At 60.2% G+C, this 115,343-nt stretch carries 102 protein-coding genes, 2 tRNA genes, 1 pseudogene and 1 riboswitch (1 of these 106 running past the window's edge); of the genes and pseudogenes, 53 read left to right on the top strand and 52 right to left on the bottom strand.

The features are described 5' to 3' along the window. The 6 genes from gcvP to wrbA form a co-directional block, all read right to left on the bottom strand. Nucleotides 1–758, bottom strand: the beginning of a protein-coding gene (gene gcvP, locus Q4481_RS04125) for an aminomethyl-transferring glycine dehydrogenase (RefSeq protein ID WP_304375022.1). It extends 2,107 nt beyond the left edge of the window; only the first 758 of its 2,865 coding nucleotides appear in the window; it begins with the start codon at nt 756–758; its stop codon lies beyond the left edge, outside the window. Then, nucleotides 758–1,120 (bottom strand): glycine cleavage system protein GcvH, encoded by a 363-nt coding sequence (gene gcvH / locus Q4481_RS04120; protein ID WP_304375021.1) that lies wholly within the window; start codon nt 1,118–1,120, stop codon nt 758–760. The genes gcvP and gcvH overlap by 1 nt, the downstream gene beginning before the upstream one ends. Before the next feature lie 37 nt (nt 1,121–1,157). Then, the gene (gcvT, locus tag Q4481_RS04115; RefSeq protein WP_304375020.1) at nt 1,158–2,294 is read right to left on the bottom strand and encodes a glycine cleavage system aminomethyltransferase GcvT; all 1,137 of its coding nucleotides are present in this window, start codon (nt 2,292–2,294) and stop codon (nt 1,158–1,160) included. Nucleotides 2,295–2,441: 147 nt separating this feature from the next. After that, nucleotides 2,442–2,533, bottom strand: a riboswitch (glycine riboswitch). A 110-nt stretch (nt 2,534–2,643) separates the two neighbouring features. After that, entirely contained in the window at nt 2,644–3,033 is a 390-nt protein-coding gene (locus Q4481_RS04110) for a hypothetical protein (RefSeq protein WP_304375019.1), read from the bottom strand. A gap of 427 nt (nt 3,034–3,460) precedes the next feature. Beyond that, nucleotides 3,461–3,546, bottom strand: a tRNA-Leu gene (locus Q4481_RS04105). A 123-nt stretch (nt 3,547–3,669) separates the two neighbouring features. Continuing rightward, a complete protein-coding gene (gene wrbA / locus Q4481_RS04100; RefSeq protein WP_304375018.1) occupies nt 3,670–4,269 on the bottom strand; it encodes an NAD(P)H:quinone oxidoreductase type IV in 600 nt (199 codons plus the stop codon). 219 nt (nt 4,270–4,488) lie between these two features. On the opposite strand from wrbA, the gene Q4481_RS04095 reads away from it, so the two are divergent. From Q4481_RS04095 to Q4481_RS04070, 6 genes are all read left to right on the top strand, one after another. After that, nucleotides 4,489–5,265, top strand: coding sequence for a competence/damage-inducible protein A (locus Q4481_RS04095; protein ID WP_304375017.1), 777 nt, complete (start codon nt 4,489–4,491; stop codon nt 5,263–5,265). A gap of 84 nt (nt 5,266–5,349) precedes the next feature. After that, entirely contained in the window at nt 5,350–6,180 is an 831-nt protein-coding gene (locus Q4481_RS04090) for a universal stress protein (RefSeq protein ID WP_304375016.1), read from the top strand. A 138-nt stretch (nt 6,181–6,318) separates the two neighbouring features. Next, the gene (gene gpt / locus Q4481_RS04085) at nt 6,319–6,816 is read left to right on the top strand and encodes a xanthine phosphoribosyltransferase (RefSeq protein ID WP_304375015.1); all 498 of its coding nucleotides are present in this window, start codon (nt 6,319–6,321) and stop codon (nt 6,814–6,816) included. A 166-nt stretch (nt 6,817–6,982) separates the two neighbouring features. Next, a complete protein-coding gene (locus Q4481_RS04080; protein WP_304375014.1) occupies nt 6,983–7,615 on the top strand; it encodes a hypothetical protein in 633 nt (210 codons plus the stop codon). Nucleotides 7,616–8,351: 736 nt separating this feature from the next. Beyond that, nucleotides 8,352–12,137 (top strand): vitamin B12-dependent ribonucleotide reductase, encoded by a 3,786-nt coding sequence (locus Q4481_RS04075; protein WP_304375013.1) that lies wholly within the window; start codon nt 8,352–8,354, stop codon nt 12,135–12,137. A gap of 441 nt (nt 12,138–12,578) precedes the next feature. Next, nucleotides 12,579–12,776 (top strand): YegP family protein, encoded by a 198-nt coding sequence (locus Q4481_RS04070; RefSeq protein WP_368399343.1) that lies wholly within the window; start codon nt 12,579–12,581, stop codon nt 12,774–12,776. A gap of 343 nt (nt 12,777–13,119) precedes the next feature. Here the strand turns inward: Q4481_RS04070 and Q4481_RS04065 are convergent, their stop codons facing one another. From Q4481_RS04065 to Q4481_RS04045, 5 genes are all read right to left on the bottom strand, one after another. Continuing rightward, entirely contained in the window at nt 13,120–13,479 is a 360-nt protein-coding gene (locus Q4481_RS04065; RefSeq protein WP_304375011.1) for an endonuclease domain-containing protein, read from the bottom strand. A gap of 133 nt (nt 13,480–13,612) precedes the next feature. Next, nucleotides 13,613–15,121: a UxaA family hydrolase gene (locus tag Q4481_RS04060; RefSeq protein ID WP_304375010.1), complete on the bottom strand. Its 1,509-nt coding sequence runs from the start codon at nt 15,119–15,121 to the stop codon at nt 13,613–13,615. Further along, nucleotides 15,121–15,897, bottom strand: coding sequence for an L-fucose dehydrogenase (locus tag Q4481_RS04055; RefSeq protein ID WP_304375008.1), 777 nt, complete (start codon nt 15,895–15,897; stop codon nt 15,121–15,123). The genes Q4481_RS04060 and Q4481_RS04055 overlap by 1 nt, the downstream gene beginning before the upstream one ends. Before the next feature lie 51 nt (nt 15,898–15,948). Beyond that, nucleotides 15,949–16,965, bottom strand: coding sequence for a zinc-binding alcohol dehydrogenase family protein (locus Q4481_RS04050; protein WP_304375092.1), 1,017 nt, complete (start codon nt 16,963–16,965; stop codon nt 15,949–15,951). Between the two features lie 118 nt (nt 16,966–17,083). Continuing rightward, complete coding sequence (locus Q4481_RS04045) at nt 17,084–18,187, bottom strand: mannitol dehydrogenase family protein (protein WP_304375007.1); 1,104 nt, start codon at nt 18,185–18,187, stop codon at nt 17,084–17,086. Between the two features lie 69 nt (nt 18,188–18,256). On the opposite strand from Q4481_RS04045, the gene Q4481_RS04040 reads away from it, so the two are divergent. Then, nucleotides 18,257–19,150, top strand: a complete 894-nt coding sequence (locus tag Q4481_RS04040) for a sugar kinase (RefSeq protein ID WP_304375006.1) — start codon at nt 18,257–18,259, stop codon at nt 19,148–19,150. A gap of 16 nt (nt 19,151–19,166) precedes the next feature. On the opposite strand, the gene Q4481_RS04035 is transcribed toward Q4481_RS04040, so the two are convergent. The 3 genes from Q4481_RS04035 to Q4481_RS04025 form a co-directional block, all read right to left on the bottom strand. Next, complete coding sequence (locus tag Q4481_RS04035) at nt 19,167–20,069, bottom strand: GntR family transcriptional regulator (RefSeq protein ID WP_304375005.1); 903 nt, start codon at nt 20,067–20,069, stop codon at nt 19,167–19,169. A 113-nt stretch (nt 20,070–20,182) separates the two neighbouring features. Then, nucleotides 20,183–22,441 (bottom strand): heavy metal translocating P-type ATPase, encoded by a 2,259-nt coding sequence (locus Q4481_RS04030; RefSeq protein ID WP_304375004.1) that lies wholly within the window; start codon nt 22,439–22,441, stop codon nt 20,183–20,185. A gap of 83 nt (nt 22,442–22,524) precedes the next feature. Then, entirely contained in the window at nt 22,525–23,934 is a 1,410-nt protein-coding gene (locus Q4481_RS04025; protein ID WP_304375002.1) for an amidase, read from the bottom strand. Nucleotides 23,935–24,225: 291 nt separating this feature from the next. Here Q4481_RS04025 and Q4481_RS04020 point away from each other — a divergent pair, with 291 nt between their 5' ends. Then, nucleotides 24,226–24,849 (top strand): EF-hand domain-containing protein, encoded by a 624-nt coding sequence (locus Q4481_RS04020; protein ID WP_304375001.1) that lies wholly within the window; start codon nt 24,226–24,228, stop codon nt 24,847–24,849. 79 nt (nt 24,850–24,928) lie between these two features. On the opposite strand, the gene Q4481_RS04015 is transcribed toward Q4481_RS04020, so the two are convergent. Further along, complete coding sequence (locus Q4481_RS04015; protein ID WP_304375000.1) at nt 24,929–25,588, bottom strand: TetR/AcrR family transcriptional regulator; 660 nt, start codon at nt 25,586–25,588, stop codon at nt 24,929–24,931. A 164-nt stretch (nt 25,589–25,752) separates the two neighbouring features. Here Q4481_RS04015 and Q4481_RS04010 point away from each other — a divergent pair, with 164 nt between their 5' ends. The 5 genes from Q4481_RS04010 (at nt 25,753) to fghA (ending at nt 32,111) form a co-directional block, all read left to right on the top strand. After that, entirely contained in the window at nt 25,753–27,375 is a 1,623-nt protein-coding gene (locus Q4481_RS04010) for an FMN-binding glutamate synthase family protein (RefSeq protein ID WP_304374999.1), read from the top strand. Between the two features lie 122 nt (nt 27,376–27,497). After that, a complete protein-coding gene (locus tag Q4481_RS04005) occupies nt 27,498–28,895 on the top strand; it encodes a DegQ family serine endoprotease (protein WP_304374998.1) in 1,398 nt (465 codons plus the stop codon). Continuing rightward, nucleotides 28,892–30,199 (top strand): replication-associated recombination protein A, encoded by a 1,308-nt coding sequence (locus Q4481_RS04000; protein WP_304374997.1) that lies wholly within the window; start codon nt 28,892–28,894, stop codon nt 30,197–30,199. Before Q4481_RS04005 ends, Q4481_RS04000 begins: the two co-directional genes overlap by 4 nt. Further along, nucleotides 30,196–31,266 carry a hypothetical protein gene (locus Q4481_RS03995; protein ID WP_304374995.1) on the top strand — a complete coding sequence of 357 codons (1,071 nt, stop codon included), beginning with the start codon at nt 30,196–30,198 and terminating at the stop codon, nt 31,264–31,266. Before Q4481_RS04000 ends, Q4481_RS03995 begins: the two co-directional genes overlap by 4 nt. Before the next feature lie 11 nt (nt 31,267–31,277). Continuing rightward, entirely contained in the window at nt 31,278–32,111 is an 834-nt protein-coding gene (fghA, locus tag Q4481_RS03990; protein ID WP_304374994.1) for an S-formylglutathione hydrolase, read from the top strand. Between the two features lie 51 nt (nt 32,112–32,162). On the opposite strand, the gene Q4481_RS03985 is transcribed toward fghA, so the two are convergent. From Q4481_RS03985 to Q4481_RS03925, 13 genes are all read right to left on the bottom strand, one after another. After that, nucleotides 32,163–32,990: a hypothetical protein gene (locus tag Q4481_RS03985; protein WP_304374993.1), complete on the bottom strand. Its 828-nt coding sequence runs from the start codon at nt 32,988–32,990 to the stop codon at nt 32,163–32,165. Between the two features lie 89 nt (nt 32,991–33,079). After that, complete coding sequence (locus tag Q4481_RS03980; protein WP_304374992.1) at nt 33,080–34,267, bottom strand: GH12 family glycosyl hydrolase domain-containing protein; 1,188 nt, start codon at nt 34,265–34,267, stop codon at nt 33,080–33,082. A gap of 63 nt (nt 34,268–34,330) precedes the next feature. Next, the gene (locus Q4481_RS03975; protein WP_304374991.1) at nt 34,331–35,125 is read right to left on the bottom strand and encodes an ATP12 family chaperone protein; all 795 of its coding nucleotides are present in this window, start codon (nt 35,123–35,125) and stop codon (nt 34,331–34,333) included. Nucleotides 35,126–35,197: 72 nt separating this feature from the next. Beyond that, nucleotides 35,198–35,851, bottom strand: coding sequence for an HAD-IA family hydrolase (locus Q4481_RS03970; protein WP_304374990.1), 654 nt, complete (start codon nt 35,849–35,851; stop codon nt 35,198–35,200). Then, nucleotides 35,848–36,063 (bottom strand): hypothetical protein, encoded by a 216-nt coding sequence (locus Q4481_RS03965; RefSeq protein ID WP_304374989.1) that lies wholly within the window; start codon nt 36,061–36,063, stop codon nt 35,848–35,850. The genes Q4481_RS03970 and Q4481_RS03965 overlap by 4 nt, the downstream gene beginning before the upstream one ends. 2 nt (nt 36,064–36,065) lie before the next feature. Further along, a complete protein-coding gene (locus Q4481_RS03960; protein WP_304374988.1) occupies nt 36,066–37,058 on the bottom strand; it encodes an RluA family pseudouridine synthase in 993 nt (330 codons plus the stop codon). Between the two features lie 25 nt (nt 37,059–37,083). Then, nucleotides 37,084–37,461, bottom strand: a complete 378-nt coding sequence (gene crcB / locus Q4481_RS03955) for a fluoride efflux transporter CrcB (RefSeq protein WP_304374987.1) — start codon at nt 37,459–37,461, stop codon at nt 37,084–37,086. A gap of 48 nt (nt 37,462–37,509) precedes the next feature. After that, nucleotides 37,510–37,965, bottom strand: a complete 456-nt coding sequence (locus Q4481_RS03950; protein WP_304374985.1) for a YaiI/YqxD family protein — start codon at nt 37,963–37,965, stop codon at nt 37,510–37,512. A gap of 14 nt (nt 37,966–37,979) precedes the next feature. Then, complete coding sequence (locus Q4481_RS03945; RefSeq protein WP_304374984.1) at nt 37,980–38,384, bottom strand: hypothetical protein; 405 nt, start codon at nt 38,382–38,384, stop codon at nt 37,980–37,982. 31 nt (nt 38,385–38,415) lie between these two features. After that, complete coding sequence (locus Q4481_RS03940; RefSeq protein WP_304374983.1) at nt 38,416–39,363, bottom strand: catalase family protein; 948 nt, start codon at nt 39,361–39,363, stop codon at nt 38,416–38,418. Nucleotides 39,364–39,456: 93 nt separating this feature from the next. After that, nucleotides 39,457–39,927, bottom strand: a complete 471-nt coding sequence (locus Q4481_RS03935) for a hypothetical protein (protein WP_304374982.1) — start codon at nt 39,925–39,927, stop codon at nt 39,457–39,459. Between the two features lie 73 nt (nt 39,928–40,000). Next, nucleotides 40,001–40,999, bottom strand: a complete 999-nt coding sequence (locus Q4481_RS03930; protein WP_304374981.1) for a P1 family peptidase — start codon at nt 40,997–40,999, stop codon at nt 40,001–40,003. A 96-nt stretch (nt 41,000–41,095) separates the two neighbouring features. Next, complete coding sequence (locus Q4481_RS03925) at nt 41,096–42,199, bottom strand: branched-chain amino acid ABC transporter substrate-binding protein (protein WP_304374979.1); 1,104 nt, start codon at nt 42,197–42,199, stop codon at nt 41,096–41,098. A gap of 109 nt (nt 42,200–42,308) precedes the next feature. On the opposite strand from Q4481_RS03925, the gene Q4481_RS03920 reads away from it, so the two are divergent. From Q4481_RS03920 to Q4481_RS03900, 5 genes are read left to right on the top strand one after another with little or no spacing between them, the layout of a single operon-like run. Continuing rightward, nucleotides 42,309–42,803 carry a flavin reductase gene (locus tag Q4481_RS03920; RefSeq protein ID WP_304374978.1) on the top strand — a complete coding sequence of 165 codons (495 nt, stop codon included), beginning with the start codon at nt 42,309–42,311 and terminating at the stop codon, nt 42,801–42,803. 44 nt (nt 42,804–42,847) lie between these two features. Next, the gene (locus Q4481_RS03915; RefSeq protein WP_304374977.1) at nt 42,848–43,777 is read left to right on the top strand and encodes an AAA family ATPase; all 930 of its coding nucleotides are present in this window, start codon (nt 42,848–42,850) and stop codon (nt 43,775–43,777) included. Between the two features lie 2 nt (nt 43,778–43,779). Continuing rightward, a complete protein-coding gene (locus tag Q4481_RS03910; protein ID WP_304374976.1) occupies nt 43,780–45,015 on the top strand; it encodes a vWA domain-containing protein in 1,236 nt (411 codons plus the stop codon). A 10-nt stretch (nt 45,016–45,025) separates the two neighbouring features. After that, nucleotides 45,026–45,355 (top strand): XdhC family protein, encoded by a 330-nt coding sequence (locus Q4481_RS03905; RefSeq protein ID WP_304374975.1) that lies wholly within the window; start codon nt 45,026–45,028, stop codon nt 45,353–45,355. Beyond that, a complete protein-coding gene (locus Q4481_RS03900) occupies nt 45,355–46,038 on the top strand; it encodes an XdhC family protein (protein ID WP_304375091.1) in 684 nt (227 codons plus the stop codon). Before Q4481_RS03905 ends, Q4481_RS03900 begins: the two co-directional genes overlap by 1 nt. Nucleotides 46,039–46,090: 52 nt before the next feature. Here Q4481_RS03900 and Q4481_RS03895 read toward each other — a convergent pair whose 3' ends face one another. From Q4481_RS03895 to topA, 6 genes are all read right to left on the bottom strand, one after another. Next, complete coding sequence (locus Q4481_RS03895) at nt 46,091–46,435, bottom strand: RidA family protein (protein WP_304374974.1); 345 nt, start codon at nt 46,433–46,435, stop codon at nt 46,091–46,093. Nucleotides 46,436–46,614: 179 nt separating this feature from the next. Further along, entirely contained in the window at nt 46,615–46,782 is a 168-nt protein-coding gene (gene rpmG / locus Q4481_RS03890) for a 50S ribosomal protein L33 (RefSeq protein ID WP_304374973.1), read from the bottom strand. 89 nt (nt 46,783–46,871) lie between these two features. Then, nucleotides 46,872–48,047: an MFS transporter gene (locus Q4481_RS03885; protein WP_304374972.1), complete on the bottom strand. Its 1,176-nt coding sequence runs from the start codon at nt 48,045–48,047 to the stop codon at nt 46,872–46,874. Between the two features lie 131 nt (nt 48,048–48,178). Further along, nucleotides 48,179–48,643, bottom strand: a complete 465-nt coding sequence (locus tag Q4481_RS03880; protein ID WP_304374971.1) for a DUF983 domain-containing protein — start codon at nt 48,641–48,643, stop codon at nt 48,179–48,181. Nucleotides 48,644–48,659: 16 nt separating this feature from the next. Continuing rightward, a complete protein-coding gene (rnr, locus tag Q4481_RS03875) occupies nt 48,660–51,005 on the bottom strand; it encodes a ribonuclease R (protein WP_377353260.1) in 2,346 nt (781 codons plus the stop codon). Further along, complete coding sequence (gene topA / locus Q4481_RS03870) at nt 51,002–53,692, bottom strand: type I DNA topoisomerase (RefSeq protein WP_304374970.1); 2,691 nt, start codon at nt 53,690–53,692, stop codon at nt 51,002–51,004. The genes rnr and topA overlap by 4 nt, the downstream gene beginning before the upstream one ends. 324 nt (nt 53,693–54,016) lie before the next feature. On the opposite strand from topA, the gene Q4481_RS03865 reads away from it, so the two are divergent. Further along, nucleotides 54,017–54,262, top strand: coding sequence for a hypothetical protein (locus Q4481_RS03865; protein WP_304374969.1), 246 nt, complete (start codon nt 54,017–54,019; stop codon nt 54,260–54,262). On the opposite strand, the gene dprA is transcribed toward Q4481_RS03865, so the two are convergent. From dprA to Q4481_RS03845, 4 genes are all read right to left on the bottom strand, one after another. Continuing rightward, on the bottom strand, nt 54,194–55,345 hold the full coding sequence (gene dprA / locus Q4481_RS03860; RefSeq protein ID WP_304374968.1) for a DNA-processing protein DprA: 1,152 nt from the start codon (nt 55,343–55,345) through the stop codon (nt 54,194–54,196). The genes Q4481_RS03865 and dprA overlap by 69 nt on opposite strands. 5 nt (nt 55,346–55,350) lie before the next feature. Next, nucleotides 55,351–55,980, bottom strand: a complete 630-nt coding sequence (gene plsY, locus Q4481_RS03855) for a glycerol-3-phosphate 1-O-acyltransferase PlsY (protein ID WP_377353257.1) — start codon at nt 55,978–55,980, stop codon at nt 55,351–55,353. An 80-nt stretch (nt 55,981–56,060) separates the two neighbouring features. Further along, nucleotides 56,061–57,353, bottom strand: coding sequence for a dihydroorotase (locus Q4481_RS03850; RefSeq protein ID WP_304374967.1), 1,293 nt, complete (start codon nt 57,351–57,353; stop codon nt 56,061–56,063). After that, complete coding sequence (locus Q4481_RS03845) at nt 57,350–58,291, bottom strand: aspartate carbamoyltransferase catalytic subunit (protein WP_304374966.1); 942 nt, start codon at nt 58,289–58,291, stop codon at nt 57,350–57,352. Before Q4481_RS03845 ends, Q4481_RS03850 begins: the two co-directional genes overlap by 4 nt. A gap of 196 nt (nt 58,292–58,487) precedes the next feature. Here Q4481_RS03845 and Q4481_RS03840 point away from each other — a divergent pair, with 196 nt between their 5' ends. Then, nucleotides 58,488–60,137, top strand: coding sequence for an acyl-CoA dehydrogenase family protein (locus Q4481_RS03840; RefSeq protein WP_304374965.1), 1,650 nt, complete (start codon nt 58,488–58,490; stop codon nt 60,135–60,137). A gap of 11 nt (nt 60,138–60,148) precedes the next feature. Here Q4481_RS03840 and Q4481_RS03835 read toward each other — a convergent pair whose 3' ends face one another. Continuing rightward, complete coding sequence (locus tag Q4481_RS03835; protein ID WP_304374964.1) at nt 60,149–60,904, bottom strand: YoaK family protein; 756 nt, start codon at nt 60,902–60,904, stop codon at nt 60,149–60,151. 311 nt (nt 60,905–61,215) lie between these two features. Between Q4481_RS03835 and Q4481_RS03830 the strand changes: the two genes are divergently transcribed. From Q4481_RS03830 to Q4481_RS03815, 4 genes are all read left to right on the top strand, one after another. Continuing rightward, nucleotides 61,216–61,857 (top strand): TetR/AcrR family transcriptional regulator, encoded by a 642-nt coding sequence (locus Q4481_RS03830; protein ID WP_304374963.1) that lies wholly within the window; start codon nt 61,216–61,218, stop codon nt 61,855–61,857. 14 nt (nt 61,858–61,871) lie between these two features. Beyond that, on the top strand, nt 61,872–62,615 hold the full coding sequence (locus Q4481_RS03825; protein ID WP_304374962.1) for an SDR family oxidoreductase: 744 nt from the start codon (nt 61,872–61,874) through the stop codon (nt 62,613–62,615). A gap of 114 nt (nt 62,616–62,729) precedes the next feature. Further along, nucleotides 62,730–62,897: a hypothetical protein gene (locus Q4481_RS03820; protein ID WP_304374961.1), complete on the top strand. Its 168-nt coding sequence runs from the start codon at nt 62,730–62,732 to the stop codon at nt 62,895–62,897. Nucleotides 62,898–63,054: 157 nt separating this feature from the next. Beyond that, a complete protein-coding gene (locus Q4481_RS03815) occupies nt 63,055–63,387 on the top strand; it encodes a DUF6105 family protein (RefSeq protein ID WP_304374960.1) in 333 nt (110 codons plus the stop codon). Here the strand turns inward: Q4481_RS03815 and ruvX are convergent. Continuing rightward, nucleotides 63,336–63,818 carry a Holliday junction resolvase RuvX gene (gene ruvX, locus Q4481_RS03810; RefSeq protein WP_304374959.1) on the bottom strand — a complete coding sequence of 161 codons (483 nt, stop codon included), beginning with the start codon at nt 63,816–63,818 and terminating at the stop codon, nt 63,336–63,338. The genes Q4481_RS03815 and ruvX overlap by 52 nt on opposite strands. A gap of 156 nt (nt 63,819–63,974) precedes the next feature. Here ruvX and Q4481_RS03805 point away from each other — a divergent pair, with 156 nt between their 5' ends. The 5 genes from Q4481_RS03805 to gatA all read left to right on the top strand — a co-directional run bounded on the left by Q4481_RS03805 (nt 63,975) and on the right by gatA (nt 67,870). Beyond that, nucleotides 63,975–64,730 (top strand): hypothetical protein, encoded by a 756-nt coding sequence (locus Q4481_RS03805; RefSeq protein WP_304374958.1) that lies wholly within the window; start codon nt 63,975–63,977, stop codon nt 64,728–64,730. A gap of 88 nt (nt 64,731–64,818) precedes the next feature. Continuing rightward, nucleotides 64,819–65,523, top strand: a complete 705-nt coding sequence (locus tag Q4481_RS03800; RefSeq protein ID WP_304374957.1) for a metal-dependent hydrolase — start codon at nt 64,819–64,821, stop codon at nt 65,521–65,523. 94 nt (nt 65,524–65,617) lie between these two features. Further along, a complete protein-coding gene (gene gatC, locus Q4481_RS03795; RefSeq protein WP_304374956.1) occupies nt 65,618–65,905 on the top strand; it encodes an Asp-tRNA(Asn)/Glu-tRNA(Gln) amidotransferase subunit GatC in 288 nt (95 codons plus the stop codon). A 3-nt stretch (nt 65,906–65,908) separates the two neighbouring features. After that, nucleotides 65,909–66,370 (top strand): GNAT family N-acetyltransferase, encoded by a 462-nt coding sequence (locus Q4481_RS03790; RefSeq protein ID WP_304374955.1) that lies wholly within the window; start codon nt 65,909–65,911, stop codon nt 66,368–66,370. Nucleotides 66,371–66,388: 18 nt separating this feature from the next. After that, a complete protein-coding gene (gatA, locus tag Q4481_RS03785; protein ID WP_304374954.1) occupies nt 66,389–67,870 on the top strand; it encodes an Asp-tRNA(Asn)/Glu-tRNA(Gln) amidotransferase subunit GatA in 1,482 nt (493 codons plus the stop codon). A 102-nt stretch (nt 67,871–67,972) separates the two neighbouring features. Here the strand turns inward: gatA and Q4481_RS03780 are convergent, their stop codons facing one another. After that, nucleotides 67,973–68,230: a YjhX family toxin gene (locus tag Q4481_RS03780; protein ID WP_304374953.1), complete on the bottom strand. Its 258-nt coding sequence runs from the start codon at nt 68,228–68,230 to the stop codon at nt 67,973–67,975. 388 nt (nt 68,231–68,618) lie between these two features. Between Q4481_RS03780 and Q4481_RS03775 the strand changes: the two genes are divergently transcribed. Together Q4481_RS03775 and Q4481_RS03770 are read left to right on the top strand one after the other, a co-directional pair. Next, the gene (locus Q4481_RS03775) at nt 68,619–69,752 is read left to right on the top strand and encodes a DUF8686 domain-containing protein (RefSeq protein WP_304374952.1); all 1,134 of its coding nucleotides are present in this window, start codon (nt 68,619–68,621) and stop codon (nt 69,750–69,752) included. 59 nt (nt 69,753–69,811) lie between these two features. Next, nucleotides 69,812–70,324 carry a GNAT family N-acetyltransferase gene (locus tag Q4481_RS03770; RefSeq protein ID WP_304374951.1) on the top strand — a complete coding sequence of 171 codons (513 nt, stop codon included), beginning with the start codon at nt 69,812–69,814 and terminating at the stop codon, nt 70,322–70,324. A 19-nt stretch (nt 70,325–70,343) separates the two neighbouring features. Here Q4481_RS03770 and Q4481_RS03765 read toward each other — a convergent pair whose 3' ends face one another. Continuing rightward, entirely contained in the window at nt 70,344–76,067 is a 5,724-nt protein-coding gene (locus Q4481_RS03765; protein WP_304374950.1) for a translocation/assembly module TamB domain-containing protein, read from the bottom strand. A 139-nt stretch (nt 76,068–76,206) separates the two neighbouring features. Continuing rightward, on the bottom strand, nt 76,207–78,105 hold the full coding sequence (locus Q4481_RS03760; RefSeq protein WP_304374949.1) for an autotransporter assembly complex protein TamA: 1,899 nt from the start codon (nt 78,103–78,105) through the stop codon (nt 76,207–76,209). 203 nt (nt 78,106–78,308) lie between these two features. Between Q4481_RS03760 and gatB the strand changes: the two genes are divergently transcribed. The 4 genes from gatB to Q4481_RS03740 all read left to right on the top strand — a co-directional run bounded on the left by gatB (nt 78,309) and on the right by Q4481_RS03740 (nt 81,380). Then, on the top strand, nt 78,309–79,811 hold the full coding sequence (gatB, locus tag Q4481_RS03755; RefSeq protein WP_304375087.1) for an Asp-tRNA(Asn)/Glu-tRNA(Gln) amidotransferase subunit GatB: 1,503 nt from the start codon (nt 78,309–78,311) through the stop codon (nt 79,809–79,811). Further along, a complete protein-coding gene (locus Q4481_RS03750; protein ID WP_304374948.1) occupies nt 79,808–80,311 on the top strand; it encodes a GNAT family N-acetyltransferase in 504 nt (167 codons plus the stop codon). Before gatB ends, Q4481_RS03750 begins: the two co-directional genes overlap by 4 nt. A 162-nt stretch (nt 80,312–80,473) precedes the next feature. Next, nucleotides 80,474–80,872 (top strand): NADH:ubiquinone oxidoreductase subunit NDUFA12, encoded by a 399-nt coding sequence (locus tag Q4481_RS03745; RefSeq protein ID WP_304375086.1) that lies wholly within the window; start codon nt 80,474–80,476, stop codon nt 80,870–80,872. 67 nt (nt 80,873–80,939) lie between these two features. Then, nucleotides 80,940–81,380 carry a DUF2155 domain-containing protein gene (locus Q4481_RS03740; RefSeq protein ID WP_304374947.1) on the top strand — a complete coding sequence of 147 codons (441 nt, stop codon included), beginning with the start codon at nt 80,940–80,942 and terminating at the stop codon, nt 81,378–81,380. A 75-nt stretch (nt 81,381–81,455) separates the two neighbouring features. Here the strand turns inward: Q4481_RS03740 and Q4481_RS03735 are convergent, their stop codons facing one another. From Q4481_RS03735 to Q4481_RS03710, 6 genes are all read right to left on the bottom strand, one after another. After that, nucleotides 81,456–82,424 (bottom strand): DUF2167 domain-containing protein, encoded by a 969-nt coding sequence (locus Q4481_RS03735; RefSeq protein ID WP_304374946.1) that lies wholly within the window; start codon nt 82,422–82,424, stop codon nt 81,456–81,458. 82 nt (nt 82,425–82,506) lie between these two features. Continuing rightward, on the bottom strand, nt 82,507–83,121 hold the full coding sequence (gene aat, locus Q4481_RS03730) for a leucyl/phenylalanyl-tRNA--protein transferase (RefSeq protein WP_304374945.1): 615 nt from the start codon (nt 83,119–83,121) through the stop codon (nt 82,507–82,509). Between the two features lie 11 nt (nt 83,122–83,132). Next, on the bottom strand, nt 83,133–84,479 hold the full coding sequence (gene accC / locus Q4481_RS03725; protein ID WP_304374944.1) for an acetyl-CoA carboxylase biotin carboxylase subunit: 1,347 nt from the start codon (nt 84,477–84,479) through the stop codon (nt 83,133–83,135). Nucleotides 84,480–84,489: 10 nt separating this feature from the next. Continuing rightward, nucleotides 84,490–84,981 (bottom strand): acetyl-CoA carboxylase biotin carboxyl carrier protein, encoded by a 492-nt coding sequence (gene accB / locus Q4481_RS03720; protein ID WP_304374943.1) that lies wholly within the window; start codon nt 84,979–84,981, stop codon nt 84,490–84,492. Nucleotides 84,982–85,004: 23 nt separating this feature from the next. Beyond that, complete coding sequence (aroQ, locus tag Q4481_RS03715) at nt 85,005–85,442, bottom strand: type II 3-dehydroquinate dehydratase (protein ID WP_304374942.1); 438 nt, start codon at nt 85,440–85,442, stop codon at nt 85,005–85,007. A 131-nt stretch (nt 85,443–85,573) separates the two neighbouring features. Then, nucleotides 85,574–86,332 (bottom strand): DsbA family protein, encoded by a 759-nt coding sequence (locus Q4481_RS03710; protein ID WP_304374941.1) that lies wholly within the window; start codon nt 86,330–86,332, stop codon nt 85,574–85,576. A 165-nt stretch (nt 86,333–86,497) separates the two neighbouring features. On the opposite strand from Q4481_RS03710, the gene Q4481_RS03705 reads away from it, so the two are divergent. Continuing rightward, complete coding sequence (locus Q4481_RS03705; protein WP_304374940.1) at nt 86,498–87,655, top strand: pyridoxal phosphate-dependent aminotransferase; 1,158 nt, start codon at nt 86,498–86,500, stop codon at nt 87,653–87,655. Nucleotides 87,656–87,750: 95 nt separating this feature from the next. Here Q4481_RS03705 and Q4481_RS03700 read toward each other — a convergent pair whose 3' ends face one another. After that, entirely contained in the window at nt 87,751–90,642 is a 2,892-nt protein-coding gene (locus Q4481_RS03700; RefSeq protein ID WP_304374939.1) for an Rne/Rng family ribonuclease, read from the bottom strand. A 919-nt stretch (nt 90,643–91,561) separates the two neighbouring features. On the opposite strand from Q4481_RS03700, the gene Q4481_RS03695 reads away from it, so the two are divergent. From Q4481_RS03695 to prfB, 3 genes are all read left to right on the top strand, one after another. After that, nucleotides 91,562–92,800 (top strand): N-acetylmuramoyl-L-alanine amidase, encoded by a 1,239-nt coding sequence (locus Q4481_RS03695; protein WP_377353249.1) that lies wholly within the window; start codon nt 91,562–91,564, stop codon nt 92,798–92,800. Nucleotides 92,801–92,958: 158 nt separating this feature from the next. Further along, nucleotides 92,959–95,412: a penicillin-binding protein 1A gene (locus Q4481_RS03690; protein ID WP_304374937.1), complete on the top strand. Its 2,454-nt coding sequence runs from the start codon at nt 92,959–92,961 to the stop codon at nt 95,410–95,412. Nucleotides 95,413–95,496: 84 nt separating this feature from the next. Beyond that, nucleotides 95,497–96,628 (top strand): peptide chain release factor 2 gene (prfB, locus tag Q4481_RS03685; RefSeq protein ID WP_304374936.1). Its coding sequence is split into 2 segments (ribosomal slippage): nt 95,497–95,565 and nt 95,567–96,628, totalling 1,131 coding nucleotides; the frame shifts between segments, so codons are not numbered across the junction. An 85-nt stretch (nt 96,629–96,713) separates the two neighbouring features. Here prfB and Q4481_RS03680 read toward each other — a convergent pair. Beyond that, a complete protein-coding gene (locus Q4481_RS03680; RefSeq protein WP_304374935.1) occupies nt 96,714–97,187 on the bottom strand; it encodes a hypothetical protein in 474 nt (157 codons plus the stop codon). 454 nt (nt 97,188–97,641) lie between these two features. On the opposite strand from Q4481_RS03680, the gene Q4481_RS03675 reads away from it, so the two are divergent. The 10 genes from Q4481_RS03675 to Q4481_RS03630 all read left to right on the top strand — a co-directional run bounded on the left by Q4481_RS03675 (nt 97,642) and on the right by Q4481_RS03630 (nt 111,274). Continuing rightward, nucleotides 97,642–97,717: transfer RNA gene (locus tag Q4481_RS03675), tRNA-Trp, on the top strand. Nucleotides 97,718–97,889: 172 nt separating this feature from the next. Then, complete coding sequence (secE, locus tag Q4481_RS03670; protein ID WP_304374934.1) at nt 97,890–98,090, top strand: preprotein translocase subunit SecE; 201 nt, start codon at nt 97,890–97,892, stop codon at nt 98,088–98,090. Nucleotides 98,091–98,106: 16 nt separating this feature from the next. Further along, nucleotides 98,107–98,637: a transcription termination/antitermination protein NusG gene (nusG, locus tag Q4481_RS03665; protein WP_304374933.1), complete on the top strand. Its 531-nt coding sequence runs from the start codon at nt 98,107–98,109 to the stop codon at nt 98,635–98,637. 171 nt (nt 98,638–98,808) lie between these two features. Further along, nucleotides 98,809–99,237 (top strand): 50S ribosomal protein L11, encoded by a 429-nt coding sequence (gene rplK / locus Q4481_RS03660; protein WP_304374932.1) that lies wholly within the window; start codon nt 98,809–98,811, stop codon nt 99,235–99,237. Between the two features lie 3 nt (nt 99,238–99,240). Next, on the top strand, nt 99,241–99,939 hold the full coding sequence (gene rplA, locus Q4481_RS03655; RefSeq protein ID WP_304374931.1) for a 50S ribosomal protein L1: 699 nt from the start codon (nt 99,241–99,243) through the stop codon (nt 99,937–99,939). 327 nt (nt 99,940–100,266) lie between these two features. Next, nucleotides 100,267–100,785, top strand: a complete 519-nt coding sequence (gene rplJ, locus Q4481_RS03650) for a 50S ribosomal protein L10 (protein WP_304374930.1) — start codon at nt 100,267–100,269, stop codon at nt 100,783–100,785. Nucleotides 100,786–100,845: 60 nt separating this feature from the next. Then, nucleotides 100,846–101,223: a 50S ribosomal protein L7/L12 gene (gene rplL / locus Q4481_RS03645; protein ID WP_304374929.1), complete on the top strand. Its 378-nt coding sequence runs from the start codon at nt 100,846–100,848 to the stop codon at nt 101,221–101,223. A 255-nt stretch (nt 101,224–101,478) separates the two neighbouring features. Beyond that, nucleotides 101,479–105,612 (top strand): DNA-directed RNA polymerase subunit beta, encoded by a 4,134-nt coding sequence (rpoB, locus tag Q4481_RS03640; RefSeq protein ID WP_304374928.1) that lies wholly within the window; start codon nt 101,479–101,481, stop codon nt 105,610–105,612. A 186-nt stretch (nt 105,613–105,798) separates the two neighbouring features. Next, on the top strand, nt 105,799–110,013 hold the full coding sequence (gene rpoC, locus Q4481_RS03635) for a DNA-directed RNA polymerase subunit beta' (RefSeq protein WP_304374927.1): 4,215 nt from the start codon (nt 105,799–105,801) through the stop codon (nt 110,011–110,013). Nucleotides 110,014–110,233: 220 nt separating this feature from the next. Beyond that, on the top strand, nt 110,234–111,274 hold the full coding sequence (locus Q4481_RS03630) for a cytochrome-c peroxidase (protein ID WP_304374926.1): 1,041 nt from the start codon (nt 110,234–110,236) through the stop codon (nt 111,272–111,274). 36 nt (nt 111,275–111,310) lie between these two features. On the opposite strand, the gene Q4481_RS03625 is transcribed toward Q4481_RS03630, so the two are convergent. Beyond that, nucleotides 111,311–111,601 (bottom strand): transcriptional regulator, encoded by a 291-nt coding sequence (locus tag Q4481_RS03625; protein WP_304374925.1) that lies wholly within the window; start codon nt 111,599–111,601, stop codon nt 111,311–111,313. Between the two features lie 559 nt (nt 111,602–112,160). Here Q4481_RS03625 and rpsL point away from each other — a divergent pair. The 4 genes and pseudogenes from rpsL to Q4481_RS03605 form a co-directional block, all read left to right on the top strand. Further along, complete coding sequence (gene rpsL / locus Q4481_RS03620) at nt 112,161–112,532, top strand: 30S ribosomal protein S12 (protein ID WP_137153564.1); 372 nt, start codon at nt 112,161–112,163, stop codon at nt 112,530–112,532. Nucleotides 112,533–112,607: 75 nt separating this feature from the next. Continuing rightward, a complete protein-coding gene (rpsG, locus tag Q4481_RS03615; protein WP_304374924.1) occupies nt 112,608–113,078 on the top strand; it encodes a 30S ribosomal protein S7 in 471 nt (156 codons plus the stop codon). A gap of 24 nt (nt 113,079–113,102) precedes the next feature. Then, nucleotides 113,103–115,202 (top strand): elongation factor G, encoded by a 2,100-nt coding sequence (fusA, locus tag Q4481_RS03610; protein WP_304374923.1) that lies wholly within the window; start codon nt 113,103–113,105, stop codon nt 115,200–115,202. Between the two features lie 64 nt (nt 115,203–115,266). Continuing rightward, nucleotides 115,267–115,343: pseudogene (locus Q4481_RS03605) on the top strand (GTP-binding protein); the annotation flags it as partial.

The raw sequence follows: 115,343 nt of genomic DNA, 5'->3' as shown, positions 1-115,343 counted from the left end.
AGCGGATCGGCGATCACGGTCGCAATCGCACCATGGGCATGCAGCTTGCCGATCACATCGGTGAAATCATGCACATGGCCGTAAGTGCCGGGATATTGGAAAATGGCGCCGAAGACATTTTCGGGATCGAGGTCGCGGAAAGGGTCGCCGACAATGACTGTGATGCCGATCGGTTCGGCACGCGTCTTCAGAAGCGCGATATTCTGCGGATGGCAGTTTTCATCGGCGAAGAAGATGTTGGATTTCGATTTGGTGACGCGATGCGCCATGGCCATGGCTTCCGCAGCGGCGGTCGATTCATCGAGAAGCGACGCATTGGCGATATCGAGCCCGGTCAGATCGCTGACCATGGTCTGGTAGTTGAGGAGCGCTTCGAGGCGGCCCTGGCTGATTTCCGGCTGGTAGGGCGTATAGGCCGTGTACCAGGCCGGGCTTTCGAGAATGTTGCGCTGGATGACCGGCGGGGTGATGGTGCCGTAGTAGCCTTGGCCGATCAGGCTCACCAGCCGCTTGTTGCGGTTGGCGGTCTCGCGCATCTTGTCGAGCGCCTCGCGTTCGGTCAGCGGCTTGTCCCAGGCGAGCGGCGTCTTGAGCCGGATCGAGGCGGGCACGGTATCGTCGATCAGCGCATCGAGACTGTCATAGCCGATGGTGGCGAGCATCGCCTCCATTTCGGCCGGCGAGGGGCCGATATGGCGTCGATCGGCAAAATTGTAGGGGTCGTAGTCGGTGAAGGTGAAATCGACGGGCAGGGACATCAGGCAATCATCCTGTTATAGGCTTCCTCATCCATCAGGGCCTCGGCATCGGCCTTGTTGGCGAGCTTGAGCTTGAAGAACCAGCCGGCACCCATCGGGTCGGAATTGACCAGCGACGGATCGGCCACGATCGCTTCGTTGACCTCGACGATTTCGCCATCGAGCGGACAATAGACGTCAGAAGCGGCCTTGACGCTCTCGACGGTGGCCGCATCGCCACCCTTTTCGAAGCTGCGGCCGATATCGGGCAGTTCCACGAACACGAGATCGCCGAGCTGTTCCGCGGCGTGCGCCGTAATCCCCACGGTCGCGACATCGCCATCGATCTTCAGCCATTCATGTTCTTCGGTAAATTTCAGCATGCGTTTTCTCCTCTGAAACGGGTGCGCGACCGACTGATCAGCGCTTGTAGGTGGGGGTGATGAAGGGAAGGGTGGCAACGGTGACCGGCAGGTACTTGCCGCGCACCTCGGCATAAAGCCGGCTGCCGGGAGCGGCGTGGCTCACCGGCACATAGCCCATGGCGCAGGGTCCATCGATGGAGGGGCCGAAACCGCCCGAGGTGACCTCGCCGACCGCTTCGCCGCCTGCTTCGGACAGGTAGAGTTTCGTATGGCCACGAACGGGTGCCTTGCCCTCTGGCTTGAGACCGACGCGACGACGGCTGGTGCCCCCCTCCAGTTCGGCGAGGATGCGTTCGGTGCCGGGGAAGCCGCCGGCACGGGCGCCACCGGTGCGGCGGGCCTTCTGGATCGCCCATTCGAGCCCGGCTTCGATCGGGCTGGTGGTTGTATCGATATCGTTGCCATAGAGGCAGAGCCCGGCCTCGAGCCTCAGACTGTCGCGGGCGCCGAGCCCGATCGGTTCGCAATCGGGGTGATCGAGCAGGCGTTTCGCCACAGTTTCGGCATGGATGGCGGGAACGGAGATCTCGAACCCGTCCTCGCCCGAGTAACCGGAGCGGGAGATGATGCAATCGATATCGTGAAGGTCCTCGACCGAGATATCCATGAATTTCATGGTCGCGACCTCGGGACAGAATTCCGACAGGACCTTTTCGGCAAAGGGGCCCTGAAGCGCAATGAGGGCACGGTCTTCGAGAATGTCGAATGTCAGGCGGTCGCCGAGCTTTTCCTGCATATGGGCGAAATCGGCCTGTTTGCAGGCGGCGTTGACCACCATGTAGAAATGATCGCCGCGGTTGGACACCATCAGGTCGTCGAGTATGCCGCCATTCTGATCGGTGAAGAAGCCGTAACGCTGGCGGCCTTCCTTGAGGCCGAGAAGATCGACCGGGATCAGGCTTTCAAGCGCGAGCGCCACATCCTCGATGCGACCGGATTTGGCGCGGATTTCGACCTGGCCCATATGGGACACATCGAAGAGGCCACAGGCCTTGCGGGTGAAGAGATGTTCCTTCAGCACGCCGGCGGGATATTGCACCGGCATGTCATAGCCTGCGAAGGGTACCATGCGGGCACCAAGCGACAGATGAAGGGCGTGAAGCGGGGTTTTGAGAAGGGCGGCGTCGGTCACGACACGGGTCTCCGGGTTTGAGCGCCAAGCGCTCGCTCAAGGACAGGGCGCAAGATTGCGTCCCGCATGCTCAAGCCCCCTCTGTCCCTTTGCCTGAGATTGTTATCCCTTCGGCAGACGGTTACCCGTCATTCTCCAGAGTATCGTGTCTCACCGTTGGTCCTTTGGCCTGAGAGTTTCCGGGGCGGTTGCTCCTTCGGCACTGCATCCGGCAATGCAGATTCTCCCAACGGGTCTTCATTGATTACGGCGTGCCCGCAGCTCTGGCAAGAGGCAATGGCGCGATATGGGTATTTTTTGTCGCCGAGGGTGCAGGCGCGTGGTCGCGCCTGTCGGCAGCCAAACGCGATCAGGCGCCGGGAGCGGGATCGTCGCTTTGCGAGAGGGCATCGGCAAGCGCATTTGCCAGCCTTTCGTTGCGCCCGTCGTCAGGTTCAGCCTCGACGCCTTCGTTCATCTCATCGCCATTGTTGTCGATGTAGGCGCCTTCCGCTTCATGATAGGCGACCTCCGGCTGGCGGTTGCTCATGCTGTTGGTCAAGAGAAACATCGAGAGAGCGGGCGCCGGTACCGGTCGAATGGAGCCGGCCGGAGCGGATTCGTTGACCTTCTTCTGCTTGCCGGACGCGGTTTTCGTCGGCAGGTCCAGCGGCGCCGTTCCGCTGACGCGGGCATTGGGGCGCAGGGCTTCTGCCGCATAGGCGGCTGTGGTGGCGCTGACGGATACGACCTGTGTCATGGCTTCGACTTCGCAGATGACGATCTCGATAGTCTAACGGCCAGGCGCATAGGCTTCGTTGCAAAAATCGCTCAAATTTGAATCACCTCGACCGGTTTCTTCAGATCCGGTCCGAAATCCGCAGCGGTTCACGCGTCGCACGTATCGGCGTCATCCGGCAGACGCTTCTGCAAGAGATTGGACGCAGCAGCGGCGGAAAAGGTGAGCAAGAGGGCGATGAAGATATTGGACATGGGATGCTCCTGAAGGGTGCATCCCTTATGAAACAGAAGAGCGCTTGAGGCTGTTCCTTCGGGAACAGCTTGCCGGACTGATTCCGAAAGACGTCATAAGTATCAGAAAGTATTGTGGATTTCCGTCGTCGCCACTGGATGTCGTCGCCACTGGATGTCGTCGCCACTGGATGAAGAGCGCCTGCAGACGTCTTTGGTGCGGACGACGGGGATCGAACCCGTATGAGCCAAGCCCGAGAGATTTTAAGTCTCTTGCGTCTACCAGTTTCGCCACGTCCGCATTGGTCTCCTGCGGTAGCCCAGCGGGCGGATTCGATCAAGGCGTGCGCGACGCAAAAGGGGCGCGAAAATGAAAAGGCCTGCTCCCAGAGGAGCAGGCCGAACGTCCGACCGGATGAAACGATCAGGCCGAGAGCTTGGCTGCCAGCTTGGCGACATGAGCGCCCTGGTACTTTGCGGCTTCCAGCTCGATCTCGGACGGCTGGCGCGAGCCATCGCCATCGGTGATGGTCGATGCGCCGTAGGGCGAACCGCCCTTGACGGCTTCCACGCCCATCTGGCCCTGGAAGGCGTAGGGAAGGCCGACAACGGCCATGCCATGATGCAGGAAGGTCGGGATGAAGCCGAGGATGGTCGATTCCTGGCCGCCATGCTGGGTGGCAGAGGAGGTGAACATCGAGCCGAGCTTACCAACCAGCTTGCCCTGTGCCCAGAGGCCGCCCGTCTGGTCCCAGAAATTGCGCATCTGCGAGGCGACGGTGCCGTAACGGGTGCCAGCGCCGACGATGATGGCGTCATACTGGTCGAGTTCGTTCGGATCGGCGACCGGTGCGGCCTGGTCCATCTTGTAGTAGGAAGCCTTGGCAACGTCTGCCGGAACCAGTTCCGGGACGCGCTTGATGGTTACTTCGGCGCCGGCCGACTTTGCACCTTCGGCAACAGCGTTTGCCATCGTTTCGATATGGCCATAGGCCGAGTAGTAGAGAACCAGAACTTTTGCCATTTGGATCATCCTTTTTGACAGGGGTAGAATTTCGATGAACCCTACATAAACGGATGGCGGGGAATTTGCAGGACAGCAAAAAGCGTATTGAGTGTTCGCCAATAGTGAACAATGAACTCTGCGGGATCTGACTTTTGGTAACGCCGGAGCCCGGGAATTGGGCTTGACTTGATGGGTCGGCGGGTATCAATTCGCCCAAAACAAACATGCGGAGCCCTCATGGTGCAGGAAAATATTGTAACGGCAGCCATGCTGGCGATCGGCGATGAACTGCTTTCCGGACGGACCAAGGACAAGAATATCGGCCATCTCGCCGAGATGCTGACGCTTGCGGGAATCGATCTCAAGGAAGTGCGAATCGTATCCGACGACGAGGATGCGATCGTCGAGGCGCTCAATGCGCTGCGCAGCCGCTATCGTTATGTCTTCACCTCCGGTGGCATCGGCCCCACCCATGACGACATCACAGCCGATGCGGTCGGCAAGGCCTTCGGGCTTGAGGTTACCCATGATGCAAGGGCCATGGATATTCTCGGTGCAATGTATGCAAAGCGGGATCTGCCGTTCAACGAAGCACGGCAGCGGATGGCGCGCATGCCGGTCGGCAGCCGCCATATCGACAATCCCATTTCGGTCGCCCCGGGCTTCATCATCGGCAATGTCCATGTCATGGCGGGGGTGCCGGCCGTGTTCGTTGCCATGCTGGACAATGTGCTGCCGCAGCTCGAAGGCGGCAAGACCATGCTGTCGCGCACGATTGCCTGCCCCTATGGCGAGGGTGATATCGGTTCTCCGCTGACGGCGGTCCAGAAGGCGCATCCCGATACGGTGATCGGTTCCTATCCGAAGTTCGACGGCAAGGTCTATTCGACCGATATAGTCATCCGCAGCCGACAGGAGTCGGATCTCGACGCAGCGGCTGCGGCGGTCGAGACCATGCTCACTGAGGTGGCTGCGCTGAAAACGAAGGGAACCTCTGCTTCCGGTTCGGATTGATAACAGGATTGATCCCGATCAAGGCCGGGATCGCTCGGACTGATAGAAATTGCATTCTGTTAATAATTTTACGGGAGAACGACCATGACCATCAAGACAATCGGCGCCGTGCTGTCGGATGTCGGCACTGCCAAGGCTGTGCTCGATACAGCGTTTTCGCTTGCCAGTGCGCATGAGGCGCATGTGATCGGGCTCTATGCCGAAGTGGTGGATCCGCCGCCGGTCGTCTCTCCGTTCGATCTGCCGGATTCGACGGTGATCTCGGCGCTCTATGAAGCGGCGGCAACCAAACGCAAGGAAATCGAGGCGCTGTTCGGCGATGTTGGGAACCGCGCGGGCGGCTCGAACGAATGGCGTTCCTTCCGCGGTTCGAGCGGCATCGCCGTGCAGGGGTTGGTGGAGAGCGCCCGTTGCGTCGATCTGATCGTCGCCTCGCAGCCTGCCGAAGGTGCGGTCGGCGGTTTTGACGATGTTCTGTTCGAAGGCGCCCGCCCGGTGCTGTTCATTCCCTGGATCGAGCGAAGCTTCAAGCCGTTCAAGCGCATTCTGGTGGCCTGGGACGGTTCCCGCGAGGCGTCGCGCGCCGTCTTCGATTCCATCGGTCTGCTCGCCAAAGCCGAGGAAGTCGAAATCTTCTCGGTCGATTCGAAGGATACACGCCTGCAATCCGCCGCGACGGCCGGCAGCGAAATCGCCGCCGTTCTGTCTCGTCACGGCTTGAAGGTAAATGTTCGTAGCGAGGAGTCGGCCGGCTTGCCGACCTCTGCCGTCATCGAAAACCGCTGCAGCGATTTTTCCGCCGATCTTCTGGTGATGGGTGCCTATAGCCATTCGCGCCTGCGCGAACGGATTTTCGGCGGCGTGACACAGGTTCTGCTGCAATCGATGACCGTTCCGGTTCTGATGTCGCGCTGATCCGGCAATCCAATCGATAGCTGGTGGCTAGCCACTGGACGCGATAGCGATGTTTTAGTAATGGCACACGCTATCGCCTTACAGTCAGCCACCGGTTTGCGCCATTCGGGCCGCCAGCCGTGCAATGGAGCAAGATCGATGTCGCTTCCCGAAAAAGCCTTTCCCGTTTCCTGGGATCAGTTCCACCGCGATGCCCGCGCGCTTGCCTGGCGCCTTGCCGGCCTCAAGCAGGATTTCCGCGCCATCGTCTGCATCACCCGCGGCGGTCTGGTGCCGGCGGCGATCATTTCGCGCGAACTCAACATCCGTCTCATCGAGACGGTCTGCATCGCCTCTTATCATGACTATGTGAACCAGGGCGAAATGAACCTTCTCAAGGGCATTTCCGAAAGCCTGCTGACCGATGGCGGCGAGGGCGTTCTGGTGGTCGACGACCTGACCGATACCGGCAAGACGGCGGCGGAAGTGCGCGCCATGCTGCCGAAGGCGCATTTCGCCTGCGTCTATGCCAAGCCGAAGGGCGTTCCGACGATCGATACGTTCGTCACCGAAGTCAGCCAGGATACCTGGATCTATTTCCCGTGGGACATGGGCTTTACCTACCAGGAGCCGATCGCCAAGGGCCATAAGGGCTGATTGCGCCCCGGGCAGCAATTCCATTTCTCCTGTTCTTCGCGGGCTGCATGAAATTGTGGCCCGCGTTTTTATAATTAGGAAAATCTAAACATCAGGACATTAGAATTCGCATAGAGTTTCACTGGTCAAATCGTTGCCTTGAATGGCGTGTGGCGATGCGGATCCGATGCGTAAATGTGAATGCCATGTCCTGAGCGTGTCCGGCCGGTTCCGCAAGTTGGAGCGATTGTTCCGGTTGGTGGCGCTTGCGCTGCTGCTCGGCTCGCCGCCGGCCTTTGCCGGTTCAGGGGAAGAACTGCATGTACGGTTGATCCGCCATTATGTCGAGACCCGTATCCGTCCCTGGTTGAGCGACCCGCGGCTTGTGAATGCGATCCGGGAGCAGAACAAGAAAACGGCGGAATATACGTCATTCGACTTTGTCGATTTAGACAAGACCTGGCAACTCGAACTCGAAAGCGACACCCATCCGCTGATCGATAGTGTCCTGAGGAACAAGCTTGCCGATTTCCTGCGGGAAAAGCAGGAAGAGGCAGGCGGCGCCATAACCGAGATCATCGTCATGGATGGGCGCGGGCTGAATGTCGCCATCAGCGATGTGACGTCCGACTACTGGCAGGGCGACGAGCCTAAGTTCCGGAAAACGGTTGGAGAGGGGAGCGAAGGCTTCGTCATCGAAGAGCCGACGCAGGACCAATCGTCCCAGATGCTGCAATCGCAAGCCTCGATAACGATCACCAACGAGAAGGGCATCCCGATCGGGGCGGTGTCGTTCGGGATCAATCTCGATCAGTTGTGATAACCGGGCCAGTTCGAAATGAGGATAATCCTCAACCGGCTAGCTTGGTCCTTTTGAATGTCGGCGCTGCCAATCACTCCCGCGCTGCCCGGTCATCCGGCCGTGGTTCCTGTATGGATTCTGCGGAATTCGGGCAAACGAATCGGATGCTCTTTTTGCTTCACAGCTTGCCAGCAGAGGGAAGAGGGAATTGCAAACTGCCAAAAAAATTTTGTTTTGCGGTGGATATTTCGTCAACAACCGTCGGTCGGGCCGAACAGTGTTGCGCATTTGCCAGCTTTTATAAGCACTTCCGGTTTGTCCCTCTTATCCACATGCTGCGCACACAATATCTGGTGTTAATAATTCCTTCATAGACGAGCCCTTGACGGAATCAGTGGCCTGGATGTTAATGGGACCGTTGCGGCGGCGACAGGATCGATGTGTAACGAGGATCGATCCTCATCATGAAAATTGATAGGAATGAAACGCTGGAAATCCGAATTTTGACGGATTCCGACGCAGGTATTCGCTGTCCTTTTTTGTGTCCCGGAACATGAAAAAGAGAGTGGCGATAAAAGCTGTTTAATACTATATTTAGTGTTTGCGGCCGAAGATCCCACCAGATACAGGGTAGCCAGAAACAGGTTTCCCGAACATGGAAGCTAGGGGCCCGGCCAAACGGTGAGAGACACACCGACTGCCGGAACGATATTTCCGTGCCTTCTGGCACGAACCGCAGTCAAGGGGATTGAAGATGCGCATTGAGAGACGTTTCACTGAAGCCGGGAAGAGCGCTTACGAAGCTGTGCCATTCCGGACCGCGACCAGCGAGATCCGCAATCCGGACGGATCCGTGGTTTTCCGGCTTGCCGATATCCAGGTGCCGGAACAGTTCAGCCAGGTGGCTGCCGACATTCTCGCCCAGAAGTATTTCCGCAAGGCCGGCGTGCCGAAGGCGCTGAAGCGCGTTGAGGAAAATGACGTTCCGTCGTGGCTCTGGCGTTCGGAAGCCGACAAGGAAGCGCTCGCCAAGCTGCCGAAGGACGAGCAGTATGGTTCTGAAATCGATGCGCGCCAGGTTTTCGATCGTCTCGCCGGCACCTGGACCTACTGGGGCTGGAAGGGTGGCTATTTCACCTCCGAGGACGATGCGCGCACGTTCCGTGACGAACTTGCCTATATGCTCGCCACCCAGCGCGTGGCGCCGAACTCGCCGCAATGGTTCAACACCGGCCTGCATTGGGCCTATGGCATTGACGGACCGGGGCAGGGCCATTTCTATGTCGATCCCTTCACCGGCAAGCTGGTGAAGTCGAAGTCGGCCTATGAACATCCGCAGCCGCATGCCTGCTTCATCCAGTCGGTCGATGATGATCTCGTCAACGAGGGCGGCATCATGGATCTCTGGGTGCGCGAGGCGCGCCTGTTCAAATATGGTTCGGGCACCGGTTCGAACTTCTCCTCGCTGCGCGCCGAAGGCGAGAAACTGTCGGGCGGCGGTCGTTCGTCGGGCCTGATGAGCTTCCTCAAGATCGGCGACCGCGCGGCTGGCGCCATCAAGTCGGGTGGCACCACCCGTCGTGCGGCCAAGATGGTGGTGGTCGATATCGACCATCCGGATATCGAGGACTACATCAACTGGAAGGTCAAGGAAGAGCAGAAGGTGGCGGCGCTTGTCACCGGCTCCAAGCTGGTTGCCAAGCACCTCAAGGCCATCATGAAGGCCTGCGTCAATTGCGAGGCCGACAATGACGCCTGCTACGACCCCAAGCAGAACCCGGCGCTCAAGCGCGCCATCAAGGATGCCAAGGCATCGATGGTGCCGGAAAACTATATCGGCCGCGTGATCCAGTTCGCCCGCCAGGGCTACAAGGATATGGAATTCAAGACCTACGACACGGATTGGGATTCGGAAGCCTATCTCACCGTCTCGGGCCAGAATTCCAACAATTCCGTCTCGATCAAGGATGACTTCCTGCGCGCCGTCGAGCGCGACGATGTCTGGAACCTGACCGCCCGCAAGGACGGCAAGGTGATGAAGACGCTGAAGGCGCGCGACCTGTGGGAATCGATTTCCTACGCCGCCTGGGCTTCGGCCGATCCGGGCCTGCATTTCAACACGACGATGAACGACTGGCACACCTGCCCGGCGGCCGGCCCGATCCGCGCCTCCAACCCGTGCTCGGAATATATGTTCCTCGATGACACGGCCTGCAATCTCGCCTCGCTGAACCTGATGCAGTTCAAGGGTGCGGATGGCCGGATCGATGTGGCAGCCTATGAACATGCCGTCCGCCTCTGGACCGTCGTTCTCGAAATTTCGGTGATGATGGCGCAGTTCCCGTCCAAGCGGATTGCCGAACTCTCCTACGAATACCGCACGCTCGGCCTCGGTTATGCCAATATCGGCGGTCTTCTGATGTCGTCGGGCATTCCTTACGACTCCAAGGAAGGCCGTGCGCTCGGTGGCGCTCTCACCGCCATCATGACCGGCGTCTGCTATGCGACCTCGGCCGAAATGGCGGCCGAACTCGGCACGTTCCCGCAGTTCGAACCGAACCGCGACAACATGCTGCGCGTGATCCGCAATCACCGCCGTGCTGCCCATGCCGTCAAGTCCGGCTATGAGGGCCTGTCGGTCGATCCGGTGGCGCTGATCCATGACGAATGCCCCGACCAGACGCTGATCGACCATGCCAAGGCTGCCTGGGACAAGGCGCTCGAACTCGGCGAAAAGCACGGCTACCGCAATGCGCAGGTCTCGGTGATCGCGCCGACCGGCACGATCGGTCTGGTGATGGATTGCGACACGACCGGCATCGAGCCCGACTTCGCGCTCGTGAAGTTCAAGAAGCTCGCCGGTGGCGGCTATTTCAAGATCATCAACCGTGCGGTTCCCGAAGCGCTCCGTTCGCTCGGCTATTCGGAAAGCCAGATTGCCGAAATCGAGGCCTATGCCGTCGGTCACGGCAATCTCAACCAGGCGCCGGGCGTCAATCCGGGCTCGCTCAAGGCGCGCGGCTTTACCGACGACAAGATCGAAACCGTCAATGCCGCCCTCAAGCAGGCTTTCGACATCAAGTTCGTCTTCAACCAGTGGACGCTCGGTGCCGAATTCCTCCGGGATGTGCTGGGCGTTTCCGACGAGCAGATGAATGCGATCGATTTCAACCTGCTCGACCATGTCGGTTTCTCGAAGAAGGAAATCGAAGCGGCCAACATCCATGTCTGCGGTGCGATGACGCTGGAAGGTGCCCCGCACCTGAAGAAGGAACATCTGCCGGTCTTCGATTGCGCCAATCCGTGCGGCAAGATCGGCAAGCGCTATCTGTCGGTGGAAAGCCATATCCGCATGATGGCAGCGGCACAGCCCTTCATCTCGGGTGCGATTTCCAAGACGATCAACATGCCGAACGACGCCACCGTCGAGGATTGCAAGAGCGCCTACATGCTCTCCTGGAAGCTCGGCCTCAAGGCAAACGCACTCTATCGCGACGGTTCGAAGCTCTCGCAGCCGCTCAATGCCTCACTGATCGAGGATGAGGCGGATGAGGATACGGTCGAGGAACTGCTGGCGCAGCCGCAGGCTGCGCAGGCGGTGCAGATCACCGAAAAGATCGTCGAGCGGGTGATCGAACGCGTCAGCCGCGAACGCGAGAAACTGCCGAACCGCCGCCAGGGCTATACCCAGAAGGCGGTGATCGGTGGCCACAAGGTCTATCTGCGCACCGGCGAATTCGGCGACGGCCGTCTGGGCGAAATCTTCATCGACATGCACAAGGAAGGTGCCGCCTTCCGGGCGATGATGAACAATTTCGCCATCGCCATCTCGCTCGGCCTGCAATATGGCGTGCCGCTCGAGGAATATGTCGAGGCCTTCACCTTCACCAAGTTCGAGCCGGCCGGCATCGTCATCGGCAATGATGCGATCAAGAACGCCACCTCGATCCTCGACTATGTCTTCCGCGAGCTCGCCGTCTCCTATCTGAGCCGCAACGATCTCGCCCATGTCGATACGTCGGATTTCGCTTCGACCGCACTCGGCAAGGGCATCCAGGAAGGCAAGACCAACCCGTTCTCGACCGGCTGGACGCGCGGCCACAAGCCGATGCTGGTATCGAGTGCCCATGGTCCGGCCGGCGAATCCAAGGGAGCTGCGACCGGTGCACCGGCGCGGGCTTCTTCGAGCGGATCGGTTGCAACCTTCTCGGGCTCGGCTGCGCGCAAGCTCGAAACTGCTACCGCGGTCTCGACCTCGGAAATCGTGGCTTTCCGCCGCGACTACGAGGAAAAGCAGGCGGAATTCGCCGAAGAGATCGCTGCAACCGAAACCGACACCGAGATCTTCTCGGACAAGGCCGCAGCCGACGCCGCTGCCGCCAAGTCGGACGCCAAATCGATTGCTTCGGAACGCCGCGCCCGCTCGATCATGCAGGGTTACACCGGCAATATGTGTACCGAGTGCCAGAACTTCACCATGGTGCGCAACGGCACCTGCGAGAAGTGCGACACCTGCGGCGCGACGAGCGGCTGCAGCTGAGGCCCGCTGCGATTAATGTAGATCAGGAAGGCGGGCCGCTTTGGCCCGCCTTTCGCATTTTTTACGTTACCCCTCACCAACTTCGGCCAAGGGTTCGCGTTGCTCACCCGGCCCTTTTTGCCCTCGCACGGTTCGCGCTCCGGCCTTGTTCGCTCAAAACAACATTGTTGTTTTGTCCGGCTTCGCCGGCCGCTGCCAAGCCTCTCCCGCAAGGGGAGAGGTAAACCCGTGGCGCCAACCTTGCCACAAGTTGGATCGGCGAGCGTGGCACTCTACCTCTCCCCTTGTGGGAGAGGATAGCAAGTCCGCATGAGACGAAGTCGAATGCTGGACGCGCTTGGTGAGGGGTAGATTGCCCACGCCACACTTTTCGACTGCAATCCAGCCGTGTGATTGGTTTCTAGACCTGCCGCATTTCTCAGAGCGTTTATAGGTTCGCAAATGTGGGAGAGAGACATGGCAACATGCAAGGATACAAACGGAGATACCTGGGAAATCTATCAAGCCAACGATGGTTGGCGCTGGCGGCGTACTGCCCCCAATGGTCGGATCGTCGGCGCATCAAGCCAAGGGTACAGCAATCGTTCTGATTGCGAATCCAACGCCCGACGTAACGGTATGAATTGCAATCCCTCGTGATTTCACCCCTCACCAACTGCGGCTAAGGCTTCACTTCGTTCAGCCAGCCTTTTTGCCCTCGCACGGTTCGCGCTCTGGCCTTGTTCGCTCAAAACAACATTGTTGTTTTGTCCGGCTTCGCCGGCCGCTGCCAAGCCTCTCCCGCAAGGGGAGAGGTAAACCCGTGGCGCCAATTTTGCCACAAGTTGGATCGGCGGGCGTGGCACCTACCTCTCCCCTTGCGGGAGAGGATAGCAAGTCCGCATGAGACGAAGTCGAATGCTGGACGCGCTTGGTGAGGGGTAATTCGCTGTCGATCATTGCCCTTGCGGGTAATTGGATGGACCCGCTTGGTGAGGGGGCTTCAACCGTTCCCGGATTTCAGAACATCGAGAATCCGGAGAATGACAAAATCGAGCACGTCTTCGATCTCGTCATTCCAGAAACGAATGACCCGAAATCCCGCCGCGCGGAAATGGGCGTCGCGCGTAAGGTCGGACTGGCTATCCGCATGCTGGCCGCCATCGACCTCGATGATCAGCCGCCGCTCGAAACAGATGAAGTCGACGATGGAGCCGTCGATCGGAACCTGGCGGCGGAATTTGACGCCGCCAATCTGGCGATTGCGCAACTGTTGCCAGAGCAGGTTTTCCGCACGCGTCGAATCATCGCGCATGGCGCGCGCGAAATGGCGATGATCCGGTGGCGGGGCACGATGCGGCATAGGATGATTTTGGTTGCAAAAAAAACTTGCGCGCAACCATATTGCCATCCGCGTCTCTTGCCATAGACCGGCGCCGGCTTGACGCGCAAAGTCGCGACCGAGGCGGTTCAGGCGCAAGCGGGGACAGCCAGTCCTACATGACCGCGCCGATCTGCCAGGGCACGAATTCGACGCCGCCGAAGCCGAGGGTTTCCGATTTCGTCTCTTCGCCTGAGGCGACGCGGATGAAGGATTCGAAGATCTCCTCACCCTTTTCGGCAAGCGAAACGCCTTCGAGAATGTCGCCGGTATTGATGTCCATGTCATCCTTCAGCCGGCCATACATTTCGGAATTCGTCGCGATCTTGATGCAGGGCACCGGCTTGTAGCCCGAGACCGAACCGCGGCCGGTGGTGAAGACGATGAGGTTCGCCCCCGAAGCGACCTGGCCCGTGACCGAGCAGGGATCGTAGCCGGGACTATCCATGAAGACGAAGCCCTTCTTGTCGATCGGCTCGCCATAGAGATAGACCTCTTCAAGCGGCGCCGAACCACCCTTGGCGACGGCGCCCAGGCTTTTTTCAAGGATGGTCGTGAGCCCGCCCTTCTTGTTGCCGGGGCTTGGATTGTTGTTCATCTCGCCGCCGTTTCGGGCCGCATAATCCTCCCACCAGCGGATCCGCCCGAGGAGTTTTTCGGCAACCGCCGGGGTGACGGCGCGGCGGGTGAGAAGATGCTCGGCGCCATAGATTTCCGAGGTTTCGGAAAGGATGGTCGTGCCGCCATAGGAAACGAGGATATCGGAAGCGACACCGAGGGCGGGATTGGCCGTGATGCCGGAATAGCCATCCGAGCCGCCACATTGCATGCCGATGACGAGTTCGGAGACGGGGGCGGGTTCGCGCCGACAGGTCTCCGCGATCGCTGCCATCTCGCGTAGCGCTTCAAGTCCGCGCTCGACCGTTGCCCGCGTGCCGCCGCTCTCCTGGATTGTCAGATGGCGGAAATTGTTGTCGGGGCGCATCCGCCCCTTGCCGAGAAGAGCAGGGATCTGCATCACCTCGCAGCCGAGGCCAACCAGAAGGATGCCGGCGAAATTGGGATGGCGGGCATAGCCGCGCAGCGTTCGGAACAAAGTATGGTAGCCCTCGTCCGATCCGCTCATGCCGCAACCGCTACCATGGGCGATCGGAACGATACCATCGACATTGCGGAGGGATTTGAACCAGTCGGTTTTCTCGGCCTCCTCGGCGATGAAACGGGCGACTGACCCCGAACAGTTCACCGATGTCAGCACACCGAGATAATTGCGGGTGCCGACCCGGCCATCGGGACGGTGATAGCCCATGAAGGTCCGGACATCCTGTCTTTTCTCGAGGCTGGCTTCCATCGCGGTTCCCGTATCGGTATCCGAATAGGGGGCCATCTCCAGATTCTGGACATGAACATGGGCACCGGCGGCAATCGCCTGCGAGGCCTGGCCGATGATCTGGCCGTAGCGGCGGACACGCTCGCCCGCAGCGATGTCCCGGAGTGCGATCTTGTGGGCGCGGGGGATGAATTCGCGCGCAGTCACCCCGGCCACGTTCGTGCCAGCGGCAAGATCGGCGAGCGCAATCGCCACGTCATCGGTTTCTGCGAGGACGATATGGTTCGGCGCCATCAGCGGACTCCCGCCAGCGCGCGGTCGAGATGGGTATAGCCGCCATCGACGAACAGCCACTGGCCGGTGAGATGCAGCGCCCGCTGCGACAGCGCGAAAACGGCCATCGAGGAAATTTCGGCCGCCTCGGTCATGCGGTTACCGAGGGGGATATTCGCGGTGATTTCGGCGAGTTTTTCATCCGGCTTGTCGAAGGTCGCAATCCAGCGCTCGTAAAGCGGGGTCATCACTTCGGCCGGCAGCACGGCATTGACACGGACGCCATCGGCGGCAAAGGCGGCGGCCCATTCGCGGGTCAACCCGAGTTGGGCGGCCTTGGCGGCGACATAGGCGGAGGTGCCGCCCTGTCCGGTCACGGCCGTTTTCGAGCTGATATTGACGATCGCGCCTTTCGATTTGCGGAGATCGTCAGCCAGAAGGTGAACGAGCGTGTAATAATGGATCAGGTTCTTTTCGAGCGATGCGCGGAAGGCATCCGGCCCGGCATCGATGCCGACGCCATCATTGACCCCGGCATTGTTGACCAGGCCATAGACCGGGCCGAACCGCCTCTGGGCTTCGGCAACGGCCTTGCGGCATTCGTCATCCTTCGACAGTTCCACCGCAACAAAGGCCGCCTTGGGGCCGAGTGAAGCGAACCAGGCGGGATCGGGGTCGCGGCGCGCGAAAATGACGGGGATTGCCCCTTCTGCGGCGAGCAGTTCGGTGATCGCACCACCAATGCCGGCTGCGCCGCCCGTCACGATAACGACTTTGTCTTCAAGTCCGAGGTTCATGGGCGTTTCACCTGTAACGAAAGCTGGCTGTTTTGATCTGTTCGGATGGGCTCAGTCATGGCGCGATCCCCAGGCGGGCAGGGCAACCAGCGCCTTGATCAGGTTCGAGCGGTCAGCGGCCAGTACGGGGAGTTTCTGTGGCAGTTCCTCGAGTGTCAGCACGGTCGAGACCAGTTGGCCGCCATCGATTGCCCCGGATGAAAGCGCCTGCATCACATGCAGGAAATCGGGTGTCTGGGCGTTGCGGCTGCCGACAAGCTTCATCTCGCGCTTGTGGAATTCGGGGTCGGAGAAGGTCAGATCGCCCTTGATCACCGAGACGAGGACATAGGTGCCGCCATGGGCTACATGGGCAAAGCCGGCTTCCATCGCCTTGGGATTGCCGGTTGCATCGAAAACAACATCGAAACCATCGGCCAGTTCGTCGACGAGGAGTGGAAGATCGGGCCGGTGGAGATGCGTGAAACCGAACGCGCGGGCCGCTTCGAGCCGTTCGCCACTCATATCCATCATATGCACTTCGGCGCCTGCCAGCCGGGCAAACAGGGCGGCTCCGAGGCCGATTGGTCCGGCGCCGGTCACGAGCACCCGGTCGCCCTCAGTCGCCTCCGAGCGCCGGACAGCATGGGCCCCGATCGCGAGAAACTCGACGAGTGCGGCATCGCGTTCGGAAAGGTTGGCGGCATCGTAAAGATTGCCGGCAGGAACCGCGATCCGTTCGCAGAGGCCGCCATCGCGGTGCACGCCGAGAACGCCGATTTCCATGCAACAGTTCGGCTTGCCGCGACGGCAGGCCCGGCATTTGCCGCAGGCAATATAGGGGTTGATGACGACCCGCTGGCCCTTTTTCCAATCGCCCGTATCTTCGGCGACATAGCCCGACAGTTCGTGTCCGATGACGCGCGGATATTCGAGATAGGGGTGCTTGCCTTCGAAGATATGATAGTCGGTGCCGCAGATACCGGCGGCGGCAAGATCGACGAGAACCCATCCTTCCGGGGCCGAAAGCGGCAGGTCGCGTTCCATCAGGCTGAAGAGCCCCGGCTCCACGCAAACACCACTCACCATTCGTGGTGCCGATTTCGACTGGCTTTCCATGCATCCTCCTGCGATATTGGTATTTTATTATAATAGACAATAGGGAATGACAACGTCTTTCAGCTCCATCCGGAGCGGATGCGGCCGTCTATGCGAAGGATTTCAGCACCTGCTCGAGGCAGGGCTGGTCGACAGCCGTACCATTTGCCTTTGCCCAATCCATGAAGGCCAAGATACGCCGTTCAAGCTTCTGGCTATGGTTCTGGGCGATATCGGCAAGCTTGTGGGCGAGATAAGGATTGGCGAAACGGTCGAGCGTTGTCGCAACATAGGCCTCAGCCTCCATGTCACCAACGGCCCGGAAGACCGGCAGAACTTCCTCACGGTAAAGCTGTTCGAGATCGGCGCGAGCGACCGGATCGGCCATCAGGTCGCGAACATATTGGGCCTGGCGATCGCTCTGGAGCCACCGGCCGACAAGATAGGTATGGCCGAGATTGAGAATGTAGAGCTTGCGCCGCTCGATCGGTCCGAGGTCGTCGACAATCTGAACGGACGGATGGGTGCAGGGGGCCTTCAACCCGTCGCTTCGTTCGATGGCCCAAAGCGCATAGGGTTCGGCGACCGCGCCAGCCGGTTCGAGCGGTTCGGAGACGATGCGGTCGACGAGCGAATTGACGAAGAGGACATCGGAGGCAATCCAGTCGGCCAGCGCATCGGAATGGCGTCGGGCATTTGTCAGCACATGCTGCCGCAGCACGCGACCGTTGCCGGCAATGAGTTCGGTCGGCATGATCTGGAGAGGCTTGCCTCCGGCAAGAAGCCGTTTCTCCAGCAGCAGCGCCAGCTTGGCGGGAAAGGACATCGCCTGATCATAGGTGCGTTTTTCATCGGCAGGCTTGGCGAAGTAGCCCTGATCGCCCGTGTTCGACAGGACAATCTCGACCTCCTCGACAAAGATGCGGCCGATTTCATCCCAGTCGGTCGTAGTGCTCATGGTTCGGATAACCGAGGTCACGGTTGTTTCCTGGCGGACGGGTTTGCCATCAACCAGCCCCTCGATCCTGACCCCGTATCCGTCGGGATGCGCGAGAGCGGCGAGGCGGCGGGCGCGCTCGACATCGCCGCTCGATTGCACCACTGTTATGGGACCGATCGCCTGATCCTGCTGCATGGCTTCGGAAATGAAAAGATCGACATGGGCCTGAAGGAAGCGACTGGTGCCGAACTGCAGGATCGGAGTGATTGACATGGCTTGAGTCTCATGATGATTGGTATTTTATCATAAAAGACTGTTTCTGCCTTCTCAAGGGAATCCGCAATGAAATTGGTGTGTGTTGGCGAAGTGATGGGCGAGCTTCGTTCGGGAACAACTGGCTATGCGGTGGGTTTTGCCGGCGATACGTTCAACACCGCTGTTTATTGCCGCCGGAGCCTCGGACCTGAGCATGAGGTCGCCTATGTCACGCGTCTGGGTGTCGATCCCCTGTCGGTCGATTGCCGGGCCTTTGCCCTGTCGGAAGGGCTTGATGTTTCCTTCATCTACAGCGATCGCGTGCACAATATCGGTCTCTATGCCGTCAAGACCGACGAACGGGGAGAGCGCAGTTTTTCCTATTGGCGCAGCCAGTCTGCCGCCCGCCATCTGTTCGAGGACGAAACCGAGCTTACGGCGCTCGATGGGGCCGATATCCTCTATCTATCGGCGATCACACTGGCGATCCTGTCAAGCGAGGCGCGTCAGAAGCTTCTCAACCGGATCAAAGCCTTGAGAGGCAGGGGAAGCCTGTTTGCCTTCGATTCCAACTATCGGCCGGCGCTCTGGGAGAGCCGAGACGAGGCAAGGCGGATCGTCGGCGAGGCCTGGCAGCTCGCCGATATCGGTTTCCCGTCGGTTGACGACGAGATGGCGCTGTTCGGCGATCGAGGCGAGGAGGCGGTGCTTTTGCGCCTGCGCGGATCCGGTTGCAAAAGGGGTGCGCTCAAGCGGGGCGAGGAAGGGCCAAGGGCGCTCGATCCCGACCTCGGACCGTTGCCACTCTTCCCGAAGGCCGAGCGGGTGGTGGACACAACAGCTGCGGGCGACAGTTTCAACGGTGCCTATCTGGCGGCGTTCGCCATGGGGCGCGACGAACGGACCTGCATTGCCGAGGCGCATGATCTTGCCCGCCATGTCGTGACGTTGCCGGGCGCCATCGTGGCAATGCCGAAATAACCGAAATATCGCTGCGCTACGCCAAGGCGTTGACGCGCAGCGACGAGAGCAGGGTTTGCTTGGATGTCTTCAGATGATCCGAGGCAGCTTCTGCTGCGGCCTTGGCATCCCGCGCCTTCAAGGCCGCGATCAGCCGCAGATGTTCGCCGATCGCCGCTTCGTTGCGCTGCCGCTCGTGGGTCTTGTCCCATTGAAAATGGTAGTGGAAGATCAGCGAGATGATCTTCTGGAACTCGGCAGCGAAACGGTTTTTCACCGCACTGCCGATGGTGGTGTGGAAGGCTTCGTCGAGCAGAGAAAAATCGTGGTAACGGGTATCGATCTCGGCGGCGAGCGCTCTGTGCTCCTGCTCGAGGCGATCGAGTTTCTCCCAGATCGGATCGGTCTCGGGCAATTCAACGAGATGCGCCACGGCGTTGAGCTCCAGCACCATGCGGAATTCCGAGAGTTCGACTGCGAATTCGCGCGTGAAGCCCACCAGTTCCCAGCCGCCCTTCGGCCGTCTGCGGACGAGACCGAACCGGCTGAGGGAGGCCAGGAATTCGTGCAGCATATGCGGCGTCACCGGAAAACGCCGCCGAAGCTCCGAGACATTGAGCGCTGTGCCGGGTGCGACGTCGAAACGCAGGATCCAGTCGAGAAACTGCCGTTCGAGCTGCTGCTCGTCGAGCTGTCCGTCCTGGATTGCCAGCCGATCGCTCTCCAGGGGCAATCGGTTCAAGTGCTTGTTCCTGCCTTCCCAAGTGATGATTCCGGCCTCGCGAAGCCGGTCGAGGATCGCGCGAACGACGGTGCGGCTCACGTCAAGGCGGGTTGCCAGTTCCTTTTCGGAGGGCAGCTGGTCGCCCGGCTTCATTGTCGCGCAAAGGAGTAGCGCTTCGTTGAAAGCCTCCCGGAAACGTTCGTCTGTCCTGGCCATCGCATTCCTGTTCTCTGCCGCGCGCCTATCGTTGCATCCAAATTGGCAGCGCGCGGTCGGTACCGTATTTTGCCCATTCCGGGCGGAGATGGAAGGGATGGCTCATCCCGAACTCATTTCTCCCTGTCCATCCAGCGGTTGGACAGCAGTCGCAGGGCATTGATCGTCACCAGCACGGTGGCGCCGGTGTCGGCGAGGATTGCCGGCCAGAGGCCGGTAACGCCCAGAATGGTGGTGACGAGAAAAACCGCCTTCAGCCCGAGCGCGATGGTGATGTTCTCGACGATGTTGCCCATGGTTCGTTTGGAAAGCGTAATCATGCGGGAGATATCGCCGATACGGCCATGAAGGATGGCCGCGTCCGCCGTTTCGAGCGCCACATCGGTGCCGCCGCCCATGGCAATGCCGACATCGGCTGCGGCGAGCGCCGGCGCATCATTGATGCCATCACCGACTTTCGCGACCCTGCGGCCGGCACTTTTGAGTTCCGAAACGATCCGCTGCTTGTCTTCCGGCAACAGTTCGGACCGGATCTCGTCCATGCCGAGTGATGCGCCGATTGCCTCGGCGGTGCGGCGGTTGTCACCGGTCAGCATGACCAGGCGGATCCCGGCCTGTTTCAGGGTGCGAAGTCCGGCAGCCGCATCGGCGCGCGGTTCGTCGCGCATGGCGATTGCACCGGCGAGGGTTCCATCGATGAGCAGTACCGAAACGGTCTTGCCGGCGCCGTGCAGATCCTCGATCGTCTGGGCGATTTGTGGCGGAAGGGCGGTCCGTTCGGCGGCAGCGCGGGGCGAACCCAAGAAGAGCCGCTCGCCATTCACGGTGGCTTCGACACCCTTGCCACCAAGCGCGCGCGCATCCGTCGCAATCGGCGGCACCAGTCCGGACTGGGCGGCGCGCGCGAGAATGGCGAGGGCCAGAGGATGGCTCGATCCCGCCTCTAGCGCGGCTGCGCGGACCAGAATGTCGGTCTCGCTCGCACTGACCGGAATGATGTCGGTGACGGTTGGCTTGCCTTCGGTCAGGGTTCCCGTCTTGTCGAAAGCGATCGTGTCGATATGGCGAAGCTGCTCGAGTACGGCGCCGCCCTTGAGAAGCAGGCCGCGGCGGGCGCCGGCGGACAGGGCAGCCGCAATGGCCGCCGGGGTGGAGATCACCAGAGCGCAGGGGCAGCCGATCAGGAGCACCGCGAGGCCCTTGTAGATCCATTCGCTCCAGGCGAGGCCGAAAAGCAGCGGCGGCAGCACGGCCACCAGCAGGCCGGCGAGCAGCACGCCCGGCGTATAATAGCGCGAAAACCGGTCGATGAAGCGTTCGGTCGGGCTCTTGGCCTCCTGTGCCTCCTCCACCAGCCGGATGACACGGGCAATGGTATTGTCGGCTGCGGTGGCGGTGACCCGTACGCGCAGTGCCGCATCGCCATTGACGGTGCCGGCAAACACGCTCTCGCCGGCCGTCTTCCGCACCGGCGTGCTTTCACCCGTGACCGGCGCCTCGTTGATGGAACTTTCGCCCGCGACAATTTCGCCATCGGCGGCAATGCGTTCGCCGGGGCGCACGAGGATGATGGAGCCGAGCGCCAGCGTTTCGGCTGCGACTTCGCGCAACTGGCCTTTGTCTTCAAGCTGGGCGGTGCGGGGCACGAGGTCTGTCAGCGCGCGGATGGAGGTGCGGGCGCGGCCGGCGGCAATGCCTTCGAGCAGTTCGCCGACCAGGAAGAGGAACACCACCACGGCCGCCTCTTCACCGGCATCGATGAGAACGGCGCCGATGGCGGCAATCGTCATCAATGTCTCGATGGTGAAGGGTATGCCGGCCAGCATGGCCGCCAGCGCACGCCGGGCGATCGGCACAAGACCGGCCAGCATGGCAATGGCAAAGGCATAAGGTGCGACATCGGGATAGATGAGGCCGACAGCATAGGCGAGTACCAGGGCGAGACCGCTCAGGAGCGCAAGGCGCGCTTTCCGGCTCTTCCACCATGGGTCGTCTTCCTCGTCATGATCATGTCCATGAAGGCCGATGGCCTCAGCCTTGTCATCCTCATGGTGATGGTGCGCATGATCGTGATGATGGGCTTCGTGATCATGGTCGCAATGGCAGGACGGATCGGCGGACGCACTCTGGCTCTCGGCTCTGTCGGCGCCATCGCGCGGGAAGAGTTTGTAGCCAAGCTGCCGCACGGTTTTTTCGACCCCCGCGAAGCTCTCAGCGCTGGTGGTTGCAACCGTCATGGTCCCGGCGGTGGCCGAAACGCGCACATCCTCGATTCCGGGAAGTTTGCGCACGGCCGTGTCGATCTTGGTCGCACAGGACGCGCAATCCATGCCATCGACCCGGTAGCGCCTGGTATTCTCCGTCTTTGTCATCACGATTCTCCTGCTGCATGTTTTCGGCCTACACCCTCTAGTCACTAGAGAGACAAGGCGAAAAATGCTGCGAGGCGATTTTTTCAGAGAGCGGGTTTGCGATCAAGCCAGCCGCTGGCCGTTTCATAGGCCTTGGCAAGCGCCAGCAACTGTCGGTCGCCCTGCGGTCGGCCGATGATCTGGATACCGGTCGGGCGGTGATCGGCAGAGAAACCGGCGGGCATGGCGGCGACCGGAAGGCCTGCCATGGTCGGGCCGATCACCACCTCCATCCAGCGGTGATAGGTATCCATGCTGCGGCCATCGATCCATTCCGGCCAGTGCCATTCGGCGGGAAAGGGGAAGACCTGCGTGGTTGGAAGGATCAGCGCATCGTATCGTTCGAATAGTTCCAGCATGCGGCGGTACCAGTCGCTGCGCGTCATCGACGCGTCATAGAAGTCCGCGGCCGAGAGTGCCTGGCCATTCTCGATTTCCCAGACCAGCTCCGGCTTCATCAGCGCTCGACGCGCCGGATCAGCATAGTCGTTTGCCTGACCGCCGGCCACCAGCGCATGGCGCAGCACCTTCCAGGCGCGCCAGAGGCGATCCATGTCGAAACCGATCGCGACATCCTCGACCTCCATTCCAAGCTGACGGAAGGTTTCGAGGCTTTGGCGGCAGAGATCCAGAACACCGGGTTCGAACGGCAGGTAGCCATTATAGTCGCCGAGCCAGCCGATCCTGAGCGGCAGCGCGAGATAATCCGGAGCCGAGGCTTGCGGCGACCAGGAGAAAGGATCGCGCGGGTCGCGACCGGACTGGATGGCGAGCAGCATCTCGACATCGGCGACCGACTGGCCCATTGGCCCGTTGACCGCAAGGGTGCCGAGGAAGAGTTCGTTGGACAATGACGGAACGAGACCGTAACTCGGCCGGTAGCCGACGATGTTGGTGAAGGCGGCGGGATTGCGGAGCGACCCCATCATGTCGCTGCCATCGGCGAGCGGAACCAGCCGCGCGGCAAGCGCCGCTGCCGCGCCGCCGCTCGACCCGCCGACGGTGAACGCGGTGTTCCATGGATTGCGGGTGACGCCGAAAACCTCGTTATAGGTCTGCGAGCCGAGGCCCATTTCAGGAGCATTGGTCTTGCCGATCAGAATGGCGCCGGCGGCGCGAATGCGGGCGACGTGGATATCGTCGTAATCGGGCAGAAAGCCGGCATGAATGCGCGAGCCATAGGAGCAGGGCAGGCCGGCGGCTTCCGAAAGATCCTTGATGGCAAAGGGAAAACCGTGCAGTGGCCCGCGCCAATGACCCTGGCGAAGATCCTGATCGGCGAGATCGGCATCGGCTAGAAGTTCCTGACGATCGCGGAGGCTGACAATGGCATTCAGCGTACCGTTCAGACGCTCGATCCTGTCCAGGAAATGGATCATCACATCGCAGCAGGACAGCCGCCGTGACCTGATCATTTCCGATAGCGCTGCCGCCGACAAATCATGAATGTCCATCGTCCGATCTCCTGTGTTGCCATTGGTAGGCCGATCGGCCGGGCAAGGCGAGCGGAAATTGCGGGAATTAAGAAACGAAAAGAAAAAATAATTCTATCAATTGGTATTATAGAAACATCATGGCCAATTATAGTTTCAATTATTGGAAAAATAAGCCAAAAATTTGGAAAAAATAAAACAAAAATTCAAATCGATTTTGACAATCTTCGGCAAATCAGCCTAGCGTTTACACGTCCCGGTCGGTGATGAGTCCGGTGACGCAAGCGGCAAACACTTTGAACGAGGACTCCCATGAGCACGACATCAAGCGTGTCCGGCAGCAATGCTGCCTATTACCAGATGCAGAAAAACATGTTCTCCAAGACGGATTCCGACAGTGACGGAAAGGTCACCGAAAGCGAATTCGTCTCGGCGCGGCCAAAAGAGATCAGTGAGGAACAGGCTTCCAAGCTTTACGCCTCGATTGATACCGAAGGAACCGGTTCGATCAGTTTCGACCAGTTTTCGAGTGCGGTCGATCAGGCGCCGGAAAGCCGGATGTCATCGCAGGCGATGGATGTCCTGATGCAGATGAACGGTCAGAGCGGCATGATGCCGCCGCCGCCGTCCGGTGGCGCCGGCGGTGGTGGCGCCAGCGAAGAGGAGGTCGCCGAGATCTTCGATTCGCTCGATACCAACCAGGATGGCACTGTTTCGCAGGATGAGTTCCTGGCTGCGATGCCGGAAGACGTTACCGAGGAACAGGCGACGGCCTTCTTCGAATCGATGGATACGGAAGGCACAGGCTCCATCACCGAGGAACAGCTGGCGGCCGGCATGTCTCAGCCGCCGATGGGACCGCCTCCAGGCGCACCGCCCATGGGGCAGTATGATGACCTGACAGCTGAGGCCGAAGAAAGCACGGCGAGCGTCTGAACATCTGCGGGGACGGCCTTGTCGTCCCCGCATTCCAGTCCCGATGGTTTCCCGTTGTTTGTTCCGGGAGATCTGGCTTTCAGTGGCCCCTGACGAAAACATCGATGCAGGCGCGCATATAGGCGGAGCGATTTTCATCTCCGGGCCATTCAGTGCCCTGGCCCGTCTTGAAGGAGGCTGCGCCGAAAACCATATCCATCAGCATCTTGGCTGCCCGATCCCGGTCCGGCAAGTTCAATGTGCCTGCCTGATGGCAGCGCTCGAACCAGGCTGTCAGAGCAGCTTTCGAGCGCATGGCGCCCTGGCGCTTGATAATTGTACCAAGTTCCGGGAATTGGCGGACGTCACTCATGCAAATGTCGAGGAAACCCACGCGCATTCGCTCTTCTTCTGGCGAAAGATCGGTCCGGAAGATCCGATAGAGCATTTCGGCAGGCGGTTCTGTTGGAAGATCGTCGGGAACATCGATCATCAGCTTGCCATGCTCTGTCACCAGAATGGCAAAGAGTTCCTGCTTGCTTGGCACCAATCGATAGAGGGTTCGTTTGGAGATTCCGCAATCCAATGCGATATCATCCATATGGGTGCCGCCATATCCGTTCTTCAGAACACGTCCGAAGGCGGCGTTGATGATGATGGCAAGGATCTGCTCGTCCGTGCGCAGTTTGGGACGGCCGCGTCGGCGCGGTGTCTTCGGCAACTCCTCTGTCTGAGGAGTGGAGATGTCATTCATGATCATTAAGGTCGTGCCCTTCATGGACCGGCTTGAATGATGTCAATTTAGCGGAAACCCGCAAATTTTGGGTTTATGTTGCGTAAAGTTATGTAAATGTCCCCGGGAGATGTCACCCTCACGCAATCTTCGGCCTCTAAGGAATGTTTGCGATATTGCTGGGGCCAAACATGCAAAACATCCGGGTTTTTCTGACGGCGCGTTACCTGCCGATGACGATTTCGATCATCCTGGCAGTCCTTCTGGCCATTCTCATCGTATTTGACAGGGCGCTTTATGGTTTCCTGATCGTCCCTTTCTTCATCGCTGCTTTCCTGACGGCCGTCGGGATTCACGATCTTCTGCAAAAGCGCCATTCGATCCTGCGGAACTATCCGATCGCCGGTCATGCCCGCTTCATCATGGAGGATCTGCGGCCGAAGATCCGGCAGTATTTTTTCGAAGGGGAAAAGGATGGGCGGCCCTTTCCGCGTGACAAGCGTTCGCTTGCCTATCAGCGCGCCAAGGGCCAGCTCGACAAGCGGCCGTTCGGGACCGAGTATGATGTCTATGAGCCGCGCTATGAATGGATTTCGCATTCGCTGGCGCCGACCCGTCTCGAAAGCCACGATTTCCGGGTTCGCGTGGGCGGGCCCGATTGCACCAAGCCCTACGACGCTTCGGTTCTGAATATTTCCGCCATGAGCTTCGGCTCGCTGTCGGCCGCAGCCATCCGGGCCCTCAATCGCGGTGCCGTCATGGGCGGCTTCTATCACGACACGGGCGAGGGCGGTCTATCGCCCTACCACCGCGAAAATGGCGGCGATATCGTTTGGGAAATCGGTTCGGGCTATTTCGGCTGTCGTCATCCGGACGGTTCGTTCTCGCCGGAGCGCTTTGCCGAAACGGCTGCGTTCGACCAGATCAAGATGATCGAGATCAAGCTTAGCCAGGGAGCCAAGCCCGGCCATGGCGGTGTGCTGCCGGCCGCCAAGATTTCCGAGGAAGTGTCGCGCATCCGGGGTATTCCGATGGGCAAGGACTGTGTTTCGCCTGCCGCCCATCCGGCTTTTTCCACGCCGCTTGAACTGATGGCCTTCATTGCCCAGCTGCGGCGCCTGTCCGAAGGCAAGCCGGTCGGCTTCAAACTCTGTATCGGCCATGCGCATGAGTTTCTTGCGATCGTCAAAGCGATGCTCGAAACCGGCATCACGCCCGATTTCATTGTCGTCGACGGCAAGGAGGGCGGAACCGGGGCGGCACCATCCGAATATATCGATCATATCGGCATGCCGCTGCGCGAGGGACTGGCCTTCGTGCACAATGCTCTGGTGGGCGCCGGCCTGCGCGAGAAAATCCGCATCGGCGCCTCCGGCATGATCATTTCGGCCTTCGACATGGCGCGTGTGATGGCGCTCGGAGCCGACTGGTGCAACATGGCGCGCGGCTTCATGTTTGCGATCGGCTGCATCCAGTCCCAGGCCTGCCATACCGATCTTTGCCCGGTCGGCGTGGCGACGCAGGACCCTGATCGGCAGAAGGCGCTGGTGGTGCCAGACAAGGCAACGCGGGTGGCGCAATTTCATGCCAAGACCTTGGAAGCGCTCGCCGAAGTGGTTGCGGGCTGCGGGCTTCATCATCCGTCCGAATTCCGGCCTTTCCATTTCCACAAGCGGATCAACCACAGTCAGGTCACCACCTTCACCCATCTCTATCCGCCGCTCAGGCCGGGTGAACTGCTCGAAGGCACCGATGATGTGCGGTTCCGCATTCCCTGGCAGATCGCACAGGCCGACACGTTCAAGGCGGCGTGACCGCAATTTCGACGCATCTGTCGGTTGGAACCGCCCTTGTCGAACGTTATCGGCATGCCCACCTCTTTCCATTGCTGGACGGATGGTGGAAAACTGCCCAGCAATCGAGATGAGGGAATCACATGGTCATCCGACTTCTTTCCGCCCTTGGTCTGGCGTTTGGCCTCGCGATAGGCCCGCTTCATGCCGAAGAAGCCAAAATGGTGCCGGAAAGCCGCCTCGAAATGCAGCTTTCGTTTGCGCCGCTGGTCAGGCAGAGCGCGCCCTCCGTGGTCAATGTCTATGCCGACAAGCAGGTCTCCCGGCAGTCGATGTTCTCCGGCGATCCGTTTTTCGAGGAGTTTTTCGGCCAGCAGATGCCGAACCGTTCGGAAAAGCAGTCATCGTTGGGCTCTGGCGTCATCATTGATGCCAAAGGCCTGATCATCACCAACAACCATGTGATCGCCGGGGCCGACGACATCAAGGTCGCGCTCTCGGACGGCCATGAATTCGCCGCCCGGATCGTTCTGAAGGACGAAAGGCTCGATCTTGCCGTTCTGTCGATCGATCCGCGCGGAATCGAACTCACGGCCATGCCGGTTGGCGATTCCGATCATGTCGAGGTCGGCGATCTCGTGCTGGCGATCGGCAATCCGTTCGGCGTCGGCCAGACGGTGACCTCGGGCATTGTCTCGGCGCTCGCCCGCAACAAGGTCGGCGAGGGCGATTTTTCCTTCTTCATCCAGACCGATGCCTCGATCAATCCCGGCAATTCCGGCGGCGCGCTCGTCAACATGAAGGGTGAACTGGTGGGCATCAATACCGCGATCGTGTCGCGCAGCGGTGGCTCGATCGGCATCGGCTTTGCCATTCCGGCCAATCTGGTGAAAGTGTTCATCGCTGCGGCCGAAGGTGGCCAGCCCGGCTTCACGCGCCCCTATATCGGTGCGTCCTTCGATCCGGTGACGTCCGACATGGCCGAGGCGCTGGGGCTCAAGGTGGCGCGCGGTGCGTTGGTGACCCGGGTGGTCGAGGGCGGTCCGGCGGACAAGGCCGGCTTGCGCTCGGGCGAAGTGATCCTGGCCGTCAACGGTCATCCGGTCGAGCATCCCGATGCGCTGGGCTACCGGCTCACGACTGCCGGGCTGGGTTCGACCGTTACGCTTCTGATCTCCAACAATGGCAAGGAAAGCGAGATTTCGCTGACGCTCGAGCAGGCGCCGGAAACCACGCCGAAGGATGAGCGGCTGATCGACGGTCGCAATCCGTTTGCCGGTGCGCTCGTCGCCAATCTTTCGCCGCGGCTGGCCGAGAGCCTGCAGATGCCGCCGGAAGCCCAGGGCGTGGTGATCGAGGAGATCAGCCGTGGTTCGCCCGCCGCAAGGCTTGGTTTCGAGCCCCGCGACATCATCATCAACGTCAATGGTACGGCGATCGCATCGACCGAAGCGCTCGAGGAGGTGATCCAGCAGGATCCCAGCTTCTGGCGGGTCGAGATCGAGCGCGATGGCCAGCGGATCCGGCAATTCATCCGATGAGTGATCTTTTCGCAGGCGGCGGCCTGCCCGACAAGCAGAGGCCGCTCGCCGATCGCCTGCGCCCGCAAACGCTCGATGAAGTCTGCGGGCAGGAGCATCTGACCGGACCGGATGGGGCGCTGAGTCGCATGATCGCGTCCGGTTCGCTCGGATCGATGATCTTCTGGGGACCGCCCGGCACCGGCAAAACGACCGTTGCGCGCTTGCTCAGCCATGAGACCAACCTGCATTTCGAGCAGATCTCGGCCATCTTTTCCGGCGTGGCGGATCTCAAGAAAGTGTTCGATTCCGCCCGCATCCGCCGTACGAACGGCCGCCAGACCCTGCTGTTCGTCGACGAGATTCATCGTTTCAACCGGTCGCAGCAGGACAGTTTCCTGCCGGTGATGGAGGATGGGACGATCATCCTCGTTGGCGCGACGACCGAAAATCCGTCCTTCGAACTCAATGCCGCACTTTTGTCGCGGGCGCGTGTGCTGACCTTCAAGTCCCATGGACCCGACAGTATCGAGGAGCTTCTGAAGCGCGCCGAAGCCGCGATGGAGAAACCACTGCCGCTCGACGAAGCAGCAAGGGCGAGCCTGATCGGCATGGCCGATGGTGATGGACGGGCGGCGCTTACGCTTGCCGAGGAAGTGTGGCGTGCGGCGCGCGCGGGCGAGGTTTTCGACACCGACGGTCTGGTGCGCGTCGTGCAGCGACGGGCTCCGATCTACGACAAGGGCCAAGACGGACATTACAATCTGATCTCGGCGCTGCATAAATCGGTGCGCGGTTCCGACCCCGATGCGGCGCTCTACTATTTTGCCCGCATGGTCGATGCCGGCGAAGATCCGCTCTTTCTCGGCCGCCGTCTGGTGCGGATGGCGGTGGAAGATATCGGCCTTGCCGATCCGCAGGCGCTGGTGGTGGCCAATGCCGCCAAGGAGGCCTACGATTTCCTCGGCTCGCCTGAGGGCGAACTGGCGCTTGCCAATGCCGTCGTCTATCTCGCCACAGCACCGAAATCGAACGGGGTCTATGTCGCCTACAAGGCGGCGGTGAAGGCGGCGAAATTCCATGGCTCGCTGTTGCCGCCGAAGCATATTCTCAATGCTCCGACCAAGCTGATGGGCGAGGAAGGCTATGGCGACGGCTATCGCTATGACCATGACGAGCCGGATGCCTTTTCCGGGCAGGACTATTTTCCCGAACAGATGGGGCGCCGGCAATTCTACGATCCGCCGGAGCGCGGCTTCGAACGTGAAATCCGCAAGCGTCTCGACTGGTGGGCAAAGCTCCGGCGCGAAAGGAACCCGAAATGAGCCTTGTTCCGCCGCCTGTCACGGTCTGCATGCCGTCCAACCGCCGGCTTGCCGAGGCTGCCCTGTCGATCGACAGCGCCATCGCCTATGTCGAGGCGCGCGGCTATCATCTGGTTGTTTCCGACAATTCCGGTGATCCGGAGAAGGCCGCTCACTATCGGGACCGGTCGGACCACATGACCTATCTGGTCAATCCCGGTCTTGTGCCGACGGCAAACCTGATGGCGACGCTCGACGAGGCTCGGTCCGTGTTCGTTTTGCCGATGGGGGATGACGATCTTCTGTCCGCTGTCGCGGGTGAAACTCCGTTCGATTTTTCATCGGTCGGCGACGATGTGGTCGGCGTTCGTCCGGTCCTCGATGTCTGGGCCGCGGGCGAGGGTGTCCTCCGGCGTGATGTCTTTGCGATCGAAGGCGAGGGGCCGCTCGACCGTGTGCAGGACTATACAAGGAAGGCAACCGGCGACAATGTTCTCTATTATGCCATGTACCGGACGAAGCATTTCCGCGAGATCATCGATCTGATCGATCGCTTCCATCCGGCATCGCGGGGCGATCTCGACTGGGCCATTGTCTATTCGCTCTTGATGGCGGGGCGGGTGATGGTCGATCCGTCGACGATCTATCGTTACGATATCGGCCGCTGGCGCCGGACTGCGGGCATCGAGGCGGCGGTGAAGGGGTTCTATCGTGATGCGGGTTTTGGGGAAACTGCGCTTCCGTTCGCGCCGATGTTCCATTTCATGGATTGCTATGCGCTCTCGTTCCGTCCGTCGCTTGCCCTAGGCGAAGTGGCGCGGATCAAGGGGCTCTATGGTTTTGCCATGATCTATCTCGGCCCGCTTTTGCGCAGCTCCGAGCGTGAACCTTCGCGCTTTGCCGGCATGGAGCCCGCGCTTGCCGGTATCCGGGCAGCGCTCGCCCAACCGGACGACTATCTCACCAATGTCTATGAAGCCTGCGCCATCGCGAGCGAGCAATTGAAGCCCGATCTCGCGGCCGGTGCCATGCAATGGCTCGCTGCTGTTCACGATCCGGACAAGGCGCGCCGGACCATCCCTACCTGAAGGAGCCTATCTTGAACATCATTTCCGAAGTCACGTCGCACGGCGGCATGCAGGGTGTCTTTTCGCATGAGTCCGACGTGACCAAAACCACGATGACCTTCGCTGTTTTCGTGCCGCCGCAGGCAACCCGCGAACCGCGTCCGGTGCTCTGGTATTTGTCGGGCCTGACCTGCACCCATGCGAACGTGATGGAGAAGGGCGAATACCGGCGGCTTGCCGCCGAACTCGGCCTGATCGTGGTCTGCCCCGACACCAGCCCGCGTGGCGACGATGTGCCGGACGAGGCGACCAACTGGCAGATGGGCAAGGGCGCTGGCTTCTATCTCGATGCGACCGAGGCGCCCTGGGCCGAAAACTACCAGATGTACAGCTACGTGACGGAAGAGTTGCCGGCGCTGATCGCGAGCAAGTTCCGCGCCGACATGTCACGCCAGGGCATCTTCGGCCATTCGATGGGCGGTCATGGTGCCATGACGATCGCGCTCAAGCATCCGGACCGTTTCAAGAGCTGCTCGGCTTTCGCGCCGATCGTGGAACCGTCGACGGCCGACTGGTCGATGGGCGCGTTCGAAAAATATCTGGGATCGGACAAGTCCGCCTGGCGGTCCTATGATGCAGTTGCGCTCGTAAAGGATGGTGCGCGGTTCCCGGAATTCCTGATCGATCAGGGTCTTGCCGACGGGTTCCTCCAAAATGGCCTACGCCCCTGGCTGTTCGAAGAGGCCGTCAAGGGCACCGGCATCGAGCTGACGCTCCGCAACCATCCGCGCTACGACCATTCCTACTATTTCATTTCCAGCTTCATGGACGATCATCTGCGCTGGCATGCCGAGCGCCTTGGATAAGACAAAAAAGCCCGGGTCTCCCCGGGCTTTTGCAACATTATCAGAAGCTTGTCAGCATTTCTTCTCAAGTGTTTCGACGCAGGGTTCGTCCGCTGCAGGTGCAACATCTGCAGGCTTCTTTTCCGGTGTGGATTCAGTGGCAGGCTTCGGCATGATCACCACTTTGGCCTTGGCACCGCTTTCGAGCGCATTTTCCTCGCTTGCCTTCGGCTGTTCGGCCTTCTTCTCGACCGGCGCTATGGCAGCCGGTTCTTTTGCGGGCTCGACCTTGGTGCGCGAATTCAGCATCGGGTCCTTGTCGGCACCGATCACCGGAGCCGTCTTGAGCGGAACGACGACAGGCTTGGCTTCCGGTTCGATATCGATCTTGTCGGACCGCATGCGGGTCGAGAGGACAGGCGCGGGCTCTGTTGCCAGGGTCCGGATCGGCGCGATCGCCAGCTTGTATTCCATGCGCAGACGCGAGGCGATCGCATCAGCAAGGGCGATGTCTGCCGAACGCAGATTGTTGGCAAAACCGAAGATCTGGAAGTTGCGGACCTCAACCGGATGGCCGGATGTGACTTCCGACAGCATGACGCTGACTTCCGACTGGCCACGGACGCCATCGATGCCCTGGGCGAGTGTGGTTCCGACGATGCGGACCGTCATGACGACGCGCGGCAGGGGAACCGGACGGACCGTTGCTGCGATCGCCTGATCCATCTGGGACTTGATACCGGTGAGAAGCTTGTGGCTGACGCCGCCATTGGCAGTCACGGTAACGTCGCGAATGTCGTAGACTTCCAGCGCGACCATGCGCTTCGGTTTTGCTGCACAGGCCGCAAGCGACAGGGCGAGCATGCAGAAAAGCACAACGCGCGTGACAAGGCGTAGCATTCGCGAATCCCCAATTAGTAATCCCTCAACAAAGATTACCAATTATGGTTAGCGAACCGTTAAGCGGAGCCGGTCGCGGCAAGATTTCGCTAAAGAATGTCGAAGGCGGAAGCAGAAAGTTTGGCGTTGTTTTCGAAAACCGCGATCAGTTCGGCAGAATGGGCGCCTGCAGATCCATCGGCATCATAGAACAATTTGCCGCTTTCCCGGTTGTAGAGCAGATGGGTTTCTTCAAGAAACGCGCTGCCGGTGCGGAATTCCGCCGCATCGACTTTGCCATCAGAAAATGCAGCAAATACACGCTTTGAAAGTGAAATACTGTCAGTGCCTGACTGGAAGTCGGTGATCCTGTCGGCGTCCGCACCGCTCTCGCGGAAGAGGAACGTGTCGGCACCGGCGCCACCCGTCAGCGTATCGCCGCCCTTGCCACCCGACAGAAGGTCGTTGCCCGCCCGTCCGAGCAATGTGTCGTTTCCCGCCAGTCCATAAAGACGATCGCGATTGGCGGTGCCGACGAGGCGATCAGCGCCTGAACCCGCATCATAGGTCTCGAACCTGTGTGTCAGGGAATGGATATCGAGCCGGCCCTTGCCGCCATTGATTTCGGCACCGATTTCGTAGCCGGTCACATAGTCCTTTTCCGAAACGAGGCCACGACGGATGGCTTCTGTGAGAATGTCGCGCATATCGAATGTGGCGTCGGGCGCATCCTTGTCGGCGACGAAGGCGATATAGCGCCATGTGTGCGCGCTGCCGCCGCTGGAATCGCCGAAATCGTCGTAGGTGTAGATCTTGTAGTTGATGCCGCCATCGCTGAACCGGCCGACATAGGCATCATCGCCGAACTGGCCGAGGCCGCCCTTGTGGGCCCAGACCATCAGCTCGGTGGTGATGGCGTTTTCGCCGCCCAGGGGCTTGTCAGTGAGCCAGAGATCATAGGCGACATTGAAGAGCTTCGTCTGGCCCGAAATGGTGAAATCGTGGCTGACGTCGAAGCTGCGGATATCGGAGATCCTTGAATTGAACGTGTCTGTGCCCGACTTGCCCCAGGGTTTGTAACCGACAATCACTTCCGGATAGGCGAGCACATGACCCTTGTCGCTGCCCCAGTCCCATTTGAACGTTATGTTGGCGGAGAGATCGTTCGGATCGTAGAGGACGGACTGGGTATAGTCGGTGCCCTGAACGAGATCGCCCTTGTTCCAGACATTGTTGACGAGCTCGTAATCACCGAGCCGCACGCTGTCCCAGTCGTTGGCAAGTGTCTTGCGCGCCATGATCCCTGACTTTGCCGAAAAACCGAATTCGGCCCAGACAAGACTGCAAATGTTAAGGCGGGATTAACAGCGCCCCGTAATCGCCTCAAAGAGACGGGCGGCGGCGGAAAATTCCGTCCAGCGGGCTGCGCGGCGCGCTTCTGCCTCGGCATCGGTCCCCCAGAGATCGATCTGGTAATCCTCATCGACATGGGCTGCCTTCCAGGCCTCTTCTGCCGTCAGACGACCATGGGCATAGGCCGTGGCGAGGATGGCGGAACCCATCAGCGTCGTCATCGTGTGCAGGCAGGCAAGCCGGAACGCTTCCTTGTGCTCGGCCAGGGCGGCCTCGGTGGCGGAAAGCGCCTGCACCGGCTGTTCGTGATGCATGATGCCGGCGACGAGGATGAAGCGGGCGCCCAGCGTCTCGGCAGCCCAGCGGACGACCGGGTCCCAGACCTCGTTCTGGCGGTTCACCAGGTTTTCGGGATCGTCGGCGCGGTAGCAGAGGAGATCGGTGCCGGCGAATTTCAGCATGTCGTCGAAGACGGCGTCCACTTCGTTGGCGATGCCGTCAATGGCAGTGTTGGCGAGTCGTGTCAGCGGCATCTTGCCGGGGTTGATCTCGGTTTCCTGCGCCTGCCACTCGGCTGCGACCAGTTCAGCAGCGCGGACTGTCGGCAACGACAGCTTGTTCTTACCGGGCGTCTTGACCGGGCGACCGTCGAGAAGCACGGCGAACTCGCCGTCGATCTCGGATATCGAGACATCCTTGTAGAAGCGCTTCGGCAGCGGTTGCTTCATCTGGATCTGGGCCCGGCGGGTGGGATCCGGGTCCGACAGGGTCGGGGCTGAAAGGTCGCTGAAAATATCGCGCATGATGCACTCCGAACGTCCGATGGGGCGTTACACCCCGAATGTGTTTATGCCGTTTCTTGCGGTCTCTTGCCGTCAATCGATATGGGCGAGGATTTCCTCGGCCCGGTCGACCACCGCAAAGGCTCCGGCGGCCAGAAGATCCTGCGGCGCGCCATAGCCCCAGGATACACCGAGCGAGCGGGCACCGGCCGATTTCGCCATCATCATGTCATAGATCGCATCGCCGATCACCAGCGTGTCGGCCGGATCGATGCCGGCATCGGCGCAGCATTCGAGCACCATGGCCGGATGCGGCTTCGACGGGCAATCATCGGCCGTGCGCGACACGAAGAAGGTCTTTTCGAAGCCGTGGGTTTCCGAGATCAGCTTCAGCCCCTTGCGCGACTTGCCGGTAACGGCGCCGATCAGCAGATCCTCGCGGCTAGAAAGCGTTGCCATCATCTCGCCAATGCCGGCAAAGAGCGGTTCCTGGAAACCGGGCTCGGCGCGCACCGGACCATAGATTTCCTTGTAATGCAGCACCATGGCGTTGATTTCATCGCTAATTGTCTCGCGGCAGAGCATGCGGGCAATCGCGGTGTCGAGCGTCAGGCCGATGATCGATTTGGTCGAGGCATAGGCGGGCCGCTCATAGCCGAAATGGACGAAGGTCCGTGCCATGACCTCGTGAATGAGGCCGCCCGAATCGACTAGAGTGCCATCGCAATCGAAGAGGACGAGTTTCACGATTTTGGTCCATCCTGCTTTTCGAGCAGAGCCTTGTTTATCGCGATCAGCTCTCGGAGAAGTTCGTTGTTCTCTCGAATGACATCCGTGTTTTCCCTGCCGATTGTCATCATGTCGCGCGAGGGGCTGCGAAACATTCGGTAGAGTACGACCAGGAGATAGACCAGGAAGACGCAAAGCAAGGGCGGCAGGATCAAGTCCAGAAAGGTCATCATCATTCCTCGAAATCTCCGCCGCTTCCTTCCTCAAATCCGAGCAGGTTCCATGTCTGCACCATATGCGGAGGAAGGGGAGCCGTGACCCTGAGCCGGCCACCATCCGGATGCGGCACATCGATGTGGCGGGCGTGCAGGTGCAGCTTGTTCTGCATGCCGCCGGGGAAATCCCAGCCCTGTTCGGCCTCGAAATATTTCGGATCGCCGATGATCGGATGGCCGATATGGGCGGCATGGACGCGCAGCTGGTGGGTGCGGCCGGTATAGGGCTCCATTTCCAGCCAGGCGAGGCGCTGGGCGGCCTGTTCGATGACGCGGAAATAGGAGACGGCGTGATCGGCACCATCTTCGCCATGTTTGGCCACACGCATGCGGTCGCCGTCCGGGGTCTGTTCCTTGACGAGCCAGGTCGAGATCTTGCCTTCGGCCGGACGCGGTACGCCCTTGACGAGTGCCCAGTAGGTTTTCTTGGTGTCGCGTTCGCGGAAAGCGCCGGTCAGGGCCTGGGCGGCGCCGCGGGTGCGGGCAATGACCAATACGCCGGTCGTGTCGCGGTCGAGACGATGGCAAAGCCGCGGCTTCTCGCCCTTCGGGCTCGTCCAGGCTTCCAGCATCTTGTCGATGTTGCGCACGACGCCGGAGCCGCCCTGAACCGGCAGGCCATGCGGCTTGTTGAGCACGATGACCTTCTTGTCTTCGTAAAGCACCATGCGCGACAAGAGTTCGTGATCGGAGGAATGGGACAGTTCCTTGCCGGACAGGGGCTTCTTCGAGGCTTTCTCGTCGACGCCGAGCGGGGGAATGCGCACCATCTGGCCGGGCTGGACGCGGGTATCGGATTTGGCGCGGCCGCCATCGACGCGGATCTGGCCCGAGCGCAGCAGTTTCTGCAGGGCGCCGAAGCCGAGGCCCGGATAATGAACCTTGAACCAGCGGTCGAGCCGCATGCCCGCCTCTTCGGTCTCTACCTGCTTGTGATCTACGCCTGCCATCGTTCTCTTTCCTTTTGCGCAGGCTTTAGAGCAAAGCGCGGCCCAATGCCAGCCCTGCGAAGACGGCACCAAGCCCGATGATGATGGTGGCGGCCAGATAAGCGAAGGCAAGCATGAGATCGCCACGTTCATAGAGGCTCGCGATATCGAGCGAGAAGGAGGAGAAGGTGGTGAAACCGCCCAGGATGCCTGTGACAATGAAGAGCCTGAGTTCCATCGAGGCGTTCAGACGGCGCGCGATCAGTTCGATAAGAAAGCCGATCGCAAAGGACCCAACCACATTGACCGCAAGCGTCGCCCAGGGAAAGCCGGGACCGAACAGGCGCAACGTGAGCGTTCCGGTCAGATGGCGGGCAACCGAACCGATTGCACCGCCAAGCGCGACGAGAAGAATGTTCTGCATGACCTAGCCCTGTTCCTCATCCGTTGTTGGTACCGTTCCCGACGGCCTTCAGGCGGATTTTGCCCGTCGACACAGCCGGTCGAGCGTTTCGAGAAAGGCCGAGCGATCACGCGGGCTGAAGGCGGCATTGTAGCCCTTGCTCTCGCCGGTTTCGCGCAGGTGCGCGCCGAGATCGCGCATGGCAGTCGCCATGCCGATGTTGGTCTTGTCGAACACCCGACCTGTCGGACCGGTGACATGCGCACCCTTGGCGACGCAGCGGCCGGCGAGCGGCACATCGGCGGTGATCACGACATCGTTTTCGCGCACTTCTTCGGCGATATGGTTGTCGGCGGCGTCAAACCCGCTCGAGACAATGACGTTGCGGACCATCGGATCGCGCGATGGCCTGAGGCCGGAATTGGCCACGAATGTCACCCGCACGCCGTGGCGCTCGGCGACTTTCAGGATTTCCGGTTTGACGGGGCAGGCATCGGCATCCACCCAGATTTCGAATACGGCCAATGCCTTTCCTTTCGTCAATCGGCGGGGGTCCAGTTTTCCGGCGCCGCCTTCTTCGAGCCGCCATAGGTCCACACACCCTGCCAGCTGCCATCCTCCTGCTGGAAATACATCGCCATGCCGAAGGAATTGCTGGAGATATAGCCGACCGAAATGGCGGTGTCATCTGGGCTCGCAGGCCCCATTTCGAAACGGTCGCCGTTGAATTTTGCCCCGAGCCCGGTGCCCACGAATTTGGTACCGGCGATCTCCCAGACAACGGTATAGGTCTCGCCGGTGCGGGAAACTTCGACCGTGCCGGTATATTCCTTGCCATCGTCGGGGTTGAGGCCGCGGACATTGTAGGTTCCCGACGGATCGGCCAGAGCCAAGCCGGGCAAAAGGGTGAAGGCGAGCATCGCAAGAGAGCGTTTTCTGCGCATGGTTTATCCTCCCAGGGATCGTTGGGCTCGTTCAGCCGAGCCGGGCTTTTTGGCTAATGTAATAGGCTGATTTCCGCGCCCGCATGATTTCTCCAAGCGGACGGTGGTCTTCGAGCCCACCCCAGGGATCGAATTTCAGGCTCTCGAGGTCGGGTCCGGCCTTGAGGAGCGTCAGGCGGCCAACCTCAATGAGGGGCGTCATGCCTTCATCCCAGACCTTGCGGTGGTCTTCGAGCGGTGTTGCGCTTTCATCGGTATAGAATTGCAGACAGAGACGATATTCGATCGGTCCGGCCTTCAATTTGGCCTCGATATCAGCGCCCGGATCCTTCGATGTCATGGCCGACGGCGATGTCGGAACTAGAAGCAGTTTGGCGGCATAGGGGCCGATACGGTGCGGCAGGACCGTGTTGAAGCGCTCGGCTGCAAATCCAGCAAAGGGTTTGCCGATCACTGCCGCGAGTGTCTTCAGCCGGCTGATGGTGGCTGCCAGACCATGGTTGAGAAACAGGGTCCAGATGGCGCTTGCCTGTCCGTGGGCGGCCAATGTGGCGAATTCCACGAATTCGTTGCTGTCCTTCGATGCGAAACTGTCGTGATTGATCAGGAGAAAATCCTGATGATCGGCGATGCCTCCGAGTGCGGCTTCCCCTTCGACATCAAGAATGCGCAGGGCAAATCCGCGAATATCGGGGCGGGTATTGGCCTGAATGTCGAAAGCGCCATTCGACAGCCGGACGAGGGCTCTCTTCGGACCAGGCGATGCAAATACGCCGTGGCGCGCATGCTCGGGAAGGTCGTGCGCGATATCGAGCCGTGCCTCGGCTGTCACGACCGGTTTGCGATGCAGGAACCGCCCCTTGCCGTAACGGGCATTCTTGAGCGCATGAGCGGCACGGATCGCTTTGCCCTGGCGCTGGAAGCGCTCCGCCTCGTTGACCGAGATCTGCTCTTTCCATTCTGTCGATGGTATTGCCATTGATCCCCTCCAGATGTTCTGCCCTAGCAATACATCGCTTTTGCGGGCCCGATAAGGGTCACTCAAGGCAGATGGTCGAAGCCGCCGTCATTTTTACGGTGACGGAGCATCCGGACCCGGCGCCGGGGCGATCTGGTCCTGTCCCTTCGGTCGGGTGAGCGCCTTTGTCGATGTCTTGTCCTCTTCGGACTGCCAGTTTTCCAACGCAGCGACCGAAGTTCCCTCATAGGCCCATATGCCGCGCCATTCGCCAGGCCGCACTTCGAAAAAGAGGGCAGTGCCGACATCCTTGCCGGCCCGATAGATGACCGACAGGACGCTGTCATGTTCGGACGCAGCTCCCAAAGCGGATGTATCGGTCTTTGCACCGACGGCGGTTCCGGTGAACCTTGTTCCTTCCACATTCCAGGTCACCGAATAGGTCGCGCCGGTGCGCTTCACCGACACGGTTCCTTCATAGGCATTGCTGCCGTCGAGATTGCTGCCGTGGACGGTGAACTTGCCGACCGGATCGGCGAATGCCGGGGCCGGCAGGAGGGCGAGGGCAAAGAGCAGACGGCGCATGGAACATCCTCGGTCAATATCTTGAACATGTCTGGCACATCTTGCCTGCGCCAGCCTCACGTCCGGTGTAAGGTCAAGTCCGCCAGCAGGGCAAGAGGTCGCCGAGCGCGGGAGTCGCATCATGGACGCCTCTGGCGATGGCGCGGGCCATCGTCGAACAGGCGGCAGCGGAAAGCGCGATGAATTCCTCGGCACTGATGGTCCGACCGGACCGGCCGGTAGCAAGCGCAAAGATGAGATCGCCATCCATTGGCGTATGCGAAGGCCAGAGCGCATGCGCAAAGCCGTCATGGGCTGCAATCGCCAGCCGCTTTGCTTCCGCCTTGGTCAGGATTGCGTCGGTCGCGATAACGGCAATCGTGGTGTTGCCGTCTGCCGGCTGGCCGAGATCGAGCTTGGTGCGGATGGCATCGGCCTCTGCCGGAACGCTTGCGGGAAAGCCGAGGCCGCCGAATTCATCGCCGATCTCGAAGCCGGCGGCACGAAAGTGGTGGGTGCCCGGCCAGGTGGCGCTGCCGAGCGCATTGACGGCGGCCAGCGCGCCGATGGTGATGCCGTTTTCCAGCACAGTCGAGGCGGAACCGAGGCCACCCTTGAGACCGGCGGTCAGCGCACCGGTACCGGCGCCATGGCTGCCGGTCGCGAAGGTTGCCGCTGCGGCCCGTGTCGCGGCATAGCCGAGTTCGCGATAGGGCGGGTAAAGGCCCCAATCCTTGTTGCCGCCATTCAAGAGATCGAAAAGGATCGCTGCCGGCACGATCGGCACCAGTGCGGGACCGACGGCAAAGCCGCGCCTCTGTTCGCGCAGTGCTGCCTGGACGCCTGAAGCCGCATCGAGGCCAAAAGCGGAGCCGCCTGACAGTACCACCGCATCGATTTCCTGCACGCTGTTGTGCGGTTCGAGCAGGTCGGTTTCGCGCGTACCCGGTGCACCGCCCATGACATGGACGGCAGCGGTGGCGGGCCGGTCGCAAAGGATGACGGTCACCCCCGATTTCAGGTGCGGATCTTCGGCATTGCCGACGCTCAGACCCGCGACATCGGTGATCAGGTTGCGTGGTCCGGTCTTCATACTTGGGCGCCTTTGTTGAGAAAATGATTCAGGAATGCGGCGAAGATGCCAAATCGATTCCGGTAACGTCGGCAAGCGCCTGCTGCGAAAGCGAAATCAGTTGCTGACCTTTGGCGATACGAAGGCTTTGCCATCCCATTCCAGAAGCTGGAAAGGGTTGGAGGCGAGTGCATGATCCTTGCCGAACATGATGCTGCCGAGGACCGTGTCGAACGGGGTGCCGACCATGGCATCGGCGAGGGGCGCACCGCTGCCATCGGCAATCTCGATCGCATCGATGAGAAGGCGGATCGCGGCATGAGCGGGAACGACATAACCTTCGGCAACGCGTCCCTCCTTTGCGAGCGCAAGCACAAGCGGCTGGGCCGATGCGATCGTTTCTGCCCCCGGTAGCGTGACCGCAAGCGTGCCCGACGTGAGCGGAACCGGCTGATCGGCGCCATTGACGGCATCGCCGCCGAGGAAGTGCATTCCGAGTTGGGCAGAGGCCGCATCGCGGGTGATGATGGCCATGTCATTGCGATCGCCGGCAACGAAGACATGGGTGACGCCGGCCTTTGCCAGACGCCGGACGAGCGGCATCTGGGTTTCCTGTGCCGCGCGATAGGTGTCGATGAACATTGGTTTCATCCCCTTCGCCTCAAGGCTTTCGCGCAGGGTTTCGACCGTCTCGCGGCTGAGGATCGAGCCATCATCGATGAGGGCAAACGGCTTGTCTTTCCAGAGCTTGAGTATCGTGTCCTCGATCAGCGCCATTTCCTGTTCCGGTCGCGGGGCGAGCCGGAAAAGTGGCCAGCCGTTCTTCAAGGCTTCCGCCATCAGCACCGGAGAACGCACCGACAGGGTGAGGGCGGGGATTTTTGCCTCCGCCAGCCGTGGCAGGGTGCCTTCGAGCGATTCGGTGCAGAGGAAGCCGATGGCAGCGCGGGCTCCGGCTTCGACGATCTTTTCGGCAATCGCCGGACCTGAGCCCGGTTCGCAAGTTTCCGCGATCTCAACCAGGGCAACATCTTTGCCGGCGGCGAGCCGGGCGCCGTCGCGGATCTGGTTGCCGAGAATGGCGAAGTTGCCGTCAGCCGGCGCGACGACGGCAATGATCTGCTGATCGGCAGCGGCAACCGGGCCGGCAAGGAGAAGGGCGGCGAGGAAGGCGCCGGCTGTGATCTGGGCTCGGGCCCTGAGAAAGCTTGTTCGGGTCAAATCGGTCCAGCCGGATACAGATATCGATAAAAAGAGCGCGAGGATGCGAGTCGGGTTTCGACTTTGTCAATCCTTGTCCTATATACAGCCAATCATGTTGAAGAGAAATATGACGGATATATCCGTGGCCGACAGCAAACTCTATCGCGATGCCATGGCGCGTTACGCGGGCCATGTGCAACTGGTGACGACCATGCTCGACGGGGTTCGTCGCGGCGTTGCCGTAACCGCAGCCTGCTCTGTCTCCGACAGCCCTCCAACTGTGCTGGTCTGCCTCAACCATAATAACGAGAAGAATAAGATCTTCTTCGACAGCGGCATCTTTGCGCTCAATTCGCTGGCTGCCCAGCACCAGCCGCTGAGCCATGCTTTCTCGGGCCTTGAGAATCTGACGATGGACGAGCGGTTCGCCAAGGGCAACTGGGACCAGCTGGTGACCGGCGCGCCGGCGCTTGTTGATGCCATTGCCACCCATGACTGCCGCATCGTCAAGCTCGTCCCGCACGCTTCCCATACGATCATGATCGGCGAAGTCGCAGCTTTGCGACTTGGCGGACCAGATCCGGCACTCGTCTATATGGACCGTTCCTACCGGACGCTGTAGGATCTCGCCGGGGGCAGCTTTGTCTGGCTGCCAAGGGAGAGATCATGACTGACAAGCCGACCTCTGCGTTGCCGGCCTCGATCGAGGAAACGATCGCGATGCTGGAAGCGCATGACTATCTCGCTGGCCGCTCGCTGGCGACGGTTCTGTTTCTGGCGCTGAAGCTCAAGCGGCCACTTTTTCTCGAAGGCGATGCGGGTGTCGGCAAGACCGAGATAGCCAAGGTGCTTTCGAAAGCGCTTGGCCGCGACCTGATCCGGCTGCAATGCTACGAAGGGCTCGACATTTCCTCGGCCGTCTATGAGTGGAACTACCCGGCCCAGATGCTCGACATCCGGCTGTCGGAAGCCGAGGGTGTGACTGACCGCGGACGCCTCGAAGGCGATCTCTTTTCCGAGCGGCATCTGATCCGCAGGCCGGTGCTGCAGGCGCTGTCGCCCTCCGCCAACGGAGCCCCCGTCTTCCTGATCGACGAACTCGACCGCACGGATGAGGCATTTGAAGCCTTTCTGCTCGAAATCCTGTCGGACTATCAGGTGACGATCCCGGAAATGGGGACGATCCGTGCCTCCGAGCCGCCGATCGTCATCATCACCACCAACCGCACCCGTGAAGTGCATGATGCACTGAAACGCCGCTGCCTCTACCATTGGGTGGATTATCCAAGCGCCGGCGTCGAACTCGATATCATCCATCGCAAGGTTCCCGGTTGCAATGACAGGCTGGCGCGCGAAGTCGTGTCCTACGTCCAGAAACTGAGGACGCTCGACCTTTTCAAGAATCCCGGCATCGCCGAGACGATCGACTGGGCCACGGCACTGACCGAACTCGACCGGGTGGCCCTCGACCCGGAAACCATTGCCGACACGATCGGGACGCTTCTAAAATACCAGGACGATATCAGCCGTATCACCGGCTCGGAGGGCCGCAAGGCGCTGTCCGATGTCAAGGCGGAACTGGCGGCGGCAGGCTGACGATGGTGGCAGGCCAGCAGGACGGGATCGTGATGCCGCCGGTGGCCAAAGGCGACGGGCGGCTTGCCGACAATATCGTCTATTTCGGACGGATCCTGCGACGCTCGGGCCTCAGGGTCGGACCCGGCGCCATCGCCGATGCGATCGAGGCGGTGAATGCGATCGGCATCGGCAGCCGCGAGGAGTTTCATACCGCGCTTTCCTGCAATTTCGTCAAACGGCGCGAGGACCAGATCGTTTTCGACGAGGCCTTCCGGATCTTCTGGCGGCCGCGCGATTTCGAAGGCAAGCTCATTCAGATGCTGTCGCGCATGACTCCGGATATCGGCGAGAAGGACAAGCCGAAGGCTGCTGCTGCGCGTGTGTCTGAGGCGCTCTATGCCGAACGGCAGCAGCCCGAGCGCGAGATCGAGGAGGTGGAGATCGATGCGCGCTTTTCGGTCTCGGAGCGCGAAGTGCTGCGGCGAACCGATTTTGCCCAGATGACGGCGCGCGAACTGTCGCTTGCCCGCCAGGAACTCGAGCGGCTGATCCTGCCGATGGACGAGGTCAGGACGCGGCGCTTCACGCCGTCGCTTCGGCCCGGGCGGATCGATCCGCGCGCGACGCTACGCGCGTCGATGCGGACCGGTGGTGAGCTCATGCTGCCGAAATGGAAGAAGCCGCGGATGGTGCATCCGCCTCTCGTCATCATCGCCGACATTTCGGGCTCAATGAGCCAGTACACCCGGATTTTCCTGCATTTCATGCATGTGCTGACCGAACGCCGCCGGCGGGTGCATACGTTCCTGTTCGGAACCCGGCTTTCGAATGTCACCCGTGCGATGCGTCACAAGGATCCGGACGAGGCGATCGCGCTTTGTACGGATACGGTCAAGGACTGGTCGGGCGGCACCCGCATCGGCGAGACGCTGAAGGAGTTCAACCGGCTCTGGGCGCGGCGTGTGCTGGGGCAGGGGGCGGTGGTGCTCCTGATCACCGACGGGCTCGAACGCGACGATGCCGACCTTCTGGGTCGCGAGACGGACCGTCTGCATCGGTCCTGCCGGCGGCTGATCTGGCTCAATCCGCTGCTGCGGTTCGACGGGTTCGAGGCCCGCGCCCGCGGGGTGCGCGCAATGGTTCCGCATGTCGACGAATTGCGCGCCGTTCACAATCTCGAAGCGATCGGCGATCTGGCCCGCGCTCTGATGGCCGGTCGTTCGCGCGATGCCGATCCACGCCGTTTCATGATCTGAGGAGATGCCCATGGGGACAGAAAGTGACTTTCAGGAACCTCTGGATATTGCCGAACGCTGGCTCGGTGAAGGGCGGCAGGTGGCGATCGCGACTGTGGTCGAGACCTGGGGTTCGGCGCCGCGTCCGGTCGGCAGCCATCTGGTGATCGATGCCGAGGGAAATTTCGAGGGCTCGGTTTCGGGCGGTTGTGTCGAAGGGGCAGTGATTTCCGAAGCGGCCGATGTCATCGGCAGCGGCAAGGCGCGGTTGCTCGAATTCGGAGTCGCCGACGAAACGGCCTGGCGGGTGGGTCTCTCCTGCGGCGGGCGCATTTCGGTCTATGTCGAAAGGCTTGGATGATGCGGATTGAGGATCTCAAACGTCTGAACGAGGAACGGGTTGCCCGGCGTTCGGTCCTTCTGATGACAGATCTCGGCAGCGGCGAGGGGCATGTGATCGCCGAGGGCGATACGGTCGATCCGTTGCTTCAGGATGCGGTGGAGAAAGCGTTCCGCAGTGGCAAATCCGGGCTGGTGGAAATCGATCAACTCAAGCTGTTTCTCAATGTACAAGTGCCGCCGCCGCGCATCGTGGTGATCGGCGCGGTTCATATTTCGCAGGCGCTGGCACCGATCGCCAAGATTGCGGGCTACGATGTCCGGATCATCGATCCGCGCACCGCCTTTGCGACCGAGGAGCGGTTCGCCGGTATCGATCTCGTCGCCGACTGGCCCGAGGATGTGTTGAAGGAACGACCGCTCGATGCCTTCACGGCGCTGGTTGCTGTGACGCATGATCCGAAGATCGACGATTTCCCGATCGCGGAAGCGCTCCGGACGGGCTGCTTCTATGTCGGGGCGCTCGGGAGCCGAAAGACCCATGCCAAGCGCGTCGAGCGGCTGCAGTCGTTGGGATTTTCGGATCAGGAGATCGCCAGGATCGATGCGCCGATCGGGCTTGATATCGGGGCGCAGAGCCCGGCCGAGATCGCCGTTGCGGTGATGGGGGCGATCATCAAGGCGTTTCGCACCCGGCCGGTCTGAACCGGCCGAATGCCACATCTATGCCGGCCCAGACAATGGGCCGGCCGCAGACTCAATCGAGTGCGGCGGTGACGATGAACTCGACCTTGTAGGCCGGGGTCGCGAGCTTGGCTTCGCTGGTGGCGCGGGCAGGCGTGTTGGCCGGATCGACCCAGGCTTCCCAGACGGCATTCATTTCAGCGAAGTAGGACATGTCAGACAGATAGATCAGCGTCTGCAGGATCTTCGACTTGGACGAGCCGGCCGCTGCAAGCAGGCGATCGACTTCGGCCAGCGCCGACTTGCACTGTTCGGTGATGCTTTCGCCTTCGCCGACCTGGCCTGCGAGATAGACCGTGTTGTTGTGAACCACGGCGCCGCTCATGCGGGGACCGGCATCGATACGCTTGATGGTCATGTTCTGCTCCTTGGATGGCTCTTTGCCGCCGCATGCTGCGGCTTCAGGCTGGGCTTTACGAAGGCTTGGCCTGCCGATCAAGCAGAAAAGGGCAAAGCGATGTGCTTTCCTCCGCACAAACGAAAAAGCGCGTCAAGCCGAAGCTTACGCGCTCATCGTTCCGAGACCGGAGACCAGGATTACTTGATCTTGGTTTCCTTGAACTCGACGTGCTTGCGCACGACCGGGTCATACTTGGTCTTGGTCATCTTTTCCGTGAACGTACGGCTGTTCTTGGTCGTCACGTAGAACGTGCCGGTGTCGGCCGTCGAAAGGAGCTTGATCTTGATCGTAGTAGCTTTCGCCATGGTCGTCCTGCCTTTAAAGAATTGACGCCGTTGAATCTCTGTCGATCCCGGCGAAATCTGCGCGGAAACTACGCATACAGGGCTAAAAGTCAAGCCTTGGTCGGATGGAAAATCAACCGCCACACCGCAAAAACGACAAAGCAGCCGAAGAAGCCGGTCAAAGCCCAGGCAAAACCGTCAGTTCCACCGAGATCCATGGCGGTCCCGATGACGGCCGGACCGGCTACGGTGCCAAGAGCATAGAAGAAGATGAAGGCGGCATTGGCGGCGGCGAGTTCCGTGCCGTGGAATCGCGAGCCGATATGACCGAGACCCACGGTATAGAGACCCGCAACGACCCCGCCCCAGATCAGGAGGAGGGCGGCGAGCAGCGTCCAGTAGGGCGCGATCATAGGCAGCAGCAGCGCACCAACAAGGCCGAAGGCGCCCATGATGGTCAGGAGCGCACGCCGGTCCCGCAGCCGGTCCGACAACATGCCGACGGGGATCTGGAAGGCGAAGTTGCCGATCGCCATTGCGGTCAAAAGACCGCCGGCCTGGGCTTCGGTGAAGCCGATTCGGGTTGCATAGAGCGGCAGAAGGGTCAGCCCGCCCGCTTCGACGGCGCCAAAGATGAAAACGGCCAGAATCGCTGTCGGAACGATGGTGATATATTTGAAGAAATTCGGATGCGGGCTTTCCGACAGGACCGGACTTTCCCTGCGGGCGACGAAGATCGGGATGACCGCCAAAAGGATGATGCCGGCCCCGACGATGAAGGGCAACACGCCTTCGCTGCCGACCAGCGAGAAGATCAAGGTTCCGGTGGCAAACCCCACCGACAGGATCGAGGCATAGAGTCCGAGAATCAGGCCCCGCCTTTTGGGAGGAGCTGCAACGTTGATCCAGAATTCCGACAGGATGAAAAGCGCCGTGGTGGCACCATGGAAGACGATTCGAAGCGGAAACCAGGCCCAGTAGTTGACGATGTAATAGAAGCCGAAGGAGCTTAGGGAGGCGATGACGATGGCCCAGATCATCGTCGTGGCAACGCCATAACGATGGGCGCACCAGGTGGTCACGGGGGCTGCCATCATGGCGGCAATGCCGGCCATGGCCGAGTTGATGCCGGTGAGGCTTGAGGAAATGCCACGCTTGTCGAGAATGAGCGACAGAAGCGGCAGTCCGAGACCGATCGCGATGCCCACCGCCGTGATGGCCGATATGGCGGCGATGAGCGACGGCCAATGAACCCTGTCGTCGTTAACCGTCGTCGCTTCAGTCATCACATGCAACTTTCATAACCCAGATCCCTGCGGCAACTGCCGCGAGGGATATATGTCCCCCATGTTCCCTGACAATGACGGTTGGGAACAGATTTTCATGTTTCCCCTACGTCATTTTCGATATTTTTTATTTAATCGACTGCCGGGGTGGAAGCGATCTTGTCTTCTGGCTCGGGTTCTTCGCCGCCGAATCCATGCATGCGCATCGCCCATTGCAGCCCGATCACACCGCCCTTGATCGGTTGGATCATGAGGAGCGCGAGTATCAGGGTCAGCGGCGACCAGATCGCGAGATGGGCCCAGTTCGACATCGGCCAGACCAGGTCGGTCATCATGAAACCGCCGACCACGATATGGCCGACGATGACGATCACCAGGTAAGCGGGCAGATCGTCGGCACGCTGATGCGAAAGATCCTCGCCACAGGCGGCACAGTTGTCGACCGGCTTCAGAAAGGCGCGGAACATCTTGCCACTGCCACAGGCCGGGCAGCAGCCAAGCATGCCGCGCTTGATCGCAGTCATGACATCGCGGTCGCGCGGCTTCGTCTTCGGCGCATTGGTCCACAGTTCGGTTGTCGCAGTGCTCTCTGCCATCCGTGTCTCTCCTGTTCTACCTGCGGCCGCGTGGCGGCCGGGTTCCGGGTTTCCTACCTGTAATATCGCGCTTCTTTTTACCGGCCTTGTGGAAGGACCGGATGGCGCCTGGCATTTTGCGACCTTCACTGATGACTTCGAAACGTAACGCACCCGCAAGCGGAATGGCTTCCACCAGCTTGACCCTGACAGGATCGCCAAGGCGATAGCCGAGGCCGGTACGCTCGCCCGACAGAGCCATATGGGCTTCGTCGAAGATGAAATAGTCGCTCCCCAGCGTAGATACGGGCACGAAGCCATCGGCGCCATAGGCAGGTAGTGAGACAAATAGTCCGGATTTGGTGACGCCGGCGACACGGCCATCGAACTCCTCGCCGATGCGCCCGGCGAGATGATGGGCGATCAGCCGGTCAACGGTCTCGCGTTCGGCGGCCATGGCGCGACGCTCGAAGGTGGAAATCTCGGCCGCGACATCATCGAGCTGGTCTTCCTCCTCCTGCGTGATGCCGCCGGCACCGAGGCCGAGGGCTGTCACCAGCGCCCGGTGGACGACCAGGTCAGCATAGCGACGGATGGGCGAGGTGAAATGGGCGTAGCGCAGGAGATTGAGGCCGAAATGGCCGATATTGTCGGGACTGTAGATTGCCTGGCTTTGCGAACGCAGCACCATTTCATTGACCATCGTCTCATGCGCATGGCCGGAAACCTTTTGCAGGATCTGGTTGAAATGGTTGGAGCGGAGAGAACCCGTGGCGAGCGACATTTCCAGCGTTTTCAGGAAATCGCGCAGGCTTTCCTGCTTGGCGAGCGAAGGCGCATCATGGACGCGGTAGATGAGCGACTGATCCTTCTTTTCCAGCGTTTCGGCTGCGGCCACATTGGCCTGGATCATCATCTCCTCGATCAGCTTGTGGGCATCGAGCCGTTCTGGAACGACGACCCGGTCGACAGTTCCGTCAGCCTTCAGCAGGATCTTGCGTTCCGGCATGTCGAGTTCGAGTGGCTGGCGGCGGTCGCGGCCGATCTTCATCGCGCGATAGGCGTCCCAGAGCGGCTTCAGCACCGGTTCGAGCAGCGGCCCGGTCTTGTCGTCGGGGGCGCCGTCGATGGCCGCCTGGGCCTGCTGGTAGGAAAGTTTGGCCGCACTCTTCATCATGATGCGATGGAAGGTGTGCGATGCCTTGCGCCCTTCCTTGGAGAAGACCATGCGCACGGCAAGGGCCGGGCGATCGACGCCTTCCTTCAGCGAGCAGAGGTCGTTGGAGATCCGTTCGGGCAGCATCGGCACAACGCGATCCGGGAAATAGACAGAGTTGCCGCGCTTGAGCGCCTCGCGATCGAGCGGCTTGCCGTAGCGGACATAGTAGGACACATCGGCAATCGCGACGACGACGATATGGCCACCGGGATTGTCGGGCGAGGGGTCCAGCTCGGCATAGACGGCATCGTCATGATCCTTGGCATCGGCCGGATCGATGGTGACGAGCGGCATCCTGCGCCAGTCCTCGCGGTTCTTCATGTCGGCGGGGCCGGCCTCGTCGGCCTCCTTCATCACCGCCTGCGGGAAGATGTGGGGAATGCCGTGCGAATAGATGGCGATCATCGAGATCGCCTTTTCGGAGGCGACCGAACCGATGACCGAAACGATCTTTGCCCGCGGCAGGCCATAACGGCCCGTGCGCTGGGTTTCGATCTCGACCAGATCGCCGTCCTTGGCGTTACCCCGGTCTTCCGGCGCCACATCCATCTCGTCGCCACGCCGTTCGATCGGGAGGACGCGCCCCAATCCATCGCCGAGATCGCGATAGACGCCGATGGCAGCGGCACGCCGCTTTTCGAGAAGCTTGATGACGCGCGCCGTGTAGGCGGGACCGCCGCGCTCCTTGTTGGGGAAGATCTTGGCGACGATCCTGTCGCCGATCCCGGCTGCCGGCGTGCGGGACTTGCCGCGATCGCCGCTCGACTGGCGCACGAGCACGGCAGGGGCGACGCCGGCCTCGTCGGGCCATTCTGCTGGCCGGGCGATCAGTTCGCCCGAAGAGTCGCGCATGGTGATATCGAGAACCGTCACCGGTGGCAGGGCGCCCGGTCGCATCAGGCTCTTGCGGCTCTTTTCGAGCAGACCGTCGTCCTCGAGCGCGCGCAAGGCAGCCTTCAGTTCGATGCGTGCATCGCCCTTGAGGCCGAAGGCCTTGGCGATCTCGCGCTTGTTGGCGCGATCGGGATTGTCCTGGATGAATTCCAGGAGAATTTCGCGCGGCGGAACCACACCCTGAATGATCGTGGGTCTTTCATTCGCACCGGGTTTGCCCCGCTTGCCGTTCTGACCGGTCGTCCTGGGTGTCTTTGACAATCTCGTCACGCTTTCCTTGTCTTGGCTGCGGCTTTCGCCTTGGGTTCGGCCTTCGCCTTGGTGGTCGTGCTTTTCTTGGCCGCCGCCTTGGGCTTGGTCGTCTTAGTCTTGGCTTTATCTTCGCCGGCTTCGCTGGCGGCTGCCTTCTTGCGCGCCGGTTTCGCCTTGCCAGCGGGTGCCTTGGCCGCGCGTTCGGCGATCAGCGCCAATGCTTCCTCGATCGTCACCGATGCCGGATCCTTGCCCTTGGGCAGGGTCGCATTGATCTTTTCCCAGTTCACATAGGGACCGTAGCGTCCGTCGCGGACGGTGATCTTGCCGCCATCGGGATGGTCGCCGAGATCCTTGAGTGCCGCAGGAGCCGATCGCGCACCGCGACCCCCGGGACCCTTCGCGGCCTTTTCGGCAATCACGGTCACGGCGCGGTTGAGGCCGATCGAGAACACATCCTCGACACTTTCGAGATTGGCGTAGGAACCGTCATGCAGCAGGAAGGGGCCATAGCGGCCGATGCCGGCGGAAATCATCTTGCCGCTTTCGGGATGGGCACCGATATCGCGGGGCAGATTGAGCAGCGCCAATGCCTTTTCGTGATCGATCGAATCCGGCGTCCAGCCCTTGGGCAGGCTGGCGCGCTTGGCTTCCTTGCCATCGCCGCGCTGGACGTAGGGTCCGAAACGGCCCGAACGGAGGGTGATCTCCTCGTCCGTCATCGGGTCCTTGCCGAGTGCCACGGGTTCGCCGGAGAGCGTCGCATCGCCCTCGTTGCCGTCGCTGGAAAGCTGGCGGGTGAAATTGCATTCCGGATAGTTCGAGCAGCCAACGAAGGCGCCGTAACGGCCGAGTTTCAGCGACAGTTTTCCGGATCCGCAGACCTGGCAGGTGCGCGGGTCCGAACCATCAGCGCGCGGCGGGAAGAGAAGCGGCGCGAGCGCATCATTGAGCGCATCGAGCACGTTGGTGACGCGCAGTTCTTTGGTGACCTCGATCTGAGAGAAGAAGTCCTTCCAGAAGTCGCGCAGCACGTCCTTCCAGTTCAGATCGCCGGCGGAAATGCTGTCGAGCTTTTCTTCGAGCGAGGCCGTGAAGTCATATTCGACATAGCGGGTGAAGAAATTCTCGAGGAAGGCGGTAACGATCCGGCCCTTGGCATCGGGAATGAGCTTGCGCTTGTCGATGGTCACATAGCCGCGGTCGCGCAGCGTGGCGAGAGTGGCGGCATAGGTGGAGGGCCGGCCGATGCCGAGCTCTTCCATCTTCTTGATCAGGGTTGCTTCCGAATAGCGCGGCGGCGGCTCGGTGAAATGCTGGCTGGCATTGATCTTTTCCTTGCCGAGGCTTTCCTGGGCTCGGATATCGGGCAGACGACCATCTTCGTCGTCGCCGCTCTCGTCTTCCTCGCGCTGGTCAGTATAGGCGGCGATGAAGCCGTCGAACTTGATCACCGAGCCGACCGCACGCAGACCGGCCTTGCGGCCGCCATTTTCGGCGATGATTTCGGCCGTGGTGCGTTCGATGTCGGCGCTTGCCATCTGGCTCGCGATACCGCGCTTCCAGATCAGCTCATAGAGGCGAAGCTGGTCGGCATCGAGATAACGGCGCAGGCTTTCGGGCGTGCGGCTGAAATCGGTCGGGCGGATCGCTTCGTGCGCTTCCTGGGCATTCTTGGCCTTGGTGGAATAGAAGCGCGGCTTCTCCGGCAGGTACTTGTCGCCGAACTGGTTGGCGATGGCGCGGCGGGCAGCATCGATCGCTTCGGGTGCGATCTGGACGCCGTCGGTACGCATATAGGTGATTAGACCGGTGACTTCGCCGCCGATATCGAAACCTTCATAGAGCTTCTGGGCGACCTGCATGGTGCGGGAGGCCGAAAAGCCGAGCCGCGAGGAGGCGGCCTGCTGCAGCGTCGAGGTGGTGAAGGGCGGGCCGGGATTGCGCTTGACCGGCTTGGCTTCGATACTGTCGACGCGGAAGGCGGCACCTTCAAGCAGGGACTTGATGTCGGTGGCCTGGTCGCCGTTCTGCACACCGCGCGGCGGCAGGCGCTTTCCTTCAAGGCTCACAAGACGCGCTTCGAACGTATCGTTGCGCGGGGTCTTGAGAAGCGCGGAAATGTTCCAGTATTCTTCGGCAACGAAGCGCTCGATCTCTGTCTCGCGATCGCAGACCAGCCGCAGCGCAACCGACTGCACGCGGCCTGCCGAGCGGGCACCTGGCAATTTGCGCCAGAGAACCGGCGACAGGTTGAAGCCGACGAGATAATCCAGCGCGCGACGGGCGAGATAGGCATCGACCAGCGGTTCGTCGATATCGCGCGGCTCGGCCATGGCATCGAGCACGGCCTTCTTGGTGATGGCGTTGAAGACGACGCGCTTGACCGGACGGTCGCCGATCACCTTCTTCTTCTTCAGAATGTCGAGCACATGCCAGGAAATGGCCTCTCCCTCGCGATCCGGGTCGGTTGCGAGAAACAGTCCGTCGGATTTCTTCACCGCATCGGCGATTTCATTGATTCTCTTGCTCGATGCCGAGTCGACTTCCCAGGACATGGCGAAATCTTCATCGGGGCGGACAGAGCCATCCTTGGCCGGCAGATCGCGGACATGGCCGAAAGAGGCCATGACCTTGTAGCCGGGGCCCAGGTACTTGTTGATTGTTTTGGCCTTTGCAGGCGATTCGACCACGACAATATTCATACCAAATTTCCGCCCGACGGCCTTTTCAACTCAAACGGCAAAAGCATGTATCCCGCAGCACTTGCAGCGTGGTCGGCTCTCCGCTTTTTTGTCCACCAAGTGCGGGCTTATAGCCTTGCCTTGATGGTGATTGCAATGCGCAAAGGCTGAATATCCTTTCATTGCCCTGAAACTCTCGGCCTACCGGGGCAAAATCCTGATACAACGCGATACAACCTAAGTGGGAATACAATTGTGTTGCAATTAATGATATGTTTATTTATGGTTTTCGACGTGTGGAAGATTTTATGTTAAATATACAACCTAGAGTATATGTGGCGCGAGATGACCAAAGTCGAACTGAACGCCGGTACAATGCCAACGTCGCGGGAACGCATTGCCTATGTGAAACAGATGCTGGGTGAACTGACACATGTCGCCCGCTCGGAAAGGGCCGAACTTCTGGTGTACCTGCTCGAAATGGCCTTCACCGAGGCCTGTGATCTTCTGGGCGAAGGCAGCTCAGCCCAGGGGAAGGTCGATGGATACAAGTCCGCCGCGATGGCGATGAAGCCGGCCGGCAAGATCTAGCTCCAAGAGCGCGAGATAGACTTTTTGCGCCGGCAGGCCGGTATGGCGGATGACATCATCAACCTCGACCGGCGTCGGTCCAAGCGCCTCGACGATGCGGGCGCGATCATCATCACTCGGCGGCGGCTCCATCGATCCGTCGTCGCTGCCCGGCGGTTCCTCGGCAACCGGCGTCGAGAACAGATCCATCCGGGTCAAGGGAGCCAATGCGCTGAGGATATCGTCGGCTTCGGTTGCAACCGAAGCGCCCTGTTTCAAGAGATTGTTGGTGCCCTGGCAGCGCGGATCGAGTGGCGAGCCCGGGACAGCAAAGACCTGGCGTCCGAAATCGGCGGCCATTCGGGCGGTGATCAGCGAACCGGAGCGGATCGCAGCCTCGATGACGACCAGACCGAGGCCGATGCCGGCAATCAGCCGGTTGCGGCGCGGGAAATCGCGCGCCCGCGGTTCCCAGCCGAATGGCATTTCGGAGATGGTGATGCCGCGTTCCTGATAGAGCCGCTCCAGAAGCGACTGGTTTTCAGGCGGGTAGGGGCGATCAAGACCACCAGCGAGCACCGCGACCGTTCCCGTCGACAGGCTCGCCGTATGGGCGGCCGCATCGATGCCGCGAGCAAAACCCGATACGATCGTATAGCCGCCGCGACCGATTTCCTGGGCGAGATGGCTGGCGAATTTGGCGCCGGCGATCGAGCAGTTGCGCGAACCGACGATGCCGACCGCAGGCGCAGTCAATGCCTTGGCGTCGCCCCGGATCGCGATCAGTGGCGGGGCACCTTCGATCTGGCGCAGAGCGAGCGGATAATCGGCTTCGCCGATGCCGACAAAACGGGCGCCGAAACGCCTTGCCACTTCGAGTTCGGCCTCGGCATCGGCCACGGAGGTCACACGGATCGAGCGCAGCGCGCCGCCGCGTCGGGAAAGTTCCGGCAGCATGTCGAGCGCGTTTTCCGCCGAGCCGCAATGGTTGATGAGTTCACGGAAAGTGACGGGACCGACATTGTCGGAACGGATCAGGCGCAGCCAGGCCAGTCTCTGACGATCGGAAAGCGCGATGGATTTCGATGCGCCTGCCGAGATCAAAGATCCTATCCCTTCTTGCCGATCCTGCTTTCAGTCCCTGTGAGCAGGCGCTGGATATTTGCGCCATGCTTGACATAGGCGATGACGGACATCAGTGCGGCCAAAACCGCCACCTTGTGATCACCGGCCGCCCACTGCACCAGCGGAACCACAACCATGGCCACCAATGCAGACAAGGAAGAGTAGCGTGTGATTGCAGCGGTTGCAATCCAGACAAGAAGAAAAAGAAGGCCCATCTGCCAGTTGAGGCCGAACATGACACCGATATAGGTCGCCACACCCTTGCCGCCCTTGAAATTGAGCCAAACGGGGAAGATGTGGCCGAGGAAGGCGGCAAGACCGGCAATCACGCCGCCTTCGAGGCCCAGGAAATGGCTGGCAAGCAGCGCCGGCACCGTGCCCTTGAGGGCGTCAAGCAGAAGGGTTGCGGCTGCAAGTCCCTTGTTGCCGGTGCGCAGCACATTGGTAGCGCCGATATTGCCGGAGCCGATGGCACGCACGTCGCCAAGACCGGCGAGCTTGGTCAGGATCAGTCCGAACGGGACCGAACCGGACAGGTAACCCATGACGGCGGCGATGATCGCGGGCACGGCCGCAATGTTCCAGGTGGTCAGAGCTTCCAATGTTCCCCCCATCGGCATTAAGGATGCTGACGACTGGTTTCCCCAAATTCGGCGCGGTCGTCAATCGGCTTTCGCAATTGTCAGATTACGGATCAGCCGTTCAGGTCGAAAACCTTCCTGCCGCCGACATAGGTCACCACCGCCCGGCCCGAGAAGCGAGCATCTTCGAACGGGGTGTTTTTCGAACGCGACACCAGCTGCTCTTTCACGCAGATCCACGGCTCATCGAGGTCGATCAGGGTGATGTCGGCAGCCGCACCCGGCTTCAGCGTGCCGCCGGGCAGACCGAAGATTTCGGCCGGCTTCGTCGACATGGCATCGATCAAGCGCATCAGCGGCACCGAACCGTCATGGTGGAGCCGAAGCGCTGCTGCGAGCATGGTTTCGAGCCCGATCGCACCGTCCTCTGCCTCACCGAAGGGCAGGCGCTTGGTATCGACATCCTGCGGATCATGCGACGAGACGATGATGTCGATTTCGCCACGGGCGAGCGCTTCGACCATCGCCTTGCGATCATCTTCTGCCCGCAATGGCGGATAGAGTTTGAAGAAGGTGCGGTATTCGCCGATGTCGTTCTCATTGAGTGACAGGTTGTTGATCGAGATGCCGCAGGTGGCTTTGACGCCGCGCGCGCGCGCCATGGTCATTGCCTCGACCGAGCCGGGAACGGAGATCTGGGCCGCATGATAGCGGCCATTGGCAAGACCGGCGATACGGAGGTCGCGCTCGAGCGGAATGATCTCGGCTTCATGCGGAATGCCCGACAGGCCGAGCCAGCTTGCGAGCAGCCCCTCGTTCATCACGCCACCGGCGCCGAGATATTTGTCACGAGTTTCAAGCGAGATCACCGCGCCGAAATCGCGGGCATAGGTCAGCGCCCGGCGCAGCACCTGGGCATTGTGAAGAGGCTTGCGGCCGTTCGAAAAGGCGACGGCCCCTGCTTCGAGCAGGAGGCCGAACTCGGTCATTTCCTCGCCGGCGAGATCCTTGGTCAGGGCCGCTGCGGGATAGACATTGACGGGCGAAGTGTCGCGGGCCGACTTGCGGACGAATTCGACAAGCGCGATGTCGTCGATCACCGGATCGGTATCGGGCATCATGATGAAGGAGGTGATGCCGCCGGCGGCAGCGGCGCGTCCGGCCGAGGCAATCGTCTCGCGATGTTCGCCGCCCGGTTCGCCGGTGAAGGTTCGCGCATCGATCAGGCCTGGCGTTGCGACCAGCCCGCGGCAATCGCGGCGAACGGCGCCTTCGGGAATACCCTGGTTGAGCGCGCCGCGGCCCGCTTCGGCGATGATGCCATCCTTGACGATGATCGCACCGTCTTCGTCGAGACCGCGCGAGGGGTCGATGATGCGGACATTGTCCAGAACCAGGGTGCTCATGCGCGTTCTCCGCCATTTTCCGACAGCAGCAGGGCTTCCATCACCGCCATGCGCACGGCGACCCCCATTTCGACCTGTTCGCCGATCACGCTCTGCGGACCATCGGCAATCTCGGACGCGATTTCGACGCCGCGGTTCATCGGCCCCGGATGCATGACGAGTGCATCGTCCTTCGCGGCCTTCAGCTTTTCGGCATCGAGACCGTAGAAATGGAAATATTCGCGCACCGAGGGGACGAAGGCGCCGGACATGCGTTCGCGCTGCAGGCGAAGCATCATGACCACATCGGCATCCTTCAGCCCTTCCTTCATGTCCTGGAACACTTCGACGCCCATTTCGCGAATGCCGGAGGGCAGAAGCGTGGAGGGCGCCACGACCCGGACGCGGGCGCCCATGGCGTTAAGGAGCAGAATGTTCGATCGCGCGACGCGTGAATGCAGCACGTCGCCGCAAATGGCGACGATGATGCGGGAGAGCTTGCCTCTGGCGCGCCGGATGGTCAGCGCATCGAGAAGCGCCTGGGTCGGATGCTCATGCTGGCCGTCGCCGGCATTGACGACCGCGCAGGACACTTTTTGGGCGAGGAGCGCTGCCGCACCAGCAGCGGAATGGCGGATCACCAGCACGTCCGGCCGCATGGCGTTCAGCGTCATGGCCGTATCGATCAGCGTTTCGCCCTTCTTGACGGACGAGTTGCCGACCGACATGTTCATCACATCGGCACCGAGGCGTTTTCCGGCCAGCTCGAAACTGCTCTGGGTGCGGGTGGAGGCTTCGAAAAACAGGTTGATCTGCGTCAGGCCGCGCAGCGTGGAGGTCTTCTTCTCTCGCTGGCGGGAGATCTTGACCGCTTCATCGGCCTTGTCGAGGAGGAAGGTGATGTCCTGTTCGGTCAGACCCTTGATGCCGAGGAGATGCCGATGCGGGAAAAAGACCATGAGCGCGGATCCTTCCAGAAAGTTGCTCGGTCTATAGAAGTGACGCGAACGCGGGGCAAGGCTTGATGTTGAGGAAAATCGGCCCATCCACACCAGTGATGGCCGGTAACAGAGCCGATCCGATTTTCAACAGGGATTGTGTGACAGGGCTATTGGCCCTAGTGCATGGAATGCCGAATCTGCCTAAGGCTGCACCATGGAAAAGAATATCGACCTGACGCCGGAAGAACTCAACCAGCCGGAACCCTGGAGCGGCATCAATGCCTATCGCTCCGATCCGCTGCTGGTGGATATTTCCAGTGCTATGAGCAAGGCCACGCGCGACGAATTCGAGGCGCTTGGGCGCTATGTCACGGCGCACGAGGCGCAGGAACTGGCCCGCATGGCCAATGAGAGCCCTCCGAAACTGCGGACACATGGTCCGCGCGGCGAGCGGCTCGACGTGATCGATTTTCATCCCGCCTGGCATGCGCTGATGCGGCGCTCGATCGGCAACGGGCTTGCTTCCTCGATCTGGGAAGGGCGGCCCGAAGAAAATGGGCTGCGCCATCGCGCCCGTGCCGTTCGCTTCTTTCTGACCGCCCAGCTCGAATGCGGCCATCTTTGTCCGCTGACGATGACGTCTGCTTCGCTTGCGGCCATTCGCGCCAATCCGCTGCTGTTCAAGAGCTGGAGCGAGAAGATCGTCGGTCGCAAGTACGAATCGTCCAACAAGCCGGCGCAGGAGAAGGCAGGCGTCATTCTCGGCATGGGCATGACCGAGAAGCAGGGTGGTACCGATGTGCGCGCCAACCGTTCGGTCGCCGACAAGGTGGGCGACGGCATCTATCGGCTGACCGGCCATAAATGGTTCATGTCGGCACCGCAGGCCGATGCCTTCGTCATGCTCGCCCAGACCCGCGAAGGCATGGGCTGCTTCCTGGTGCCGCGATTGCTCGAGGATGGCAGTCGCAACGGGTTGCGCTTCCAGCGCCTCAAGGACAAGATCGGCAACCGTTCGAATGCGTCGAGCGAAGTGGAATTTTCCGACACTTACGGCTTCCTGCTCGGCCAGCCCGATCACGGCATCCGCACCATCATCGAGATGGTGACGCTGACGCGGCTCGATTGTGCGCTCGCCTCGGCCGGCATCATGCGCGCGTCGCTGGCCGAAGCCGTGCATCATATTCGCGGCCGCTCGGTGTTCGGCAAGATGCTGATCGACCAGCCGCTCATGACGCGGGTCGTCGCCGACATGGCGCTCGATGTGGCGGCCGCCACAGCACTTTCCTTCCGGCTCGCCCAAGCGTTCGATACCGCGCATCAGAGCGAGGAAGACGCTGCCTATCAACGCATCATGACGCCGGTGATCAAATACTGGGTCTGCAAGATCGCGCCATCGCTTATCTATGAGGCGATGGAGTGCCTTGGCGGTTCCGGTTATGTCGAGGAACGGCCGATCGCCCGCCATTATCGCGAGGCGCCGGTCAATGCGATCTGGGAAGGGTCGGGCAATGTCATGGCGCTCGACGTGCTGCGCGTGCTTGCCCGCGACCGGGGCCAGTTCGATATTCTCTTCGCCGGCCTCGAAAGGGATCTCGGCCCGACCGGCAGCAAATCGGTCGATGTGCTGCGGGCTGCCCTTGCGCTTGCCGAGCGTGACGAGGGGACGGCGCGTTTCCTCGTCGAACAGCTGGCGCTCGCTGCCGGAGCCGCCGAATTGCAGCGGCTCGGGGCCGGCAGGGTGGCCGATGCCTTCCTTGATTCCCGGCTCGCGGGCGGATGGCGCAACACCTATGGCATGATCGACAGCCGATACGATGCGCGGTTCATCATCGATCTTCTCTATCCCGATGCCGCGCACTGACCGGGATCGCGTTAGCGTATTCCGCTGAAGAACGTCCGTATGTCGCGTGCCACCGGAAAGGCTGCCATCAGCGCGACGATGGCGGCAAGACCTGCGGCTGCGACGAAGCCGAATGTCTGAAAGGCGGTGGCGCCCAGAATGCCGCCGCTGAAAAACAGCATGACCATGGAGACGAGCAGCGCCAATTTCTGGCGATCGGCGCGAACGGGAGGCTGGCCCGGCAAGGGCGGCGACAGGTTCCAATAGAAGAGCTTGCCGATCTCGATCCCCATGTCCGTCACCAGGCCGGTGACATGGGTGGTGCGGATGCGGCTGTGCGAAAGCTTGGTGATGATGGCATTCTGCAGCCCCATGATGAAGCAGAGCAGCGCCACGGTCGAGGAGACATAGAGCCAGGCCTGCGGTTCGAGACGTTCACCGACCAAGCCAAAGAGAAGGAGCAGGGCTGCCTCGAGGGCCAGTGGCAGGGCATATTCGCCATGAAGCTTCCGCCGGCGGCCCCAGTTGACCAGGATGGCGGAGACGGCGGCGCCCGCAACGAAGGAAAGCACGGCACCGAGCCCGGCCAGCACCAGCTGGCCTTCGCCGAGGACCATGTTGTCGGCCATCGACGAGATGATGCCGGACATGTGTGACGTGTATTGGTGGACGGCCATGAAGCCGCCAGCATTGACGGCTCCGGCCACGAAGGTGAGGATATAGGCCAGATGCCGGTCGGCATCTTCATTGCGTTCGCGTGACGCCAGTTGCGCCAGAAAGTCTATCATTCCATGCTCCGCCGGATCGAGCCGATGGTCGTCGGCGTCCGATGTCGATCCGCAATAGGCAAGCGAGGCGACTGCCTCGCCCTGGATTGCACTTGATCATGCTGGGTGCCCGTAATGAACGGGACGAGGGTGGGATGGCACAGGAAAGAAGCCTGCCGCTGCGTGGTTTCCGGTGCTGCAACTGACTATTGCAAAAAAAGCGAGGGATGGAAAGTCTTGCTGTTGAAAGCCCGGGATTGGCGGCCCGGCTGCAATTGTCACCAGCTGGTGCGGCTCCTAATCTCGCGCCGACGAATCAACCGGAGAATGGCATGGCAGCAGGCATATTGGCGACGAAGCAACAACCCGAGGTGCCGCCGCGCAACCGCGAGGCCACCCAGGCCCGGATTCTGCGGGCCGCTTCGGAATTGCTGGCGGAGAGCGGCTTCCAGAATTTCGGCATCAACGCGGTGGCGCGGCGAGCCGGGTGCGACAAGCAGCTGATCTACCGCTATTTCGGCGGCATGGATGGTCTGGTCGATGCGATCGGCGTCGAGCTGGCCGGTTGGGTGGAAGACAAGATGCCACCCGACAGCGGCGGCGGTTTTCTGCTGACCTATGGCGATCTCGTCGAACGGCTTCTGTTGCTCTTCATGGAGGCCTTGCGCGGCGACCCGTTGATGAAGAAGATCATCGCCTGGGAGATCTCGGAAAACTCGCCGCAGGTGCGCCGGCTTTCGGAATCACGATCGAAGGCGCTGGCCAACTGGATCGATCGCGTTCGTGGCAGTATGGCGGCACCGAAGGGGGCAGAACCTGCGGTGATCAATGCCGCACTCATCGGCATGGTGCAGCATCTTGTGCTTGCGGGCGAGGCGGGAGGCCGGTTTGCCGGCATATCACTTGCAAGTGACAAGGATTGGGACAAGGTGGGGCAGGCGGTCCGCAAACTGGTTCGCGGCGTCTATCCCTGAAGGGGAGAGGAACAATGAAAGCCATTGTCATTACCGGCGGAAGCCGCGGGATCGGTCGCGCCGTGGCGCTCTTGGCTGCGGCGCGCGGCTGGGCCGTCGCGATCAACTATCGGCAGGATGATGCCGCCGCGCGCGACGTCGTCGAGCGGATCGAGGCTGAGGGCGGGCGAGCGATTGCCGTGCGCGGCGACGTGACCCGGGAGGCGGATGTGGCGGCGCTCTTTGCTGCCGCTCGCGCTGCCTTTGGCGATATTGCCGGCGTGGTCGTCAATGCCGGCGTCGTCGCGCCATCGTCGACACTCGCTGACATGTCCATCGAGCGGTTGCGCACCATCTTCGATATCAATGTGCTCGGCTCCTATCTGACGGCGCGCGAGGCCGCGCGGGCAATGTCGACCGACAGGGGCGGGGCCGGCGGCTCGATCGTGCTCGTCTCCTCGGCTGCGGCGCGGCTCGGATCGCCGAACGAATATGTCGATTATGCCGGCGCAAAGGCGGCGCTCGATACGCTGGCGATCGGTCTTTCAAAAGAGCTCGGTCCGGCCGGGGTTCGCGTGAATGCGGTGCGGCCCGGTCTGATCGATACCGACATCCACGCTAGCGGCGGCCAGCCGGATCGCGCCGCGCGACTGGGCAAGGGAACGCCGCTCGGTCGGCCCGGGAGTGCTGAGGAGGTCGCCGAAGCCATCATCTGGCTTCTGTCGGATGCGGCTTCCTATACGACCGGTGCGATCGTCGATGTCACCGGTGGGAGATAAGGCGGTTTTTCCACCGCTGCCGCTTCGAAATTAACCTTAACAAATGGTTTACGTTGCGCGACAAGCCGTTAACTGTGACAGTGATCCCATCGATCACCGGGGCAGGAGGCTCAGATGGCGCAGGCATTTGCAAGGCTTTTCAAAGTCTCGGCAATCGGCTTCGCACTGGCCTTCATCGCCAAGGATTTCAGCGTGCCCTTGTTCATGCTCGCGCTCATGGGGCTGTTCGACCGTCTGGTCGGAGAGCCTGTGTTTCGTGGCAGGCAAAACCCGCTGACCTGAGAGACCGGATCAACCGGTTCGCATGATCGTTTCAGTTCGGGTTTCGGCGATCGGGGACAACGATGCCGAAGCCATCACAACAGCGGAATGTTCCGGCTGTTGACCGGGGGACGTGTCCGCGGCTCTGGCCGCGGACACACCGGACAGGGGCGTGTGGATGAAGTGGGTTCTGATTTTCTGGGCTTTGCCGATCGTGCTTCTTGGCAGCTGGTACGGCCTGTCCTACTACGACATCAATTTCGGATTGCTGATCCTGACACGGCAGATGCATGATCTGGTGTTCCAGATTTACGGCCATATTCTCGGCCTGCCGCCGGAAAGCATTCCGCCGCTGGTTCTGCGCGCCATCATTGTCGATACGTTTCTTCTCGCTGGCCTGATGGCCTTCCGCCGTCGCAAGGCTATTGCCGCCTGGTGGCAGGCCCGCAAGCTTACGGGTCAGAAGGAGCCGGCATTGGCGATCGACGACAATCTGTCGAGTGCGCCCTGAAGAATGAAGGAGGCGGCGGCGGAATCGATCCGCTCGGCCCGCTTCTTGCGCGACACATCCATCTCGATCAGCGCGCGCTCGGCGGCGACCGTCGAAAGTCGCTCATCCCAGTAAACGAAGGGAATCGCAGTCTTCTGTTCCATGTTGCGGACGAAGGCGCGGGTCGCCTGGGCACGTGGCCCCTGGCTTCCGTCCATGTTGATCGGCAGGCCGATCACGAAGGCCCTGACCTCTTCCTTCGCCGCAAAGGCCAGCAGCACCTCGGCATCGAGCGTGAATTTCTTGCGATTGATGACCGGGCGAGGCGTCGCAAAGCGGCGTCCCTTGTCCGAAAGCGCAAGCCCGATCGTGGTCGTGCCGAGGTCGAGACCTGCGACGAGATCGCCGGGTGCGAGCGTCGTTGCCAGCTCGTCGATCGTCAGGATTGCCATGGTCGCCTCTCAAATCCTTTATGTCCGCAAAACCGGACAGCGTTCTTTGGTTCACTTAACAATTTGCCAGACAAAGGCAACGAGGCAAATCGATCGGTTGCATTTCTCTCGTCTTGGCGGTCATGATACCAAGAATTTCCGGACAGGAGGAAATGCGTGTTTGGTTGGACAGTTCCGATTGTGCTGGCCCTGGCCGGCTTTTGCGGCGGATGGTGGATCCGCAGGCATGTAACGGGTTCGCGACGCATTGGCGTCTGGCTCGTTTTTCTCAGTCTTCCCTTTGTCATCCTGTTTGGCGTGCTGGTTTCCCAGATGGATCCGACGCTATCGGCGGAGCGCAACAGCAACAATCTCGCCTTCGGGTTCGTGCTCTATTCGATCGTCATGGCAATTCCCTGGTTTGCCTCGATCGCGATTGGCGCCATCATCGCAAAGCCCAAACCTGAGATGAAACCGAAACCGGTTGCGCCGAAGCGTGAATCCCAAAGGCAACAGCCGGCAGAGCCTGAACCGGACGACGGGTTGCCGCATTGGAAACATCCGGACCGCCCGCTTCTCGATCCGCCGCAACTGGCACACCTCCTGCGCGACATGGCGAGCCGGCACGGGATCGATCCGGAGCTCTTGCCATCCTTTTCACCACCGTTTGCCGGTGATGGCGATTATGTCTTCCGCGAGAAGTTCGACTATAACTATGTGCGGATGAAGGATGGAAAGGCGCTGTTCGAGCATAGTTCGGCCGTTGCCGACCAGCTGCTCTATGACGTGTTCGCGGAACTGTCGCGAAGCTGCGCTAGAAGCAGTGACAGCGGGACCGAAGCGAGCCGACAGGATCGGGCAGAATTCCTCGCGGCCATCGATCCGCGCTGGGCGAGGTACTTTCTCAAGGTGGAAGGTTTTTCAACAGCTTGATGCTGTTGGAGTTTAAAATTTCCACGATGTTCATTGCGGTTCGCAACAACGGCTCTTAAGTTTCCTGCCAACCAACAGGGAGAAGAAGATGAAAATTCATTGGCTTGGTCATTCCGCTTTCCGTCTTGAAACCAAGAATGCGGTGATCCTCATCGATCCGTTCTTGAGCCATAATCCGTCCTTTTCGCATCAGGATCGCAAGGCTGCCGTCGCCGGGGCCAGCCATATTCTCCTGACCCATGGCCATATGGACCATGTCGGCGATGCGATCACGCTTGCGAACGAACTGGATGCCGAGGTGGTGGCAAATGCCGATCTCGCCGCCTGGATCGGCAAGAAGGGTGTCAAAAAAACCAATCCGGGCAATACAGGTGGGACCATCCATACGGGCGGGTTCTCGGTGACGTTCGTCAATGCGCTGCATTCGTCGGCTCATGTGACCGAGGATGGCGTCTCGCACGCGCTCGGCAATGCCAATGGTCTCGTGCTGCATTTCGATGACGAGCCGACGCTTCTGCATATGGGCGATACCGACATTTTCGGTGACATGGCGCTGATCAACGAACTGCATCAGCCCGATATCGGCCTGGTTCCGGTGGGCGACCGTTTCACCATGGGCGGTGCGGTTGCAGCCCTGGCCTGCCAGCGCTATTTCTCCTTCGACACCGTCATTCCCTGCCACTATGGCACGTTCGGCCTGCTCGAGCCGAATGCCGACAAGTTCGTCAGCGCCATGGAAGGAACGAAAACGCGAATGGAAGTGCCGGCGCCCGGCGGGATCGTGACGATCTGACGTCGATTTTCAACCATGCCCGCATTCAAGACCGTTGCGCGCTTGGCCCTGCGGCTTTATAGCGGGCATGACCTTTTCATGACTGGAGACTGTGATGTCAGTTGATGTGGCGACTGTCAAACGTGTGGCGCGGCTGGCCCGTCTGGCCGTAAGCGAAGACGAGGCCGTGCGGATGACCGGCGAGCTCAATGGCATTCTCGGTTTCGTTGAACAATTGTCGGAAGTGGATGTCGATGGCGTCGAGCCGATGACGTCCGTGACGCCGATGGCGATGAAAAAGCGCGCCGATGTCGTTAATGACGGCAATATCGCCGACAAGATCGTTGCCAATGCACCGATGACCGCAGAGAACTATTTCCAGGTGCCCAAGGTCGTGGAGTAGGCCATGGCGCTTTCCGTTGCCATAGAATCGCCGTTGCAGGATGAGGTCCGGGCTCTGGTTTCCGAGCTCAACGCCCATCTTCTGAGCCTGACTCCGCCGGAATTCTGTTTTCACCTGTCGGTGGAGGAACTTGCGGAACCCGACTGCACCCTCTGGGTCTGCCGGGAGCATGGCGAGGCCGTTGCCTGCGGTGCGATGCGGCGCCATGGAAAGCGGATCGGCGAAGTGAAGCGGATGTATACCCGCCCCGAATGGCGAGGCCAGGGCATCGCCCGCCGTATTCTGGGCGAAATGGTCGACAAGGCGATGAACGAGGGAATCGAGACGCTCGTTCTCGAAACCGGTGACCGTCATCCCGATGCCTGGGCGCTTTATGAGAAAGCCGGCTTCACCCGTTGTGGCCCGGTGCTCGACTATCCCAACTCCGAATTTTCGGTCTTTTACCACAAGCAGCTTGCTGCCTGACACGAAGTGAATTGATCCATGAGCGAACTGACCAGCCTGACCATCGCAGAAGCCCGCGCCAAGCTCACCGGTAAGGAAATTACCGCCCAGGAGCTGACGGAGGCCTATATTCAGGCGATCGATGCCGCCAATCCTGCCATCAATGCCTATGTGGCGCTAACGCCGGAGATTGCCCGCGCACAGGCCAAGCAATCCGACGAGCGCATCGCTCGCGGCCAGGCCGGCGCACTCGAAGGTATTCCGCTTGGCATCAAGGATCTCTTCGCCACCAAGGGCGTTCACACGCAGGCCTGCAGCCACATTCTCGATGGTTTCAAGCCGGAATATGAATCGACCGTGACGCAGAACCTCTTCAATGACGGCGCCGTCATGCTTGGCAAGCTCAACATGGACGAGTTCGCCATGGGTTCGTCCAACGAAAGTTCCTATTACGGCGTGGTGAAGAACCCCTGGCGTGCCAAGGGCTCCAATGCCGATCTGGTTCCCGGCGGTTCGTCGGGCGGTTCTGCCGCTGCCGTTGCCGCCCAGCTCTGCGCCGGTGCAACGGCAACCGATACCGGTGGTTCGATCCGCCAGCCGGCCGCGTTCACCGGTACGGTCGGCATCAAGCCGACCTACGGACGCTGCTCGCGCTGGGGCATCGTTGCTTTCGCCTCGTCGCTCGATCAGGCCGGTCCGATCGCGCGTGACGTGCGCGATGCCGCCATTCTCCTGAAATCGATGGCGAGCACCGATTCGAAGGACACGACCTCGGTCGATCTGCCGGTGCCGGATTACGAGAAGGCGATCGGCCGCTCGATGAAGGGTATCCGCATCGGCATTCCGAAGGAATATCGTGTCGCGGGCATGCCGGAGGAAATCGAATCCGTCTGGCAGAAAGGCATCGCCTGGCTGAAGGACGCCGGTGCCGAGATCGTCGATATCTCGCTGCCGCATACCAAATATGCGCTGCCGGCTTACTATATCGTCGCACCGGCGGAAGCCTCGTCCAACCTCGCCCGTTATGATGGCGTCCGTTACGGGCTCCGCGTCGAGGGCAACGATATTACCGACATGTATGAAAAGACCCGTGCCGCCGGTTTCGGCTCCGAGGTCAAGCGCCGTATCCTGATCGGCACCTATGTTCTGTCGGCCGGCTATTACGATGCCTATTACATCCGGGCCCAGAAGGTGCGGACGCTGATCAAGCGCGATTGCGAACTCGCCTTCAATGCGGGTGTCGATGCGATCCTGACACCGGCGACCCCGTCGTCCGCCTTCGGCATTGCCGATGAGGACCTCGCCAACGATCCGGTGAAAATGTATCTCAATGACATCTTCACTGTGACGGTGAACATGGCCGGCCTGCCGGGCATTGCCGTACCGGCCGGTCTCGATCACAAGGGTCTGCCGCTCGGCCTGCAGCTGATCGGCAAGCCATTCGACGAGGAAACCCTGTTCCAGACGGCCCATGTGATCGAACAGGCCGCGGGCAAGTTTACGGCCGAGCGCTGGTGGTAAGAAGCCGACGCTCCCGGCCAGACCGAGAGCGGCAGCGGGCGTATCAATGAAACGATCGAAACGCCGCGATATCAGAAACTCGCGGCGTTTCCTGTTTTTCGGCTAGCAGTTGTCGAGCTGTGCGCGGACGAGTGCCAGACCGCGTTCGGTTATCCGGTAGGGTTTGCCTTGTCTGGAGGCGATGGCCTTCAGCCTCTTCAGCTTGCGAAAGAGGTCGAGATCGAGACCAGGATAGATCCAGCCATCGCGGCTGAAGCAGCGGACGCTGGCGATCTTGGCTTTTTCAGATCTTGTATGTTCGATCCAGCCGCCTTGGGCGAGCAGGTGAAGGATTCGCTGTTCCGAGCGATTGATGTCCATGATGAGTATTCCGACTGGCCCTTAAAAGGGCGCAACAAACTATCCGGCGCCAAAGGCGACCGGGGTTCCTTGTTGCTGGCCATTGCGCGCTTCAAAGCGGGCAACGGCCTTCAGCGGGTCTCTTGTGTACGGAACATCCAAACTCCATCGATAGGCCCGATATAGGGCAGGCGGACCGGTTCTGCAAGATGATCCGAGCCTCCCTGTCGATGTCCGCGATGGGAGCCAAAGGGGGCATTTGTCGGCTTTGTTTTTCTGGGTAAACCCACGTCAAAATACGTATTTGATTTCTACAAGACTATGCATAAGACTAGGAATGCTATCGGGCCGGGGACAGTATTGGGCCAGAAGCTTTTATTGAGTTCATTTTAGTGGTCGGAAAAAAGCTATGTCGCAGGTCGGCGAAAGCAATCGCTATATTTCCTTGTTCGAAAGAACGTTCGAACATTACTGGTCGACCGCGCAGGATGTGCCTCTGTCGCGCCATGTGCCGCAATTGTTGCAACGGTTGAAGGAAAAATTGCACGCCGAAGGCCAGCCGCCGCAGCGGATCGATGCGGAATTGCGTCTTGCCGAGGACGGCGCGCGAATTGCCGAGACGATCGTGACGCTACGCCATGGCGGGGCGATCGAGCCGCAGACGCCGGGCCTGCCGGCACCGGCCGCGGGACCGAAGACGACGAGCCGCAAGGCGCGCACCGTTCTTCTGTTCGTGCTGACATTCATCAGCGTTGTGGCCTATTGCGGCGTCAACATCATGTTCGCCTTCGAACATCGGCATGTGCCTGTCAGCATTCCGTCGAACGCGCCGGCGACGGCCCTGACGATCGATATCGCCGTGGCCGATTTCAACAACGGCAAGCTGGTGCTGCATCTGTTGCCGATTGGCGGCGAGTTCGTGGGCAAGGATGGCAAGCTCAGCAAGGATATCAGCCTGAAGGTGGAGGGGGGCGACGGGTTCGTCGAGCATACGTTCCTCGCCAACACCGTTTTGCCGCCCATGGCCGCGACGATCGAAATCGATTCCGGCGATATCCTCAACTATCCCTTCGATCAGTATCGTGCCGAACTCGATATCGAAGCCAGTGTCGACAATCATCCCATTCCGATGCGCACGGTGCTGGACGATATTCCGCACAATCTCACGGTGACGATGGTCGAAGATGCAAGCAACCAAAAGGATGTGGGGGATATCCTCACGCTTTCCCGGTCGGGGATCGAACTGTTCGTTATCGGGCTTTCGGTGTTTTCCGTTATCGTGGTGACGCTCTGCTCCCTCTGGGTCGCCATCCATGTCATGCTGCACAATCGCGACTTCAATTTCGAGGTTCTGGTGTGGATTGCGGCCCTGCTGTTCGTGATCCCGACCATGCGCGATGCCTTGCCCGGTAATCCGCCTTACGGGTCCGCAATCGATTTCATGGTCTATTTCTGGCTTCAGGCAGCGGTCGCCATGGCAACCATCGTGCTCGTATGGGCCTGGGTGCGACGCGCAGAAGAGACGGTGCATCGAGCCGTTTAGCCACTGGCGAAAACTCTTTTCCCTTGCTAGGCTTGCACAATCATTGGCCGGGAGAATCCATGACAAGCATCCGCAATGCGCGGGAAGACGAAGCGCTTGAGCTTGCTGCCATCGGCTTGCGTGCCTGGGAGAGTGCGATCGAAGGCTGGATCGATGCCAACCTGATGCGGGACAATGCCCTGCGGGCCTTCGTCGAATTCACCCAGCAGTATTATCTGTCGATCGATGTTGCCGAAAAGGGTGGACAGATTCTGGGATGGGCGGCGCGGCAGAATCTCGACAATGCCATTACCGATCTCTGGGTCGATCCGATCTGGCAACGTCAGGGGGTCGGCGGCCTGTTGCTGCAGCAGCTGGAACAGGAAATCCGCGATCAGGAATACGACCGCGTGACGGTGGAAACCCATTCCCAGAACGGGCCGGCGCTCGCCTTTCTCAAGAACCGGGGCTACCAGATCAACTGGATGACCGCGGTCTGGTCCGACAAGCTCGACCGCGACGTCGACACGGTCGGCCTCGTCAAGATCCTGTTCGAGGAAGATGTTTCGGACCTGCCGTACGGACAGTTCTGAAACCAGCTAGCGCCGCGGCTCAATATTCCTTTTCGTAGAAGATGCCGGTGGCGGCCGAACCGTCCGAGCCGGCTTCGCCACGCAATTTCACACCTTTGCCTATATCGAGATTGATCGCCGCTTTCGAACTGTTGTCCGATTCCTGCTTCAGTTCGAGATAGGTGCGGTTGTTGAGATATTTACCAGCGGTGACTGAGGCCTTGCCACTGTCGTCGGTGCCGACGTCGAGATTATCGACGCCGAGGCCCTGACGCAGCTTGTTGAACAGGGAATTGGACTGGCCACCCGACAGTGTGGCCACAGCATCCGCAAGGATCGCGATCTGGACCGGAGAAAGACCGGTCGAGGTGCGACCGAAGATCAGCATGGCCAGCACTTCGTCCTGGGGCAGGGCAGGCGAGGATGAGAAGGTGAAAGCCGGATTGTCTGCAAGCCCGCTCACGGTTACGCTGACGGTCGTAGAACTGACGGTGCTGGTGGCGACGAGATTGAGCTCCGGCAGCATGCCGCCACCAAAACTGATGGTTCCCGAGGAGAAATCGAGCCGCTTGCCGGCGATCGCCAGGCGACCGCGCCGCATGGTAAAGCCGCCGGAGACGTTGGGTGCTGCTGATGAGCCGGTGATCGTGACGTCGCCGCCCAGTTCGGCATCGAGCCCTCGACCGCGAACGAAGATCTTGCGTGGTGCAGAGATTTTCAGGTCGAGCACCAGGCCGCTGCTCTCCTTGCCCTTGTCTTGGCTGCCGCGATCGGCGGCCAGTTCGCGGGCCTGCTCCTTGATCTCGGGCGAGGCGTTCTTGTGCTTCACCTTGATCTGCGCCAGCGACGACGGCAGCTTTTCTGGAATGGTAATGTCGGCTCGTGCAATGTTGATCGTGCCGCCGAGCCTTGGTCCCGCCAAGAGATTGCCCGTGACTTTGAGGTCTCCGGACAGTTTCGACGCGACGAGCTTGCCATCGGTATAGACGGCATTGTCGAGCTTGATTGCGAGATTGGCGGGGAAGCCGGATCCGGGCGCAAAGCCGACGGTACCGCTAACGGCGACCGAACCGCCGCCACGCAGATTGGCCGTCATCGCTTCGATCGTTGCCTGCTTGCCCGTCAAGGCCACCCGGGCATTGAGTTTCTCGAGCACGAGATTTTGCCGGATGACGGTGAGTTCCGAGCCCGATGTGGAGATGGTGCCGGAGATCTGCGGATCCGCAGCGGCGCCCGCGATCTTGAGAGCGAGTTTTGCATCTCCCTTCACAGCGATCCCCTGTTGCGCCAGGATGCCGGAGGCGACCGCGAAGGGAAGCGTTCCATCGACCGTGAGATTGAGCGGGTTGCCTTTTGCAAGACCCGCCGTGCCGCCGAGCCTGATCTGCAGCCGGTCCGGATTGGAGGCGGAAAGAACGACCGACACGACATTGTTCTCGAGCTTGCCCTTGGCGCCGATGGCAAAGGCTTTCAAACCCAGCGATTTTGTCTGGCTGGCCGCGACATTCTTCAAGGTTACATCGTAACTCACGCTCGGTGCGGCTGCGCTGCCCTTGGCCGTGATCGATGCATCGAGACTGCCTTCGGCGCCGAGCCCGGGTGAAAAGATGTTGGCGAGGCTGAGTGGCAGCGCGCGCACGCCGATCTTGAGGTCAAGCCTGTCGCCTGCAGTTCCGCTGACAGTGACATTGCCCTTGCCGGCCTCGATCGAAAGACCGTCAAGGCGGGCGCCGCCATTGAGAATCTGGATCACGGTCGGTTTCTGCAGGCGGACAGGGATCTTGCGTGGCGTGCCCTGAAAGGCGTCAAGCGCAATCGCCAGACCATCGGCGGTCTGGTTGAGGCTGCCCTTGGCGGTCAGCGGCTTGCCGTCGAAGAGTGATTTGAGGTCAAAACCGGTCTGGTTGCCGGCGCGATCGAATGCGAGAGCGAGATCGCCGATCCTGTTTTCTCCGGATGTGATTGTCTTTGCGGCAATCGTGCCGGAGATACGGCCCGCGGCGATGTCCTCGATCACCAGGTTTATCCGTGGCTGGTCGATCCGGGCGCCGGCGGCCTCGATGCCCTTGCCGCTCGCCTTGACGGTTGCGGAAATCCTGTTGTTCGAAGAGGCGATATCGATTTCGCCAGCAAGATCGCCGGATGCCTTCTGGGCTGCCAGAGCGGCCAGCAGGCCAATGTCTGGGAGATTGAATGAGACCTTGCCAGCCGGCAGAAAATTGTCGCCGAGCGCGATGGCGCCGCTGGCCGTGTTCTTTCCGATCTTTGCAGACAGGGAGGGAAGCGAGAATTGACCCTGTTTACCAACCACATCGGCGGCAATATCCACGACTTGTCCATCGAGCGATCCGTTGACCGTAATCTTTGCCGTCGGCGCAGTGGAATCTGCAACGCCGTCGAGACGGACGGTGAGATCCTTGACCTTGCGACCGGCAAGGCTTGCATCCTGCATGAGGACGGTTGCCGTGACAGGCAGGGCGGGCAGCTTGCCGGCAGCAGAGAGCGTGAAGTCTGCGGCACCCGAGGCATCGGGGAGAAGGAGACGGATGTCGGACAGCCGGCCCTTGATATCCGCACTTACATCGCCTGCCGCATAACCGGCCTTGCCGGCAGCTTCAAAGGCGTTGGTCCGAACCGACAGACTGTCGAGCTGGAAGCGATCCGGCAGCTGGCCACCGAGATCGGCGGTCAGGCCGAAATCGCCGAGTTCGGCATCCGTAGCCTTGTCAGTGCGGATCTTGCCAGCGAGCGTCGCGCTCGCAATCGGTCCTTTCAGCGTTGCTGCGATTTCGGCGCGGCCCGCGATCTTGCGCCCTCTGGTATCCAGGCTTGCGAGGGCCACATTGAGCGGGACCTGACCGGTGAGCGCGATATCAGCCGGGTTGCCACTCTCAAGACCGATCGTCCCGTTTGCGGAAAGCGCCAGGGCGTCCGTGTTGGTGGCGGTTGCCTTGAACTGCATTCGATTGTCTGCCAGCCCGCCATCGAGCTTGATGTCGAGCGGTTTCACACCAGCCGCGCCGAGAGCGGATGCGCCGAGGTCCGGAATGCCGACGGTAAAGCGGATCTCCGGCTTTGAGGCCGGTCCGGTGATTGTCGCGCTTGCCGTGACGGTGCCGGAGAGGCCTGCGCCTTCGGCAAAGCGGTTGGCGATCGCGGCCGGGAGATGATCGAGTTTCGCGGTCAGGTTCAGGTCCTTGCCGGCCGTTCCTGCGAGGGTGAGGCTGCCGCTATCGACCGCGAGCGCGAAGGCATCGATCGAGGTGACGCCCTCCTTGATCGAGATGATGGCTGGCAGCTCGAGTGCAACCGGAATGCCTCGCGGAGTGGCAGAGAGCTGCGCGATTTCGATCGCCTGGCCATCGGCGTCGTTGCGGATCGTGCCGGCCAGCGTCACCGGTGCCTGATCGTAGGTCGCATCCAGCTGGTAATTGATCTGGGCGAGTGCGCCCTCAAGCTTGAGCGTCAGATTGTCGATCGGGCCGGCTGCGGAGGAAAGCGCCTTGGCTTGGAACTGTCCGGTGAGCGTGCCGCCATTGGTGCTGTTGAAAACCAGTGCCAGATCGGGTTTGGTGATCGTGACGCCCGCAGACGAGATCGTCTCTCCCGTCGCGGCCAGATTGACGCTCAATCCATCCTTTGCCGGTTCTATCGTCGTCTTGCCGGAAAGGGCGCCCGTGGCTTCAACGCCGACAAGTGCGGCAAGGCGGCCAAGATCGCTGAGGGCGAGATCGAACTGCCCTTTCGGTTTGAAGGCGTCATCAAGTGAAAGCGCGCCTGTGATGCGGTTGGGCGCCGCCTCGAACACGATTCCGGAGAGGTTGAGAGCGCCATTGCTGCGCACGAGATCGAGCCCGCCCGTGATCGCCTGCCCCGCAAGGCTCGCGGTTAGATCAAGCCGCGCCCGGGGATCATTCGCATCCGCCTTGCCGGCAATCGTCGCGGTAAGCGCCTGCAGCGATTGGCCGGCGATCTTGCCTTCGGGGATGGCAAGTTCGAGCTTCAGATCCGGGGCGGTTACCGAACCGGACAAGGATGCGACCAGATCTGCCTTGCCGGCCAAGGTGGGCGACAGGGCGGCGAGCTCCGGTACCGTGCCCTTCAGATCGAGCGTGATGCTATCGCCATCGAGGCTGCCGGTGGCATCGATCGTTGCGAGGCCGGATTTGACCGTTGCATTGCTGAGGGCGAGATGTTCGCCGAGCGTTCCGGAAAGTTCTGCCGAGAGCGATACCGTCTCGCCGGCCCTTGCGGCGAGATCGGCAGGCAGGATGGCACCGGAACGGACAAAGGTCTTGAGCTGCGCTGTCAGCGCCTGCGTTCCGGGGATGAAACGCGCTGCAAGTGTTCCGCCGATCTCCGGGCTTTCGAGCGCCAGACGATCGATGGACCATTCCACTTCGCCGAGACGCAGCGTGGTGCGGACTTCGGCGGGTGCCGCGACCAGACGCGCAAGTGCGGGATCCGCCATGGCGATATCGGCTGCGGTCAGTCTCGCTTCGATCGTTCCTGTGCGTTTGCCGAGATCCAGATCGCCGCTTTTTGCTGTAAGGGTTACCGACCCGAACGTGCCCTGCGGCAAGGCAAGCGAGCCGATAGTTGCCGAAGCATCGAGGGTTGCGGCCGCGTAGGTGCCGGCAATCCGCATTTCCGCCGATTTGATCTTGGCAGCGAGAGAGCCGGAGGCCAGCGTCCATCCGAAATCGATCTCGCCCTGAGGTGCTTCGAGCTTGACCAGAAGATCGGCCGCCCCATTGGGATCGAGCGTGCCGCCTGCGGTCAGGATCAGGCTGTCGTTGCGTGCCTCGCCGGAGGTGATGGTGACAAGTCCGTTCGCATCGAATCCCGCTTCGAGATTGAGCAGCGTCCGCCCCGCGAACAGGCTCTTGAGGTCGGGCGGCATCAGCGCGCCGAGCTGACCGTCACCCTTGAGGACAATCGTATGCAGTCCGGTGTCGACCAGGGCATGGCGGAATTCGGCATCATAGATGCGCTGGGCATCGACATCGGCGGCGATGGTTCCCGACCAGTCGGAAAGCGGGCCCTTGCCGGCAATGTCGATGGCGACGGGAGGCAGGCCGGGCAAGGCGAGCAATCGGGCGATGATGCCGTTTTTCGGCTCGCTGATGCTGGCATTGGCCGTGAGAGACTGGCTGTTGATGCGATAGTCGAGATCGATCCTGGCCTGCGCTTCGGGCCGTTCGGCCTGCAAGGCCGTGATCTGGGCGGAAATCCGGTCCTCAACCGCCTGGGCGGAACCGGCGAGCGCGAGGACGGTTTCCTGCTTGACGAGCTCCTTGCCGAGAACAATGCGGGCCAGTTCGATCCGGTCGATTTTCACTTCCACTGGAAGCGAAAACTCTCCCGAGCTCGGTTGGGACGGCTCGATGGTCACCGGCAGGCGATCGAAACGGATGCTGTCGGCAACGAGATCGGTCGCGTGGAAGCGAAGGGTCAGCAGTTCGCGCAGCGACCAGTCGATTGCCACACCTTCGATCTCGGCGAACGGGCCCTTCGTATCGGCAAGCGTGATGCGCTTGACGCGCGTGTCACTGCCCAGAAGATTTTCGGTGCCTTCGATCGTGATCGTCAGATCTGTGGAAGACGCGAGGCGGGCGGCCTGTCCGGCAAGGAACTGGCTTCCGATGCCCGTGGCCGCCACGAACGCCAGAAAGGCAACGAGAAGCGCCAGCAGCCCTGCAAGGGTCGCGAAACTGCGTAGGATGATCTTTCGGACCAGGGAGGGCTTTGGTGCTTCAGTCATCGTTCCCGCTTCGCAACGTCACTTCATGTGGCCCAGAGGCGCATCTGGGTGTATCCGGCCGAATTTCAACTCTTCCATGCCACAACAATGCGGCCCGGTCTGGGCAATTCCCCCTCCCAACGCGATTTCGCCACCATCATCAGAAGGACTGGCCGATACCAGCATAGATACCGTAGCGGCTGCCGCCCGGATAGGGGTTGAGTGGCATCGCTACATCAAGCCGCAACGGGCCGAAGGGCGTCGCATAGCGCAGGCCGATGCCTGCACCGGCGCGGAAATCGGAAAAGCCGGGTGTCGAACTGCTCGTGACGCTGCCGACATCGATGAAGGGAACCAGACCGACACTGTCGGTGACCTTGATGCGGGTTTCGAAGGAACCCAGCAGATAGGAACGGCCGCCGAGCGCTTCGCCATCGGCATTGTAAGGGGTGATTTCCTGATAGCCGAACCCGCGTACCGATCCGCCACCACCGGCATAGAAGCGCCGCGTGGCCGGCACATCGGCGAGATCCGGGGCAAAGAGTAGCGTGCCGGCCGACAGTTTGGCGGCGAGCACGACCTGATCTTCCGAACCAAGCCCCTGGTAGGCCGACACAGACCCTTCCAGCGTGGTGAAGAAGTTATCGTGCAGGAATTCGTAGCTCGGCGTGGCGGCAAGGTTGAAGCGATAGCCGCTGGTCGGGTTGAGCTTGTCATTGCTCGCATCACGTTGCCAGCTGACGGGCTTGGACAGTGTCAGGAAGCGCGACTGGCCGTAAACCTCGTCTTCGCTCTGGTTGAGCGTGAGATCGACACCGAAGGTCGCCGTATCGATCTTCGAAAAATCATAACCGATATTCGCCTCGGCGGTGAGGGATTTCGAACGATAGCTGTCTGGGCTTTCCGCTTCCGCCGACAGGCGGGCGTTGAGTGTGGAATAGGCATCGAAAATCGCCGGCTTGGAGAATTCGAGCGCAGTTACATAAGTAAGGTCCTGGATATCCCAGGTCTCGCCAAGCCGCGAGACCGAGCCGCTCAGCTTGAGGGATTCGGCCTTGCCGAACAGGTTGCGGTGGCCCCAATAGCCCGAAAAACCAAAGCCATCGATCGACGAAAACTGCGCACCGACACCGAAATAGCGCTGCTTGCCATCCACAAGTGCGATGTCGAGCGGAATGGTGCCATCCGGCGACAACCGATCCGGTCGCGTGATTGCCACCGAGGAAAAGACGCCGAGCTTGCGCAGGCGTTCGGAGGCATCCTTGATCTCTTCCGGCGAATAGCGACGGCCCGGTTCAAGCCGCGACCAGGTCTCGACGAATTCCGGATCGACCGAGGCCGATCCATGCGCCTTGACAGTGCCGACATCTGCGACCGGGCCGCCATTGGCGCCGATGGTGATCTCGACCGTGTTGGTTTCGTGATCGGCGACCAGATTGCGTTCGGTGAGTTTGGCAAGCGGTCGGCCCTCGGCCTCTAGATCAGCGACCATACGGTTGGCGGCATTGATAACGAGGTTCGAGCCTGCCGGTCCACCCGGCACGAGCTTGTAGGCTGCCGGATCAAGCCGGGCGGCGTCGCCCGTTAAATGAATGTTGCCGATCGTAAAGGTTGGGCCAGGCTCCACCGTTACGTTGACCGGTACCGGACGATCCCGCGGGAAAACGGGGACTGCGGGCAGATTTTCGATATCGGTGCCATCGATGGCGACCTTCACAACGGCGCCGTAGCGGCCATCTTCATAGAGGCGCGCGATGAGGCGGTCGCGATCGTCGCGGGCCTTGATGACCAAACCGAGGTCGCCATTGACCGGGTCCTTGCGGTCCTGGAACAGAGCCGACGTATCCTGCAGCTCTTCATCGATGTCCTTGTCTCCGGTGGCAAGGGTCACGTCATAGCGCAGCGGATCGGTGATGGCCGGATCGGCCTCTTTTTCGAAGAATTTCCAGCCGAAAATTTCGAACGCAGCTGCCGGAGACGCAAGAAGCGTCGTGGCCAGCAGAAATGCCATGCCGATCTTTGCGCCTTCGGCACGGATGTTTCGATTCGTTTTACTCATGACACCGGATGCGAACCTGATACGAGAACTATGTTAGCAGGTTGCGCAGACGACTTGAAGCCCTTCACGGGATTGCATTTTCAGCCCGGAGATCGCAACAGGATCTATTCCGGCGATCCGGAAACGTGCCTTGGTACTTGCCTCGGTCCCCGGATTGTTTTACCGGAGAATATCCCTTGATGGCTGATGCAGAAGGCTGGAAAATGACCATTGTCGACGTCCGTACCCCCGATCCGAAACGCTTCATTCCCGGCGCCACCGGCGATTGGGAAGTGGTGATCGGCATGGAAGTCCATGCACAGGTGACCAGCAATTCGAAATTGTTTTCCGGTGCCTCGACCGAATTCGGCCGGCCGCAGAATTCCAACGTCTCGCTCGTGGATGCCGCAATGCCCGGCATGTTGCCGGTGATCAACGAGGAATGCGTCAAGCAGGCAGTTCGCACCGGTCTTGGCCTGAAGGCCCAGATCAACCATCGCTCGGTGTTCGACCGCAAGAACTATTTCTATCCGGACCTGCCGCAGGGCTACCAGATTTCGCAGTACAAGGATCCGATCGTCGGCGAAGGCAAGATCGTGATCTCACTCGGTCCGGACCGTCAGGGCCAGTTCGAAGATATCGAAATCGGCATCGAGCGGCTGCATCTGGAGCAGGATGCCGGCAAGTCGCTGCACGACCAGCATCCGACCATGTCCTATGTCGATCTCAACCGTTCGGGCGTGGCGCTGATGGAAATCGTGTCCAAGCCCGACCTGCGCTCGTCCGACGAGGCCAAGGCCTATCTCACCAAGCTTCGGACGATCCTGCGCTATCTCGGCACCTGCGACGGCAACATGGACGAAGGCTCGATGCGCGCCGACGTCAACGTCTCGGTGCGCAAGCCGGGCGGCGAATTCGGCACCCGTTGCGAGATCAAGAACGTCAACTCGATCCGCTTCGTCGGCCAGGCGATCGAATACGAAGCCCGTCGCCAGATCGCCATCCTCGAAGAGGGCGGCTCGATCGACCAGGAAACCCGCCTCTTCGACGCGGCCAAGGGCGAGACCCGCTCGATGCGTTCGAAGGAAGATGCGCATGATTATCGCTACTTCCCCGATCCGGACCTGCTGCCGCTCGAATTCGACAATGATTTCGTCGGCAAGCTTCTGGCCGATCTTCCGGAACTGCCGGACGACAAGAAGGAGCGTTTCGTCAAGGATCTCGGCCTGACCATCTATGACGCTTCGGTGCTAGTGTCGGAAAAGGCGATTGCCGATTATTTCGAAAAGCTGGCGGATGGCCGCGATGCCAAGATTGCGGCCAACTGGGTGATCAACGATCTTCTGGGTGCGCTCAACAAGGCCAGCAAGGGCATTGAAGAAACGCCGGTGTCGCCGGATCAGCTGGGCGGTATCATTGACCTGATCGCCGATGGCACCATTTCGGGCAAGATCGCCAAGGACCTGTTCGAAATCGTCTTCAACGAGGGCGGCGTACCGAGCGAGATCGTCGAGGCGCGCGGCATGAAGCAGGTGACCGATACCGGTGCGATCGAGAAGGCTGTCGATGATATCATTGCTGCCAATCCCGACCAGGTCGCCAAGGTCAAGGCCAAGCCGACGCTGGCTGGCTGGTTCGTTGGCCAGGTGATGAAGGCAACCGGCGGCAAGGCCAATCCGCAGGCGGTGCAGGCGCTCGTCAAGGCCAAGCTCGGGATCGAGGAATGACCTTCTTCGTCCGGTCCGCTTCGGAGTCCGACCTCGCCCGCGTGTCGGACCTGTTGCGGGCGACATGGCACGCGACCTACGATTCGATCTACGGTGCCGAAAAGGTGGAAGCGCTGACAAAGGCCTGGCATTCCGTGGCCGCGCTGTCGGCAAAACTCGCGCGGCCGCATTCCGAATTCGTGGTTGCCGACGATGGCAGGCGCATCGGCGGCATGGCCTATGCGTCCATGTCTGCCACCGAGAAGAAGACGGCGATGTTGCACCAGCTCTATGTGCATCCGGATCTGCAGGGGCAGGGCATCGGTCGCGACCTTTTCGCCGAAGTCGAAACCTGTTTTCCCGATGCCGAGCGCATGAAGCTCGAAGTGTCGCCAGAAAATGCCAAGGCCATCCGATTCTACGAGGGGCTGGGCTTTGCCGAGGTCGGGCGGACCGAAAATTGCGCTGCCGACCAATCGGGTCTGCCGGCGCTTATCTTCGAAAAGACGCTCGCCTTCTGAGGCCAGCCGCTCCATTTCGAGCGTGGCAAAAGAGCCGTTGAAACTTTGGTATTTCCGGCGCTTCCAACTTCAAACAAGGCTGGACTTTCCACGCTGTCGGCGGCATAAGCGAGTGTCTGAACCGGGTCTCGCGCGACTCCCGGAAATGAATGTCAGGACCCGATCATGAAATTTCTCGTGCAGTTTTTCACCTGGTGGAACGGACAGACGGCTGGTACGCGCCTGCATACCTGGCGTCATGGCAAGCGGGTTGGCCAGGATGAATTCGGCAATACCTATTATCAAGGCGGGAAGGACCCCGAAGGCCGTACGCGCCGCTGGGTGATCTATAACGGCTATGCCGATGCGTCCAAGATTCCGGTGGCCTGGCATGGCTGGATGCATCATCGCACCGATACGCCGCCGACCGACGAGAGCTACAAGGCGCGCGAATGGCAGAAGCCGCATCAGGCCAACAAGACCGGTACCGCTTTCGCCTATCGGCCGAAGGGTTCGATGGCGGCTGGCGGCGAACGCCCGCGGGTGACCGGCGACTACGACGCCTGGACGCCGCGCGGCTGACATCCTCTTGCGGCCATATTTGCGCTTTATCGCTCACGCGATGACCAGCGTGCGGAAACGAGGCGACATGAACGGATTTTCGATCAATCGTGCAGCGGCTTTTGCCGTTGCCGCTCTTGCTGCAACCATCGTCATGCCGGTGGGTCTGGCGCAGGCCGAGAAGATCAAGAATCCCGTCGCCGTCTTTGCCGGTCTCGACAAGATCACCGGCCGCACCACCACATTCGATGTCTATATCGATGAGACCGTTCAGTTCGGCGCGCTTCAGGTGACGCCGCGCGTCTGCTACAGCCGCGACGAGACCGAAGCGCAGAAGATCTCTTCCTTCGTGGAAGTCGATGAGATCACGCTCGATCGCAAGATTCGCCGGATCTTTACGGGCTGGATGTTTGCCGCTTCGCCGGGTCTGAATGCCGTCGACCATCCGGTCTATGACGTCTGGCTCACGGGCTGCAAGCAATCATCCGATGTGCCGGCGCCGAGCGAGACGGAAACCAAGAGCCAGTAGGCTTTAGAAGTCATCTTCTATAACGGAGACTTGGCGCGAAGGGTGACGCGCTCTGCATCACCCTTCAGATAAGAATCACGCGTCCTGATCTTTGTTTTCCGGCTCTGCCACGGTCTGAGCCACCGGTTCCGGTTGCTTGCGGCGGAAGAGGCCGAGGACCGGCTTCAGAAGCGCGCCCAGCGCCAGGACGACGACAACACCGGCCTTCTTGAAGAAGGCAAGGAAGATCGCCAGGAAGCCGAGCTTTGCGGCAATCTTGGCGCCGGCGCCGGCTGCGATCAGCCCGCCCAGCCCGTAGGCCGCAAGCTTGTCGCCTTCCACATAGTCATCATAGGCCTTGCCCGGATTGAAGGCGATGATATCCATGGTCGGCTCGATGCTCTGCTTGACCTGTTCGAGCTGATCCATGCCGGCGACAAAATTGAGACCCACGACGCCCTCACGGCCTAGAACCCGCATCTGGTAATTCAGTGTGTGGGGAGTTGCCTGATCGGTGCCGAAGAGCAGATCGCGCGCCCAATGCAGCACATGCCTGTCGCGGTCGTAGTGAGGCGGCGAGGCCCAACCCACCAGCGTAATCGGTTCATAGCCCTCTTTTGTGCGCTCGGGATTGGCATCCAGCGTCTGTTGCTTCAGATCGGCCAGAACGGCGTCGAAATTGGTTGCGGCCGCATCATCATCCGATACGTGTCCCTCTTCATCCCAGGTGATGATACTGCCCCAGGCCCCCTGAGATTCGGGCGCAAACTGGACGGGGAAAATCATGCCGAGCGTGCCATTGGCGGCACCCGGCGGGTTACCCCAGATCTTCACCAGCACCTTTTCGGTGTCCTCACCGCCAAGATAATAGAAATCTTTTCCAAGCTTCAGGCTGGCCTCTGCGACCGGCAGATCGATCTTGCCCTGCTGAAAATCGATCGTCTTGACGATCTCGGCGAGCTCGGGGTTTTCCGGCAGCTTGCCGAAAAGTTCCTGGTAAGTCGCGGCCTGGGATGTGGAGGAAAGGGATGCGAACAGCGCAAAAAACAGGACAAGAAGTTTCATTTGGACTCCATGGAATAGGCTTGCACTATCTTATCGGGAGTCGAATAAATCAAGAGTTGCAAAGTGATCCGGACCGTTTTTGTCAGAAATTGAGGTCGGGCGATTCCATGGCCGCGGCCAGCAGCTTCTCATATTGCTTTCGCGGCACATCGATGGCGCCGAAGGTCTTCAGGTGATCGGTGGTGAACTGGGTATCGAGAAGGGTGAAGCCCTTTTCCTTCAACCGTTCGACCAGATGGACCAGGCAGATTTTCGAGGCGTTGGTACGACGGGAGAACATGCTCTCACCGAAAAAGGCGGAGCCGAGCGAGACGCCATAGAGGCCGCCGACCAGTTCGTTGCCCTCCCAGGCCTCGACACTATGGGCATAGCCCATCTTGTGCAGTTCGCCGTAGAGCAGAAGGATGAGTGGATTGATCCAGGTGGTCGGGCGATCCGCTGCCGGTTCGGCGCAGAGGCGCATGACACGATCAAAGGCGGTGTTGTATCGGATCTCGAAGGGCTTAGCGCGGATTGCCTTGGCCAGGCTCCGGGAAACATGGAAGCAATCGAGAGGGATGATGCCGCGGAGTTTGGGCTGCACCCAGAAGATATCCGGGTCATCAGCAGATTCCGCCATCGGAAAGAGGCCGCTCGCATAGGCGCGCAGCAGAATGTCAGGGGTGATGGCAGGCATATCCGATGAGGAGCGTGCCATCACCCGATCCGTCAGGCCGACGTTTCAGCCAGGTAGTTTTCCAGCCAGTGGATATCATAATCGCCATTGGCAATATCCGGGTTGGAAACCAGATCCTGGAACAGCGGCAGCGTGGTCTTGATACCGTCGATGACGAACTCGTCGAGCACGCGGCGCAGGCGCATCAGGCATTCGACGCGGGTGCGTCCATGCACGATGAGCTTGCCGATCAGGCTGTCGTAATAGGGCGGGATCTTGTAGCCGGCATAGGCACCGGAATCGACGCGAACGCCAAGACCGCCGGGGGCATGGAACAAAGTGATCGTGCCGGGCGAGGGCACGAAGGTGCGCGGATCCTCGGCATTGATACGGCATTCGATGGCGTGGCCCGAGAATTCGATCTCGTCCTGGGTCACCGACAGGCCATTGCCCGACGCCACCCGGATCTGCTCATGCACGAGATCGATGCCGGTGATGGCTTCGGTAACCGGATGTTCCACCTGAAGGCGGGTGTTCATTTCGATGAAATAGAACTCGCCATTCTCATAGAGGAACTCGATGGTGCCAGCGCCGCGATATTTGAGCTTCTTCATCGCGTTGGCGCAGATCTCGCCGATCCGTTTGCGCTGTTCGACATTCAGTGCCGGGGAGTTGGCTTCTTCCCAGACCTTCTGGTGACGACGCTGTAGCGAGCAATCGCGTTCACCGAGATGGATCGCGTTGCCAGCGCCATCGCCGAACACCTGGATTTCGATATGACGCGGCTTGTCGAGATACTTTTCCATGTAAACGGAATCGTTGCCGAACGCGCTTGCCGCTTCGCCGCGGGCCGTATTGAAAGCTTCGAGCAGATCGTCTTCGCTGCGCGCAACCTTCATGCCGCGACCGCCGCCGCCGGCAGTCGCCTTGATCAGCACCGGATAGCCGATTTCCCGCGCGGTCTTGAGGGCATCGGCTTCGGTGGCAACTTCGCCAGCCGAACCCGGGACCACGGGAATGCCGAGATCCTTGGCTGTCTGCTTGGCGGTGATCTTGTCACCCATGATGCGGATATGGTCAGCGGTCGGGCCGATGAAGGTGATGCCGTGCGCGTCGAGAATATCGGCGAACTTGGCGTTTTCCGACAGGAAGCCGTAACCCGGATGCACGGCGTCGGCGCCGGTGATTTCGCAGGCGGCGACGATTTGGTGGATGTTCAGATAGGAATCGCGCGAGGGCGGCGGACCGATGCAGACGCTCTCGTCGGCGAGGCGGACATGCATGGCATCCGAATCGGCAGTCGAATGCACGGCCACGGTTGCGATGCCCAACTCCTTGCAGGCCCGGAGGACACGAAGCGCGATTTCACCGCGATTGGCTATGAGGATTTTGGAAAGCATCGCGATCCGCCTATTCGATGATCAGGAGCGGTTCGCCGAATTCGACGGGCGCCGCATCTGAAACGAGGATGGCTGCGATCTTGCCGCTGCGCGGAGCCGGAATCTGGTTCATCGTCTTCATGGCTTCGATGATGAGCACGGTCTGGCCTTCCTTGACGGTTGAGCCGACTTCGACGAACGGAGCCGAACCCGGTGCCGGAGCATGGTAGCAGGTGCCGACCATCGGCGAGGCGAGGGTGAAGCCAGCCGGTGCGGCAGCCTTGGCGGGCTCGGCAGCCGCGGCGGCCGGTGCGGCGACCGCAGGGGCGGCAGCCGGCATGGCTGCCATCGGCGGGGCGTACGCAGGATAGGAAGCCTGTGCGAAAACAGGCTGGCTGTTGCGCGAAACCCGGATCCGGAGGTCGTCCTGTTCAACTTCGATCTCGGTCAGATCGGTATCCTTGAGGATGTTGGCGAGATCGCGGATGAGCGCTTGATCGATACCCGACTTTTTGTCAGCCATTGTTCTGAATTTCCCGGTTCTTGTTATTGGATCAACGATTTGGCAGCCTGAAGCGCCAGTATATAGGAATTCGGTCCGAAGCCGCAGATCACGCCTTTGACGGCGGGTGCGGTCCAGGTCTTGTGCCTGAATTCCTCGCGTGCATGGATGTTCGACAGATGCAGTTCGATGACCGGCACCGAGATGGCCCGGATGGCATCGTGGAGCGCGATCGAAGTATGACCGTAAGCGCCCGGATTGATGCAGACGGCAGCTGCCTTATCATCCGCCTCGTGCAGCCAGTCGACGAGAACGCCTTCATGGTTCGTCTGGCGAAAATCGACCTTCAGGCCGAGTTCGGCTGCGCTGGCATGGCAATCGGCTTCGATGGTTGCGAGCGTCTTGCCGCCATAGATGCCTGGTTCCCGTTTCCCAAGCATGTTGAGGTTCGGGCCGTTCAGGACAAATATTGTTGAGCTCATGAACTCTTTTCCGTGGTCACACAATCCCCTCCTATAAACCGAGCGGCCCCGGAGGGAAAGGGGCGAAACCGCCGGTTCTTGTTGTCCACAAGATCCGGCGGTGCGTATTCAGGTTGGTTAGGTCGATTTGCTCAGCAGGTCGTCTTGCCGCACTGGCCGACATTGGCGATCTTCTGGTTGATCGCTTCCGCACCGATGGCGCCGAAAATGGCTTCGTTACCGACCACGTAGGAGGGGGTGCCCGAAATGCCGAGCTTGCGGGCCAAAAGTTCGGTCGCCTGGGCATCCGAATCGTCGTCCTTGGCCATTTCAGCGCGCAGCTTTTCTTCGGAAACGCCAAGAGAGGTTGCCACTTCGATCGCCACATCCTCATCGGCGCGCTCTTCGCTGCCAAGAAGCATACGATGGAAATCGGCATATTTTTCCGGGGCGATCTTGCGGAAGGCGTTCGAGACCTTGTGGGCCGCAACGGAAGCCGGTCCGAGGATCGGCAATTCCTTCAAGACGAAACGGACATCCGGATTGGACTTGATGATCGTGTCCATATCCGACATCGCCCGCTTGCAATAGCCGCAGTTGTAATCGAAGAATTCAACGATCGTGATCTTGCCGTTGGGATTGCCCAGCGACATGTCATTGGCACTGGTGAAAATCTCGGCGTGGTTCTCCTGGACAGCAACCTCGGCCTGTTTGAGGCGCGCCTGATACTGCTTCATTTCAAGCGCCTGCTGTACCTCGATCATCACTTCCGGATGCTCGATCAGATATTCGCGGATGAATTCCCCGATTTCCTTCTTCTGGGCGTCGTCCAGCGCGCTTGCCGGCGCGACCGGCGCAAGAAGCGCCACGAGCGCAAGCGCGGAGGAGGAAATCAATGTTTTCAGTGTCATGTCGAGCTTCCCTTTTAACCGCGAGGCGGTGCAGGCTGTTTTGTTCTTCTATAATGGCAGGATTTGGGTTTCGAAACTGAAATATGTGCCTGCGTCGAAGTCTCGCGGGATTGTGATCGGCAGCTGAAATCAGTTAGAGGAGCGGCATTCATAGGAGTTCTGATCGTGTCCAGCCTGTCCCGCCGCAGTGAAGTCGAGCCTTTCCATGCCATGGACGTTCTCGCAGAAGCGCTCAAGCTCAAGGCCAAAGGTGTCGATGTCGTCTCGATGGCGGTCGGGCAGCCCGGGCATCCGGCACCCGAAAAAGTGCTGGTGGCCGCGCGCCAGGCGCTCGAGAACGGTCGGCTCGGCTACACGGATGCGCTTGGAACCTCGCCTTTGCGGAGGGCGATTGCCGATCATTACCAACGCCGGTATGGGGTCAGTATCGATCCCGGTCGCGTGGCCGTGACGACCGGGTCTTCTGCCGGCTTCAATCTGGCCTTTCTGTCGCTGTTCGATGTCGGCGACTGGGTGGCGATCGCGCGACCGGGTTATCCGGCCTATCGCAACATTCTCAAGGCCCTGGGGTTGAACGTGCTTGAGGTTGCGGTCGATGAGGCGTCGGGCTTCACGCTCTCGCCAGCGGGACTGGAAGCGGCCGAAACGGTTGCCGGGTGCCGTCTCAAGGGCGTTCTTCTCGCGAGCCCTGCCAATCCGACCGGCACGGTCACAGGCAGGGCCGGTCTGAAGGCGCTATCAGACTGGTGCCGGGAGCGCGCGGTGCATTTCATTTCCGACGAGATCTATCATGGTCTGACATTTGCGGGCGAGGAGACTTCGGCGCTCGAACTGACCGACAGTGCCATCATTATCAACTCGTTTTCGAAATACTATTGCATGACCGGCTGGCGGATCGGATGGATGGTGCTGCCGGAAACTCATGTGCGCGCGTTCGAATGCCTGGCGCAAAGCCTCTATATTTCGCCGCCCGAACTGTCGCAGATTGCCGCCGTTGCTGCACTCGAAGCCGGGCCGGAGCTCGAACAGGTCAAGGAGAGCTACAAGGCGAACAGGATGTTGCTCGCCGAGCGGCTGCCGGCGCTCGGTCTGCCGCTGCTGTCGCCGGCCGACGGCGCCTTCTATGCCTATGTCGATATTTCCCGCTACAGCAATGACAGTATGGATTTTGCTCGGCGCATGCTCAGCGAAATTCATGTCGCGGCGACGCCTGGCATCGATTTCGATCCGCTCGATGGCCACCGGGCGATGCGCTTTTCCTATGCCGGTTCCGGAGCGGATATGCAAAAGGCGATCGATCGCCTGTCCGGCTGGCTGCGATAGGGGCCTTTCTTCTACAATCGATCAAAACAAAAGGCCCGGTTAAAACCGGGCCTCGTTTTTTGCTTTAACTTCCCTTCACAAGTCGTTCAAGGAAATCAAAGAAACCCCCTTTTGTTCCACCAGCCGGACTTCTTCGGCTTGTCGTCTGCGGTGGCATCTGATGAGGAAACGACCACTGGCTCGGAGGCCTTGATGGCGGCTTCGCCACGGTTTGAACGCGCCTTCGGTTCTTCGGTGGTTGCTTCTTCGACGGTGGGTTCGGCCGGCGTTTCGGCTGCTGCTTCGACCACCGGTGCCGGTTCAGCTGCGACCGGTTCTTCGGCCGGAGCTGCAGGCTCTTCGACCTTCGCAGGTTCGGAAGTCGCAGCTTCCGCCTTGGTTGCCTTGGGCTTGCGTGCACGCCGCGGCTTGGCTGCAGGAGCCTCTTCGACAGCAGCAGGCGCTTCGCTTGCGACAACCTCGGCAACCGCTTCCGCCTCGGCGGTTACGACCTCGGCGGCAGCTTCGGTTTCCGCTGCGTCAGTTGCTTCATCGGCGGCAGAGGTTTCGCCGTTCTCGCCTTCCTCGCGACCACGACGGCCACCGCGCTTGCCGCGACGGCGACGCTTGCGGCTTTCCGATTCGCTCGACGCCTTTTCGGCCTGGGCGTTGGCTTCCGTTACGGAAGCCTCCTCCGCTTCAGCACCGTTCTCCTCGTCGGAACCATCATCGTCCTGATCGTCGGAGAGATCAGAAGCGGTTGCGCTGCTGGTCTCGCCTTCGCCGGCACCATTGCGGTTGCCGCCGCGACGCCGACGCCGACGCTTCTTCTTCTTGCCGGGCTGATCCTCGGATTTCGCCTGGGCCGGCTGGCTGGCGGCCGGCTTTTCTGCGACTTCCTCTTCTTCTTCCTCGAATTCCGGAATTTCCGGATCATCCTCTTCCTCGACCGGGAAGTGGATCAACTGCTCGATCTTGACCGGGTTTTCGACCGCTTCCTTGCGTTCGATCACGAAATGCTGGGTCGTCACTTCGGCATCGGCTTCGATGACGATCGAAACACCGAAACGGTTTTCGTAATCGACAATGGTCGAGCGCTTGTGGTTGAGGAGGTAGAGTGCTGTTTCCGGCAGCGTCCGCACTTCGATATTGTGCGTCGTGCTCTTGAGCAGGAACTCCTCGATGCCGCGCAGAACATGCAGGGCGACGGAGGATTGCGAACGCACATGGCCGGTGCCGCCGCAATGGCTGCAGACCTGCATGGTGCTTTCGAGCACGGAAGCGCGGATGCGCTGGCGCGACATTTCCAGAAGGCCGAAATGCGAGATCCGACCGACCTGAATGCGGGCGCGATCGTTCTTCAGATGGTCCTTGAGGCGCTTTTCGACGAGGCGATTGTTGCGCTTCTCTTCCATATCGATGAAGTCGATCACGACGAGACCGGCAAGGTCGCGCAGGCGCAGCTGGCGGGCGACTTCTTCCGCCGCCTCGAGATTGGTCTGCAGCGCCGTATCCTCGATCGAATGTTCGCGGGTCGAGCGGCCCGAATTGACGTCGATGGCGACGAGCGCTTCGGTCTGGTTGATGATGATGTAGCCACCGGATTTCAGCGTCACCTGCGGCTGCAGCATACGATCGAGCTGGGCTTCGATGCCGGCGCGCGAGAAGATCGGATGAAGATCGCGGTAGGGCTGAACCACCTTGGCGTGGCTCGGCATCAGCATCTTCATGAAGTCCTTGGCTTCGCGATAGCCATCTTCGCCGGCGACGATGATCTCGCTGATATCCTTGTTGTAAAGGTCGCGGATCGAGCGCTTGATCAGCGATCCTTCCTCATAGACCAGGCAAGGGGCAGTGGAGGCGAGCGTCTTGGTCCGCACATTCTCCCACAGGCGCATCAGATATTCGAAATCGCGCTTGACCTCGGCCTTGGTGCGGTTGGCACCCGCCGTGCGCAGGATGACGCCCATGCCCTGCGGCACTTCGAGATCGCGGGCGATTTCCTTGAGGCGCTTGCGGTCCTGCGGGCTGGTGATCTTGCGGGAGATGCCGCCACCGCGCGCCGTGTTCGGCATCAGGACCGAATAGCGTCCGGCAAGCGACAGATACGTCGTCAGCGCGGCACCCTTGTTGCCGCGTTCTTCCTTGGCGACCTGTACGAGCAGGATCTGCCGGCGCTTGATCACTTCCTGGATACGGTATTGCTTGCGCGGCTTGCGTGAGACGCGATCCGGAACCTCTTCCATCGCATCTTCAGCGCCAACCGATTCGATGACTTCCTTTTCCTCGTCGCCATCGTCGTCGTCGTCATCATCGTCGTCGCGACCACGGCGGGGCGCGTCTTCCGACACGGATTCGACATCCATGGCCATGGCCATGGCCGGCGGCGTGGAGCCGTCATCGCTGTCCGAACCTTCGCTTGTGGTTTCGGTTACGGTTTCTTCCGTCTTGGCCTTCTTGGCGCGCGGCTTGCGAACGCGCTTGGGCTTTTCGGCCGGCGCTTCTTCGGCAACGGCCTCGGCAGAGACCGGGGCTTCCACCTCAGGCTGCGGCTCGATAGCTTCGGACTCTTCCGCAACAGCGACAGGGGCAGGCTGGCCGAGCCAGGTGCTTACGGCGGGCTGGACATCTTCTGCATGTTCGTCAGATGCAACCGGCCATGCTTCCGGAGCCGATGTGGGAGCCGTCGGTGCCGGTTCGAAATCGTCATCACGACGATGTTCTTCGGCTTCGGCCCTCAGAAGGGCCTGCCGGTCGGCAAGCGGGATCTGATAATAGTCGGGGTGAATTTCTGCAAAGGCCAGAAAGCCGTGGCGATTGCCGCCGTAATCCACGAATGCCGCCTGCAGAGACGGTTCCACCCGGGTGACCTTGGCAAGGTAGATATTGCCACGGATCTGTTTCTTGTGTTCGGATTCGAAATCGAACTCTTCTATGCGGTTGCCGCGTACGACGACTACGCGCGTCTCCTCTGAGTGAGACGCGTCGATAAGCATTTTGTCTGCCATGAAACTTTCGCTCCTCGGCAAGGAAAGACGGGGGGCCGAACTGCGATCCCTGGGGCGCGTGATTCGGGGGCCGGATTTTCTGTGCCGAATTTTCTAGTTCTCGCGGATAACGCATGAAACAGGGGGCGACAGGAAACCGTCCAATCCGGGTTTCCACTCTGTGTCGCTGCACTCAAAATTCCCTGTGCCAAAGGCGAATGACCAAACGAGAATGCCAATGTCCAAGACCGTGAGGTCCAATGAATTTGCCCGGAGACCGGACGGTTGGCGGCGCGCCGCCGATAAATTGCCGGAAACCACGATGGTTTCTTGCGCAAAGGAACCCAAGATGAGCACGGTTCGTCGGCAGATGAGCCCACTTGTCAGGCGCCGAAACCATTCGGCTGGCGGCCACTCAAGCGACTCCATCCCGTCTTCGCTTTTCATCTCTCACGTATCTTCTATGGTTTATCTTGTTCAATATCAAGAGGTGACGCAAATCCGTCACAATATTGCTGAATTTGGGCCCGTCGCGCGCCGACATCCGAACTTCGTTTCGGTGACGAGCGGTCGGGGGTGTGAAGTTTGCCGAGCGACGCTATAAGGGGGAATCACACGCTTATACCAAGCGTCAACGATAGAAACCGATTGCTTGGGACCGGACGCCGTCATCCGACGAGGAGCATACCAGAGAGCGATGCAGAGGTATCGGTCGAGGATTGCGACAAAGTCGGGGACGGATGTCCGGCCCATCCGGAGGACCGGGCGCTTTTGGCTTCCGGACATTGTCGAAAATCCGCGCCGGACCTTTTGGTCCGTCTGTGGTTTTCTCCTCGCCGGAAACCAAAATCGCTCTGGCGCAATCGGTTCCTATCATCGACGCTTGGTATTAGCCGGAAACCCGCGGCGTCTTATGCGACAACGGCTCAAGAATTGGAAAATGCCAGGAATGTCTCGCAATTTTCTGCAGAAGATCCTGTTCTTCGCACTATTGTGGCTGATTCCGGCCATCGTGGTTGCGACCGAAACACAGTCAAGGAACAGCCTGATTGCGTTCGGCGGGCGTGTGGCGAGCGATGATGCGCGTGGCCGGCTAGTGATCGAATTCGACCGCAAGCCGGAATTCACCCTCCATTACACATCCAATCCGAACCGGATCGTCATTGATCTTGCCGAGACCCATTTCGCTTTTTCCGAGACCGAACTCGAACCGATCGGTCTCTTTGCCGACATTCGCTATGGCACGATGGGCGAGAATGCCTCCCGCATCGTGCTGACGATGCATCGCCCGGCCAAGGCCGTTCTGGCCGAAGTGCAGCCGAATGAAAGCAGCCAGGGCTTTCGCCTCGTGATTGATTGCGAGGTTATCCCGCAGAAGGATTACACCACACTTGTCGAAACCCAGGCCTGGACCGGTCGGGAAAGTTCCGTCGAAGGGAAAGGCGATCGGGTAGGGGATGCCGCCCCCGCTCCGGAGGGTGGTGATTATCTCGTCGCCGTCGATGCCGGTCACGGTGGGATCGATGCCGGGGCGCAGGGCGCCGTGACGAAAGTGGACGAGAAGGACGTGACACTCGCCTTCGCCAAGGACCTTGCCGACAGGCTGAATGCAATCAAGGGTGTTCGTGCCTTCCTGACCCGCGAGGACGATACGTTCATCTCTCTGTCCGAGCGCGTGGTGATCGCGCGTCAGCGCGGCGCCAAGCTGTTCATTTCCCTGCATGCCGATACCTTGCGGCAGAAGGATATTCGCGGCGCGACCGTCTATACCATATCGGACAAGGCGTCGGACCTTCTCGCCGCCGGTCTGGCCGAGCGGGAAAACCTCTCCGACGGTATTGCCGGCATTCAAGTGAATGACGAGCCGGAAGAGGTGACCGATATTCTGATCGATCTGACCCGGCGCGAGACCCAGGCCTTTTCCATCCGCATGGCGGAAAGCGTGGTGAAATCCTTCGAAGGACAGATCACCCTGATCAACAATCCGCTCCGGCATGCCGGCTTCCGGGTGCTGCAGGCGCCGGATGTGCCCTCCATCCTTCTTGAACTGGGATTCCTTTCGAATCCGGAGGATGAGAAGCTGCTGACCGATCCGGAATGGCAGGCAAAGGTGGCGACGCTGCTTTCGGATGCGGTGGGACGTTATCTCAAGGAATCCGGTGTTGCCGTCGCGAACTGACTGCGATTAGGCCGGGAAAACCGGCACCGGCCCTATTTTCCTCACATTCGGATCGGTAAGGACGTATCGGCAAGAACCGGTTTTCGCTACTGTTGCGAAAGCGAATCCAGCACTGCCATTGCGCTGGCCACCGGTGACGACAGACGGGCAATGATGCAATGATAAGATTGATCGGATATTTCTTCGGGCTGGCTTCGGTTCTGTTCCTTGGCGCTGCTGCGGCGTTGGCACTTTATCTCGGTCAGGTCACCAAAGATCTTCCCGACTATGAGGTTCTGGCCAATTATTCGCCGCCGGTCACCACCCGCGTTCATGCCGCCGACGGTTCGCTGATCGGCGAATATGCCAAGGAACGGCGCCTGTTCCTGCCGATCCAGGCCATTCCGGATCGGGTCAAGGCTGCCTTCCTTTCGGCGGAAGACAAGAATTTCTATCAGCATGCCGGCGTCGACTTTCAGGGTCTGGCGCGCGCCATCGTCAACAATATCCAGAATCTTGGCACCGGAAAACGCATGGAAGGTGCCTCCACGATCACCCAGCAGGTGACGAAGAACTTCCTTCTCACCGCCGACCGGACGATCGACCGCAAGGTCAAGGAAGCCATTCTCGCCTTCCGCATCGAACAGGCCTATTCGAAGGACAAGATTCTCGAACTCTATCTCAACGAGATTTTCTTCGGTCTCAATTCCTATGGTCTGGCGAGTGCGGCCCTTACCTATTTCGACAAGCCGGTGACTGAACTCAGCATTGCCGAGGCTGCCTATCTGGCGTCGCTTCCGAAGGCGCCGTCGAACTACAATCCGTTCCGCAACCGCGATGCAGCGCTCACACGCCGCAACTGGGTCATCGACCGCATGGTCGAGAATGGTTATGTAACGGCGGAGGATGGCGAAAAGGCTAAGGAGAGCGATCTCGGCGTCAGCCCGAAGAAGTCTAACTCCTATCTCTTCGCTTCGGAATATTTCGCGAGCGAAGTGCGGCGGCAGATCACCGAAAAATATGGCGAAGATGCCCTGTTCGAAGGCGGCCTGTCCGTTCGCACATCGCTCGATCCCAAATTGCAGGCTTTCGCGCGCAAGGCCTTGCAGGACGGTCTGATCGGCTATGATGAAACGCGCGGTTTTCACGGGCTCATTTCGCATATCGAGATGGGATCCGACTGGGGCGTGCCGCTGTCGAAGGTCGTGCCGTTCCGCGATCTGCCGGAATGGAAGCTGGCCGTGGTGCTGGCCACCGATGACGAGGGCGTCGATATCGGCCTGAGGCCGGAAGTCGATGCTGCCGGCAAGGTCGATGAAGCGCGCGTGACCGGCCGGATTCCGGCCAAGGCCATGAAATGGGCCTATCGCTCGGCGACGGGCGATCGCAAGACGGCAAAAAACCCGACCGGCGTTCTCAATAGCGGCGATGTGGTCTATGTCCAGCCGATCGCCGACGCGGACGGAACCTATAGGCTGCGTCAGCCGCCGAAAGTGCAGGGCGGTTTCGTGGCGATGGATCCGCATACGGGTCGCGTGCTCGCCATGGTCGGCGGCTTCTCCTATTCACAGTCGGAATTCAACCGCGCGACGCAGGCCATGCGCCAGCCGGGTTCGTCCTTCAAGCCGTTCGTCTATGCGGCCGCTCTCGACAACGGCTATACGCCGGCATCTGTTGTGCTCGATGCGCCGATCGAGATCGTTTCGGGCGGTACCGTGTGGCGTCCGCAAAACTATGGCGGCGGCGCCGCTGGCCCTTCGACCCTGCGCCTCGGTATCGAGAAATCGCGTAACCTGATGACGGTCCGTCTCGCCAATGACATGGGCATGAACCTCGTGGCCGAATATGCCGAGCGGTTCGGCATCTATGACAAGATGCAGCCAGTGCTTTCGATGTCGCTCGGTTCTGGCGAAACAACGGTCATGCGCATGGTTTCGGCCTATTCGGTGCTCGCCAATGGCGGCAAGCAGATCAAGCCGACCCTGATCGACCGGATTCAGGATCGCTACGGCAAGACGATCTTCAAGCATGAGGAAAGCATCTGCCAGGCATGCAACGCGACGGAATGGACCAGCCAGGACGAGCCGGAAGTGGTCGACAATCGCGAACAGGTTCTCGATCCGATGACGGCCTATCAGATCACCTCGATGATGCAGGGTGTGATCCTGCGCGGCACCGCCGCCGGCAAGATCCGGCTCGAGAGCGATGTCGCCGGCAAGACGGGCACCACCAATGACGAAAAGGACACCTGGTTCGTCGGCTACACGCCGAACCTCGTTGCCGGCGTCTATATGGGCTTTGACGATCCCAAGCCGCTTGGCCGTGGTGCCACCGGCGGTTCGCTAGCCGCACCATTGTTCAACGAGTTCATGCAGGCCGCCTTGAAGGGGACAACACCGGAAAAGTTCATCATTCCGGAAGGGATGAAGCTGATCGCGGTCAACCGGAAGACCGGCATGCAGGCCTTCGATGGTGAGCCGGATACGATCATGGAAGCCTTCAAGCCCGGAACCGGCCCGGCCGACGTCTTCTCGGTCATCGGCGCGGAAGGCTATGCGTCGCCGGAAGAAATCCTCAACAATTCGCAGCAGGCGAAGGATGCCATAACTTCGGGACAGCCGGGATTGTTCTGAACCACACCGGGTCTTTCATCTTTACAGCCGGGCCGTCAGTGTCTATCTGACGGCCCGTCTTCAGTTCAACAGTTGGATGAGCGAATGCGCAACGAAACCGTAAATGTAATCGACGAAATCAAGCAGGCCATAAGCCTGCTGAGGAGGCATCTTTGACTGGGATCAGGCTGTAAGGCGCCTGGACTGGCTCAACAACAAGTCCGAAGATCCCAATCTGTGGAATGACCCGGCCGAAGCGCAGAAACTGATGCGCGAACGCCAGCAGCTTGACGACGGCATTTCGAGCGTCCGCAAGTTCGAGGCCCAGCTGCAGGAGAATATCGACCTCATCGAGCTTGGCGAGATGGAGGACGATCAGGAGATCATTACCGTCGCAGAAGCCTCTCTCAAGGAGATGCTGGCGGAAGCCAACCGCCGTCAGGTCGAGGCCATGCTGTCCGGCGAAGCCGACAGCAACGACACCTATCTCGAAGTCCATGCCGGGGCAGGCGGTACCGAAAGCCAGGATTGGGCCAACATGCTTCTGCGCATGTATACCCGCTGGGCGGAAAAGCAGGGCTACAAGGTCGAAGTGCTCGAAATGCATGACGGTGAAGAAGCCGGCATCAAATCGGCAACCATCCTCGTCAAGGGCCACAATGCCTACGGTTGGCTGAAGACGGAATCGGGCGTGCATCGTCTGGTGCGGATCTCGCCCTATGATTCGAATGCGCGGCGGCATACGTCCTTCTCGTCGATCTGGGTCTACCCGGTGGTGGATGATTCCATCAATATCGATATCAACGAGAGCGATTGCCGTATCGATACCTATCGTGCGTCGGGTTCGGGCGGCCAGCATATCAACACGACCGACTCGGCCGTGCGTATCACGCATATTCCGACCGGTATTGCAGTCGCCTGCCAGCAGGAGCGCTCACAGCACAAGAACAAGGCCAAGGCCTGGGAAATGTTGCGCTCGCGCCTCTACGAGGTTGAGCTCGAAAAACGGGAAGCGGCAGCCAATGCCGAAGCTGCGTCCAAGACCGATATCGGCTGGGGCCACCAGATCCGTTCCTACGTTCTTCAGCCCTACCAGATGGTGAAGGACGTGCGCACCGGAGTGGAAAGCACGGCGCCGGGCGATGTGCTTGATGGCGCGCTCAATCCGTTCATGGAAGCGGCGCTGGCACACCGCATCTCCGGCAAGCCCGATGCGGGCGTCGATGATCTGAACTGATCTTCAGTCTCCCCCGGCTCAGCCGGGGGAGTTCCGGTTTGTTGACCTCCGTCGAGGGCAGGGCGGCAGCTGCCGGTCCCGAAAATCAATGATTGAAGCGCTGGACGCACTCGGCGACACGCATCATGGCGCCGCTCGCGCCTTTCACAGCCCACCGAAAGTTTTTGTTGCCCACTGACACTTCAAGCGTGCCCGAACGGCCGAGCTGGTCGGCCATTTCGGGATGGAATTCGGTCCAGGCTCTCGATTTGTCGGAAGCGAAGGCGAAGTACTCGCTCTGCTGGTTGTTGAAGCCAACCATGCCATCGGCGCCTCTCTTGTGGCCGGCAGCGGGAACCGAGAGGCTCCAGATCTTGCCGTTATTAGCCAGTCTGAGCACCTGCCCCTTCTGATTCGTTTCCATGATGCAGCGATTGAAGCTCGTATCCGCATTCAGATTGAGGATGATCTTCCATCCACCCTCTTTGGAAAGCACCATCTCGCCAGCCTGTCCCGGCGTCACAAATCCCATCGCAGACAGATAGAGCGCTGCTGCTGCTGTCACAAATTTCCGGATCACGTCTTTCCCCTGTGTTCGATCGTTGCATCGATCAAATTGCCCCAGAACGTAACAGAGTTTGAAACAGGAGATCTGTCAAGAATACGGATTTAAACCGAGAAGTATCATTCTGACGCTTATCCTTATTCGATGGTTATCATCTGCCTAAGCATCGTCTAAAATGCAGAAGTGGTGGGGATATTCGGTTTTCTCCTCCCGATGGTGCCGATAATTATTCACTGGATCGTGGCGGCGATTGCGGCTTTCACCCCGTTTCATGCCAAAGAGGCTCCGGTATGGCCGGTTTATCTATGACGAAGGAGAGAGAACTGTCTCTGCAAAGAATCCGCCGGATGCCTGACTGAAATAATGGCCTTGTTGAAAGGTGGCAAAAAAGCACTTGTCACAGCAGAGCAAATTGAATAGTAACCCGCCTGTCGAAAGGGTGATCCGCGATTTCGCAGGCATCCGGCGAAGGGGTATAGCTCAGTTGGTAGAGCGGCGGTCTCCAAAACCGCAGGTCGGGGGTTCGAGCCCCTCTGCCCCTGCCATTCACATTTCAAACAGGATTTGCGCTTTTAAAAGCTGCATGACGGTTTGATGAAGAAGCTGCGATTTACCCCTTGTTAAAAAGGGAATCGGAGTTTATGTAGGGTTTAATCAGACACGCGGCGCGTGGGGCTGACATGTCAGCTTTACGCGTCGAAATGGCGTGAGCAGTCAATGGCATCGAAAAGCAATCCGTTTACGTTTCTGCAGCAGGTTCGCTCCGAAACGGCAAAAGTGACTTGGCCTTCGCGGCGCGAGACGGTCATCTCCACCATGATGGTTTTCATCATGGCCGGTGTTGCTGCTGCGTTCTTTTTTGCTGCGGACATGTTGATGGGCTGGGTGATCAGCCTGATCCTGAACGTCAGCATTTAACGGATCGGAGATCGAGATGGCTGCGCGCTGGTACATCGTTCACGCATATTCGAACTTTGAAAAGAAGGTCGCCGAGGCGATCGAAGAAAAGGCGCGCCAGAAGGGTCTGTCGCATCTCTTCGAAAAGATCGTCGTGCCGACCGAGAAGGTGGTCGAAGTGCGTCGTGGCCGCAAGGTCGATAGCGAGCGCAAGTTCTTTCCGGGTTACGTCATGGTCCGCGCACAGCTGACCGACGAAGCCTATCATCTTATCAAGAATACGCCGAAAGTCACCGGTTTCCTCGGTTCCGATTCCAAGCCGGTTCCGATTCCGGATATCGAGGCCGAGCGCATTCTCAACCAGGTCCAGGATGGTGTCGAGCATCCGAAGCCGTCGGTTTCCTTTGAAATTGGCGAGCAGGTTCGGGTTGCTGATGGTCCGTTCGCCTCGTTCAACGGTATCGTTCAGGATGTCGATGAGGAGCGCTCCCGCCTCAAGGTGGAAGTCTCGATCTTCGGTCGCGCAACGCCTGTTGAACTCGAATACAGTCAGGTCGAAAAGGTCTGATTGCTACCGGGCGGGTTTCCGCCCGACCGCGTGGAAGGCCGACCTTAGCCGGGTCCTCGAAAGCCGTACCACGCAACCGCAGCCGCCGACTGGGTCGGCATTCTGGCCGGGCGACCGGCCTAAACCGGTTTGTGCTTCTTGCGAGGTGCGAACCCGAAGAAAGGCAGAGAAATGGCTAAGAAGGTAGCAGGCCAGCTCAAGCTCCAGGTCAAGGCAGGATCGGCCAACCCGTCCCCGCCGATCGGCCCGGCGCTCGGTCAGCGTGGCATCAACATCATGGAATTCTGCAAGTCGTTCAACGCAGCGACGCAGGAAATGGAAAAGGGTATGCCGATCCCGGTCGTCATCACCTATTACCAGGACAAGTCCTTCACGTTCGCGATGAAGCAGCCGCCGGTGTCCTACTTCCTCAAGAAGGAAGCAAAGATCACCTCCGGCTCCAAGACTCCGGGCAAGGCCAAGGCCGGTTCGATCACCTCTGACCAGGTGCGCAAGATCGCCGAAGCCAAGATGAAGGATCTCAACGCCGCCGATATCGAAGGCGCAATGCGCATGATCGAGGGCTCTGCCCGCGCCATGGGCCTGGTAGTGGAGGGCTGATAGATGGCCAAGATCGCAAAGCGTCTTCAGAAGATTCGTGAAGGCATCGACCCGAACAAGGCTTATGGCCTCGATGAAGCGGTATCGCTCGTCAAGGAACGTGCCGTCGCCAAGTTCGATGAATCGATCGAAATCTCCATGAACCTCGGCGTCGATCCGCGTCACGCCGACCAGATGGTTCGTGGCGTCGTCAACCTGCCGAACGGCACGGGCAAGAACGTTCGCGTTGCCGTGTTCGCTCGCGGCGCCAAGGCTGATGAAGCCAAGGCTGCCGGTGCCGATATCGTCGGTGCGGAAGACCTGCTCGAAATCGTTATGGGTGGCAAGATCGATTTCGATCGCTGCATTGCCACGCCGGACATGATGCCGCTCGTCGGCCGTCTCGGCAAGGTGCTCGGCCCGCGCGGCATGATGCCGAACCCGAAGGTCGGCACCGTGACTGTCGACGTTGCCGGTGCCGTCAAGGCTTCCAAGGGCGGCGCCGTCGAGTTCCGCGTTGAAAAGGCCGGTATCATCCACGCTGGCGTGGGCAAGGCTTCCTTCGACGCCAAGGCGCTCGCAGAAAACATCAAGGCATTCGCTGACGCGGTCATTAAGGCCAAGCCGGCTGGTGCCAAGGGCAACTACGTCAAGAAGGTCGCGATCTCGTCGACCCAGGGCGTGGGCGTCAAGGTTGATCCGTCGACCCTGTCGGCGGCCTGATTTTCCGGAGCTTCGGCTCCGTAACCAGTTTCCCGGCCTTCGGGCCGGGAAATGGCGAATGTAACAGTTCGCCATCCTGTCCGAGATTGCAGGTGGGCAACCTTAATCCCAACGGCCTGCATGAGACGGGTAAGTTCCGGTTTCCGCGGATGAATGTCCGCAAAGAACGGTTCGAACCTTGGATGCCTTGTGTCTGCTTCCATAAGGGGGTGGCGCGAGGGGGCAGGATCCTCAAGCGTCGCTTGGGATCATATCCCATGCGGCAAAGGCAACCCGGCAGGGCCAGCGCGTTAGAACAGAGCGGGTCCTGCTAATAGGAGTGAGACAGTGGATAGAGCGGAAAAACGCGAATTCGTCTCCGAACTGAACGAAGTTTTCAAGGCTTCGGGCTCAGTCGTCGTGGCGAGCTATGCCGGTGTCACGGTCGCGCAGATGAACGATCTTCGTTCCAAGATGCGCGCATCCGGTGGTACCGTCAAAGTCGCGAAGAACCGCCTGGCCAAGATCGCTCTTCAGGGCACGGAGTCCGAAAAGATCAATGGTCTTTTCAAGGGCCAGACGCTGATTTGCTACAGCGATGACCCGATCGTGGCTCCCAAGATCGCCTCTGAATTCGCCAAGACCAACGACAAGTTCGTTGTGATCGGCGGAGCCATGGGCGCAACAGTTCTTGATGCAGAAAACGTCAAGGCACTGGCGACACTTCCGTCGCTTGATGAACTGCGTGCGAAGCTTGTGGGTATGATTCAGACCCCGGCTACCCGCATCGCTGGCGTTCTTCAGGCTCCGGCTGGCCAGCTGGCTCGCGTTTTCAACGCATATGCCGAGAAGAGCGAAGCCGCATAAGGCGGTACTTCGCTGTCAATTGAATACCTAAGTTCGAACCCAATACAAGGAAGTAAGAAAATGGCTGATCTCGCAAAGATCGTTGAAGACCTCTCCGCCCTGACCGTCCTGGAAGCTGCTGAGCTTTCCAAGATGCTCGAAGAAAAGTGGGGCGTTTCCGCCGCTGCTCCGGTGGCTGTTGCTGCCGCTGCTGGTGGTGCTGCTCCGGCTGCTGCCGTTGAAGAAAAGACCGAATTTGACGTGATCCTCGCCGACGCCGGCGCCAACAAGATCAACGTCATCAAGGAAGTCCGCGCTATCACCGGCCTCGGCCTCAAGGAAGCCAAGGACCTCGTCGATGGCGCTCCGAAGCCGGTCAAGGAACAGGTCTCCAAGGCTGAAGCCGAAGACATCAAGAAGAAGCTCGAAGGCGCTGGCGCCAAGGTCGAGCTCAAGTAATATCGCAATGGCCGGCGGGAGAGGGCATGCGTCCTCTCCCGCCCCACATTGTTTCAGAACCGATTACCCAAAAGTCCGTAAAACGACTTTTGGGTAATGGGTTCTTCAAGAGGATGGTTCCCAACCCGACGCATGGCAATCCGGCCTGACGTTGCGGCAAGTGGAACGAGATTGAAGAATTCATGATAGACGGAGCCGCCTGGCCAGCGCACTCCGTCCGTTGCAGGCCCGGATGCAAATTGACAAGGAGCGACGATGGCTCAGACCCTTTCTTTCAATGGTCGTAGGCGCGTACGCAAGTTTTTTGGTAAGATCCCCGAAGTAGCTGAGATGCCGAACCTCATCGAGGTCCAGAAGGCATCGTATGATCAGTTCCTCATGGTTGAGGAGCCGGAAGGCGGTCGCCCCGATGAGGGGCTGAATGCCGTTTTCAAGTCTGTTTTCCCGATCACCGATTTCTCCGGTGCGGCCATGCTGGAGTTCGTTTCCTACGAATTCGAGCCGCCGAAGTTCGATGTCGACGAGTGCCGTCAGCGCGACCTGACCTATGCAGCACCGCTGAAGGTGACGCTGCGCCTCATCGTGTTCGATATTGACGAGGATACGGGTTCCAAGTCGATCAAGGACATCAAGGAACAGTCCGTCTATATGGGCGACATGCCGCTCATGACCAACAACGGTACCTTCATCGTCAATGGTACCGAGCGCGTCATCGTTTCGCAGATGCACCGTTCGCCGGGCGTGTTCTTCGACCACGACAAGGGCAAGAGCCATTCGTCGGGCAAGCTTCTGTTCGCTGCCCGCGTCATTCCGTACCGTGGTTCCTGGCTCGATATCGAATTCGACGCCAAGGACATCGTGCACGCCCGTATCGACCGTCGCCGCAAGATTCCGGTGTCGTCGCTGCTGATGGCGCTCGGCATGGACGGCGAAGACATTCTGTCGACCTTCTACACCCGTTCGTTCTATCAGCGTGACGGTGAAGGCTGGCGCGTTCCCTTCCAGCCGGAAACGCTGAAGGGCACCAAGGTCATTTCGAGCCTGATCGATGCCGACACCGGCGAAGTGGTTGTCGAAGCCGGCAAGAAGCTGACCCCGCGTCTGCTCAAGCAGCTCGCCGAGAAGGGCCTGAAGGCTCTGAAGGCATCCGATGACGATCTCTATGGCAACTTCCTCGCCGAAGACCTCGTCAATCCGGAAACCGGCGAAATCTACATGGAAGCCGGCGACGAAATCGACGAGAAGAATCTTCCCGTCATCATCGCGCACGGTTTCGACGAACTGCCGATCCTCGACATCGACCATATCAATGTCGGTGCCTATATCCGCAATACGCTGGCCGTCGACAAGAACGAGAACCGGCAGGATGCTCTGTTCGACATCTACCGCGTGATGCGTCCGGGTGAGCCGCCGACCATGGAATCGGCCGAAGCCATGTTCCAGTCGCTGTTCTTCGACGCCGAGCGCTACGACCTTTCTGCCGTCGGTCGCGTGAAGATGAACATGCGTCTCGATCTCGACTGCCCGGATACCGTCCGCGTTCTGCGCAAGGACGACATCCTGGCCGTGGTCAAGATGCTGGTCGACCTGCGCGACGGCAAGGGCGAGATCGACGATATCGACAACCTCGGTAACCGTCGTGTCCGTTCGGTCGGCGAACTGATGGAAAACCAGTACCGTCTCGGCCTGCTGCGCATGGAGCGCGCGATCAAGGAACGCATGTCCTCGATCGAGATCGATACGGTGATGCCGCAGGATCTGATCAACGCCAAGCCGGCTGCCGCTGCCGTTCGCGAATTCTTCGGATCCTCGCAGCTCAGCCAGTTCATGGACCAGGTCAATCCGCTGTCGGAAATCACCCATAAGCGCCGTCTTTCGGCTCTTGGACCGGGCGGTCTGACCCGCGAACGCGCCGGCTTCGAAGTCCGTGACGTTCATACCTCGCACTACGGCCGTATCTGCCCGATCGAAACGCCGGAAGGCCCGAACATCGGTCTGATCAACTCGCTCGCGACCTTCGCCCGCGTCAACAAGTACGGCTTCATCGAGAGCCCGTACCGCAAGATCGTTGATGGCAAGCTCACGAGCGATGTCATCTACCTCTCGGCCATGGAAGAAGCGAAGTACTACATCGCCCAGGCCAACGCGGTGATGAATGATGACAACAGCTTCGCCGAAGAATTCGTTGTCTGCCGTCACGGCGGTGACGTTCTTCTGGCGCCGCGCGAAAACATCAACCTGATGGATGTTTCGCCGAAGCAGGTCGTCTCGGTTGCTGCCGCTCTCATTCCGTTCCTGGAAAACGACGACGCCAACCGCGCGCTCATGGGCTCGAACATGCAACGTCAGGCCGTTCCGCTTCTGCGGGCGGAAGCGCCGTTCGTCGGCACCGGCATGGAACCGGTCGTTGCCCGTGACTCGGGCGCTGCCATTGCAGCGCGCCGCGGTGGCGTGGTCGACCAGGTGGATGCGACCCGTATCGTTATCCGCGCCACGGAAGAACTCGATCCGTCCAAGTCGGGCGTCGATATCTATCGTCTGCAGAAGTTCCAGCGTTCTAACCAGAACACCTGCGTCAACCAGCGTCCGCTGGTGACCGTCGGTGACGTGGTCAACAAGGGTGACATCATCGCCGACGGTCCGTCGACCGATCTTGGCGATCTGGCGCTCGGCCGCAACGCGCTCGTCGCGTTCATGCCGTGGAACGGCTACAACTACGAAGACTCGATCCTGCTCTCCGAGCGTATCGTGTCCGACGACGTGTTCACCTCCATCCACATCGAAGAATTCGAAGTGATGGCGCGCGACACCAAGCTTGGTCCGGAAGAAATCACCCGCGACATTCCGAACGTTTCGGAAGAAGCGCTGAAGAATCTCGACGAAGCCGGTATCGTCTATATCGGTGCCGAAGTGCAGCCGGGCGATATTCTGGTCGGCAAGATCACGCCGAAGGGCGAAAGCCCGATGACGCCGGAAGAAAAGCTCCTGCGCGCCATCTTCGGCGAAAAGGCCTCCGACGTGCGCGACACGTCCATGCGCATGCCGCCGGGCACCTATGGTACCGTGGTGGAAGTGCGCGTGTTCAACCGTCACGGCGTCGAAAAGGACGAACGTGCCATGGCCATCGAGCGCGAGGAAATCGAGCGTCTCGCCAAGGACCGTGACGACGAACAGGCGATCCTCGACCGCAACGTCTACGGCCGTCTGGTCGAAATGCTCGAAGGCAATGTCGCCATTGCCGGCCCGAAGGGCTTCAAGAAGGGCACCGACCTGACCCGCGGCGTGATCACCGAATATCCCCGTTCGCAATGGTGGATGTTCGCCGTCGAAGACGAGAAGGCCCAGAGCGAACTCGAAGCGCTCCGCGCCCAGTATGACGAATCCAAGTCGCGCCTTGAACAGCGCTTCATGGACAAGGTCGAAAAGGTGCAGCGCGGCGACGAAATGCCCCCGGGCGTCATGAAGATGGTCAAGGTCTTCGTAGCTGTGAAGCGCAAGATCCAGCCGGGCGACAAGATGGCCGGCCGTCACGGTAACAAGGGCGTCGTGTCGCGTATCGTTCCGGTCGAAGACATGCCGTTCCTCGAAGACGGTACCTCCGTCGACGTGGTGCTCAACCCGCTCGGCGTGCCGTCGCGCATGAATGTCGGCCAGATTCTCGAGACGCATCTGGGCTGGGCTTGCGCCGGCATGGGCAAGCGGATCGGCGAGATGATCGATGCCTACAAGGCTTCGGGCAACATCGAGCCGCTGCGGATGACCATGGACAGCATCATGGGCAACGGTCCGAAGGCCGAGGCAGTGAAGGACTATGACGAGGAGTCGGTTCTCCGCCTCGCCGAACAGTCCCGCCGCGGCGTTTCGATCGCGACTCCGGTTTTCGACGGTGCGCATGAAGCCGACATCAACAAGATGCTGGCGGAAGCGGGCCTGAAGGATACTGGTCAGTCGACGCTCTATGACGGCCGTACCGGTGAACAGTTCGACCGCCAGGTGACCGTGGGCTACATCTACATGCTGAAGCTCAACCACCTTGTCGACGACAAGATCCATGCCCGTTCGATCGGTCCTTACTCGCTCGTGACCCAGCAGCCGCTGGGCGGCAAGGCGCAGTTCGGTGGTCAGCGCTTCGGGGAAATGGAAGTCTGGGCGCTCGAAGCTTACGGCGCGGCCTACACGCTGCAGGAAATGCTCACCGTCAAGTCGGACGACGTGGCGGGTCGTACCAAGGTTTACGAAGCCATCGTGCGTGGCGACGATACCTTCGAAGCGGGCATTCCGGAAAGCTTCAACGTTCTGGTCAAGGAAATGCGCTCGCTCGGCCTTTCGGTCGAACTCGAGAACACGATCATCGACGACCAGGCGGAGCTGCCGGACGCAGCCGAGTAACCAATGTTGTGACCCCGCGCGCGGACCGATGTCTGCGCGCGGGCATGCCTTTCCTGATCCGCGTGTGTTGCGTCGAGGGGGAAGGGTGGTCCAGACCGCTTCAAGCGGTTCCGATTGACAGGTGGCAGGGAATGCTCCGCATTCCGCCGCTTCTATTCAGGGTTAGGCGCCCCCAAGGAGACAGGCATGAACCAAGAGGTCATGAATCTTTTCAATCCGCAGGCCCCGGCACAGGTGTTCGATTCCATCCGGATTTCGATCGCTTCGCCCGAGAAGATTCTTTCCTGGTCGTACGGTGAAATCAAGAAGCCGGAAACGATCAACTATCGTACTTTCAAGCCGGAGCGCGACGGTCTGTTCTGCGCCCGCATCTTTGGCCCGATCAAGGACTACGAATGCTTGTGCGGCAAGTACAAGCGTATGAAGTACAAGGGCATCATCTGCGAAAAGTGCGGCGTCGAAGTCACGCTCAGCCGCGTGCGCCGCGAGCGCATGGGCCATATCGAACTTGCCGCTCCGGTTGCCCATATCTGGTTCCTGAAGTCGCTTCCCTCGCGTATCTCGACGCTGCTCGACATGACGCTGAAGGATGTCGAACGCGTTCTCTATTTTGAGAACTACATCGTCACCGAACCGGGCCTGACCGCGCTCAAGGAAAACCAGCTTCTCTCCGAAGAAGAGTACATGCTGGCCGTTGACGAGTATGGCGAAGACCAGTTCACCGCCATGATCGGTGCCGAAGCCATCTATGAGATGCTGGCGGCGCTTGAACTCGAAAAGATTGCCGGCGAACTGCGTTCGGAGCTTGCGGACACCACGTCCGATCTCAAGCAGAAGAAGCTGATGAAGCGGCTGAAGATCGTCGAGAACTTCATCGAATCCGGCAACCGCCCGGAATGGATGATCATGAAGGTCGTGCCGGTGATCCCGCCGGATCTGCGTCCGCTCGTGCCCCTCGATGGCGGCCGTTTCGCGACCTCTGACCTCAACGATCTCTATCGTCGCGTCATCAACCGTAACAACCGTCTGAAGCGCCTGATCGAACTGCGCGCGCCGGGCATCATCATCCGCAACGAAAAGCGCATGCTGCAGGAAGCTGTCGATGCGCTGTTCGATAACGGCCGTCGCGGCCGCGTCATCACCGGCGCTAACAAGCGCCCGCTGAAGTCGCTCTCCGACATGCTGAAGGGCAAGCAGGGTCGCTTCCGCCAGAACCTGCTCGGCAAGCGCGTCGACTATTCCGGCCGTTCGGTCATCGTGACCGGTCCGGAACTGAAGCTGCACCAGTGCGGTCTGCCGAAGAAGATGGCGCTCGAACTGTTCAAGCCGTTCATCTATGCCCGTCTCGACGCCAAGGGTTATTCCTCGACCGTCAAGCAGGCCAAGAAGCTGGTCGAAAAGGAAAAGCCGGAAGTCTGGGATATCCTTGACGAGGTCATCCGCGAGCATCCGGTTCTCCTGAACCGCGCGCCGACGCTGCACCGCCTGGGCATCCAGGCTTTCGAACCGACGCTGGTCGAAGGCAAGGCTATCCAGCTGCATCCGCTCGTCTGCACCGCCTTCAACGCCGACTTCGACGGCGACCAGATGGCCGTTCACGTGCCGCTGTCGCTCGAAGCCCAGCTTGAAGCCCGCGTGCTGATGATGTCGACCAACAACATCCTGCATCCGGCCAACGGCGCACCGATCATCGTTCCGTCGCAGGACATGGTTCTGGGTCTCTACTATCTTTCGATCGTCGCTCAGAAGGAGCCGGGCGAGGGGATGGTGTTCTCCGATCTCGGCGAACTGCAGCATGCGCTCGAAAACAAGGTCGTGACGCTGCACACCAAGATCCGCGGCCGCTTCAAGACGGTCGATCGTGAAGGCAACCCGATTACCAAGATCTACGACACGACGCCGGGTCGTCTGATCATCGGTGAACTGTTGCCGAAGAACCCCGATGTTCCTTTCGACATCTGCAACCAGGAAATGACCAAGAAGAACATCTCCAAGATGATCGACACGGTCTACCGTCACTGCGGCCAGAAGGACACGGTCATTTTCTGCGATCGCATCATGCAGCTCGGCTTTGCCCATGCCTGCCGCGCCGGCATTTCGTTCGGCAAGGACGACATGGTCATCCCGGCCTCCAAGTACACGATCGTTGCCGACACCGAAAATCTGGTGAAGGAATACGAGCAGCAGTACAACGACGGTCTCATCACCCAGGGCGAAAAGTACAACAAGGTTGTCGACGCCTGGGGCAAGGCGACCGAGAAGGTCGCTGAGGAAATGATGCAGCGCCTGAAGGCGGTCGAGTTCGATCCGGAATCGGGTCGCCAGAAGCAGATGAACTCGATCTACATGATGAGCCATTCGGGGGCCCGCGGTTCGCCGAAGCAGATGTCGCAGCTTGGCGGTATGCGCGGTCTCATGGCGCGTCCGGACGGCTCGATCATCGAAACGCCGATCACGTCGAACTTCAAGGAAGGTCTGACCGTCAACGAGTACTTCAACTCGACCCACGGTGCCCGTAAGGGTCTGGCAGACACCGCTCTGAAGACGGCGAACTCGGGTTACCTGACCCGTCGTCTCGTCGACGTCGCGCAGGATTGCATCGTCACGCAGGTCGATTGCGGTACCGAAACCGGTCTCACCATGACGGCGATCGTCGATGCCGGTCAGGTCGTAGCTTCGATCGGTGCCCGCATCCTCGGCCGTACGGCGCTCGACGATATCGACAACCCGGTCACCGGCGAGAATATCGTCAAGGCTGGCACGCTGATCGATGAAGCCCAGGTGGCGGTCATCGAAAAGGCGGGTATCCAGTCGGTTCGCATCCGTTCGGCTCTGACTTGCGAAATCCGTACGGGCGTCTGCTCGGTCTGCTACGGCCGCGACCTCGCTCGCGGTACGCCGGTCAACATGGGCGAAGCCGTTGGCGTTATCGCGGCGCAGTCGATCGGTGAGCCGGGTACCCAGCTCACCATGCGTACCTTCCACCTTGGTGGTACCGCGACCGTCGTCGACAGCTCGTTCCTCGAAGCGTCGTACGAAGGCACGATCCAGATCAAGAACCGCAACATGCTGCGGAACTCCGATGGCAACCTCGTTGCCATGGGCCGTAACATGGCGATCCAGATCCTGGACGAACGTGGTGTCGAGCGTTCCTCGCAGCGCGTGGCTTATGGTTCGCGTGTGCTGGTGGACGATGGCGACAAGGTCAAGCGCGGTCAGCGTCTGGCCGAGTGGGACGCCTACACCCGTCCGATGCTGACGGAAGTTGCCGGCCGGATCGAGTTCGAAGACGTCGTCGACGGTCTTTCGGTTCTCGAAGCGACCGACGAATCCACCGGCATCACCAAGCGTCAGGTTATCGACTGGCGTTCGACCCCGCGCGGCTCCGATCTCAAGCCCGCCATCGTCATCAAGGACGAGAACGGCAACATAATGAAGCTGTCACGTGGTGGTGACGCCCGCTACATGCTGTCTGTCGACGCGATCCTCTCGGTCGAGCCGGGTCAGAAGATCAGCCAGGGTGACGTTCTTGCCCGTTCGCCGATGGAAAGCGCCAAGACCAAGGACATCACCGGTGGTCTGCCGCGCGTCGCCGAACTGTTCGAAGCCCGCCGTCCGAAGGATCACGCCATCATCGCCGAGATCGATGGTACGATCCGTCTGGGTCGCGACTACAAGAACAAGCGTCGCGTGATCATCGAGCCGGCAGAAGACGGTGTCGAACCGGTCGAATACCTGATCCCGAAGGGCAAGCCCTTCCATCTTCAGGATGGCGACTATATCGAAAAGGGTGACTATATCCTCGACGGTAACCCGGCACCGCACGACATTCTGGCGATCAAGGGCGTGGAGGCTCTGGCTTCCTACCTGGTCAACGAAATCCAGGAAGTCTATCGACTGCAGGGCGTCGTGATCAACGACAAGCATATCGAAGTGATCGTTCGTCAGATGCTGCAGAAGGTGGAAATCACCGAGCAGGGCGATTCCGGCTACATCCCGGGCGACAATGTCGACCGGATCGAACTGGAAGAAGTCAACGATCGTCTCATCGAGGAAGGCAAGAAGCCTGCCTATGGCGAGCCGGTTCTGCTGGGTATCACCAAGGCATCGCTGCAGACGCCGTCGTTCATCTCGGCCGCATCGTTCCAGGAAACCACCAAGGTTCTCACGGAAGCTGCGATCGCCGGCAAGCGCGACACGCTGCAGGGTCTGAAGGAAAACGTCATCGTCGGTCGTCTGATCCCGGCCGGTACCGGCGGCACCATGACGCAGATCCGTCGTATCGCCATGGCGCGCGACGACATGATCCTCGAAGAGCGCAAGCGCGGCTCGGGTGCGGATGACGCAACCCCGATGCTGCAGGATCTCGCCGCTGGCGAACAGGTTCCGGCCGGCGAGTAATCGCTGCCGTACCGTTGAATTGAAAAAGCCGCCGGAGGAAACTCCGGCGGCTTTTTTTTCCGCGAATTTTCACGTCATAACGTAACGTAAGACACCGTTTCTTCGAGCCTATTAGGATCTCCTGCTCGTTCCTTGATCTTTGCCATTGATCGGGGACAAGGCGAGGGGATTTTTCGGCGCTAGCCTCATCCTGTTGATGGAGGCCATGATGAAGAAATTGATGTTGATTGTAGGTGCGGTCCTTCTGTCGTCGACAGCCGCTTTGGCGGATGAGGCAAAGGACAGTTTACGCGACCTGGCACTGGAAGCCTTCAAGCCGCTTCCCGCCGCAATGCCGATGGTGAAGGACAATGCGATTACGCCCGAGAAGATTGCGCTCGGAAAGGCCTTATTCTTTGATCCGCGCCTCTCGGCCTCGGGCGTCTTCTCCTGCAATTCCTGTCACAATCTCGCAACTGGCGGCGATGACAATCTCGAGACATCGATCGGCCATGGCTGGCAGAAGGGGCCGCGCAATGCGCCGACCGTTTTCAATGCGGTGTTCAATTCGGCCCAGTTCTGGGATGGCCGGGCGGAAGATCTGAAAGCCCAGGCCAAAGGGCCGGTGCAAGCCGGCGCCGAGATGGCCAATACGGCCGAGCAGGTGGTTCGCACCCTCAACTCGATGCCGCAATATGTCACCTGGTTCAAGGGGGCCTTTCCGGCGGAGGCCGATCCCGTAACGTTCGACAATATGGCAAAAGCGATCGAGGCCTTCGAGGCAACGCTGACCACGCCGACGCCGTTCGATGCCTATCTGAACGGGGATCGCGAGGCGCTGGACGAGACCCAGAAGGAGGGGTTGCAACTCTTTATCGACAAGGGCTGTGCCTCCTGCCACAATGGCGTCAATCTCGGTGGTACGGGCTACTATCCGTTCGGTCTTGTCGAGAAGCCGGGGGCGGATGTCCTGCCGGAGAACGACAAGGGCCGATTTGCCGTGACCAAGACGGCAGACGATTCCTATGTCTTCCGGGCTGCACCCCTGCGCAACATCGCGCTGACGGCGCCCTATTTCCATTCCGGCAAGGTCTGGGATCTCAAGCAGGCTGTTGGCGTGATGGGAACGGCCCAACTGGGCGAAAGCCTGAAGGACGAGGAGATCGACAAGATTGTCGCGTTCCTGCAGTCACTGACCGGAACGATGCCGCAAATCGTCTATCCGGTGCTGCCGGCTGAAACGCTCTCGACGCCAAGGCCTTCGGGCGAGATCCGGCAATAAGGTGGAAGGCCGCGTTCGGCGCGGCCTCTCTTCCGTTCAATCGAAACGGATGATGGCCACTTCGCCTTCGAGCGCGCCCTGATAGGCGGAGGCATGCGGCTCTTCGTCCGGCTCGCCCATGATCGTGCCGATCTGATCGAGATCGGCTTCGGCGAAGCCTTCCTCCGACAGGGCATTGAGGGCTTCGCGCACGGCGGTGTCGTCGTCGGGCGCCTGCAGCATGACGTGGATGTCGATACCCTCGTCATCGCCTTCGACATAGGCCTTGCCAATGATGATGAAGACGAAGCCGCCGCTGGGCTCGTTGTCGTTGACCGGCTCTTCCATGTGTGATTCTCTCCGTATGCGTCGGATGACCTGTCGCCGGTACCCGATTCTCATGACAGTTGATCCCGAGGGGAATCAGCGACCCTGATTGTGCCGGGCCTATGAAATCGACGAGTCTCGGAGTCTATTCAGCCGGTTAACAAATTATTGCCTCAAAAGCTTCGCATATGCAATAAAAAGCCCAGCGGGCATTAAGGTTAGCCCCTTCCAATTGGCCGCAAAGCCGACGGTTTCCGAGCGTTGAGCGAATAATTTCCGGCCGGGCCTTGACCTTAAGGTTGTTTGCGGATAGTACCGCCGCCATCAGAGCCGATGTGGGGCTGGCTGGTTCGGGACGTCGCGTCCTGAAGTTCGCTCCAAACAAGGTTCGAAAAGCACGTTGAAACGCGATTGCAGCACGCATGATGCTCCGTATTTACCGGGGAATCCTCTGCTTTTTCGGGTCATCCGCACAAGAGCGGATCGGTCCGTTATTTGCGCATTGCGCTCCTCGTGTCGGTCGGTGACGGCCGTGAGTGCCCCGAAAGGGTATGGAAAACAGATTTTAAGGGATGGTTAGATGCCTACCGTAAACCAGCTGATCCGCAAGCCGCGTCAGGCACAGGTCAAGCGCAACAAGGTTCCTGCCCTGCAGGAAAACCCGCAGAAGCGTGGTGTTTGCACCCGCGTTTACACCACGACCCCGAAGAAGCCGAACTCGGCACTTCGTAAGGTTGCCAAGATCCGCCTCGTCAATGGCTTCGAAGTCATCGGCTACATTCCGGGTGAAGGCCACAACCTGCAGGAACACTCTGTCGTCATGATCCGTGGCGGCCGCGTCAAGGACTTGCCGGGCGTTCGTTACCACATCATCCGCGGCGTTCTCGATACCCAGGGTGTCAAGAACCGTAAGCAGCGTCGTTCCAAGTACGGTGCGAAGCGTCCGAAGTAATTCGGTTCAACGGAATAGGGCGCTGCGCGAGGTTCTCCGCGTGATGAGCGCCGCCAACATCTGAGAGACGAGAATATGTCCAGACGTCATAAAGCAGAAAAGCGCGAGATCAATCCGGATCCGAAGTTCGGTGATCTGGTGGTCACGAAGTTCATGAACGCCATCATGTATGATGGCAAGAAGTCCGTCGCCGAAAAGATCGTTTACGGTGCGTTTGATGCCGCCCAGGCCAAGGCCAAGGCTGAGCCGATCGCGCTGTTCCATCAGGCGCTCGACAACATCGCTCCGCATGTCGAAGTCCGCTCGCGCCGCGTTGGTGGTGCAACCTACCAGGTTCCCGTGGATGTCCGTCCGGAGCGCCGTCAGGCTCTTGCTATCCGTTGGCTGATCATTGCCGCCCGCAAGCGGAACGAAACGACCATGGTCGATCGTCTGTGCGGCGAACTTCTCGATGCTGCCAACAACCGTGGCGCTGCCGTCAAGAAGCGTGAAGACACGCACAAGATGGCCGAAGCCAACCGCGCATTCTCGCATTATCGCTGGTAATCATCGAACGAAAGGCAGTCCGTCATGGCTCGCGAATATAAAATCGAAGACTACCGCAATTTTGGTATCATGGCGCATATCGACGCTGGTAAGACCACCACGACCGAGCGCGTCCTTTACTATACCGGCAAGTCCCACAAGATCGGCGAAGTCCATGACGGCGCCGCCACGATGGACTGGATGGAGCAGGAGCAGGAACGTGGTATCACCATCACGTCCGCTGCCACCACGACCTTCTGGAAGGGTCGCGACGGCAAGATGCGCCGCTTCAACATCATCGACACGCCAGGCCACGTCGACTTCACCATCGAAGTCGAACGTTCGCTGCGCGTTCTCGACGGCGCTGTTGCGCTTCTCGACGCCAACGCCGGCGTTGAGCCGCAGACCGAAACTGTCTGGCGCCAGGCCGACAAGTACAACGTCCCGCGGATGATCTTCTGCAACAAGATGGACAAGACCGGCGCGGACTTCTTCCGTTCGGTTGAAATGATCAAGACCCGCCTCGGCGCCACCGCCGTCGTCTGCCAGCTGCCGATCGGTGCTGAAAGCGAATTCAAGGGCGTCGTCGACCTGATCGAGATGAACGCGCTCGTCTGGCGCGACGAGTCGCTCGGCGCCCAGTGGGATGTCGTCGAGATTCCGGACGACCTCAAGGCTCAGGCCGAAGAGTATCGCGAGAAGATGATCGAAACGATCGTCGAAATCGACGAAGCCGCCATGGAAGCCTATCTCGAAGGCAACATGCCGGACAACGACCAGATCCGCGCGCTCATCCGCCGCGGCACGATCGACGTCAAGTTCTTCCCGTTCTTCTGCGGCTCTGCCTTCAAGAACAAGGGCGTCCAGCCGCTGCTCGACGCTGTCGTCGACTTCCTGCCGTCGCCGCTCGACATTCCGGCGATCAAGGGCATCGACTTCAAGACCGAAGCCGAAGTCGAACGTCATGCCGATGATTCCGAGCCGCTTTCGATGCTCGCCTTCAAGATCATGAACGACCCGTTCGTCGGTTCGCTCACCTTCTGCCGCATCTATTCTGGCAAGCTCGAAAAGGGTTCGTCTGTTCTCAACACGGTCAAGGACAAGCGTGAGCGCGTCGGCCGTATGCTGCAGATGCACTCCAACAGCCGCGAAGACATCGAAGAAGCCTTTGCAGGCGACATCGTCGCTCTGGCTGGTCTCAAGGATGCCACCACCGGTGACACGCTCTGCGACCCGCTGAAGCCGGTTATCCTGGAACGTATGGAATTCCCCGAGCCGGTCATCCAGATCGCGATCGAGCCGAAGTCCAAGGGCGACCAGGAAAAGATGGGCCTCGCGCTCAACCGTCTCGCTGCCGAAGACCCGTCCTTCCGCGTCAAGACCGACGAAGAGTCGGGTCAGACGATCATCGCAGGCATGGGCGAACTTCACCTCGACATTCTCGTCGACCGTATGCGTCGCGAGTTCAAGGTTGAAGCCAATGTCGGTGAGCCGCAGGTTGCCTATCGCGAAACGATCACCCGCGAACATACCGAAGACTACACCCACAAGAAGCAGTCGGGTGGTTCGGGCCAGTTCGCTCGCGTCAAGATCGTGTTCGGACCGAATCCGGATGGAGAAGACTTCAAGTTCGAATCCAAGATCGTTGGTGGTTCGGTTCCGAAGGAATACATCCCGGGTGTCGAAAAGGGCATTGCGAGCGTTCTGTCCTCCGGTCCGCTGGCAGGCTTCCCGATGCTCGGCGTTCAGGCTACCCTGATCGACGGCGCTTACCACGATGTCGACTCTTCGGTTCTCGCCTTCGAAATCGCCTCGCGTGCCTGCTTCCGTGAAGCTGCCAAGAAGGCCGGAGCCCAGCTGCTCGAGCCGATCATGAAGGTCGAAGTCGTGACCCCGGAAGATTACGTGGGTGACTGCATCGGCGACCTCAATGCGCGTCGTGGCCAGATCCAGGGCCAGGAAGCGCGTGGCGTCAGCGTCGTGCTCAATGCACACGTTCCGCTCGCCAACATGTTCAAGTACGTGGACAAGCTGCGCTCGATGTCGCAGGGCCGCGCGCAGTATTCGATGGTGTTCGATCACTACGCCCCGGTCCCGGCCAACGTGGCACAGGAAATCCAGGCAAAGTATTCCGGTCAGCGTTGACCGGAATACAATTCACCGATCAAGAGTTTCGACCCCGCAAGGGGTAAGAGAATGGAGACCTAAAATGGCAAAGAGCAAGTTCGAGCGCACCAAGCCGCACGTGAACATCGGCACGATCGGCCACGTTGACCACGGCAAGAC

The organism is Fluviirhizobium alvei (genome assembly GCF_030551875.1).
Classification (GTDB): Bacteria; Pseudomonadota; Alphaproteobacteria; order Rhizobiales; family Rhizobiaceae; genus Rhizobium_E; species Rhizobium_E alvei.
Note: the sequence above shows the minus strand (reverse complement) of the source record. Positions and strands in the feature narration are given on the sequence as shown.

Bases quoted from the DNA above. Each gene is read 5' to 3' on its own strand.
- gcvH (WP_304375021.1), bottom strand. From the start codon at position 1,120: ATGCTGAAATTTACCGAAGAACATGAATGGCTGAAGATCGATGGCGAT.
- Q4481_RS04110 (WP_304375019.1), bottom strand. From the start codon at position 3,033: ATGACACAGGTCGTATCCGTCAGCGCCACCACAGCCGCCTATGCGGCA.
- wrbA (WP_304375018.1), bottom strand. From the start codon at position 4,269: ATGGCAAAAGTTCTGGTTCTCTACTACTCGGCCTATGGCCATATCGAA.
- Q4481_RS04095 (WP_304375017.1), top strand. From the start codon at position 4,489: ATGGTGCAGGAAAATATTGTAACGGCAGCCATGCTGGCGATCGGCGAT.
- Q4481_RS04090 (WP_304375016.1), top strand. From the start codon at position 5,350: ATGACCATCAAGACAATCGGCGCCGTGCTGTCGGATGTCGGCACTGCC.
- gpt (WP_304375015.1), top strand. From the start codon at position 6,319: ATGTCGCTTCCCGAAAAAGCCTTTCCCGTTTCCTGGGATCAGTTCCAC.
- Q4481_RS04080 (WP_304375014.1), top strand. From the start codon at position 6,983: ATGCGTAAATGTGAATGCCATGTCCTGAGCGTGTCCGGCCGGTTCCGC.
- Q4481_RS04075 (WP_304375013.1), top strand. From the start codon at position 8,352: ATGCGCATTGAGAGACGTTTCACTGAAGCCGGGAAGAGCGCTTACGAA.
- Q4481_RS04070 (WP_368399343.1), top strand. From the start codon at position 12,579: ATGTGGGAGAGAGACATGGCAACATGCAAGGATACAAACGGAGATACC.
- Q4481_RS04065 (WP_304375011.1), bottom strand. From the start codon at position 13,479: ATGCCGCATCGTGCCCCGCCACCGGATCATCGCCATTTCGCGCGCGCC.
- Q4481_RS04060 (WP_304375010.1), bottom strand. From the start codon at position 15,121: ATGGCGCCGAACCATATCGTCCTCGCAGAAACCGATGACGTGGCGATT.
- Q4481_RS04055 (WP_304375008.1), bottom strand. From the start codon at position 15,897: ATGAACCTCGGACTTGAAGACAAAGTCGTTATCGTGACGGGCGGCGCA.
- Q4481_RS04050 (WP_304375092.1), bottom strand. From the start codon at position 16,965: ATGGTGAGTGGTGTTTGCGTGGAGCCGGGGCTCTTCAGCCTGATGGAA.
- Q4481_RS04045 (WP_304375007.1), bottom strand. From the start codon at position 18,187: ATGTCAATCACTCCGATCCTGCAGTTCGGCACCAGTCGCTTCCTTCAG.
- Q4481_RS04040 (WP_304375006.1), top strand. From the start codon at position 18,257: ATGAAATTGGTGTGTGTTGGCGAAGTGATGGGCGAGCTTCGTTCGGGA.
- Q4481_RS04035 (WP_304375005.1), bottom strand. From the start codon at position 20,069: ATGGCCAGGACAGACGAACGTTTCCGGGAGGCTTTCAACGAAGCGCTA.
- Q4481_RS04030 (WP_304375004.1), bottom strand. From the start codon at position 22,441: ATGACAAAGACGGAGAATACCAGGCGCTACCGGGTCGATGGCATGGAT.
- Q4481_RS04025 (WP_304375002.1), bottom strand. From the start codon at position 23,934: ATGGACATTCATGATTTGTCGGCGGCAGCGCTATCGGAAATGATCAGG.
- Q4481_RS04020 (WP_304375001.1), top strand. From the start codon at position 24,226: ATGAGCACGACATCAAGCGTGTCCGGCAGCAATGCTGCCTATTACCAG.
- Q4481_RS04015 (WP_304375000.1), bottom strand. From the start codon at position 25,588: ATGATCATGAATGACATCTCCACTCCTCAGACAGAGGAGTTGCCGAAG.
- Q4481_RS04010 (WP_304374999.1), top strand. From the start codon at position 25,753: ATGCAAAACATCCGGGTTTTTCTGACGGCGCGTTACCTGCCGATGACG.
- Q4481_RS04005 (WP_304374998.1), top strand. From the start codon at position 27,498: ATGGTCATCCGACTTCTTTCCGCCCTTGGTCTGGCGTTTGGCCTCGCG.
- Q4481_RS04000 (WP_304374997.1), top strand. From the start codon at position 28,892: ATGAGTGATCTTTTCGCAGGCGGCGGCCTGCCCGACAAGCAGAGGCCG.
- Q4481_RS03995 (WP_304374995.1), top strand. From the start codon at position 30,196: ATGAGCCTTGTTCCGCCGCCTGTCACGGTCTGCATGCCGTCCAACCGC.
- Q4481_RS03985 (WP_304374993.1), bottom strand. From the start codon at position 32,990: ATGCTACGCCTTGTCACGCGCGTTGTGCTTTTCTGCATGCTCGCCCTG.
- Q4481_RS03980 (WP_304374992.1), bottom strand. From the start codon at position 34,267: ATGGCGCGCAAGACACTTGCCAACGACTGGGACAGCGTGCGGCTCGGT.
- Q4481_RS03975 (WP_304374991.1), bottom strand. From the start codon at position 35,125: ATGCGCGATATTTTCAGCGACCTTTCAGCCCCGACCCTGTCGGACCCG.
- Q4481_RS03965 (WP_304374989.1), bottom strand. From the start codon at position 36,063: ATGACCTTTCTGGACTTGATCCTGCCGCCCTTGCTTTGCGTCTTCCTG.
- Q4481_RS03960 (WP_304374988.1), bottom strand. From the start codon at position 37,058: ATGGCAGGCGTAGATCACAAGCAGGTAGAGACCGAAGAGGCGGGCATG.
- crcB (WP_304374987.1), bottom strand. From the start codon at position 37,461: ATGCAGAACATTCTTCTCGTCGCGCTTGGCGGTGCAATCGGTTCGGTT.
- Q4481_RS03945 (WP_304374984.1), bottom strand. From the start codon at position 38,384: ATGCGCAGAAAACGCTCTCTTGCGATGCTCGCCTTCACCCTTTTGCCC.
- Q4481_RS03940 (WP_304374983.1), bottom strand. From the start codon at position 39,363: ATGGCAATACCATCGACAGAATGGAAAGAGCAGATCTCGGTCAACGAG.
- Q4481_RS03935 (WP_304374982.1), bottom strand. From the start codon at position 39,927: ATGCGCCGTCTGCTCTTTGCCCTCGCCCTCCTGCCGGCCCCGGCATTC.
- Q4481_RS03930 (WP_304374981.1), bottom strand. From the start codon at position 40,999: ATGAAGACCGGACCACGCAACCTGATCACCGATGTCGCGGGTCTGAGC.
- Q4481_RS03920 (WP_304374978.1), top strand. From the start codon at position 42,309: ATGACGGATATATCCGTGGCCGACAGCAAACTCTATCGCGATGCCATG.
- Q4481_RS03915 (WP_304374977.1), top strand. From the start codon at position 42,848: ATGACTGACAAGCCGACCTCTGCGTTGCCGGCCTCGATCGAGGAAACG.
- Q4481_RS03910 (WP_304374976.1), top strand. From the start codon at position 43,780: ATGGTGGCAGGCCAGCAGGACGGGATCGTGATGCCGCCGGTGGCCAAA.
- Q4481_RS03905 (WP_304374975.1), top strand. From the start codon at position 45,026: ATGGGGACAGAAAGTGACTTTCAGGAACCTCTGGATATTGCCGAACGC.
- Q4481_RS03900 (WP_304375091.1), top strand. From the start codon at position 45,355: ATGCGGATTGAGGATCTCAAACGTCTGAACGAGGAACGGGTTGCCCGG.
- Q4481_RS03895 (WP_304374974.1), bottom strand. From the start codon at position 46,435: ATGACCATCAAGCGTATCGATGCCGGTCCCCGCATGAGCGGCGCCGTG.
- rpmG (WP_304374973.1), bottom strand. From the start codon at position 46,782: ATGGCGAAAGCTACTACGATCAAGATCAAGCTCCTTTCGACGGCCGAC.
- Q4481_RS03885 (WP_304374972.1), bottom strand. From the start codon at position 48,047: ATGACTGAAGCGACGACGGTTAACGACGACAGGGTTCATTGGCCGTCG.
- Q4481_RS03880 (WP_304374971.1), bottom strand. From the start codon at position 48,643: ATGGCAGAGAGCACTGCGACAACCGAACTGTGGACCAATGCGCCGAAG.
- topA (WP_304374970.1), bottom strand. From the start codon at position 53,692: ATGAATATTGTCGTGGTCGAATCGCCTGCAAAGGCCAAAACAATCAAC.
- Q4481_RS03865 (WP_304374969.1), top strand. From the start codon at position 54,017: ATGACCAAAGTCGAACTGAACGCCGGTACAATGCCAACGTCGCGGGAA.
- plsY (WP_377353257.1), bottom strand. From the start codon at position 55,980: ATGGGGGGAACATTGGAAGCTCTGACCACCTGGAACATTGCGGCCGTG.
- Q4481_RS03850 (WP_304374967.1), bottom strand. From the start codon at position 57,353: ATGAGCACCCTGGTTCTGGACAATGTCCGCATCATCGACCCCTCGCGC.
- Q4481_RS03845 (WP_304374966.1), bottom strand. From the start codon at position 58,291: ATGGTCTTTTTCCCGCATCGGCATCTCCTCGGCATCAAGGGTCTGACC.
- Q4481_RS03840 (WP_304374965.1), top strand. From the start codon at position 58,488: ATGGAAAAGAATATCGACCTGACGCCGGAAGAACTCAACCAGCCGGAA.
- Q4481_RS03835 (WP_304374964.1), bottom strand. From the start codon at position 60,904: ATGATAGACTTTCTGGCGCAACTGGCGTCACGCGAACGCAATGAAGAT.
- Q4481_RS03830 (WP_304374963.1), top strand. From the start codon at position 61,216: ATGGCAGCAGGCATATTGGCGACGAAGCAACAACCCGAGGTGCCGCCG.
- Q4481_RS03825 (WP_304374962.1), top strand. From the start codon at position 61,872: ATGAAAGCCATTGTCATTACCGGCGGAAGCCGCGGGATCGGTCGCGCC.
- Q4481_RS03820 (WP_304374961.1), top strand. From the start codon at position 62,730: ATGGCGCAGGCATTTGCAAGGCTTTTCAAAGTCTCGGCAATCGGCTTC.
- Q4481_RS03815 (WP_304374960.1), top strand. From the start codon at position 63,055: ATGAAGTGGGTTCTGATTTTCTGGGCTTTGCCGATCGTGCTTCTTGGC.
- ruvX (WP_304374959.1), bottom strand. From the start codon at position 63,818: ATGGCAATCCTGACGATCGACGAGCTGGCAACGACGCTCGCACCCGGC.
- Q4481_RS03800 (WP_304374957.1), top strand. From the start codon at position 64,819: ATGAAAATTCATTGGCTTGGTCATTCCGCTTTCCGTCTTGAAACCAAG.
- gatC (WP_304374956.1), top strand. From the start codon at position 65,618: ATGTCAGTTGATGTGGCGACTGTCAAACGTGTGGCGCGGCTGGCCCGT.
- Q4481_RS03790 (WP_304374955.1), top strand. From the start codon at position 65,909: ATGGCGCTTTCCGTTGCCATAGAATCGCCGTTGCAGGATGAGGTCCGG.
- gatA (WP_304374954.1), top strand. From the start codon at position 66,389: ATGAGCGAACTGACCAGCCTGACCATCGCAGAAGCCCGCGCCAAGCTC.
- Q4481_RS03780 (WP_304374953.1), bottom strand. From the start codon at position 68,230: ATGGACATCAATCGCTCGGAACAGCGAATCCTTCACCTGCTCGCCCAA.
- Q4481_RS03775 (WP_304374952.1), top strand. From the start codon at position 68,619: ATGTCGCAGGTCGGCGAAAGCAATCGCTATATTTCCTTGTTCGAAAGA.
- Q4481_RS03770 (WP_304374951.1), top strand. From the start codon at position 69,812: ATGACAAGCATCCGCAATGCGCGGGAAGACGAAGCGCTTGAGCTTGCT.
- Q4481_RS03765 (WP_304374950.1), bottom strand. From the start codon at position 76,067: ATGACTGAAGCACCAAAGCCCTCCCTGGTCCGAAAGATCATCCTACGC.
- Q4481_RS03760 (WP_304374949.1), bottom strand. From the start codon at position 78,105: ATGAGTAAAACGAATCGAAACATCCGTGCCGAAGGCGCAAAGATCGGC.
- gatB (WP_304375087.1), top strand. From the start codon at position 78,309: ATGACCATTGTCGACGTCCGTACCCCCGATCCGAAACGCTTCATTCCC.
- Q4481_RS03750 (WP_304374948.1), top strand. From the start codon at position 79,808: ATGACCTTCTTCGTCCGGTCCGCTTCGGAGTCCGACCTCGCCCGCGTG.
- Q4481_RS03740 (WP_304374947.1), top strand. From the start codon at position 80,940: ATGAACGGATTTTCGATCAATCGTGCAGCGGCTTTTGCCGTTGCCGCT.
- Q4481_RS03735 (WP_304374946.1), bottom strand. From the start codon at position 82,424: ATGAAACTTCTTGTCCTGTTTTTTGCGCTGTTCGCATCCCTTTCCTCC.
- aat (WP_304374945.1), bottom strand. From the start codon at position 83,121: ATGGCACGCTCCTCATCGGATATGCCTGCCATCACCCCTGACATTCTG.
- accC (WP_304374944.1), bottom strand. From the start codon at position 84,479: ATGCTTTCCAAAATCCTCATAGCCAATCGCGGTGAAATCGCGCTTCGT.
- accB (WP_304374943.1), bottom strand. From the start codon at position 84,981: ATGGCTGACAAAAAGTCGGGTATCGATCAAGCGCTCATCCGCGATCTC.
- aroQ (WP_304374942.1), bottom strand. From the start codon at position 85,442: ATGAGCTCAACAATATTTGTCCTGAACGGCCCGAACCTCAACATGCTT.
- Q4481_RS03710 (WP_304374941.1), bottom strand. From the start codon at position 86,332: ATGACACTGAAAACATTGATTTCCTCCTCCGCGCTTGCGCTCGTGGCG.
- Q4481_RS03700 (WP_304374939.1), bottom strand. From the start codon at position 90,642: ATGGCAGACAAAATGCTTATCGACGCGTCTCACTCAGAGGAGACGCGC.
- Q4481_RS03695 (WP_377353249.1), top strand. From the start codon at position 91,562: ATGCCAGGAATGTCTCGCAATTTTCTGCAGAAGATCCTGTTCTTCGCA.
- Q4481_RS03690 (WP_304374937.1), top strand. From the start codon at position 92,959: ATGATAAGATTGATCGGATATTTCTTCGGGCTGGCTTCGGTTCTGTTC.
- secE (WP_304374934.1), top strand. From the start codon at position 97,890: ATGGCATCGAAAAGCAATCCGTTTACGTTTCTGCAGCAGGTTCGCTCC.
- nusG (WP_304374933.1), top strand. From the start codon at position 98,107: ATGGCTGCGCGCTGGTACATCGTTCACGCATATTCGAACTTTGAAAAG.
- rplK (WP_304374932.1), top strand. From the start codon at position 98,809: ATGGCTAAGAAGGTAGCAGGCCAGCTCAAGCTCCAGGTCAAGGCAGGA.
- rplA (WP_304374931.1), top strand. From the start codon at position 99,241: ATGGCCAAGATCGCAAAGCGTCTTCAGAAGATTCGTGAAGGCATCGAC.
- rplL (WP_304374929.1), top strand. From the start codon at position 100,846: ATGGCTGATCTCGCAAAGATCGTTGAAGACCTCTCCGCCCTGACCGTC.
- rpoB (WP_304374928.1), top strand. From the start codon at position 101,479: ATGGCTCAGACCCTTTCTTTCAATGGTCGTAGGCGCGTACGCAAGTTT.
- rpoC (WP_304374927.1), top strand. From the start codon at position 105,799: ATGAACCAAGAGGTCATGAATCTTTTCAATCCGCAGGCCCCGGCACAG.
- Q4481_RS03630 (WP_304374926.1), top strand. From the start codon at position 110,234: ATGTTGATTGTAGGTGCGGTCCTTCTGTCGTCGACAGCCGCTTTGGCG.
- Q4481_RS03625 (WP_304374925.1), bottom strand. From the start codon at position 111,601: ATGGAAGAGCCGGTCAACGACAACGAGCCCAGCGGCGGCTTCGTCTTC.
- rpsL (WP_137153564.1), top strand. From the start codon at position 112,161: ATGCCTACCGTAAACCAGCTGATCCGCAAGCCGCGTCAGGCACAGGTC.
- rpsG (WP_304374924.1), top strand. From the start codon at position 112,608: ATGTCCAGACGTCATAAAGCAGAAAAGCGCGAGATCAATCCGGATCCG.
- fusA (WP_304374923.1), top strand. From the start codon at position 113,103: ATGGCTCGCGAATATAAAATCGAAGACTACCGCAATTTTGGTATCATG.